Raw genomic sequence first — 113,388 nt, 5'->3', positions numbered from 1 at the left:
ATCTTCGTCGTTAAAGCTCCACAGGTCTTCGATGCTGCCCCCGCCGCGCACCAGCAGCAGCGTGTCAACTTCGGCACGCTCGTTGGCCAGGCGGACCTGGGCGGCGAGCCTGCCGGCCGCGTCCGCCCCCTGAACCGGGGCCGGATAGATGATGACGGGCACCTGGGGCGCACGCCGGGCCAGCGCCGACAACACATCGCGCAGCGCCGCGGCGTGCAGCGAGGTAATCACCCCGATAGCGCGCGGCAGCCGGACGGGCTCGCGCTTGCGGGCAGGATCGAACAGGCCTTCAGAGGCCAATTGCTCTTTCAGCCGCAGAAATGCTTCATATAGATTGCCCAGCCCGGCGCGCCGCATGGCGTCGGCCTGCAACTGGTAGTCGCCCCGGGGCTCGTACAGCGACACCCTGGCCCGAATTTCGACCTGGTCGCCAGCGCGCGGCACGAAACCCACTGCACTGGCGCGGCTTCGGAACATGACTGCCCGCACCGAGGCCCGGCTGTCCTTGAGCGTGAAGTACCAATGCCCGGATGCCGCCTGCGTGAAGTTGGAAATCTCTCCGCGCACCCATAACGCCGGGATGCTGCGCTCCAACAACTGCCCCACTGCTTGGTTTAGCTGGGCAACTGTCAGGATATCCCGCGTGAATGCGTTGTTTGTGACTGCAAATTCAATTGTCATGGGGCTTTCCGATGCGTACCTGTCCACAGGGCATACGTAGCGGGCCGCAATGATACCGCGTTCACAGATTTTTGCAGCGGCGGCCCTGACAGCCAATAAATTCCGCACAAGGTACTGATTTTTATAGGATTTTTATAAAAACTCAGTTGCGCTCAATTGAAGCAAACAAGCGCCAGCCCCGTGCCCACAAGCGTTTCGGCAGAGTTTTACACAGAATTATCCACAACTTCTGTGGATAATTCCGGCGCTTGTCCGCCTTGCCACAAGCCCGCCGCGCCGTTACAGTTTCGTCTTGATCAGACGTCTGCACGCGCCGTCCTGCGCGCCCGGATTCCCCCAGGAGTTGAACGCTTTGCTATCCATTCTGCGCGAGGCCGGCTGGCCTATCTGGCCCCTGCTGGCCACCTCCGTGCTGGGTCTGGCGCTGATCTTCGAGCGCTTCCTGTCGCTGCGCCGCAGCCTGATCCTGCCGCGTGGCCTGAATGAACAGGTCGCCGACATGCTGCGCAATCATCAGGACACCCCGGAATCCATCAACCGGCTGGAACGCAATTCCCCGCTGGGCCGCGTGCTGGCTGAGGTGATGCGTCACCGTCATCTGCCCCGCGAAGAACTGCGCAACGTGGTCGAAGACACGGGCCGCGCCGTTGCGCACGACCTTAGCCGCTACATCCCCGCCATCGGCACAATTGCCGTGGTGGCGCCGCTGATGGGCCTGTTCGGCACCGTCGTCGGCATGATCGAAATCTTTGGCTCTTACACCCCTGGCGGCGGCGACCCGGCGCAATTGGCCCGCGGGATCTCGATGGCGCTGTACAACACCGGCTTTGGCATCCTGATCGCCATTCCCGCCATGATCGCGCACCGTTACCTGCGCAGCCGCGTCGACGGTTATCTAAGCGCCATGGAGCAATCCGCGTCGCGCCTGGTGCGCGCCGTGTCGTCGCATTCTGCGGCCCGCGAGGGGCGTTCATGAATTTCCGCGGCTCACGGGGTGATCGCGACGAGCTGGACATCAACCTGATTCCGCTCATCGACGTTTTGCTGGTCATCCTGATCTTCCTGGCGGCCACCACGTCGTTCGCACGCTTCACGCAGCTGAAAGTGACGCTGCCGCAAGCCTCGTCCGAGCAAGACACCCCGCCCGCATTGGAAGTGGCCGTCAGCCAGGATGGGCGGTATGCGTTGAACGGCACGCTCATCGACGTGTCCACGCCGCCCGAAATCGCCGACGCGCTGCGTCAGGCCGCCGCCGGCAAGCCCGATGCGCTGGTGGTCATCAATGCCGACGCCCAAGCCACCCATCAATCCGTGATCAACATCATGGAAGCCGCCCGCCTGGCGGGCATCGGCCGCGTCAACTTCGCCGCCCAGACCACCCGGTGAGCAATCCGCGTTCGTCCCCTTCGCTGCTGGCCCGCCAGTGGCAGCATGGCGGCTGGCTGTCGACCTTGCTGCTGCCGCTGTCCGCCTTGACCGCGTGGGCAGTGGCGCGCAAGCGCGCCGCTTATCTCAGCGGCGCCAAACCCAGCTACCGCGCCCCCGTGCCGGTGGTGGTGGTGGGCAACGTCTACGTCGGCGGCACGGGCAAGACGCCCATGGTCATCGCCACCGTTGAAGGCCTGCGCGCACGTGGCTATACGCCGGGCGTCGTCAGCCGGGGGTACGGCGTAAAGATCGGCCCCGACGCGCGCGTGGGGGCCGGCGCGCTGGAAGCGGCCCGTTTTGGTGATGAACCCGCATTGATCGCCCGCGCCTCGGGCGCCCCCATTTCCGTACACCCCAAGCGCGCACTGGCGGCGCAGGCCTTGTTGAAGGCCCACCCCGAGGTCGATGTCATCGTCTCTGACGACGGCCTGCAACATCTGGCGCTGGCCCGGGACATTGAAATCGTGGTGCAGGACGCGCGCGGCGTGGGCAACGGGCGTTTGTTGCCCGCCGGCCCCTTGCGCGAACCCGCCAGCCGTTTGCAGGATGTGGATGTGGTGGTGACGAACATTGGCACGGCGGACGGCCGGCCGGCCAACACCGGCAATGGCCGGCCCCGCCAGGTGCGAATGTGGCTGGAACCGGGCGATACGCGTCAGATCGAAACGGGCGCCACGCGCCCCTTGTCTGCTTATGCCGGGCAGCCCCGCATCGCGGCGGCCGCCGGCATTGGCAACCCGGAACGCTTCTTCACGACGCTGCGTGCAGCAGGCATCACGTTGGACACGACCCTGTCCCTGCCCGACCACCACGCTTACGCCGAGTCCCCCTTCGGTACGCTGGCAGCCGACACCATCCTGGTCACGTCGAAGGACGCCATCAAGTGCGCCGCCTTGCACGACGCGCGTTTGTGGGAAGTGCCGGTCGCGGCCGCGTTTTCAGACCCGGGTTTGTTTGATTGGCTGGCGCAGGCTATGCGCCAGCCCGCCCGCGTCCAGCGTTAAAAGAACGCGGATTTCGCGGCGCTGCGGCGTTGTGCGTATTCCAGCAGGGCTGTCTCGCGCATGGACGCGGCGCGCTTGCGCATCACGGCTAACGGCGCATGCACCAGCACCAGCAATGCGGCAAGCAGCAGCCACGCCATGCGTGCGGCAGACGGCCACGGGTTGTCCAGGCTGCGCGTGGCGTCGATGGTGATTTCTGACGCGCCGGACGCGTCGCTGCCCACGTGCACAACCAGGCCGTTAACCGAGAACGGCATGGCGCCTTCCGGCGAAAACATGCGCTTTTGCTGTTCCCACGCAGCCAGCGGGTCGTTCATGCCGCTGTGCTTGAGATCGGGCAACGCAGCATGCGGGCCAGGCAACACTTGCAGCACCACCCCGCCCCGTTGCGATGCCATCGCCAGTCCGGACGCCCGGTCCAACGCTGCCCTGACTGCGGGTTCCGCACTGGCTCGCGCGCGGCTCTGCACCGCCTTGATCGAAGGGGACAGCATCACGCCTTCGTCGTTACGGCCCTTGGCGGTGAACGTGCCCGCTTCCGCAAGCTTCAGCAGTTCCAGCCAGGATTCCGGCTCTTCCCTGGCCAGCATGATGTTTTCCACAAATTCATGCTTCAGCGCGTCGCACGCGGAGATCGCGTCGCCCGATGCCGATTCACACGCCGCCTCGATGCCCTGCACCGTCTTGGTCAACCCGATCACGTTCGCCGCCGTGACCGATCGCGCGCTGTAGAGCGCCATCGGGTCATTGCGTGATTGCCCCAGCGCCTGGCTGCGGATCAACATATCCATCATCGGGTTGGGCTTGGTTTTCAGGAACGCACCGGTGTACAGCCGCAGCAGTGGCTCGTCGACGGCCAGCGGGGCGAGTGTGGGCGGGCTGCCCTCCCAGCGCAGTTGGCTGCAATCGAACGCCACCCGGTTCACGGCTTCGTCAGACTGCAATTCGCAACGCGCGCTTCCCCGCAGCGACACGACCGTGCCGACCGCCGGCAGATCCTTGGCCAACGCGGCGGCCGAATCAAACTGCTGCGGTTGCGCGCCGCGTACCCAGGCGCTGGTGAGTGCGGCGTCGCCGTTCAAATTGTCTGCAGTCAGCAACAACGCCCCGCCCGCCAACAGGCCCACGAGCGTCAGCGTGGCGTGCCTGCCCCAGAATACGCGCGGAAACAGGCGCTGCTCTTCGTCCAGCGAGTAGTTGCTGTCCATGCGCACGACGGAGTAATCCTGCACCCGCATGTCGACGTCGATGCGGCCGTCGTCGGGCAAAGTCATCGTGCTGCGCCAATGGTCGGGCAGCTTGATGGGCAACTTGTCGCCCAGGAAAAGCTGCGTTGACACGGCCTGCGAGTTTTCAGGGTTGGTCAGCACGATGACATTGAGCTCGCCGCGCGCCCGATTCACTTTCTGCGGCGCATCGGGCTGGCGGCGGCGCCAGGTCAGCCACAGGGCCAGCACCGCCAACGCAGCCGCGGCGCCCGCGAACGCCACGCCGACATCCGCCGCCGTTATCGCCAAGCCGATAAAAGCCAACAGCCACACCATGGCAATCCAGAACGCGATACCCGGCCGTTGGCGCTCGGCGATTTCGGCGGGCGTTTCGTCGCGCTGGTTCAGAATGTCCACGCGCACGGCCTCGGCAAGGTCATGCTCGGAAGCCTTGCCTGCCGGCGTGCCGGTGGGGCGATCTGTGTGCAGCTCGGCCTGCGGCTCAGGCGTGTCCAAAGGCGCCACATCCTGCAACGCCCCGATTTTTCCGCTGGCCCATTGCTGGTCCTGCTTCTGGCGGCGCTGTTCGCGCTCGCGCCCGCCGGCAAGGTCGAACTCGCCGTTCAAGGCGACGACGATGGCGAATTTCTCGGTCATCACGACTTCGGCCACATTGTCTTCGCGCAGGAAGTCGCGGGCGTCATAGGGCAGCACCACGTCCACGCCACCCAGGGTGTCATGCATGGTGGACCCGCCCTGGCCAGTCTCAAGACCGTGCCGCACGAACGCCCCCTTGAGCGGGAAAACGCTGTCATTGACCAGGCTGGCCGTCTTCTTGGGATTCGCGGGCGACACCAGGAACGGCTGCACCATGGCGGCTTCTTGCGCCGACAACGTCCGCAACGCCTGACCTTCATGTTTGAGTTCGCGCAGCGCCCCCTTGTTATCGCTGCGCCGCATCATGTACGTAATCCAGCTGATCAGTGACCACACCAGAATGATCAGCATCAACCCCAGTTTGAGGGTGTTGGAATCCATCTCGCTACTTTCCCTTTGCGTAGAAACGCGGCGGATCATAGCGGGGATGCGTCCCGAATTTTGAAAATGCCGATTCAATTCATGACATTAATTAACCAAACGAGTAAGGACGGCGTTTGCAGACCCGCAAAAATCGGACTTCTCCCAGGACGTGCCGGTCCATCCGCTACCTAAACTGTTTTAGAATCGCGGTCATGGAATCCCGACTTCTCGACATCCTCGTCTGCCCCTTGTGCAAGGGCCGCCTCGAACACGACCGCCAGCAAGCCGAACTGGTTTGCCGCGCCGACCGCCTGGCCTTCCCGCTGCGCGACGGCATCCCCGTCATGCTTGAGTCCGAAGCGCGCGCGCTGGACGACGCCCCCGCTGCCCACTGACACGCCGCTACCGTGAGCTTCATCGCCCTGATCCCGGCGCGTACCGCCTCGACCCGCCTGCCCGACAAACCGCTTGCCGACATCGCCGGCAAGCCGATGGTCGTGCGCACCGCCGAGCGCGCCGCCCTGTCGGAAGCGTCGCAATTGTTCATCGCGACCGACGACGTCCGCGTCCAGGCGGCCGTGCAAGCCCATGGCCTGACCGCCCTGATGACGCGCAGTGACCACCCCACCGGCACCGACCGGCTGGCGGAAGCGGTGGACCAGCTGGGCTTGCCCGATGACGCCATCGTGGTGAACGTGCAGGGCGACGAACCGCTGATCGAACCCGAACTCATCGACGCCGTCGCGGCCAAGCTCCAGGCTTGCCCCGAGGCCGATATCGCCACCTGCGCCTGCCCGCTGGCCGACGCCGAGGCGCTGTTCAACCCGAATGTCGTAAAGCTCGTCTGCGCCACCGACGACCGCGCGCTGTATTTCTCGCGCGCCCCCATCCCCTGGGCCCGCGACGCGCTGGCTTCGGGCGAACGCGTGCTGGCCGACGGCCTGCCCGCCTGGCATCACATCGGGCTGTATGCCTACCGCGTGTCATTCCTGCGCCGCTTCCCGACCCTGCCGCAAGGCGTGCTGGAACGGTTCGAGTCGCTGGAACAACTGCGCGCCATGGAACATGGCCATCAAATCGTCGTACACCGGGCGTCCAGCCCTCCCGCAGCAGGGGTAGATACCCCGGCGGATCTGGAACGCGTCCGGCTGATCTACAGCAAACAGATGTAAGGGTTATTTCGCATGGCGCAGCCCCGCATTGGCTGCTGCGTTGCGGCATAATCCCCCGGATCACAAAAAATAAACCCCATCAGGAGCACTCATGCGTCTTATCTTGCTCGGACCCCCCGGCGCCGGCAAAGGCACCCAGGCCGCGTTTCTCACCCAACACTTCGGCATTCCTCAAATCTCCACCGGCGACATGCTGCGAGCCGCGGTGAAGGCAGGCACGCCGCTGGGTATTGAAGCCAAAAAGGTCATGGATGCCGGCGGTCTGGTTTCCGACGAGATCATCATCGGCCTGGTTCAAGACCGCCTGAAGCAGCCTGACTGCGCCAGCGGCTACCTGTTCGACGGTTTCCCCCGCACCATCCCGCAAGCCAATGCGCTCAAGAGCGCTGGCGTCAAGCTGGACTACGTGGTGGAAATTGAAGTTCCCGAAGAAGACATCATCGAACGCATGAGCGGCCGCCGCGTGCACCAGCCCAGCGGCCGCAGCTACCACGTCCGCTTCAACCCGCCCAAGGTTGAAGGCAAGGACGACGTCACCGGCGAAGACCTGATCCAGCGCGACGATGATCGCGAAGAAACGGTGCGCCATCGCCTGTCCGTGTACCGCGAACAAACCCGTCCGCTGGTCGATTACTACTCGACCTGGGCGCAGCAAAGCGCCGCCGAAGCCCCCAAGTACCGCAAGATTTCGGGCGTGGGCGCTGTCGACGAAATCAAGTCGCGCCTGTTCGAAGCCGTCAAGAGCTGATTGGCGCCTTGATGGCCAAAGGCCTTCGGCGCCGGCTGGACGCATTGCGCTCCGGCACCGGCCCGAAGGCCTTGTCGCATTCGGCGCCTGCCGCGCCGCACAACTTCCCTTGAACTGATCTGGTGGTAGAGACATGGAAATCGCGAACAAGGTATTCATCGTTACGGGCGGCGCGTCCGGCCTGGGTGCAGGCACCGTGCGCATGCTGGTGGAAAATGGCGCCAAGGTCGTCATCGCCGACGTGCAGGACGAGCCCGGCCAGGCCTTGGCCAAGGAACTGGGCCAGCGCTACGTGCATTGCGACGTGACGCAGGAAGCCGACGGCAAGAGCGCCGTTGCCGCTGCCCTGGAACTGGGCTCGCTGTTCGGCCTGGTGAACTGCGCGGGCGTCGCGCCCGCCGCCAAGATCGTGGGCAAGAACGGCGCGCACCCGCTGGACCTGTTCCAGAAGGTCGTGTCGATCAACCTGATCGGCAGCTTCAACATGATGCGTCTGGCCGCTGAAGCCATGAGCGCCAACACGCCCGAGCCCACCGGCGAACGCGGCGTGATGATCAATACGGCATCGGTTGCCGCCTTCGACGGCCAGATCGGCCAGGCGGCTTATGCCGCGTCGAAGGCCGGTGTCGCCGGCATGACCCTGCCGATCGCCCGCGATCTGGCCAAGACGGGCATCCGCTGCATGACCATCGCCCCGGGCATCTTCGGCACGCCGATGATTTTCGGCATGCCGCAGGAAGTGCAGGATTCGCTGGCCGCCAGCATCCCCTTCCCCGCCCGTTTGGGCCGGCCGGAAGACTACGCCAAGCTGGTCTACAGCATCGTCACGAACGATATGCTGAATGGCGAAACGATTCGTCTGGACGGCGCCATCCGCATGCCGCCGAAGTGATGTAGTACAAAGGCAGGCCCACGACGTGGGCCTGCCTTTTTTTGTTTGACCGCCTTTTTCTCGTAGTCCGTCTCGGGCCGGCCCGCACTTTTTACGTAGTCCCATCCATGAGCCTGTTTCGTTCGGCGGCCACTGTCAGCAGCTTCACGTTGCTGTCCCGCATTTCCGGCCTGATCCGCGACATCCTGGTTGCCCGCGCCTTTGGCGCCGGCCCCATCACCGACGCCTTCTGGGTCGCGTTCCGTATCCCCAACTTGCTGCGCCGCCTGTTCGCCGAGGGCGCGTTCGCCCAGGCGTTCGTGCCGATTCTTGGCGCCGCGCGCAACAAGCGGTCGGAAGAAGAAGTCCGCATCTTGCTGGACCGTGTGGCCCTGCTGCTGACGGCCACCCTGATGCTGATCACGCTGATCGGCATCGTCGCCGCACCCTGGGTCGTATCCGCCATGGCCAGCGGCCTGCGCGGGGCGGCCCGCGATACGGAATTCGGGGCCGCCGTCTGGATGACGCGGATGATGTTCCCGTACATCTTCTGCATGTCGCTGATTGCCTTCGCCTCGGGCGTGCTGAACACCTGGCGGCGCTTTGCCGTGCCGGCGTTCACGCCGGTGCTGCTGAACCTGTCGATGATTGCCGCCTGCATCTGGCTGGCCCCGCGCATGGACGTACCCGTCTACGCACTGGCCATCGGCGTCATGATCGGCGGCTTGGCGCAGCTGGCCGTGCAATGGGTGGCGCTGGCCCGCCTGGGGCTGACGCCACGCTTTTCGCTGCGATTTCGCCAAGCCTGGGCCGACCCCACCGTGCAGCGCATCCTCAAGCAGATGGCGCCCGCCACGCTTGGGGTGTCCGTGGCGCAGATTTCGCTGCTGATCAACACCAATATCGCCACCTGGCTCACCCCGGGTAGCGTGACCTGGCTGTCTTTCGCCGACCGGCTGATGGAGTTTCCGACGGCCTTGCTGGGCGTGGCGCTGGGCACCGTGCTGCTGCCCAGCCTGTCGGCGGCCCACGCCCGCGACGACCACGGCGGCTATAGCGCGCTGCTGGACTGGGGCCTGCGTCTGGTGCTGTTGCTGGGCCTGCCCGCCGCAGTGGGCATGGCGCTGCTGTCAGATGGCTTGGTCGCCACGCTGTTCCACTACGGCGCCTTTGCCGCCCAGGATGTGCTGCAAACCCGCCTTGCCGTGATTTCCTATTCCGCAGGGCTGATCGGCCTGTTGGCGGTGAAGATCCTGGCGCCGGGCTTCTACGCCAAGCAAGACATCCGCACGCCCGTGAAAATCGCCATCGGCGTGCTGATTTTGACGCAGGTGATGAACCTGATTCTGGTGCCCTTCATGGCGCACGCCGGCCTGGCCCTGGCCATCGGGCTGGGCGCCTGCCTGAACGCGCTGGCGCTCTTGATTGGCCTGCGCCGCCGTGGCGTGTATCAGCCCGGGCCCGGCTGGACGGTGTTTGCGCTGCGTTTGCTGCCTGCGCTGGCCGCATTGGCCGCCCTGCTTTGGTACGCGGATGGCCGTATCGACTGGCTCGGATTGCAGGCCCATGCAGGCCTGCGCGCGGCCTGGCTAGCAGGCGTATTGGCCGCCAGCGGCGTGGTCTACTTCGGAATGTTGTTACTCTTTGGCTTCCGTCTTAAGGACTTTGGACGACGTCCAAGCCGCTGATTTCCACCCTCAGGGCAACATTTCCCCCAAAAAGCCGGCTACCTGCCGGCTTTTTGCATTAGATTCGTCAAGAATTGACAACCACCCGGTAATCTTTGGTAAAAAACCTTTATTATTTACAAATTGCCATCGAAAGGATTCCTGTCGGCGCCGCCGCCAGGGAGAAGAAGTGAAGTACGCCCAAGGACAACCCATGGCGGACCAGGTGATCAATTGGTTGCTACTGCTGCGCTCAGGTAAAGCGACAGCGCAGGACTACAACGACTTCCTGGCGTGGCGTGCGGCTGACCCCGTTCATGAGAATGCCTGGCAACAACTGACAGGCACCCTCGCAGGGTCGACATTTGGCCGGCTTGGTGACGCATATCCCGCAGCGGGATACACCAGTACTGCCTCGCAAACCGCATCGTCGCTGATCCCGCCGCCCCCGGCCATCGTGCCGCCCCGCCGCCGCTTTCTGACCGGCGCGCTTGCGCTCGCCAGTACCGGCGCCTGCGCCGCCTATGTCGGCAACGCCTTCTACCCGCTGAACAACGTGGCGGCTGATGCCGCCACCGCTACCGGCGAACGCCGCCGCTATATGCTGTCAGACGGCAGCCAGTTGCTGCTGGATGCGCGCAGCCGCGTCAACCTGGATTTCACCCCCGCCTACCGCCAGGTCCGCCTGCTGGATGGCGCGGTGACGGTTTCGGTGGCGCCCGATGCGCGCCGCCCGTTCCTGGTGCAAACCGCTGAAGGCACCGTGCGTGCGCTCGGCACCCGTTATATGGTCCGCCAACAGGCCCAGCGCACGGTTGTCGTGGTGCATGAGCATGAAGTCGAAGTCGAGACCATGGCGGGCGCTCACGGTACCGTGCGCGCGGGCACCGGCGCCCGGTTCGACATTTCCCGCATGGACACCCCGCGCGCGGAACTGATGGCTGAAGCTGCCTGGGAATCGGGCTGGGTGGACGCCCGGGGCCGGCCGCTGGCGGAAGTGATTGCCGCGCTGCGCCCGTATCGCACCGGGACGCTGCGCGTATCGATGGCAGCGGGCGGTTTGCCCGTTTCCGGCCATTTCCCGCTGGACGACACCAACGCCGCGCTCGACACGCTGCAAGACATGATGCCCATCCAAGTACGCCGTTTCACGCCGTGGTTCGTGTCGATCAGCGTCGCGACCTGACAACGCTCAGTCCCGGGCCTGTGTTTCTGCGGCCCGCTTCGTTGTATACTCAGTACCGTGTTTTTATCCAGTAGGCGCCGCGGGTTTTCCTCAAGGCTGTGGTTCTAGGCTTTACAGAGGATCATCCGAAAGGGTTCTCTAGCTAGGACTCTCCAGCCCAGGAACGCTTTCCCCCCTGCGCCCCCCGCCCGGTTGACGGGCGCTCCATCGACAGATCAAACATTAAAAGCTTGCAATCCCATAGGGACTTGCTACAATGTTCGACTTTGCCGAATTCAACTTATATAGCAACATGGCCAATACCGCCCAAGCCCGCAAGCGCGCTCGCCAATCCGTTGAGCGCAACAAGCACAATTCCAGCCTGCGCTCGATGCTGCGCACCGCCATCAAGCGCGTTCGCCAATCCATCGCCGCTGGCGACAAGGCTGCGGCTGGCGACGTGTTCCAGAAGGCCTCGAGCGTGATCGATCGCGTGGCTGACAAGAACATCATCCACAAGAACAAGGCTGCTCGCCACAAGAGCCGCCTGGCTGCCGCTATCAAGGCGCTGGCCTAAGATTCTGCCGCCCCAGCTTTTTTGGGGCGTCATGAATACGGCAAATGAAGAAGGATGCCCTAGGGCATCCTTTTTTGTTGCCTGCTCCAACCTGCTAGGCCCTTCTACGCCCCCAGCCGCGCCTTGATGGCGTCAGCGGCCTCGATCAGCGACGCCATGAACGTATCCACCAGCGGGTTGGCCGGACGGTGTTCCGGGAACACCACGTTGACGCGAAACGGGAACGCGCGCCGCAGCGGCCGGATATGCAAGCCGCGGCCCACGAAATCCAAGGCGGTCAGCGGGTTGACGATGGCAACCCCCAGCCCCTGGCGCACGAACGTACACACGGATACCGCAGTCGGCGTTTCCACGATCGAGCGCCGCAGCACCCCTGCTTCCGCAAAAGCTTCGTCAATCTGAATGCGGTAGGGGTCGCTGGATGACAGGCTGACAAAGGCGTGGCCTTCGAAATCAGCCAGATCGATCTCGGCCTTTTCCAGTAGCGGATGGCCATCGGGCAACACGCACACCTCATCCACCTGCAAAAGCAGCTGCACCCGCGTGCCAGCAGGCGCCGCATCGTGTTCGGTCAGACCCAGGTCATAGCGCTGCGCCGTCAGCCACTCTTCAAGAAACGGCGACTCCTGCGTCTCAACCGACAGGCTCACGCCCGGATGCTGGCCATGAAAGCGCCGGAATGCGTCAGGCAGGATGGAATGCGAAAACGCGGGCAAGGCAATCACCGAGAGCTGCCCGCCACGGAATTCGCGCAGCCGCGCCGCCGCCGACGCCACGCGCTCAAGCCCCGCATAGGACTGGCGGATCTCGTCATACAGCGCCAGCGCCGGCATGGTGGGCCGCAGCCGCCCGTGCACGCGCTCGAACAGCGCAAAGCCGATGCCCTGCTCCATGCGCGCCAGTTCGCGGCTGACGGTGGGCTGCGACGTGCTGAGCAGCTCGGCCGCCCGCGTCACGCTGCCCGCAATCATCACCGCGCGGAACACTTCGATATGCCGATGCGTCAGCATGGACCACCCCATATCAGGAATGAATGGATCTTCAACATATAAGCATTTTACTGGATGCCCTGAAACCGGCATCATGCCGCCTGGTTTCCCTTCCCCTTCAAGGTCCGCACGACATGGCATTCGATCCGCGCCAACTCACCCAACTCGCCACCGAACACGGCACGCCGCTGTGGGTTTATGACGCCGCCGTCATCCGCGAACGCATCGCGCAACTGCGCCGCTTCGACACCATCCGCTTTGCGCAGAAAGCCTGCTCCAACCTGCACATCCTGCGCTTGATGCGCGAGGAAGGCGCCGTGGTGGACGCGGTGTCGCTGGGCGAGATCGAACGCAGCCTGGCGGCCGGCTTCGACCCCAAGGGCGAGCCTGAAGGCATGGTCTTCACGGCCGACCTGATCGACCACGCCACGCTGGCCACCGTGCTCAAGCACGGCATCACGGTCAACGCCGGCTCACTGGACATGCTGGACCGCGTGGGCCAGGCATCGCGCGGCCATCGCGTGTGGCTGCGCATCAACCCCGGCTTTGGCCACGGTCACAGCAACAAGACCAACACTGGCGGCCCGCAAAGCAAGCACGGCATCTGGATCGATGACGTGGCCGAAGCCGTGTCCATCGTGCGCCGCCACGGCCTGAAGCTGGTGGGCGTGCACATGCACATCGGCTCGGGCGTGGACTACGGCCACCTGTCCAGCGTCTGCGACGCCATGGTGGACGTGGTGCGTTCGCTGGATCACGACATCGAAGCCATCTCGGCGGGCGGCGGGCTGTCCATCCCCTATCGCGACGGCGAGCCGCGCATCGACTGCGACCACTACTTTGAACAGTGGGATGCCGCCCGCAAGCGCATCGAACAATTCCTGGGCCACGACATTCGCCTTGAGATCGAACCGGGCCGCTTCCTGGTTGCCGAAGCCGGCGTGCTGGTGTCGGAAGTGCATGCCATCAACCGCCGCCCCGAGCGCGACTTCGCGCTGGTGGACGCGGGCTTCAATGACCTGATGCGCCCCGCCATGTACGGCAGCTTCCACCGCATCTCGGTGCACGCGCCCGACGGCTCCGCGCCGCAAGGCGTGGCCGAAACGCGCATCGCCGTCGCCGGCCCGCTATGCGAATCGGGCGACGTGTTCACGCAAGAAGAAGGCGGCGTCATGTCCGACCAGCTTCTGCCGCAGCCGCGCATTGGCGACTACATGGTCTTTCACAACGCGGGCGCCTACGGTTCGTCGATGTCTTCGAACTACAACAGCCGGCCGCTGGCGCCGGAAGTGTTGCTGAACGAGGGCAGCGCCCGGCTGATCCGCCGCCGCCAGACCATTCGCGATTTGCTGGCGCTGGAAGACTAAGCGGCCGGACGCTGCGATAGCACGAAGCAATAGAACCGGCCCATAGATAACGACGCCGCAGAAAGACGCCGCAAGCCTGAACAACAAAGCCCCGCCGATCAACACACGGCGGGGCTTTTTTATGCGCATCGCTGGGACGTTGATGCGATCAGGTCGGAAACGCGTCGCGCAGCGCGAAGGTGGCTTGTTTGAAGACGCCCAGGTCAGTGCCCACCGCCACGAAGTGCATGCCCATGTCCAGGTAGCGGCGCGCGTCCGCATGCACCGGCGCCAGGATGCCAACCGCCTTGCCTTGCGCCGACACGCGCGCATGCAGATGGCGGATGGCCTCTTGCACTTCGGGGTGGCCCGGATTGCCGATGTGGCCCAAGGCCGCGGCCAAGTCCGACGGCCCGATGAACACGCCATCCACGCCTTCCACCGACGCGATCTCATCCACCGCATCAATGCCCGGGCGGCTTTCAATCTGCAGCAGCACGCAGATGTTGTCGTTGATGGTCTGCAAATAATCCGGCACGGTGCCGTAACGGTTGCTGCGCTGCGCGCCCGCCACGCCGCGTATACCTTGCGGCGGATAGCGCGTGGCAGCCACCGCCAGGCGCGCATCGGCCTCGGATTCAATGAACGGAATCAGCAGGTTATAGAAGCCGATGTCCAAAAGGCGCTTGATCTGCACCGGGTCGTTCCACGACGGCCGGCCCACCGCCGCGCTGGCGCTGCCCTGCAAGGCTTGCAACTGTTGCAGGAACATCGGCACTTCATTGGGGGAATGCTCGCCATCCAGCAGCAACCAGTCGAAGTCCGCCAGCCCGACGAGCTCGGCCGTAATGTGGCTGGACATGCACATCCAGAATCCGATCAGGCGCTCGCGGGCCAGGATGCGTTGCCGGAAGCGATTGGGTAAGGGTGAGTTCATTGCCGCCTTCGTGTTTGCAGAAAAAGGAATACGGGAATACAGGAATCATGCCGGGCCGAAGCCCGGCGGTACAGCGGGCAAGCACTAGGGCATGCCCTTAATCCATGCGGGCGCCGGACGCTTTCGCGGCCTTGCCCCACTTTGTGATTTCGTTATCGACAAACGCCGAGAACGATTTCGGGTCGTCCGCCACCACCACGAAGCCCACGCTTTCAAGCTTCTTGCGGATGTCGGGTGACGCCAGCGCCTTCACCGTGGCCTGATTCAGACGCTGGATGACCGCAGGCGGCGTCTTCGCAGGGGCCGACAATCCAAACCACGATTCCGCCGAGAAGCCGGGGTAGCCGGACTCCGCGACTGTCGGCGTGTCGGGATAGGCCGGGTTGCGCTTGGCGCTTGCCACGGCCAAGGCGCGCAGCTTGCCGGACGTGACCTGCGGCAGCAGCGTATCTTGATTCAGGAACATCACCGACACGCGGCCGCCGATCATGTCGGTAATTGCCGCAGCGCCGCCTTTGTATGGCACATGCACCAGATCAATCTTGGCGTCCTGCTTCAACATCTCCATTGCCAGATGGCCCGACGAGCCGCTGCCCGAACTGGCGAACGTGTACTTGCCCGGGTTCTCGCGCGAGAGCTTGATGAAGTCTTCGATGGTCTTGCCCGGGAACTCCATGTTGGCCACCAGCACGTTGGGGCCGGTTGCCAAGAGCGAGATGTGCGCGAAGTCGCTGTTGCGGTACGGCATGTTCTGGTAGACCGCGTAGCTGATGGCGTTAGACCCGACGCCAGACAGCAGCAAGGTGTAGCCGTCGGGTTCCGCCTTGGCCACCACGTCCGAGCCGATGTTGCCGTTTGCCCCGCCCTTGTTCTCGACGATGACGCTCTGGCCCAGCTCTTTGGACAATTCGGCGGCCAGCAAGCGGCCCACGGAATCCGTGCTGCCGCCCGCGGGGAACGGCACGATCAGCTTCACGGGTTTGGCGGGCCATGTGGCCGCTTGCGCGCGGGCGGCGTTCGGCGCCATCGCCAGCACGCCGATCGTCGTGGCGGCCAGCGCGGCGGTCAGGATGGCAAGGCGTCTGCGCGCCAAAGGTTTGTGTTGTTGCATGGTTGTCTCCTCGTGGTTTTTCTAAGTATGGCGCCCGGTGTCCGGGTCTGCTGTTGTCTTGCAAAAACACGGCTATGCAAAGGCCTGCGCCCGCCTACTTGTCGTCCAGCAGGTAAGGCGTGCCCGCGCGTTCGCAGATGCCGCGCAAACGCTCGGCCAAGGCCGCGGAAATGGGGATGCCCGCGCGCAGCCGGCGCGCACGCTCAGCCGCTTCGGGTTCGCCCGCCACCAGCACGGGTTCGTCGGGATTCGCGGGCGGGGTGTCGTGCATGGAATCGATCAAGTCATCCATGTCGGACTCAAACGACCCGGCTGCACGGAACGCATCGGGATTCAAGGCCAGGAAGAAATGCCCGACGTCATCGGGTTCACCCGGCTGACGCGTGGGCGCGCGGCGTGCGGCGAACGCGCTGCCGCTTAACGTGCCGCCTAGAATCTGCGCCATCATCGCCAGGCCGTAGCCTTTGTGGCTGCTCATTGCGGGCGTGCCGCCCAACGGCGTCAAGCCGCCTTCGGGCCGTTTGAAGATGAACTGCATGGCGGCGTCGGCGTCGGTGACGGCCCCGCCCTGCCCGTCCACCGCCCAGCCCGGGGGCAGCGGCTTACCCAGAAAGTCGTAGACCTTGACCTTGTTGGCGGCGACGGTGGTGGTTGCCATGTCCAGCACAAAGGGTTCGTTGTGAGCCGCGGGCGCGCCGAAGGCGATGGGGTTAGTGCCCAGCATGGGCATGGCGCCGCGCGTGGGCACCATGATGACGCCGTTGGCGCTGCTGGTGACCAGCCCGACCACGCCGCGCTCAACCGCGATGCGTGCGTACACGCCGGCGGCGCCGAAGTGATGCGAGTTGCAGACCGACACCGCCCCCACCCCGTGTTCCAGGGCCTTGTCCACGGCCAAGTGCATGGCTTGCGCAGCCACCGGATAACCCAGCCCGCCCATGCCGTCGATCAACGCACTGGCGCCGCTGTCGCGCACGATCTTCGCGCGCGCATCCAGCCGCAGCGACCCCGCGCGCCATTTTTCTTCGTACGAAGGCAGCATCGAAATGCCGTGCGAATCGATGCCCAGCAAATCCGTTTGCGCCATCAGACCCGCCGTGGTGTGCGCCAGATCTTCATCCATGCCCCACGCTTGCAGCACCTGCAAAATCTGCTCGCGAACCTGCTCCACCTGCACGTCCGTTCCTGTTGCTACGTTGCCTTGCACTGAGTCGTCTCCGTTCGTTATGGGTAGTGCGATGCCGGGCGCGGCGGCGGGAAGGGGTTGCGCGCGCCTAGTCCCGTTCGCGGTCCACCAGCCGATGGCGCGCCTGCCCCAGATGAAATTGCATGGCCACGCGGGCGCGCTCGCTGTCCTGTTCGCGGATGGCGTCCAGGATGGTGGCGTGTTCATCCACGACGCGCTGGGCGCGTTGGCGCGAGCCGGTGCGCGTCAGGCTCAACGTCAGCCGCATGAAACCGTTGATGGATTCGTGGATGCTTTCCAGCACCCCCAGATAGAAGTCGTTGCCGCTGGCCTCTGCGATGCTGGCATGAAAAGCCAGGTCCGCTTCGGGCGACACCTGGCCGTGCGTCAGGCTGTCGGCAAAAGCCGCATGCGCATCGGCGATCTTCTTCAGTTGTTCGTCCGTGCGGCGCAACGCCGCCAGACGCGCGGCGTCGCCCTCCAACGCCACGCGAACCTCTTGCGCGCGCAGATACGCGCTGACGTTTTGCACATCGTTGAAGGTTTTCAGACGCGGCGCGGGCTGATGGCTGACAAACGTGCCCAAGCCTTGATGCGCGGTGATCAAGCCATCTGCACGCAAACGCAGCAATGCTTCGCGCACGACCGGACGCGACACGCCGAAGCGTTCCGATATTTCGTTTTCGGATGGCAGCTTGTCGCCCACGTTCAGGCCGCCCGAGACGATCTGTTCAAAGATCTGTCCGTAGACCTGATCCGCCAGCCGCACCCGATGCCCGCGTTCAAGCGGTTGGGAAGCTGACGCGTCGGACTCGACGGGCGTCTGCGGCTCGGACGAAGAAGATGCTTTGGATCGGGCCACGAAACCTCCTGAATGCTTAGGGCCTGCTCGCCTTGACGCGAACAGCGCTCATCGTACCGCCAACAGGCGATGCAATGAGCGGCATGCAGCGAACCCGTTCACGCTCAGGCCGCCACGGCTTCCTTGTCCCACGCCGCCAACGCACGCGCGACCGGCGCCACGCGTTCTCGTTCAGCCGCCGAGATGCCCGTCAACAACGGCAGCATCGGGCCCATGTCCGCCACGCCCGACAGCGTGACGGCGTCATGCAGCACGCGGATGGGGCTGATGCCATCGCGGCAATCTTCCAGGCCCAGATAGTGTTCGCGCACGGCTTCGGCTTCGTCGTAACGGCCTTCGCCAAGCAGGTGCAGCAGGCGCATCGAACCGCGTGGCGCAACGCACACGGAGCCCGACGTGAAGCTTTTCAAACCGAAGTCGCGGTAGTGGACGATGGCCGGACGCTCGCCGATGCCACTGACGATCCAGCGCGAATCCACGGATTCCAGCAACGACGACAAGTACGCATCTTTTGCCGGGTTGTCGCGCACCACGGCGTACTTGAACGCGGCGATGCGGCCTTCTTCGATCAGGCGCGCGGCGGTTTCCGGCGCCAGGTAGTCGGCTGACTTGATGTAGACCACGGCCGGCTTGCCCAACGCATCGGTGAAGCGGCGCACGCCTTCGGCGAGACCGTCATCGGTGTACGGGAACGCCATCGGCAGCAGCATGGCGGTGGGAAACGCGCGCGACCGCAGGATGGCGGCCTGGTCCATCATCTTGCCGTAGTCGGGGCCAACCGACGGCAGTATCCACGTGTCCGATCCCGCCAGGCCTGCCAGCATGTCCACGATGCGCGCGTATTCGCTCACGCCCACGTTGTAGAAATTGGCGTTGCCGCCGTACATCACGTTGCGCACGCCGCCGGCCTCCAGATGCCCCAGCAGCGCCTTGTTGGCGGCTTCGTTCAAGGACAGATCGTCGTGGCGGGCAAGCGGCGGCACGGCGATGACCGAACGTTGCAGGTCCTGGGCGGTGACCGGGGTAGTTTTCATGAACGGGGCTCCTGGCGGTTGCACTTGTCAGATGAGTGATGGGAAAAAAGTATACTTGGTTGACAAGCAAATTCTCAATACCTATATTTGTTTGACAAGAGGAAAGGCATCAACAATGCGGGGCGCGATTAGCGCCCCGCTGCAACACGCCTCGGGCGATGCCAGGGGCGCGCAACATCCCCACAAACGATGCGCGGCCACGCGCACACCGAGGAGACAACCCATCATGCAAGCCCCCATCGTGCGATGCCGGCTGATCACTGCCGTCTGTTTGATGGCGACGGCGCTGCTGCTGCCCGCAGCCCAAGCCCACGCCGACTATCCCGAACGCGACGTCAAGATCATCGTGCCCTTCCCCGCGGGCGGCACCGCAGACATCGCCGCGCGCGTCGTGGCGGCTGAGCTGGGCAAGAGCTGGATCAAGCCGGTGGTGGTGGACAACAAGGCTGGCGCGGGCGGCAACGTCGGCACGGCCGAGGCGGCGCGCGCCACCGCTGACGGCTACACGCTGCTGATGGGCACCGTCAGCACGCATGCCATCAACCAATCGGTCTACAGCAAGCTGCCTTACGACCCGGTCAAGGACTTCGTGCCGGTCACGCTCGTCATTCCCGTGCCGAACATTCTGGAACTGAACCCCAAGTTCGCCGACAAGCACGGCATCCGCACCGTGGCCGATCTGATCAAGTATCTGAAGGCCAACCCGGGCAGCGTCAACATGGCGTCCACCGGCAACGGCACGTCCACGCACCTGTCGGGCGAACTGTTCCAGAGCATGACGGGCACGCGCATGACGCATGTGCCGTACAAGGGCAGCAGCCCCGCGCTGACCGATGTGATGGGCGGGTCCGCCGACCTGATCTTCGACAACCTGCCCTCGTCCATGGGCTACATCAAGGGCGGCAAGCTGCGGCCGCTGGCGGTTACCACCGCCGCGCGCTCGCCCGCGCTGCCCGATGTGCCGACGATGGCCGAAGCGGGCGTGAAGGGGTATGAGGCATCCAGCTGGTTCGGTTTGCTGGCGCCTGCCGGCACGCCGCCCGCCATTGTTGAAAAAATTCAGCGCGATGTGGCGGCCGCCTTGCAACAGGAACCCGTGCGCGCGCAGTTGCAGGCGCAAGGCGCCACGCCATCCGGCAATACGCCCACGCAGTTCAAGCAATTCATGGCGCAGGAAACCGTCAAGTGGGCGGAAGTGGTGAAGACCTCCGGCGCAAAAGTCGACTGACCCCACGCGAATCACGCTCCACATTCAGACTCAGATTCAGGTCCACATTCAGCCCCCCGATTCAGGCCCGGCCGCAACGCGTGAGCGCCGGGTTTTTCATCACCACGCGAACCAGGAGACACCATGAATAAACTGATCTGCGCCGCCGCCGCGGCGAGCGCCGTTCTACTTGGCGGGCCGGCTGCACAAGCGGCCGGCTACCCCGACAAGCCCGTCACGATGATCGTGCCGTTCGTGCCCGGCGGCTCGTCCGACATCACGGCGCGTTCGGTCACGCCCGCGCTGTCGAAGATCCTGGGCCAGACCTTCGTGGTTGAAAACAAGCCGGGCGCCAACAGCGCCATTGGCGCGCAGGCGCTGGCTCGCAGCACGCCTGACGGCTACACGATGATGGTCGGGTCGATTGGCACCTTCGCCATCAACGAAGCGCTGTACAAGAACCTGTCTTACAACCCCAGCAAGGATTTTGCGTATCTGACGCAAGCGGTGCGCAACCCGAACGTGCTGGTCGCCGCCCCCACCTTCCCTGCCGCCACCGTGGCCGAGCTGGTTGCGTACGCGAAGAAGAATCCGGGCAGCGTGTCGTACGCGTCGTCTGGTACGGGTTCGTCCGACCACCTGTCCGCCGTGCTGTTTCGCCAGCGCACGGACAGCACGGGTGTCGACGTGCCCTACAAGGGCGGCGGCGCGGCCATTGCCGACCTGATCGGCGGGCAGGTCAACGTGTCGTTCCAAAACCTGGGTGCGGTACAGAACCACATCAAGGCCGGCAAGCTGAAAGCGTTGGCCATTACGGGCGATGCGCGCGCACCGGATCTGCCCGACGTGCCGACCCTGGAGGAAGCGGGCATCAAGGACATGGTGGTGTATTCGTGGCAAGGCTTCGCCGTGCCCAAGGGCACGCCGCCGGCCGTCGTGGAGCAATTGTCCAAGGCGTTGCAAACCGCGCTGCGCGACCCGAAGACCGAGCAAACGCTGCAAGGTTTGGGCTTTGAAGTGGTGGCCAACACGCCGCAGCAGTTCACGCAATTCCAGCAAGGCGAGGTCAAGCGCTGGAAGGACGTCATTCAGAAAGCCAACATCCAGCTGGAATGAGCCGTGGCTAAAGCCGCGGCATAAGCTCATGGGGATGCCTGCGGGCATCCCCGGTGCCTGATCCCAGGCCGAATCAAGTAGCATGACCGTTTTCGCCACCCACCCGTACGACAACATGACCACCAAGCAACGCATCATCCAGGTCGGCTCGCTGGCCGGCTCCCCCACCGCCAACAAGAGCCTGGCAGACCGCTATGACGTCGTGGAACTGTGGAAGTTTCCCGATCGCAAGGCGGCGCTGGCCGAACACGGCAAGGGCATCACCGCGGTTGTCACGTCGGCCAACTTCGGCGCCGACGCGGAACTCATCAACGCCCTGCCCGACCTCAAAGCCATTTGCAGCTGGGGCGTGGGCTACGAAACCATCGACGTGGAAGCCGCCAAGAAACGGGGCGTACAGGTCAGCAACACGCCTGACGTGCTGACGGATTGCGTGGCGGACCTGGCCTGGGGCCTGCTGATTGCCGGCGCCCGCCGCATGGGCCAGGGCGAACGCTTTGTGCGCGCTGACCAATGGGGCCAGGTGCATGGCAGCATCCCGCTGGGCCAGCGCGTCAGCGGCAAGAAACTGGGCATTGTGGGCCTGGGCCGCATCGGTGAAGCCATTGCCAAGCGTGGCACGGGTTTCGACATGGACGTGCGTTATCACAACCGCAGAAAGCGCGACGACATCGCGTACGGCTACGAAGCGTCGCTGGTGGATCTGGCCAAGTGGGCCGACTTCCTGGTGGTCGCCACTGTGGGCGGCCCGAGCACGCGCCATCTGGTGAATCAGCCCGTGCTGGAAGCGTTGGGCCCAACCGGCATCATCGTCAACATCGCGCGCGGCCCGGTCATTGATGAAGCGGCGCTGGTGGCGGCGCTGGAATCCGGCAAGCTCGGTTGCGCAGCGCTGGACGTGTTCGAACACGAACCCAAAGTGCCCGACGCGCTGAAGAAAAGCGACAACGCTGTCGTGCTGCCGCACATCGGCAGCGCCACGCTGGAAACGCGCCTGGGCATGGAAAACCTGATGCTGGATAACTTGCAGGCCCACTTCGATACGGGCCGTGTGATTACGCCGGTCGAATAAAAAACACCTGCTGCAAAAACGAAAAAGCCTCTCGGTGCCCATACCGAGAGGCTTTCGACTTTCCGGCCCCGCGGGATCGGCAGTCTTCCTGCAAAGGAACTACTTAAGGCTTTTCAGCCGCTTGCTACTTGGCCGGCGTCGTGGCGCCGGAATGGTCCATCTTTGATGCAGTGCCTGATTTCGCGGCCGCCGGTTTGGCGGACGTTTTGTCAGACTTGTGATGCTTGTGCTGCGCGTGGGTCTTGGTATCACCCGCCTTGGTCGTGGCATCGGCGCCGGCCGCGAACGCAGAAGGCGCAGCAGCAAGACCGAGGCACAAGGCCGAGGTGGATAAGAACGCAGCGATACGGGAGTGAGTCGTCATTTCATGAACTCCTGAATGTGCAAGGCTAAAAGCCTATCCGACACGGGGCGGCAACATCGCCGCTTACCCCGTACTCCGTTTGAAGAGCCGGCACGCGGAAGGTTCAACGCGGAACCACAAACTTTCGGACGCTAACGTTTGCTAATACAGGGGGTGTTAATACAGCGCCGCGCTCAGCTTTCAAACGCCAGCAACGCCACGGTGGCAAACAGCATCAGCGCGAAGCTGGCTCTCAGCTTGCGTTCAGGCAGCTTGTACGCCAAGCGCACGCCAACCGGCACGAACAGCAAGCTGCCAATCGCCATGGGCAGGCCCACCATCCAGTTCGCCTGACCCGCCCATCCGTAGGTGATGAGCGCAATCGTGGAACCCGGAATCACCATGCTCAACGCGAGCGCCTGCGCCGTGGTCTGCGGCAGCCGGAAGACGGACGTGATGATGGGCACCGCCAGCACTGCGCCGCCCACCCCGAAGAAGCCGCCCAAGGTGCCGCACAACATGCCCAAGACGCTCGCACGACGGGGCGTGAAAGCAGGCGCTGCACGCGTTGGCTTTTGCGTTTGCGTTGCCGCTTTCTCTTTGTGTTTCTGCTTGCCGGCGGCAACGCGGCCCGCGCGCCACGTCTGCCACACATAGAACAAGGCGATGAAGAACAGGAACACGGCGAAGCTTCGGCGCAAGACACTGGAGTCGATACCCAGCGCCAAACGCGCGCCCACCCAGGTGAACAGCACGGCGCCCGCCGCACCTGCGGCGGCCACGCGCTTGTCGATGCGGGTCTGCTGGTTGTACTTGCGCACCGCCATCGTGATGGCGGGCAACACCATGATCAGCGCGGTGCCTTGCGCCAGTTGTTGCGACATGCCCATCAACAGCACCAGCGCGGGAATGGCGATAAGACCGCCCCCGATGCCCAGCACGCCGCCCATGAAACCAATCAGGCCACCCGCGGCCAGGCACGCGGCGATCACTAACAGACTCACAACATGCTCCCGATCAGCGCAGCTTGTCCAGCGCGGCGTCCAGGCGGTCCACCGCCCAGATCTCCAGACCCTCGATAGGCTGGCGCGGCGCGTTGGCCTTGGGGATGAGCGCAATCGAAAAGCCCAGCTTGGCGGCTTCGCGCAAACGTTCCTGGCCACGCGGCGCGGGCCGGATCTCGCCTGCCAGCCCCACTTCACCGAATGCAATCAGGCCACGCGGCAAGGGCTTGTCGCGCAACGACGACATGATGGCCAGCAGCACCGGCAAGTCGGCCGCGGGCTCCGTGATGCGCACGCCGCCCACGGCGTTGACGAACACGTCCTGGTCGAACGTGGTGACGCCCGCGTGCCGGTGCAGCACGGCCAGCAGCATCGCCAGCCGGTTGCCTTCCAGCCCAACCGTCAGCCGGCGCGGGTTGGGCGCGTGCGAGCTATCGACCAATGCCTGGATTTCAACCAGCAGCGGGCGCGTGCCTTCCTGTGTGGCCATCACGCAGGAACCGGCCACCTGCTGTTCGTGTTGCGACAAGAACAGCGCGGACGGGTTGGCCACGCCACGCAGACCGCGGTCGGTCATGGCGAAGACGCCGAGTTCATTCACTGCACCAAAACGGTTCTTGAAGGCGCGCACCAGGCGGAACGACGAATGCGTATCGCCTTCGAAATACAGCACCGTGTCCACGATGTGTTCGAGCACGCGCGGACCCGCCAGCGCGCCGTCTTTGGTGACGTGGCCGATCATGACGATGGCGATGCCCGTCTGCTTGGCCAGCCGCGTCAACTGCGCGGCGCACTCGCGCACCTGCGACACGGAGCCCGGCGCGGCGCTGAGTTCACCGCTGTACAGGGTTTGAATGGAATCGATAACGGCAACGGTCGGCTTCTGCTCGGACACGGCAGCCTGAATGGCTTCCAGCCGGATCTCGGCCAGCAGATTGACGTTGCCGGTCTGCAAGTCAAGGCGGCGGGCGCGCAAGGCGACCTGCTCGGCGGACTCTTCGCCCGTCACGTACAGCACGGGCGTGGTCTCGGACAGCGAAGCCAGCGCTTGCAGCAGCAGCGTGGATTTGCCGATGCCGGGGTCACCCCCAATCAGCACCACGGCGCCGGCCACCAGACCGCCGCCCAGCACGCGGTCAAATTCGTCCAGGCCGGTAGGCTGGCGCGGCGTTTCGCGGGCTTCGATTTCGGACAGGCTGCGCACCGGGCTGGCCGAGGCCAGCGGGGCATAGCGGTGGGCGGACGCGGCGGGCGACGACGACTCCACCGTTTCTTCCAGCGTGTTCCAGGCGTTGCAATGCGGGCATTTGCCCTGCCACTTCGGGGTCGTGCCGCCACAGTCGGCGCACACATATACGGTTCGGGATTTGGCCATGCGCGAAAGTGTACTGGCAACCCTCGCGTCCCGGGGCGCAGAACCGGGACCAAAATGCGCATTGAACGGCCACATTGACGTGCTGCGGGGCACGAGTCTGTCATTCTGCTTTCAGTATTAGGGACGGGCCAAAGTTACATCATGCAAATAGAAGAAATTCCCTGCCGGAATCCCGCAAATCGCGCATAATCGACGGATGCAGCGCGGCCTGCTTCTCACAAGCCGCATAAACCGGAACAAGACCCCAGCCCCGACGAGATCGCCGGACCACCGGCGCGGCGCCCAGCAAAGGTCAAACGCGAATACGTCCTCCCACCGGGCGTATGCGCGAGGAGTACGCGCATGAGCATTACCTATCGCCCCCCTTTCGATGAAGACGATGAACGGGATCTGCGCGCCCTGTACCGTAAGCCCAGACCCGGGAGCAGTCCCGAACTTGACGCCGCGGTGCGCCGAGCCTGGCACCCTGGCCACAGCTGGCACCCCGGCTGGGCTGCAGCGGCATGCGCCGCGATGGTGGCGGGCCTGTTCGCCTGGACGGACATGCGCGAAAGCGCCGACGCCCCCGAGCTGAACGCGCAGCTTGTCGCCCCGCATGAAGTTGGCACCAGCGCCGAACGTTCGCCGCCCCCCGTCGCCCTGACCGATGCGCTGGCCGGAAAATCCGCGGCGCCCGCCGTCACCCAGCGCGTTTCTGTTTCCGCATCGGCGTCGGAGTCAACGGCCGAGCCCATCCAGAGCCAGGCGGCTCAAGTGGCTCCGGCCCCGGAAGCCGCTGCCGCCGGTACGGCACAGCCCGCCGAGGCGACGGCCACCGACGTCGTCGCGTTCAGCGAAGAAGATATCGAGGCTCGCGTGGCTCACATCCGGTCGCTGATGCAGAACGACCAGCAGGACGACGCCGTGCAAGCGCTGCGCGAATTGCAGCAAGGCGCGCCCGACCTGACCTTGCCTGACGACCTTCAGGAACTGGCCCAGCAAAACCCGGCCTGAGCTCACAGCCCGAACTCACGGCCTGACCTTCCGTCCTGACCTTACGTCCTTGATCCGGCCCCCGGCCCCGCCCATTACGGCGGCGCCGGGGGCCGTGTTGCATCCCCGCCGCAAGCCGTTCAGGATCAAGAAACAGTGATCAGAAAACGGGTGGCTTCTTGCTAACATAGCCGCCATGAGTCCGAGCTTCCACCACCGCAATCTTCCCCACCTGCTGCTCTACGCACGCGAAACCCTGATGGCGCATTTCCGACCCGTATTGCACGCGGCCGGCGTCACCGAACAACAATGGCGGGTGTTGCGCACCTTGAGCGAAGTCGGCTCGATGGAACCGAACCAGATCGCGCGCAGCTGTCAGATCCTTAGCCCCAGCCTGACCCGCATGCTGGCCGGCATGGAAGAACAAGGCCTGATCAAGCGTGTGCGCTCGAGCGCCGACCAGCGCCGCCAGGAAATCTCGCTGACCCCCAAGAGCAACAAGCTGATCGACCGGATGCGTCCGCACGTGGATGCGAAGTACCAAGAGATCGAAGCCAAGATCGGCAAGGAATTGCTTGACCGCCTGTACCGCGACGTCGACACCATGGTCGACCTGATCAAGCAGAATACGCCGGCATCGCGCGATGCCGACGAAGGCTGAAACTCAGTCGGGCACCGGGAAGATCGCGTTGATCTGCCCCGTGCCGGAGCTGGTGAAGTAATCGGTGACGATCTCCACCGGCTTGTCGTAAGCGTCCCACCCCAGCAAGCCCAGCAGCATCGCCGTGTCGTGCATGCCGCCCTCGCCCACGCACAGCTCGGCGTACTCCGGCAGCATGGCGCAGAACGTCTTCCAATCCCCCTGGCGCCACAGATCGACCACCCGCAGATCCACCTGACGATGGAACTCGCGGCTGATCTGGTGCATGGCGGCTTCTGGGCTGTTGTTGTCGTTGAACCGATGTGACAACGAACCGCTGGCCAGCACGGCGACGCGGTTATCGCTGGCTTCGATCGCCTGACGCAAGGCGGCGCCGAAGCGCCGGCTTTCATCCAGACCATGCCAGGCGCACCATGCCGCCACCGACACCACATTGAAACGGCCGTCGCCGTTCATGTAGCGCATGGGAACCAGCGTGCCGTATTCCAGTTCCAGGCTGTCGATCTCGTGCGTGCGCGTGCCCACGCCCGCCGCGTTGGCGCATTCGGCGATGCGGCGGCCCAGTTCAGGGTTGCCGCCGTAGACGTAGTCCATGTCCTTGATGAAGTGCGGCAGTTCGTTGCTGGTGTAGCGGCCCGCAAAGCGCGCATTGGCGTTCACGTGATAGCCCGCGTTCACCAGCCAGTGCACGTCCAGCACCACAATCGTATCCACATCCATATCGCGGCAACGCTGGCCAATTTCGCGGTGGCCCTGGATGGCGGCCTCGCGGCAGCCGTGGTGCTTGCCGGGAAGTTCCGACAGATACATCGACGGCACGTGCGTCACTTTCGCTGCCAGCGCAAGCTTGCCCATGATGGTTGTCTCCTTGGTGCAGGGGCTCAAACGCCCCATTTCGGTATGTGGTGGCTGCCCATCGACACGCAGACGTTTTTGATTTCGGCGAAGACCTCGTAGCTGTATTCGCCGCCTTCGCGCCCCGTGCCGGATTCCTTGGTGCCGCCAAACGGCTGGCGCAGGTCGCGCACGTTCTGGCTATTGATGAACACCATGCCGGCCTCGATGCCGCGCGCCAGGCGGTGGGCGCGGCCGATGTCGCTTGTCCAGATGTAGGACGCCAGGCCGTATTTGACATCATTGGCCAGCGCCAAGCCTTCGGCCTCGTCCTTGAACGGGATCAGGCAGGCAACGGGGCCGAAGATTTCTTCCTGCGCGCAACGCATGCGGTTGTCGACGTCGGCCAGCACGGTCGGGCGCACGAAGTTGCCGCCCGATAAATGCGCCGGCAGCCCGGCCGGCTTGCCTGCGCCACCGGCCAAGATGCGCGCGCCCTCTTGCTCGGCCAGCTGGATGTAGCCCGTTACCTTTTCCCAATGCTGGCGCGTGATCATCGCGCCCACATGCGTGGCGTCATTCATCGGGTCACCCACCGCCAGCCGTTCGGCGCGCGCGGCGAATTTGCGCACGAAGTCGGCGTAGATGGTTTCTTGCACGAAGATGCGCGAGCCCGCCGTGCAGCGTTCACCATTCAACGAAAAGATGGTGAACAACGCGGCGTCCAGCGCGCGCTCGACATCGGCATCATCAAAGATCAGCACGGGCGACTTGCCGCCCAGTTCCATCGAGAACTTCTTGATGCCGCCGGCGCTGGCCATGATTTTTTTACCGGTGACGGTGCCTCCGGTAAACGAGATGGCGCGCACGCCGGGGTGGCGCACCAACGCGTCGCCCGCCGTTGCGCCCATGCCCTGCACCACGTTCAGCACGCCGGCGGGGATGCCGGCTTCTAGGGCCAGGCGGCCCAGCTGATCTGCTGTCAGTGGCGAGAGTTCAGACATCTTCAGCACTGCCGTGTTGCCCAGCGCAAGGCACGGCGCGGTTTTCCACGTGGCCGTCATGAAAGGCACGTTCCACGGCGACACCAGCGCGCACACGCCCACCGGCTGGTACAGCGTGTAGTTCAGCATCTGGTCATCGACGGGATAGGTATGCCCGTTCATGCGCGTGCAGACCTCGGCGAAGAAATTGAAATTCTCGGAGGCGCGCGGAATCAGCTGCTTGCGGGTTTGCGAGATCGGCAGGCCGGTGTCCTGCGTTTCAAGTTCGGCCAGCATGGGCACGTTCTGGTCGATCAGTTCGCCCAGGCGGCGCATCAGCCGGGCGCGTTCCTTGGCGGGCGTGTTGGCCCATTTTGGAAAGGCGGCCGCCGCGGCGGACACGGCGGCGTCAATTTCGGCCTGGCCGCCCGACGCCACTTCGTCGATGGCGTCGCCCGTGGCCGGGTTGTAGGTAATGAAGCGGTCTTGGCTGTCGACCTGCTCCCCATTGATCCAGTGCTTGATGCTCATCGCGGCTCCTCGTCCCGTGCTCGGCGGTGATGGCCGCCACTTTTTAATTAACACGTTAACATTATGCCGGCGAAAGGCAGGCTGTCAACGTCTGAAAACCACTAGCGGAGGGCAAGCGGGGTTGCTCGCATTTGGCGTTGCGGCACGGTTGCTCCTCGGTTGCCGCCCCCGTTGCAGCCCCGTTGCAGCCCCCGTTGCAGCCCCCGTTGCAGCCCCCGTTGCAGCCCCGTTGCAGCCCCGTTGCAGCCCCGTTGCCGCTCACACCGGATTTCATTATGATAATTAACATGCTAACAATATTGTGCGGGAGACCCCATGCCCCATATCTGGATTGAGTACTCGGGCAATCTGGCCCTGGATACCGGTGCGCTGATGCGCACCGTACAGGCTGCCGCCGTGGGTGACGGCAGCCTGTTTCCGTTGGCCGGCGCCCGCACCCGCGCCTTGCGGGTGAATGATTGCCTGATCGTCGATGGCCACCCAGACAATGCGTTCGTCCATGTGGTGCTGCGCATCGGACATGGCCGCAACGACGCCCAGAAGGCCGCGCTGGGTGAACGCGTTTTCCAGGCGCTGACCACGGTGCTGGCGCCGCAGATGGCCGCGCGCCCCTTGGGGATTTCGATGCAGATCGAAGAGGCAGACCCCGTGCTGAACTACAAGCTGAACAACTACCGCGACTATCTGGCGGCCAGAGCCGCCCAGACAAGTGCCGCGCTCGCCGCGCCGCCGCGCAGCGTGGTGGGTGCGGCGCTGAACACGCGGCAAGTGTTGGCCGCTTTGGGCAGCGCCGTGGACGCCCCGCCCTACAAGGCCGCGCCCAAGGCGCCCGTGCTCTACATCAAACCCGCAAACACCTATGCGCAAGACGGCGACGTCATCACGCTGCCGGCGGACATCACTGAAGTGCAAGTGGGCGCCACCTTGGGCGTGGTATTCGCACGCCGCGCAACACGGGTGAGCGAGTCGGAAGCGCTGGACGTGGTGGCGGGGTATCGCGTAGTGGCCGATTTGTCTGTGCCGCACGCGAGCTACTTCCGCCCCGCCCTCAAACAGCAATGCCGCGACGGCTTCTGCCCTATCGGCCGTGATTTGGCGCCCGCCTCTGCCATTGCCAACCCCGACGCGCTCGACATCGAGGTGTGGGTGGATGGCGTGGTCGCGCAGCGCGCCAGCACCGCCGACCTGGTCCGCCCCGTTGCCCGCCTGATCGCCGACGTGACGCAGTTCATGAGCTTTGAGGCGGGCGACATGCTGCTGGTTGGCACGCCGCACGACGCGCCGCGCCTGCGCGCCGGACAGCGCTACGACATCCGCATCGCGCAGGTTGGCACGTTGGGCAACTCGTTGGCCGCCGCCACGGTTTAAGGACGAATCCATGAAACACGCACGCATCGCCTATGAAGGCGCTATCCACGCCGCCACCGAAGCGCAGCCCGGCCACGTCCGCCTGGCCGACGGCCGCGTCCTGGCCGAAGACGCCGTGACGTGGCTGCCGCCCATCGAACCGCGCACGACGTTCACGCTGGCCATCAACTACGCGGACCACGCCCGCGAACTGGCCTTCAAGGCGCCCGACGAACCCTTGGGCTTTCTGAAGGCGGCCAACACCTTCGTCGGGCACCGCGCGCAAACGCTGCGCCCGGCCGACGTCGCCTTCATGCACTATGAATGCGAGCTGGCTGTCGTGATCGGCAAAACGGCGCGAGGCGTCTCGCGCGAGCAAGCCTACGACTACGTGGCGGGCTACACGGTGGCCAACGATTACGCGCTGCGCGACTACCTGGAAAACTGGTATCGCCCCAACCTGCGCGTGAAAAGCCGCGACACCTGCACGCCACTGGGCCCTTGGCTGGTCGACCGCGACGACGTGCCAGACCCCATGAACCTGAATCTGCGCACCACCGTCAACGGCGTCGAAACCCAACGCGGCAATACGCGCGACATGGTGTTCGACGTACCCGCCCTGATCGAATACTTCAGCAGCTTCATGACGCTTTCCGCGGGCGACCTGATCCTGACCGGCACGCCCGACGGCATCGTCAATGTGGCGCCGGGTGACGAAGTTGTCACTGAAATCGAAGGCATCGGCCGGCTGGTCAACACGCTTGTTCCCTACCCCTCGTGAGCCCTCTACAGGACACCCCATGCTAGACACCCAAACGGTGCGCAACCTTGCCGCGCGCCTGCACGACGCCGAACGCAGCCGGCAGCAGATCGGCCAGATTTCACTGGAACACCCGGACATCACCATCGCCGACGCGTACGCCATTCAGCGCGCGTGGATGGACATCAAGCTGGCGGAAGGCCGCGAGAAGCGCGGGCACAAGATCGGGCTGACGTCGCGCGCCATGCAGCAGGCATCGCAAATCAACGAACCCGATTTCGGCATGCTGCTGGACGATATGTTCTTTGCCGATGGCAGCGACATTCCCGCAAGCCGGTTCATCTTGCCGCGCCTGGAAGTCGAGCTGGCGTTTGTGCTGGGCAAGCGGCTGCAAGGCCCGAACGTGACGTTGTTCCAGGTGTATGACGCGGTGGATTACGTGATCCCGGCGCTTGAGATCATCGACGCGCGCTCACACGGCATCGACCCCGCCACGCAGCGCCCGCGCAAGGTGTTCGACACCATCGCCGACAACGCCGCGAACGCGGGCGTGGTGATGGGCGGTCGGCCCGTGAAGATCGGCGAGCTGGACTTGCGTTGGGTGGGCGCCATCTTGTCGCGCAACGCCGTCATCGAGGAAACCGGCGTGGCCGCGGGCGTCTTGAATCACCCGGCCAATGGCGTAGTATGGCTGGCTAACAAGCTGGCCGCCCACGACGTGGCGCTGGAAGCCGGGGAGATCATTTTGTCGGGTTCGTTCACGCGCCCGATCGCAGCCCGGCCCGGCGACACCTTCAATGTCGACTACGGCGTGCTGGGTTCCGTCAACTGTCATTTCATCTAACACGGCATGCCGTCCATGGACATCCTGACCAACACCTTCAAGCAAGCCTTGCGCGACCGCCAACCCCAGATCGGCCTGTGGGCCGGGCTGGCCAGCGCCTACACCTCCGAGATCGTCGCCGGCGCCGGCTTTGACTGGCTGCTGATTGACGGCGAACACGCTCCCAACACCTTGCAGACGACGCTGTCGCAACTGCAATCGGTGGCCGCTTACCCCGTAGCCGCCGTCGTGCGCCCCGCCTGGAACGACCCGGTACAGATCAAGCAGATTCTGGACACCGGCGCGCAGACCTTGCTGGTGCCGATGATTCAGTCCGCCGACGAAGCGCGCGCGGCGGTGGCCGCCGTGCGCTATCCGCCCGCTGGCATTCGTGGCGTGGGCAGCGCGCTGGCGCGTTCATCGCGTTGGAACCGCATCCCGAATTACCTGGAGCGCGCGAACGACCAGATGTGCGTGCTGGTGCAAATCGAAACGCCGGCCGGCCTCGCCGCGCTGGATGAGATCCTGGCCGTGGAAGGGGTGGACGGCGCCTTCATCGGCCCGGCCGACCTGTCGGCGGGCATGGGCTACCTGGGGCAGCCTGACCACCCCGAGGTCTTGAAGACCATCGACGACGCCATCACCCGCATCGTGCGCTCGGGCAAGGCCGCGGGCATCCTGCACGGCGGCGTGGCGCAAGCCAAGCACTATCTGGAATTGGGCGCCACCTTTGTGGCCGTGGGCGTGGACGCCATTCTGCTGGCGCGCGCCGCCGAAAACCTGGCGGCGCAATTCAAGGATGTGAAGCCGGTGGCAGCGGGCAAGGGTCCGTACTGACCGCGGTATTCACGAATAAAAAAAAGCGCACCCTGTGGTGCGCTTTTCTCTTGGGCCGACGGAACGCAATCAGGAACGACCGCCCAGGCTGCCCCCGCCATCCACGCCCAGCACCTGGCCGGTAATGAAGCCCGCGTCATCGGACAGCAGGAAGGCGATGGCGGCGGCCACTTCGGCCGGCGTGCCCAGGCGCTTCATGGGCACGGAAGCCAGCGCGCGCTTTTCGCCTTCGCTGCCAGCCGGGCGCGTGGCGCGGAACATTTCGGTTTCGATCGGGCCGGGAGCCACCGCATTGGCGGTGACGCCATACTCGGCCAGCTCCAGCGCCCAGGTGCGGGTGCAACCGACCAGCGCGTTCTTGGCGGCGGAATACGCGGTGCGATCCAGGCCGCCATAAATGGCGCGGCTGACGACGTTGACGATGCGGCCGGCGCGGCGCACTTTCATGGATTCAATGAAGGCCTGCGTGACTTGCACCGCCACGCGCACGTTCAAGTCCAGCACGTTGTACAGCGTGGCCAGATCAATTTCACCCAGCGGTTGCGGCGACGCGATGCCGACGTTGTTGACGACGGCGTCGACGGGGAATTTCTCGCGGATTTCGCGCAGCACTTCTTCGGTGCGGCCAGCGTCGGCCAGGTCACAGGCGTACAGATAACCGGGGAAATCGACATCCGTCGTGTTGCGCGCGATGCCCACCACATGACAACCCATGTCGGACAGCCGCTGCGTCAGCGCCCAGCCTATGCCCTTGGTGGCACCCGTAATGAGCACGCATTTGTCCTTCATGGATCGAAACCTCGTAGTCTGTTTGCTTGGTCAAAAACGGGCGCTTGGGCGCCCGGTGTTCCCAGTAGACACCATCCTGAGATGGCTGTCTTGTAAATTGCGTAGCAAATCTTGCCCGGCGGACACCCTGCCGCCCGGGACGGCAGGCGGCGAAATCAGCGCGTTCAGGCGTCGCGGGTGACGGGTACGCGGGGCGCCAGTGCGCACAGCAGCTCGTAGCCGATGGTGCCGGCGGCCATGGCCACTTCGTCCACCGACGGGCCGTCTTCGCCGAACAGCACGACGGGCGCGCCGACGCCCGCGGCGGGAATCGGGTCCAGGTCAACGATCAGCATGTCCATGGATACGCGGCCCAAGAGCTGGGTGCGGATGCCGGCCACGACAACCGGCGTGCCGGTGGTGGCGTGCCGCGGGTAGCCGTCGGCGTAGCCGCAGGCGACGATGCCCACGCGCATGGGGCGTTCGGCGCGGAAGATGGCGCCGTAGCCCACCGAATCGCCCGCCTTCAGCTCTTGCACCGCGATGATCTCGGAGCTGAGCGTCATGGCCGGCTTCAGGCCGAACGACGTGGCTTCAGCATCCGCGAACGGCGACGCGCCGTACAGGCAGATGCCCGGGCGCACCCAATGGGTTTGCGCCGGAGTGCTGACCGCGATGTCGGCAAAGCGCAAGGTGGCGGCCGAGTTGCAGACGCTGATTGCGCCCGGCATCTTATGCGTCACCGAATTAAACACGGCCAGTTGCTCGGTCACGCCCTGGGGGCCGTCCGCGCAGGCAAAGTGCGTCATCTTGCCCACCGAACCCAGCGTGCCCTGCTGTTGCAGCAGCATTGCGCGTTCATGGGCGGCGGGATAGGCGGCGGGGCTGAAGCCCAGGCGGTTCATGCCGCTGTTCAGCTTCAGCATGACGTCCACGCGGCGGGTGAAACGCGCGCGCGCCAGCATGTCCAGCTGTTCGCGGTTGTGTACGGTGGTGCTGAGATGGTAGCGGTCGACCAGATCCAGGTCGGACGGCTTGAAGAACCCTTCCAGCAGCAGAATGGGGCCGCCCCAACCGGCTTCGCGGCAGCGCACGGCTTCGTCCAGATCCAGCATCGCCAGGCCTTGCGCCTTGGAGAACCCCGTGACCGCTTGCTCAATGCCGTGTCCATACGCGTTGGCCTTGATGACCGCCCAGATGGAGGGCGGCAGGCCGGACGCGGCGGCGGCGGTTTGTTCAAGATGGTGGCGCACGGTGGCAAGATTGTGCGCAAGCGCGGAGACGGAAACAGTGGCTGATATGGGGCGCGGCATGGTGTGAGATCCTGTGGCGCTTAAGTCTAACTGATCGACGCCCTCGCCGGGACGCCCTGACGGGGATAGCGCCCCGCCCAAAAAAGCGACTACTCTAAAATGCGTCGAACACGGTCCACCGGACCCGATCTGCACTGCTATCCATGTCCATCGATCACTACGAAAACTTTCCCGTCGCCTCGCTGCTGCTGCCGCGCAGGCTTCGCGGCGCCGTGACCGATATCTACCGGTTCGCCCGCTCGGCGGACGATATCGCCGACGAAGGCAGCGCATCTGACGCCGAACGCCTGGCGCAGCTGGCCGCCTACCGCACCGAGCTGCACCGCATTGGCGCGGAGCCCGGCACGGTGCCCCCGCCCGGCCTGCCGCCGTTGTCGGACGTCTTCACGCCGCTGGCCAAGACCATCGCCCAGCACCAGTTGCCCATCACGCCGTTCTACGACCTGTTGTCCGCCTTTGAGCAGGACATCACCGTCAAACGCTACGAAGACTACGCGTCGCTTGCCGACTATTGCACGCGCTCGGCCAACCCGGTCGGCCGCCTGATGCTGCATCTGTTCAATGCCACCAGCCCGCAGGACATCGCCGAAAGCGACGCCATCTGCACGGGGCTGCAACAGGTGAACTTCTGGCAGGACGTGCGGGTGGACTGGCACAAGCATCGCGTCTACCTGCCGCAGGAAGACCTGCGCCGCCACGGCGTCACCGATGACGACCTGGCCGCCTGCCGCCTGACGCCCGCGTGGCGCGAGTTGATGGCCTTCCAGGTCGAACGCACGCGAGCGCTGCTACACTTCGGCGCTCCGCTGGCGCGCCGCCTGCCGGGCCGCATCGGCCTGGAGCTGCGCCTGGTGGTGCAAGGCGGGCTGCGCGTGCTGGAGCGTATCGAGGCAAGCAGCTACGATGTATTCATGAATCGCCCCGAATTGGGCGCCAAAGACTGGGCCATCATGCTGTGGCGCTCTATCAAGTAACAGGCCCTGCCTATCTATGACCCCTGACGAATACTGCCAGGAAAAGGCCGCGAAAAGCGGTTCCAGCTTCTACTACTCATTCCTGTTCCTGCCCCCCGAACGCCGCCGCGCGATCACGGCGCTGTACGCCTACTGCCGCGAAGTGGACGACGTGGTGGACGAATGCACCGACCCGTCGCTGGCGCGCATCAAGCTGGCGTGGTGGCGCACGCAGGTCGACCAGATGTTCGACGGCAAGCCCGATCACCCCGTGACGCGCGCGTTGCAGCCGCATCTGGAAAGCTGTTCGATCACCCGCGAGCGCCTGCTGGCTGTGGTTGATGGCATGGAAATGGATCTGGACCAGACCCGCTATCTGGACTGGCCTGGCCTGCGCAAATACTGCTGGCACGCCGCTGGCGTGGTGGGCGAGCTCTCGGCCGGCGTGTTCGGCTACAGCGATCCCAAGACGCTGGTCTACGCCGAAAAGCTGGGCTTGGCGTTCCAGATGACCAACATCATCCGTGACGTTGGCGACGATGCGCGCCGCGGCCGCATCTACATTCCGGTGAACGACATGCAGCAGTTCGAGGTCAAGGCCTCGGACATTCTGAACGGCGAATACTCGGACCGTTTCAGCGCGCTGATGAAGTTCCAGGCCGACCGCGCCCGTGAGCTGTACCGCGAGGCCATGAGCAATCTGCCCGAAGTTGACCGCCGGTCGCAACGCCCTGGGCTGATGATGGCCGCGATCTATTACGCGCTGCTTGACGAGATCGAGCGCGACAACTGGCAGGTGCTGCATCAGCGCATCTCGCTCACGCCGCTGCGCAAACTGTGGCTGGCCTGGAAAACCTGGGTGGGCGGCGGACGCGGACTGGTCCGCCGGTTGGCGCGGTGAAGGCGGCGGTAATCGGCGCGGGCTGGGCTGGCTTGGCGGCCAGCGTGGCCCTGCGTGAAGCCGGCGCCAAAGTCACCGTATTCGAAGCCGGCCACACGCCTGGCGGCCGCGCCCGCCGCGTCTTCCACGAAGCCTTTGAAGCCCCGCTGGACAACGGCCAGCATCTGTTGTCGGGCGCCTATCGGCAAACGCTGGCGCTGATGCGCCGCGTGGGCCGCAACCCCGACGCGCTGCTGATGCGCCGCCCGTTGCGGCTGGCCAGCCTGGACGGCCGCTTCCATCTGTCTGCCCCCCGCCTGCCCGCCCCGCTGCACATGGCGATTGCCATCCTGCGCGCGCGCGGCTTGTCGTGGTCCGACCGCTTTGCCTCGCTGCGGCTGATGCGCGGCTTGAAAGCCATGTCGTGGTCGCCGCCGCGCGACTGGACCGTGCTGCAATTGCTGCACTATCACGCGCAATCCGACGTGCTGATCCGGCAAATCTGGGAACCGCTGTGCCTGGCCGCGCTGAACACGCCCACGGCCACAGCCAGCGCCACGTTGTTTGCCCGCGTGCTGCGCGACAGCCTGGCCGGCGTGCGTGAAGACAGCGACCTGCTGCTGCCCTGCACCGACCTGTCCGCGCTGTGGCCCGACGCCGCCGCGCGCCAGGTCACGATGCGCTACGGCAGCACCGTGCGCCAGTTGCATCCGTCGGATGACGGCATCGTCGTCAACCAGGAACGCTTTGACGCCGCCGTGCTGGCCGTGCCGCCCACCTACGCCGCGCGCCTGCTGGACGCCCCCTTGCGCGAGGCCGGCGCGACCGGCTTGCTAGAAGCCCTGAAAGCGTTCGACTACCTGCCCATCGCCACCCTGAACCTGCGGCTGGCCGAACCGTGGCGGCTGCCCGAACCCATGATGATGCTGCGTGAAGAAGCCGCCCGCGGCCACGTCGGCCAATGGCTATTCGACCGCGCGCAATTGGCGGGTGACGCCAATTCGGGCGAACTGGCGGTGGTGGCCAGCGCCGCCACCAGCATCGCCGAACGCAATCGCCAGCAGGTGATCGAAGCGCTGATCGACCAGGTGGCGGAACAGGCAGCGCGCCATCCCGCGCGCCTGCCGGCCATGCCTGAGGTATCGGCAGCGGAATTGCTGATTGAAAAACGCGCCACCTTCGCCGCGGTGCCGGGCCTGACCCGTCCACTGAACACCACGCCGTGGCCGACGTTGGCCCTGGCCGGCGACTGGACCGACACCGGCTACCCCGGCGTGTTGGAAGGCGCGGTGCGCAGCGGCCTGCAAGCCGCCCGCGTGCTGAACCCACACGCCAGCTGAACGTATCGCTACCTGGACCCGTGCGGCGGACGCCCGTCCGCCGCCGGCTCAGCGCAGCAAGTGCGCGGTAGCCAGACCCGCCGCCGTCAGCGCCAACGACCCGATCAGGCTCAACCCCGCATAGCTCAGCGCGGTGCCATACGCGCCGCGTTCCAGCATGGCGACCGTTTCGGCCGAGAAGGTTGAGAACGTGGTCAAACCGCCCATGAACCCGGTGATGACGCCCAGCCGCACCCATGCGGGCCATTCCGGATGCCCGGCCACCAGCGCCAGCACCAGCCCCACCAGATACCCGCCCGCCAGATTGACCGCGAACGTGCCCCAAGGCCACGACTCCACGTTCAACCACAGGCTGACCAGCCAGCGCGCCCACGCGCCCAAGACGGCGCCCAGGCCCACGGCCAGAAAATTCAGGGGAATCAGGGTTTGGTAGACGGACATGGGCGTGTGGATATACCAGGGACTCGGCAAGAACGATGCAGGAACGACGCAGAAACTACGCCGGACCCAAGCAAAAAATAAGTGGCCTATCTTATCGCCGGGCGGCGTCTTACACCTGACGGCGTGCTTAGAAATGGATTGAAATCTTCTTCTTCGCTTTGCCGGCGCGTTAATGCGGTCTTTTATAAGAGTAATTCTCATTAAATGTTAGAATCCGCCGCTTCAAACCGAATCCCGCATGGACAGTCAACCTACTCCCCGGCGTCGCGCCTACTGGCTCAAAACGCTGCATCAATGGCACTGGATCAGCTCGGCCCTGTGCCTGCTGGGAATGCTGTTGTTCGCCATCACCGGCCTCACGCTGAACAACGCGTCGCACATTGAATCGAAGGCGGTGGTCGCCACCCGCCAGGCGCAGTTGCCCGAGCCCGTGTTGAAGCAGTTGACCGCCCCCGCCGGGCAAAAAAAGGCGCCGCTGCCCGCCCCCGTTGCCCAATGGCTGGACGACACGCTGGATGCCGCCACCGCCAACAAAACCGCTGAATGGTCCGCCGACGAGGTGTATTTGTCGTTGCCGCGCGCCGGTGGCGACGCCTGGCTGTCCATCGACCGGGCCAGTGGCGAAGTCGAATACGAACGCACCGACCGCGGTTGGGTGTCGTACCTGAATGATCTGCACAAGGGCCGCAACACCGGCCTGGCGTGGAGCTGGTTCCTTGATATTTTCGCCGTCGCCTGTCTGGTCTTTTCGCTGACCGGACTGGTGCTGCTCAAGATGCACGCCGGTAACCGCAGCGCGACCTGGCCCATGGTGGGGCTGGGCGTCGTGATCCCCGTGGTTCTGGCCCTGCTCTTCATCCACTGATTCCATCGATCCGCCCCTGGAGAATTCCATGCGCAAACTGTTGTTGTCGGCCGTATTGGCCGGCGCCATCGCCCGAACGGCCAACGCGGCCGACATCAGCGTATCCATCGAGGTGCCGCGCCTGGACGTGGCCGAGTACCACCGCCCGTATGTGGCGATCTGGATCGAGAACCCCGACCAAAGCGTCGCCACCGATCTGGCCGTTTGGTACGACGTGGCCAAGAAGAACAACGAAGGCACCGAATGGCTGAAAGACATGCGCCAATGGTGGCGCCGCAGCGGCCGCAACCAGCAGTTTCCGGTGGACGGCGTCAGCGGCGCGACCAAGCCCGTGGGCAAGCATGCCCTGAGCTTTGATGCGGCGTCCAAGCCCTTGGCCGCGCTCAAGCCCGGCCAGTACGCCGTGGTGGTTGAAGCCGCCCGCGAAGTCGGCGGCCGCGAGCTGCTGCGCATCCCCTTCCAGTGGCCGCCGCAAAAGGCCGAGCAACTGACGGTGCGCGGCGAACACGAATTGGGCGCGATCGCGCTCGACCTCAAACCCTGATGCCCCCCTACACGCCTTCAAGGAGCGCAACCATGAAATCCGCCGCCAAACTGGCCGCCGCCCTGGCGCTGTGCCTGCCCTTCGCCGCCCACGCGCATGACGTGTGGATGGTGCCGTCGTCCACCGTGCTGTCGGGCACCGACAGCTGGATCACCGTCGATGCCGCTGTTGGCAACGACAAGTTCTACTTCAACCACGCGCCGCTGCGCCTGGACGGCTTGGCCGTCGTCGCGCCCGATGGCAGCGCCGCCGAAGCCGAAAACCTGAACCGCGGCAAGCTGCGCAGCACGTTTGATTTGCAGTTAAAGCAAAGCGGCACCTACCGCGTGGCGGTCGTCAACGACGGCGTGTTCGCACGCTGGAAAGAAGACGGCAAGAACAAGCGCTACTTCGGCAAGGTGGAAGGCATGGCGCAAGCCGTGCCGGCCAACGCGCAAGAGCTGGAAGTGTCGCAAAGCCTGGGCCGCGTCGAAACGTTCGTGACGGCGGGCAAGCCCACGCCCGTCAAGCCGGTGGGCCGTGGCCTGGAGCTTGCGCCGGTCACGCATCCCAACGACCTGTTCACGGGCGAAGAAGCCACGTTCCAGATGTTGATTGACGGCAAGCCCGCCGCTGAACTGGAAGTGAACGTCGTGCCGGGCGGCAGCCGCTATCGCGACAAGGTCGGCGAAATCAAGCTGAAGACCGACAAGGACGGCAAGTTCGCAGTGAAGTGGGCGCAGCCGGGCCTGTACTGGATTGAAGCCGGTCTGGAAGACGCGAAGGTCACCGTGCCGCAAGCGAAGAAGCGCCGCCTGTCGTACGCCGGCACCGTCGAAGTGCTGCAACCCTAAGCGGACACGCGTGTCCACGCCCCCTTCCTACGCGCCACGCGGCGCGGCGGGTCCCGTCGTCCGCGTGGCTTACGGCGCCATGCCCGCGCCGCTGCCCGAGCTTGCCGCGCTGGCGGGCGCGACCATGGGCACGACTTGGTCCGCGCGCATGGAGTTGCCCGCCGGCTGCGGCAGCGACGCCGCGCGGCGCGCCATCCAGGCCGCGCTGGACGAGGTGGTGGCGCAGATGAGCACGTGGGAAGCGGACTCGGACATCACGCGTTTCAATCAAGCAGCGCCCGGCTGGCAGGCCTTGCCCGACGGCTTCTTCCATGTGCTGCGCCACGCGCTGGCGCTGGCGGAAGACAGCGGCGGCGCTTACGACCCCACCGTGGGGCCGCTTGTGAACGCCTGGGGCTTTGGTCCGCACCAACGCGCATTCGAACCGCCCTCTTCTGCTGCGATCGACGCCGCCCGCACCCGTTGCGGCTGGCAGCGCGTGACGCTGGACGCCGCCGCTCAAGCCGCGTGGCAACCGGGCGGCGCGTATATCGACCTGTCTTCCATCGCCAAGGGCTACGGCGTGGACCGCGCCGCGATGGCGCTGGATGCGTTGGGTATCTCGCAATACCTGGTGGAAGTGGGCGGCGAACTGCGTGCGCGCGGCCTGCGGCCCGATGGGCAGCCCTGGCGCGTGGCGATAGAAGTGCCCGACGCCAGCGATGACCACGCGCTGGCCTTGCCGCTGGAAAACCGCAGCATCGCCACATCGGGCGACTACCGCCGCCACACGGGCAGCGGCGACGCGCGCTACGCCCACACCATTGATCCGCGCACCGGCCAGCCCGTGCGCAACAACGTCGCGTCCGTCTCCGTGCTGCACCCGGTGTGCATGCAGGCCGACGCCTTGGCCACGGTGCTGACAGTGCTGGGCGAAACGGACGGCCTGGCCTACGCCCGCCGTCACGATCTGGCCGCGTTGTTCATCCTGCGCGATGCAGATGCCGACGCTTACCGCGTCATCGCCACCCCGGCCTTTCAGGCGCTGGCGCTGCCCCGCTGAACTTATGAGCCTGACCCGATTGATTGCAGCGGCGTGCGTGGTGGGCGTGTGGTTGCTGCTCTGCCTGTGGGCGTGGCGGCGCGCCCGTCAGCACGACGCCCAACAGGCGCAGGCGCTAGCCGCCTTGAATGCCCCGGCACCCGACGACACCATGCTTGTCGCTTACGCCACGCAAACGGGCTATGCCGAATCGCTCGCCGCGCAGACCGCAGAGTCGCTGCGCGCAGGCGGATTAAGCGTGCGCGTGGCGGCCCTGGACCAATTGGATGTGGCGCGGCTGTCTGGCTACCGGCGCATGCTGTTCGTGGCCAGCACGTACGGCGAAGGCGACCCGCCCGATGCCGCCGCTGCGTTCGCGGGCCAGATGCAGCCCCGAGCTTCTTCCCCGCCTGCAGCCGCAGTCACAGCCGCAGCGAGGAATGCAACCACTACAGCAACCACTGCCGCAGCCACTGCCGCAACCACCGCGACAGACGCAACCGCCCCCGCCCTCTCAGGCGCACAATACGCCGTGCTGGCATTGGGCGACAGCGAATACGCGCAGTTCTGCGGCTTCGGCCATCGGCTCAACGACTGGCTGCATGAGCAAGGCGCCACCCCCTTGTTCGACTTGGTCGAAGTGGACAATGGCGACCCTGCCGCGCTGCGCCACTGGCAGCATCACCTGGGCTTGCTGGCCGGCCGCAGCGACCTGCCCGACTGGCAAGCGCCCGTCTATGAAACCTGGCGGCTCACCGGGCGCAAGCTGCTGAACCCGGACAGCCAAGGCGGCCCGTGCTATCTGCTGACGTTGACGCCGCCCGCCGGGCAAACGCCGCACTGGCTCGCGGGCGATATCGCTGAAATCGGCCCCCGGCAGGAACGTGGTGGCGCGCTGCTGGCGCACCGCGAATACTCCATTGCGTCGGTGCCTGAAGATGGCTCGATTCAACTGCTGGTGCGCCAGATGCGCAGCGCCGATGGCGGGCTGGGCGTAGGCAGCGGCTGGCTGACTCACATTGCGCGAGTGGGCGACGAGATCGACCTGCGCGTGCGCACCAACCGTAATTTCCATGCGCCGATTGATGACCGGCCGTTGATTCTGATCGGCAACGGCACAGGGCTGGCGGGCCTGCGCGCGCTGATCAAGGCGCGGCGCGCGCGGGGCCATCACCGCAACTGGCTGGTGTTTGGCGAACGCAACGCGGCGCACGACGCGTTCTGCGGAGACGAGATCACGGCCTGGCGTATCGACGGTACGCTGGCGCGCGTGGACACCGTCTATTCCCGTGACCAGCCCCAGCGCCGCTACGTGCAGCACCTGCTGCGCGAGCAAGCCGGCACGCTGCGGGACTGGGTAGAAGACGGCGCCGCCATCTATGTGTGCGGCAGCCTGCAAGGCATGGCGGGCGGCGTGGACGCCGCGCTGCAAGACATCCTGGGCGACGACCGCCTGCAAGCCTTGCAGCACGACGGCCGGTACCGGCGCGACGTGTACTAGCAACGCCGTCTGAAGCTGGCAGCACCGGCGCGGCGTGTACTAGCAACGCCGTCTGAAGCCGCCAGTACCGACGCGGCGTGTACTAGCAAATGCCGTCTGAAGCCGTCAGTACCGACGCGGGGTTTACAGCCGTTTCGTCCGGCGCGGATGCCGCCCCCGCTTCCTTATTGCAGCTTGATCTGCGCGCGGTCGATCACCGTCTTCCAGCGGTCGCGTTCCGTGCGGATCTGATCGCCAAATTCCGTCGGCGTATTGCCCAGCGGAAACGCGCCCGTCTCTTCCATCTTGGCCGCCGTGGCCGGGTCGCGCACGGCTTGCGCGAATGCCTTCGCCAGCTTGTCGCGCACGTCGTCCGGCATGCCGGCCGGGCCGACGACGCCGTACCAAGCGGTGACGTCGTAATCTTTGTAGCCCTGCTCCGCAAACGTCGGCACGTCCGGCAGGCGCGGGTTGCGCTCGGTGCCGGTGATGGCCAAGGCGCGCAGATGCTGGCTCTTCAGGTACGGCAACGACGACGGGAAGTTGTCGAAGATCACCGGCACCACGCCGCCCACCGTATCGGTCAGCGCGGGCGCCGAGCCCCGGTACGAAATGCTGTTCATCTTGCCGCCGATGAGTTGCAGAAACCAGATCATGCCCAGATCGTTCACGCCGCCTGCGCCCGCGTTGGCGTAGCCGTCCTTGTTGGGATTGGCGCGCACATGCGTGACGAAGTCGGCCAGCGTCTGCGCGGGGTATTTCGGATTCACGCTCAGGATGTTGGGGCTGGTGACCAGGTTGCTGATCGGGGTGAAGTCCTTGACCGGGTCATACGCCAGGTTGGGAAACAGGTGCGGCGCGGTGCCGTGCGTGCTGACCGTGGCCAGGCCCACGGTGTAGCCGTCAGGCTTGGCGCGCGCGGTGGCGGCCATGCCGATGGTGCCAGACGCGCCGGTGCGGTTCTCCACCACGATCTGCTGGCCCAGGATCTCGCCCGCCTTCGCCGCCGCCAAACGGCCGACGATATCAGTGGGGCCGCCCGCCGGGAACGGCACGATCAGCGTGATGGGGTGGTCGGGAAAAGCGGCGTGGGCGGCGGGCAGCACGGCCGCGAGCAACACAGCGGCACAGGTTTTGCGCATCATGATGGGGTTGTCTCCTACGGGATAGGGGGGGTTGTTATTGGGGTTGTTATTGGGTTGTTATTGATTGTTTATTGGCGTGATGACGGTGCGCACGTTGGCGCGCGATCACCCTGCCGCGGCCTCGCGCCGCAAAATCTTGCCCGGCCGCGCCATGCCTTCCACGGCGGGAAACACCGGCTGCCCATTCACCAGCACGTGTTCAACGCCCACCGAGGGCAGCGTGGGCGATTCCCACGTGGCGCAATCCAGCACGGTGTCCGCGTCGAACACCACCACGTCCGCCCACGCGCCCGGGGTCAGTTGGCCGCGGCCCGCCAGCCCGAACACACGCGCGGGCAAGGCCGTCATCTTGGCGACGGCGGCTTCAAGCGTCAGCAGTTCGGCCTCGCGCACGTAGCGGCCCAGCACGCGCGTGAAGCTGCCCCACAAACGGGGATGCGGATGCGCGTCGTTGGGCAGGCCGTCTGAACCCACCATGCAGCAGTCATGCTGGAAGATGCGCTGAACTTCGGCGTCGTCCATCGCAAAGTAGATGGCGCCCGCGGGGCAAAGCCGTTCTGCCGCTTCCTGTTTGCCGCACCCCCAGCGCGCCGCGATGTCGGCAAGCGATTCCCCGCTGCATTCGGGATGCGGCACCGACCACGTAATGCGGATGTCATCAATGCTGTCGGCGCGTTCCGGGATCAGGATGGTGGAGCTGCCCGGGTACGGGTAGATGTCCAGCGCCACGTCCACGCCTTCGGCGCGCGCGCGGTCGATGTTGGCCAGCGTGGCGCAGCTCTTGCCCCAGTTGCGCGGCATCATGCATTTGTGGTGCGACAGCACGGTCGCGCAGCCGGTGTTGCGGCCTACGGACAGCACTTCGTCTACCGCCGCTTCGACGTCATCGCCCTCGTTGCGGATGTGGCTCGTGTGCAGCGCGCCTTCTGCGGCGGCCACGCGTGCCAAGCCGTCCAGTTCCGCTTGCTCGGCCGCACCACCAGGCTGATACGCGAGACCCGTGCTGAAGCCCACCGCGCCTGCCGCCAACGCATCGGCCAGCATGCGCTCCATGGCGCGTTGCTCGTCAGGCGTGGGTGCGGCCGCCGGGTCGCGCATGGCGGCCAGACGCAGATTGGCGTGGCCGACCAGCGCCGCAACGTTGATCATCGGTTGCTGCGTGCGCAGCGTGTCGAAATAGGCGTGCATGTCGGCGAACAAGGGCGTCTCGCCCAGCAGCGCAAGCGCCGCTGCGGTGTTGCCGGGCAAGGGCGCGGGCGCGCCGCTGACGCCACAGTTGCCCACCACCACCGACGTAATCCCCTGGCTGGTCTTCCATTCCAGACCGGGTTTTTCCACGAACATCAGGTCATCGTGGCCATGCGAATCAATGAAGCCCGGCGCCACGATCTTGCCGCGCGCGTCCAGCCGGCGCGTGGCGGCGGCATGGGACAAGTCACCGATGGCCGCAATGCGCTCGCCCGCTACCGCCACATCGGCGCGCTGGCGTGCTCCGCCCAAGCCGTCAATAACCCAGCCGCCTTCAATGATCAGATCGAATTTTTCCTGTTGCATGATCGCCCTGCCTGGATGAAGCCCCTAGTATCGTCGGCGTGATCAATCTGGAAAAATTGTTTTTATTGATCCATCTATCGTGGTTTGAAATGAATCGTCTGCCCAAGCACGTCACCCTGAAGCACTTGACTGCGTTTGTCGCGGTGGCCCAGGAATCCAGTTTCACGCATGCGGCCAAGCGCCTGTTCCAAACGCAGTCGTCGGTGACGAGCCTGGTGCGCCAACTGGAAGACGCGCTCGCCACCCAGCTCTTTGCGCGCACCAGCCGGCGCGTGTTGCTGACGGCGGCGGGCGAAGAATTTTTGCCCCGCGTGATGCGGTTGCTGGCGGATTTTGATGGCGTGATCGAAGACGTGGTGCGCTTTGGGGCGTTGGAGCGCGGGCGCGTGGGCCTGGCGGCGGCGCCATCGGCCATTACGGAAATCATCGCTCCGGCGGCGGCGGCGTTTGCGGCGCAGTACCCGGCCGTGCGCCTGTACTTAAGCGACGACAACTCCGGCCGCATCCAGCGCAAAGTGGCCGCGCGCGAGGTGGACTTCGGGCTGACCAGCCGCTGGGCCGACGCCCCCGGCCTGCGCTTTGATCCCTTGCTGGAAGACCGCTTCGGTGTGCTGTACCGCGCCGATGACGCGAGCCTGCGCCCGGGCCGCGACGGCACCATGCGCTGGTCGGATCTGGCGCAACGCAAGCTGGTGGGCGTGGTGGACGAAACCGGCATCATGGCGCTGCTGCGCGCCCGCGCCGACTTGCCGATCGAGGCTGGCGCACCCTTCTACGAAGCGTCCAGCACAACGTCGCAAGCGGCGCTGGTGAAGGCGGGCCTGGGCGTGGCGCTACTGCCCGCGCTGGCCGCGGAACGCGTACTGGAACCCGGCCTGGCGTACGCCTTGCTGGCGCGGCCCACCGTCGTGCGCACGGTGTGCATCATCCGGCACAAGGAATATCCGCTAAGCCCCGCCGCGCAAGCGCTGATCCGCGCCATTCATGACTATCTGCGGGGCGCCGTGCTGCCCGCCGGCTGCAAGCGCGTGCCGGCGAACAGAAAAACGTTGGCGGTGTAGCTGCGAACAGAAAGACGTTAGCGGCGTAGCGGCGAACAGAAAGACGTTGGCGGCATAGCGGCGAACAGGAAGGCTCGGGCAGCGTAGCGGCGATCGCCAGGCGGAACGGGCCGCAGCTCAATTCGCGATCAACCCTGCACTGACCCAGCGCGCACCTTCTCATCCAGCGCCGCCAGCCCCGCCGCGAAAACGCCCTGGCCCACGGCCTTGGCCACGTCGGCCAGCTCGGCGCCTTCCACGCGGAAGTCCGCCCACCATTCCACCAGCGTATGGCCGCTTTCGGTGACGGGGCGCAGCGACACGCCGGCGATGTAGTCGCGCATCGGCAAGCTGGTCTCGATGATGGAATAGCGCAGCGCCGTGCCGGGGTCGTCCAGCATCAGCAACTGCTCGCGCACAAAGCCCGAGGGCTTGAGCGCCAGATATCGCACACTGCCCACCGCGTCGTGGCGGCCGTCGGCTTCCAGCCGGCTTTGCGCGATGCCCGGATGCCACCCGGCCAGGCCGTTGAAGTCACGGAACAAGGGCCAAACCTTGTCCAGCGGCGCGTGGATGATGGCACTGACGTGTACGGTGTGCGGCATGGGAACGCCTCTTAGAAGGTCAGGTTTTTGAACTCGCGCGTGGCAGCGGTCAGCGCTTGTTCGGTGGGCAGGCGCTCCATGGAGCTGGCGCCATAGAAACCGTGGCAATGCTTGCAGGCGCGCAGCACGTGCGCGGCGTCGTCAGGCGTGGCGATGGGGCCGCCATGGCACAGCACGATGATGTCCGGGCGCACGGCCAGCGCGGCTTCGGCGATGCGGTCGATGGCGGCGACGCAGCCGTCCAGCGTCTGCGACGTTTCGGCGCCGATGGAACCGCCGGTGGTCAGGCCCATGTGCGCGACGATGATGTCGGCGCCCGCTTTCGCCATGGCCACCGCATCGTCCTCGTTGAACACGTAGGGCGTGGTCAGCATGCCCTTCTTGTGCGCCAGACGGATCATGTCGACTTCCAGCGCATAGCCCATGCCGGTCTCTTCCAGATTGGCGCGGAAGGTGCCGTCAATCAAGCCAACGGTGGGAAAGTTCTGCACGCCGGAAAACCCCTGGCGCTTCAGGTCGTCCAGGAACACATCGAAATCGCAGAACGGGTCGGTGCCGTTCACGCCGGCCAGCACCGGCGTCTGCTTCACCACCGGCAGCACTTCGCGGCCCATGTCGACCACGATCTCGTTGGCGTTGCCGTAGGCCAGCAAGCCGGCCAGCGAGCCCCGGCCGGCCATGCGGTAGCGGCCCGAGTTATAGATCACGATCAGGTCGATGCCGCCCGCTTCTTCGCACTTGGCTGACAGCCCCGTGCCTGCGCCGCCGCCCACGATGGGCGTGCGCGCGCGCACCATGGCGCGAAACTTGTCCAGCAGCTCGTTACGGTCAAAACGCGGCATGACGGCAATCCTTAGTGTGTAGCAATGTCAAGAAAGTGATCGACCGCCGTCTTGGCGAACAGCGGGTCGTTGATGTGGCACGGCACGCGCACCAGGCGGCGGTTGGGCGTCTGCACCAGATGCGCTTCCAGCGCGGCGAACAAGGCGGCATCGGCCTCGGGGTTCCAGAACGCCTGGCCCGGCGCGTCCAGCGCCGAAACGCCCCCTTCGGGAACCAAAAAGCGCACCGGCCCGTTGCATTGATTCAGCTTCGCGGCGATCCATTCGCCCTGCCGCGTGTTTTCCTCGACCGTGGTGCGCATCAGCGTCACCTGCGGATTGTGCGGATAAAACTGGCGGCCTTGATAGCGTTCGGGAATGGTCTCCATGCCGCCAAAATTCACCATGTCCAGCGCGCCGCAAGATCCAACATAAGGCGCGCCCGTGCGCGCCACCGCGCCGAAGCGGTCTTCGGTGCAGGCCAAGACGCCGCCGAACAGGAAGTCGCACACTTCCGTTGTGGTCAGGTCCAGCACGCCGCCCAGCAGATGGCTGTCCAGCAGCTTTTCCATCGACTGCCCGCCCGTGCCCGTGGCGTGAAACACCAGGCAGTCGTAGCGCGTTTCCAGCAAAGGCGTTACCTGCTGCACGCAGGCGGTCGTCACACCGAACATGGTGATGCCAACGGCAGGCCGGCTGTCGTCTTCGGCCGCAATGCTATCCGCCATCCGGAACGCGCCTGCGACGGCGCCTGCGGCATTGGCCAGCACGCGGCGTGAAATGCGGTTAAGACCGGCCACGTCGGTCACGGAATACATCATGGCGATATCAGAGGGCCCGACATACGGCGCGACATTGCCCGAGGCCATCGTCGACACCATCAGTTTGGGCGTGCCGATGGGCATGGCTCGCATCGCGGGGGTGATCAGCGCGGTGCCGCCCGAGCCGCCCAGGCCCAGCATGGCGCCAATGCCGTCATGGCCGGCCGCATAGCGTTCAAAGGCCAGCGCCATGGCGGCGATTGCGGTGCCACGGTCGCCGGTGAAGACGGCGTCAACGCCATCGGGATGGCTGCGCGCCACCTCTTGCGCCTGCACCTGCGCCGCGCTGGCGGCGCCCGAGGTGGACACGTCTACCGACACCACATCCAGCCCGTCGCGCTTGAGCAGATTCACGACGTACTCGGCTTCGTGGCCCTTGGTGTCGTAGGTGGCGGCAACAAAGACCCGCCGATTCGAATGCGTCATGGCTCCTCCGCGGGCGGCTACACTCGGTGCGCGCCTCGATATGTGAGGCCGCTAGGCCTGTAGAATCAAGAAATGAGACGAAAGAATCATACTGAGACACCTGTCTCACGTCAAACCTTAGCCCCTGCCAAACCCGCCGCCGGATCGGGCGCGGCTGCCCGCCTGATCGCACCCGCCAGCCGGCAGGCCGCGGCCAGCGGCGAACCGCCGCACGGGCCACGCGCCCGCATGCGCAAGACGCTGCTGGACGCCGCGCAGCAGTTGATGGCTCAAGGCATTACGCCATCAGTCGCGGAACTGGCCGAACACGCCCAGGTATCGCGCGCCACCGCGTACCGCTACTTTCCCAGCCAAAGCGCGCTGATCGCCGCCGTGGTGGACGAGAGCCTGGGCCCCATCCTGGCGTGGGACTCCACCGCGCCGGATGCCGCGACGCGGGTCGATGAGCTGCTGCGCTTTGCTTACCCCCGGCTGGCATCGCACGAAGCGCCGCTGCGCGCCGCCATCATGGTGTCTTTGCAGCAGCACGCCGAAGCCTCTGCGGGCAAGTCCACCGCCGAACCGCGATTGGTGCGCGGCCACCGTGTCGACATCCTGAAGCGCGCCATCGCGCCGTTGGCGGCAGAGCTGTCGGCGGCCGAGCAGGCGCGCGTGGCGCAAGCGTTGTCGCTGGTGTACGGCACGGAGGTGTTTCTGGTGTTGAAGGACATCTGGAATCTGGACCTGCCCGCGGTGACGGACGTGGTGCGCTGGACGGCCAACGCCATCATCAACCAGGCGCTGGCAGACGCGAACGCAGCGAAGCCGTAGCCGCGCAATCCCCCGTACTGCCCGTACCCGGCCGCGGCCCTCGCCCTCGCGCCTCGCCCTCGCGCCTCGCCCTCGCGCCTCGCCCTCGCGCCTCGCCCTCGCCCTGGCGCCTCGCGCCTCACGCCTCACGCGCGGCTGTCATGGCCGCGTCACCCGCCGCCTGCATAGTTCCGCGTTTTGCGGCCATGCCTTTCGCATGCCGCCAAACGTTGGAGTGTGTCCATGCAGTTCGAAGTATCCCGCTTGCGGCGGGCCATCATGCCCTTGTCGCTGGCTTGCGTCACCCTGTTGAGCGCGTGCGGCGGCAGTGATGACGATGACGAAACCGTGACAGCGCCTACCCCGCCGGCCGTCACCGAACCCGCGCCGCCCGTTGAGCCGAAGCCGCCGGTTGAAACCGGCGCCTGGAGCGCGGGCGACCTGCATGTGCACACGTATCAATCGGACGACGCGCAAGTCAGCCTGGAAAGCGCGCTGGACCAGGCCTTTGACCGCTACAAGCTGGACTGGGCCGCCATTTCGAACCACTTGCGCCTGTCTGGCCGTGACCATACCGGCACCGCGCTGGCAGGCGGCTCCATTCCGTTTTCCAGCGGCATGGCGCAGTACGAAGTGCCTTTCATCAAAAGCGCGCAGGCCGCAGGCCGCTATGTCGGCAAGATCATCTTTTCGTCGTTCGAATGGGACATGCCCACGCATGACCACGTGAACATCGGCATTGGCACAAACGACCCGATGTCGGCCAAGTCGCTGCAAGCGGTGGCCGAATTCGAATACCTGTTCACCAACCGCGACCCCGTGCTGTTCGACCCGCTGCTGGTGTCGCGCTTGTCGGGCGAAACCCGCGCGTTCACCACGCATGCCGATTCGCTGGCCGCGCTGAAGTGGCTGCGCGACAAGCACCCCGACAGCTACATGCTGCTGAATCACCCGTCGCGCTATGCCGGCAAGTACACGGTCGCGCAACTGCGCGAGATGAACGACCTGGCGCCGTCCGTCTTCTTCGCCATTGAAGGCATGGTGGGCAACCAGATGGAGCCGGACCGCGGCGGCTACGCCACGGCCTACACCAACGCCTTCCTGCCCAACCGCACGTATGGCGGCGTGGACTATCTGGTCGCGCACTTGGGCGGCACGTGGGACGCGCTGTTGGGCGAAGGCCGGCGCATTTGGACGGTGGCTGATTCCGACTTCCACTTCCGCACCGCATCGGGCCTGTACAGCTCTGGCTACGCGCCCGGCGAATACGCCAAGACGCACGTCTGGAAAGACGGCAACGACATGGCGGCCGTGGTCGCGGGCTTGAAGAGCGGCCGCGTGTTCGGTGTGTTCGGCGACTTGATCGACGCGCTGGACTTCCAGGCCAAGGGCGCGGCGGGCGCTGTGCACATGGGCGGCGAACTGCAAGCCGCCAAGGGCGAGAAAGTGGAAGTCACCATCCGCTTTCGCAGCCCCGACAGCAACCACTACGAATACCCGATCGAAAGCGGCAACCCGACCTACGTGAAACCCACCGTCAACCACGTGGACCTGATTGTGGGCGACGTGGGCACGCGCGCCGCCGCCGGCACCGCGGGTTACGACGCCGACACCAACCCCACGACCCGCGTGCTGGCTCGCTTCACGCGCGCCGACTGGACGGTGGACGCCGAAGGCTACAACGTCATCAAGACGACGGTGACGGCGGACAAGAGCCAGTACCTGCGCTTGCGCGGCACGAACCTGGGCGTGGACGTGGCGGGCGAAACGGCAGCGGGCGAACCGTTGCCCGACGCCAAGGTGGACCTGGCAGATAACGCCGCCCGCTTCAACGCCATCAACGCGCGCAACTACAACGACCTGTGGTTCTACTCGAACCCGGTGTTCGTGACGGTCGCGCAGTAACGCTGGTGGAAGCAGACTGGATGTGAATCCCGTCGCAGGCAAAAAAAAGCCCAGCGCACACATTGCGCTGGGCTTTTTCGTTTGCAGCACTTACTGCAAGGTGCGGGTGAAGATGAATTCCCCGTCTTGCCAATCGACCGGCACCACATCGCGCGGCCCGAACTTGCCTTCCAGGATCAGGCGCGCCACCGGGTTCTCGATCTGTTGCTGGATCGCGCGCTTCAAGGGGCGCGCGCCAAACACCGGATCGAAACCGGAGCGGGCCAGTTCCGCCAAGGCGGCCTCGGTCACTTCCAGGCGCATCTCCTGCTTTTCCAACCGCGCGCCAAGGCGGCGCAACTGGATGCGGGCGATGGACTCGATGTGCTGCGCTTCCAGTCCGTGGAACACGACCACTTCGTCGATACGGTTCAGGAATTCGGGCCGCAGCGTCTGCTTCAACTCGCCCCACACCACTTCCTTCACCACGTCATACGGTTGGCCGGCCAGGCTCTGGATGTGATGCGAACCCAGGTTCGACGTCATCACGATCACCGTGTTGCGGAAGTCCACCGTGCGGCCCTGGCCATCGGTCAGACGGCCGTCGTCCAGCACTTGCAGCAGCACGTTGAACACGTCCGGATGGGCCTTTTCGACCTCGTCCAGCAGCACCACGCTATACGGCTTGCGGCGCACGGCTTCGGTCAGGTAGCCGCCCTCTTCGTAGCCCACGTATCCCGGCGGCGCGCCAATCAGCCGCGCCACCGAGTGCTTCTCCATGAACTCGCTCATGTCGATGCGGATCAGGTGCTCTTCGGAGTCGAACATGAACTCGGCCAGCGCCCGCGTAAGTTCGGTCTTGCCCACGCCGGTGGGGCCCAGGAACAGGAACGAACCGTAAGGCCGCGCCGGGTCGGCAAGACCCGCACGCGAACGCCGGATGGCGTCGGACACCAGCCGCACGGCCTCGTCCTGGCCCACCACGCGCTTGTGCAGGAACTCTTCCATGTGCAGCAGTTTTTCGCGTTCGCCCTGCATCATCTTCGACACGGGAATGCCGGTGGCGCGCGACACGACTTCGGCAATTTCTTCGGCGCCGACTTTGGTGCGCAGCAGACGCGGACGGCTTTCGTCGCCCTCGGCGTTTTCAGCGGCCTGCGCAGCGCCCACTTCGGCGGCCTTCAGGCGCGATTCCAAGTCCGGCAGCTTGCCGTATTGCAGTTCAGCCAGCTTGTCGAATTGACCCTTGCGCTGCAACTCCGCCATTTCGGCGCGCACGCTGTCGATCTCTTCCTTGATGGCCTGCGTGCCTTGCACGGCGGCCTTTTCGGCCTTCCAGATTTCTTCGAAGTCGTTGTATTCGCGTTGCAGCTTTTCCAGTTCGTCTTCAATGACGCCCAGGCGGCGCTTGGACGCGTCGTCGGTTTCCTTCTTGACGGCTTCGCGCTCGATCTTCAACTGGATGATGCGACGGTCAAGCTTGTCCATCACCTCGGGCTTGGAATCGATTTCCATGCGGATGCGCGCACCGGCTTCGTCGATCAGGTCGATGGCCTTATCGGGCAGGAAGCGGTCGGTGATGTAGCGGTGCGAGAGCTCGGCCGCGGCCACGATTGCCGGGTCGGTGATTTCAACCCCGTGGTGGATTTCATAGCGTTCCTGCAAACCGCGCAGGATCGCGATGGTGGATTCCACATCGGGTTCGTCGACCAGCACCTTCTGGAAGCGCCGCTCCAGCGCCGCATCCTTTTCGATGTACTTGCGGTATTCATCCAGCGTGGTGGCGCCAATGCAATGCAGCTCGCCGCGCGCCAGCGCCGGCTTGAGCATGTTGCCGGCGTCCATCGCGCCTTCGGCCTTGCCCGCGCCCACCATGGTGTGCAGCTCGTCGATGAAGACGATGTTGCTGCCGTCGTCCTGGCCCAGCTCTTTCAGCACGGCCTTCAGGCGCTCTTCGAATTCACCGCGGAACTTGGCGCCGGCCAACAGCGCAGCCAGGTCCAGCGACAGCACGCGCTTGCCGCGCAGGCTCTCGGGCACTTCGTCGTTGACGATGCGCTGCGCCAGGCCTTCGACGATGGCGGTCTTGCCCACGCCGGGTTCACCGATCAGGACCGGGTTGTTCTTCGTGCGGCGTTGCAGGATCTGGATGGTGCGGCGAATTTCGTCGTCGCGGCCGATCACCGGGTCGAGCTTGCCTTGGCGGGCGCGCTCGGTCAGGTCCATCGTGTACTTGGACAGGGCTTCGCGGTTGGATTCGCCTTCGGCGCCCGAGACGTTTTCGCCGCCGCGCACGGCGTCGATCGCGGACTCCAGGGCCTTCTTTTGCAGGCCGGCATCACGCAGGATGCGGCCGGCTTCGCCCTTGTCGTCGGCCAGCGCCAGCAGGAACAATTCGCTGGCGATATAGGTGTCGCCCCGGCGCGCGGCTTCCTTGTCGGTGCGCGTGAGCACCGCGTTCAGGTCACGGCCGACCTGGACGTTGTCGTCGCCTTGCACCTGGGGCAGCGACTTCAAGGCGCTTTCCAAGGCGGGTTGCAGGCGGTTCACCGCCACACCGGCGCGCGCCAGCAGGCTGCTTGCTCCGCTGTCCGCATCGGACAACAGCGCCGACAGCACGTGTACGGGCTCGATGTAGGGGTGGTCGTTGCGGGCGGCCAGACTTTGGGCGTCGGCCAGGGCTTGCTGGAACTTGGTAGTCAGTTTGTCGAATCGCATAATGGTCGTTTGGCTTGTTGGGGAGCCTGACCGATACGTGCCGGCTGGCTCGATATCCTGAATATGCGGTCGGATGAGAGAATTTCAACACCTGCCGCACACGGGTTTGCTTCGACATGCATTCAGACGTGCATTCAGACGCAGATCCAGACATCCATCCGGACATGGATCAATAAACCGACCTATGAGCATATACGTTTTTGTCTACGGCACCCTACGCGCCGGCGAAATCAATGACCTGGCCAAAGCCGCCGCCCAGCGCGGGCTGCCCGCCGCCGAATGGGTCGGCGCGGCCTCCGTGCCGGGCGTGCTGGTCGACTTCGGCGACTGGCCCGGGCTGATCCCGGTGGCCAATGGGCGGCGGGTGCGCGGCGACGTCTACCGGGTCGATCCCGGCCTGATCGCCTTGATGGACGAGATCGAAGAATATGTGCCCGGCCAGCCCTGCTGTTTTGTGCGCCGCGACGTCACCGCGCGCCTGGATACGCCCGCCGACGGCGTCCATGACATCGCCTGCCAGTACTACCCGATCGACCCGGCGCTGCGGGCCGCAGCCATCGATATCGCGGGCGACGACTGGATCGCGCACCGCCGCAGCCGAACCGGTGGAGACGCCCCGTAAGACGGGCGTAGTAACAACCGACTACAATGGAATTTGTCTTCACGCTTTTACACCCGTCCCTGCCCTTTGCGGCGCGACGGGCACTCTAGAGGTCATCGTATGCAAAAACGGGTTCCCGTTGCCCCTGATGCCGCCCACTGTTCCACCTGCATGTTGGGCCACGTGTGTGTTCCCGTGGGCATGGCTGCCGCCGAAGTGGAAAAGCTGGACGAGCTGGTGAAAGAGCGTGTGCGCCTGGAAAAGGGCAAAACGCTGTATTCGCTGGATCAACCGCTGGACGCCGTTTATGGCGTGCGTTTCGGCAGCATCAAGACTCAGCTCGAAGACGCCACCGGCCAGATTCAAATCACCGGTTTTCACCTGCCCGGCGAAATCGTCGGCATGGACGGCATGCTGGACAGCAAGCACGTGTCCGCCGCCGTGGCGCTGGAAGACTCCGAAGTCTGCGTCATCCGCTTGACCGAAGTTGATCGCGTCGCGACGCACCTGCCGTCGCTGCAACAGCAATTCCGCCGTCTGATGAGCCGCGAAATCACGCGTTCGCATCAGATGCTGGCGTCGCTGGGCTCGATGCGCTCTGAACAGCGCCTGGCCGCTTTCCTCTTGAACCTGTCGCAACGTTATGCCTCGCTGGGCTACTCGTCGACCGAGTTCGTGCTGCGCATGAGCCGCGAAGAAATCGGCAACTTCCTGGGCCTGACCTTGGAAACCGTCAGCCGATTGTTCTCGCGTTTCGCACGTGAGGGCCTGATCAAGATCAACCAGCGCGAAGTCCGCATCCTGGACCTGCCCGCGCTCAAGCAGCTGCTGGGTCACGAGGGCTGCTGATTACCCGCCGCGCCATGCGCCGCGCACCTGCCTCTTCCGTCTCCCACCGCTCCCACGCTACACACGCCGCAGCGCGCCGAGCGTCCGGGCGCCGGCTGGGTGCGGCGCTGGCCTTGATTGCCGTGCTCGCCCCTTGGGCCGCGCATGCGCAGACGCCGCTGCCTGACCCCTACGATTACGACGAGGCCGTGCCCGCGCCCAAGCGCGCCGCGCCCTTGCGCTGGCAAACCGTAGAGCTGGGCAAACCCGGCCACAAGTACAAAATTCCGGTCTACGCCAATCGCAATCTGACGAAAGACGACCTGCGCGACATCAAGCAGGTCATCGTCATCATCCACGGCGTCAAACGCGATGCCGACCGCTATTACGAAACCGCCGCCGAGCTGCTGACGCACAACCCCGACCGGGCGCGCGACACGCTGATTCTGGCGCCGCGCTTCTCCGGCTCCATTGATTCAGGGTTTGGCGGCATGGCCGCGTGGCGCAAGTCCAGCTGGGAAGACGGCGATGAAAGCGTGCAGGCCAGCGGCCGGCCCGCGCCCGTCTCGTCGTTCCAGGTGCTGGACGACCTGCTGCGCAGCCTGAACGACCGCAAGCGCCTGCCCACGCTGGCCAGCATCGTGCTGGCCGGGCACTCGGCCGGCGGCCAATTGGTGCAGCGCTACGCCGTGCTGAACAACGTCGACGGCCCGCTGCGGCGCGATGGCCTGGCCCTGCGCTACGTCATCGCCAACCCCTCGTCCTACCTGTACCTGACCAACGAACGGCCGCGCGCCGATGGCAAGGGCTACGCGCCCTACGAACGCGGTATCTGCCCCACCTACAACCAGTACAAATACGGCACGGACAAGCTGCCCGCGTATGTGTCGGCGTATGTGTCGGGGTCTGCGTCTCCCAATGCGCGCGACACCGACGACACCCGGCTCTTTGTCCGGTACGCCGCGCGCGACGTCATCTATCTGCTGGGCGGCGCCGACAACAACCCCGAACACCGGCTGCTGGACAAGACCTGCGGCGCCGAAGCGCAAGGCGCCACGCGGCTGGCTCGCGGCACGGGCTACCTGCAATACGAATACGTGCTGGCCGCCCGTGGCCCCAAGCCCGTCACGCTGCATCGCAGCAGCTTCGAAGTGGGCGGCGTGGGGCACGACAACGCGCGCATGTTCGGCTCGGTCTGCGGCGCACAAGCGCTGTTGGGCAGCGGCGCGCAAACAGGCGACCGCGCCGCCGCGTGCGACATCATCAAGCCGCGCGGCCGCTAAGCCTGACATTTTCCTGAATAACAACTATTTACCGGTGCTGCATTTCGCGCCGGGCAGGCGCAAGCTACGTCAACGAGTTCCTCCCGAGAGCCGCTATGACGCAAACGTATCTCGACATGCCCGACGCAAAGCGCCGCATCAAGGCCATCTTCGTCGGCTCCATGGGCAACCTGGTTGAGTGGTACGACTTCTACGCCTACACCGCCTTCGCCCTGTACTTCGCCCCCGCCTTTTTCCCGTCGCACGATCCCGTCGTCCAGCAACTGAATGCCGCCACGCTGTTTGCGGCCGGCTTCATCGTGCGTCCGCTGGGCGGGTGGCTGTTCGGCCATATTGCCGACCGGCACGGGCGCCGAATATCGCTGATGGTGTCGGTGGTGATGATGTGCGTGGGCTCGCTGATCATCGCCGTCACGCCCACCTACGCCAGCATCGGTTTCGCCGCGCCCGCGCTGCTGGCGCTGGCCCGCGTGATCGAAGGCTTGAGCCTGGGCGGCGAGTACGGCGCCAGCGCCACCTACCTGACCGAGATCGCCGACCCCGAGCATCGCGGCTTTTATTCCAGCTTTCAGTACGTGACGCTGATCGGCGGACAGCTCTGCGCGATCCTGGTACTGCTGCTCTTGCAGAACGTGTTCCTGACCCACGAACAACTGGTCGAATGGGGCTGGCGCATTCCCTTCGTGATCGGCGCCATGCTGGCGATTGTGACCGCGCTGATGCGGCGCGACATGCCCGAGACCGACTCGTACAAGGAAGCCCAGAAGACCAAGCCTAAAACGAGTTCGCTGCGCGGCCTGATGAAGTATCCGCGTGAAGTGGCCATCGTCGTCGGGCTGACCGCGGGCGGCACCGCGGCCTTCTACACGTTCACGACGTACATGCAGACCTTCGTGCGCCAGACGTCGGGCTTTTCCGACATCACCACCACCTACATCATCGCGGCCTCGCTCATCTTCGCGCTGATTCTGCAACCGCTGTATGGCGCGCTGTCGGACAAGGTCGGCCGCAAGCCGCTCCTGATCTTCTTCGGCGTGGCGGGCGCGCTGCTGACCGTGCCCATCCTGATGACCTTGTCGCATACGCGTTCGCCGTTCATCGCCTTCCTGCTGATCTGCGGCGCGTGGGTGTTCACGGCGGGCTACACGTCCATCAACGCGGTGGTGAAGGCCGAACTGTTCCCCACGAACATCCGCGCAACAGGCGTGGCCGTGCCTTACGCCGTGACCGTGTCCATCTTCGGCGGCACGGCCCCGGCCATCGCGCTGTTCTTCAAGCAGCAAGGGCATGAAGAATGGTTCTACTACTACCTGGCCGGCGTGATCTTTGTGTCTCTGCTGGTCTACACAACAATGCGCGACACCAAACATCAGTCGGCCATGCACCGGCACGACTGAGCCCTTCGGGAAATTCCCAATGCTGCCGGCTTGACGCCGGCAGTTTTTCGGATCAATACTTAACCTTATGGTTAACTTAAACGACGACACGCTGGACAGCATCTTTTCCGCCCTGGCCGACGCCACCCGGCGGCGGGTACTGGCCGATCTGGAACAAGGCACGGCATCGGTCAGCGACCTGGCCCGGCCTCACGCCATGTCCCTGCCCGCCTTCCTGAAGCACTTGCGGGTGCTGGAAGACGCCGGGCTGATTTCCCGCGCCAAGGACGGCCGGGTCGTCAGTTGCACGCTGTCGCCCGAACCCATGCAGGCCGCATCCACCTGGCTGGCGCGCTACGAGAAGTTCTGGAATGGCCAACTGGATTCACTGGCCCGATACCTGTATCACGACGAGGAGATCCATCCATGGCCACCCAACGCCCCGAAGACATCCCCAGCCACCCCCCCAGCCCCAACGGCACCTCTGGCAACGCCCCCCTTGAGCTCCGGCTCACCCGCCGCTTCACCGCGTCCGCCGAACGCGTCTGGCGCGCCTGGACGGACCCGCAAGCGCTGATGCGCTGGTTCGGCCCCGCCGGCACCCAGCGCGTGCTGCTGGCGGAAACCGATGTGCGGGTGGGCGGCGCCTACCAGGTGGGCTTTGTCACCGACGACGGCCAGGCCCATTACGCCAGCGGCGTGTACCGCGAAGTCGAGCCCCAGCGCCGCTTGGTGTTCACCTGGGCCTGGCGCGACACCCCCGACGAAGCCTCGTTGATCACCCTTGAATTGACCCCTGCGCAGGGCGGCACCAACCTCGCCTTCCTGCAAACCCCGTTTGTCGATCAAGCCACCCGTGACGGCCATGAAACCGGCTGGGCGGGCGCCATGGACCGGCTGGCGGACCATCTGGCAAGCGCAGTCTGACTTCACTTAAGCGCAGTCTGACTGCACTTTCTACGCACCGCTTGCCGCTTACCGTTCACGGGCCGCATTGGCCCGATCCAAGAAGGAGCCGCACCATGCAGACCCAACACGCCGTCGTATCCCGCCCCCAATGGGAGGCCGCCCGCGAGACCCTGCTCAGCCGTGAGAAAGCGCTGACCCGCAGCCAGGACGCGCTGGCCCGTGAACGCCTTGACCTGCCTTGGGTTCTGGTGAACAAGGCGTATCAATTTCAAAACGCGCACGGGCCGCTCGGCCTGGCCGACCTGTTTGGCGGCAACAGCCAACTGATCATCTACCACTTCATGTATGGCCCGGACTGGGAAGAAGGCTGCGTGGGCTGCTCGTTTCTGGCCGACCACCTGGACAGCGCCATCACGCATCTGCGCCCTCACGATGTGTCCGTCGTAGCCGTATCGCGCGCGCCAGTCGCCAAGCTGGACGCCTTCAAGCGGCGCATGGGCTGGCGGTTTGACTGGCTGTCTTCCGAGGGCTGCGACTTCAATTTCGACATGCACGCGTCGGTGCCGCTTGCCGACGGCAGTGTCGAAGAACGCTCAGGCGCCAGCGCGTTTTTCCGTGACCCCGATGGCGAAATCTTCCACACCTATTCCGCCTTCGAGCGCGGCGTGGAACGGCTGGTTGGCGCGTACAACTATCTGGACTTCGCGCCGCTGGGACGCAACGAAAACGGCCCGCACTTCAACCTGGGCGACTGGGTGCGCCACCATGACCGGTACGACGACGCCAAGCCCGCCTCCTGCCACGCCTGCGCATAGCCCGGCGCGCGCGATGACGGCGCTGTGGCTGGCCTGTCTGGCGGCCATGGCGCTAGGCCTGTGGCTTGACACCCGCCAGACGCCCGCGGCGCTGCTCGCCAGTGAGTGCGGCGCGCCCGGAAGCCTGTGGGACATGGCATGGCGGCACGCCACCCTCATGCCCGCCAGCAGCGCGGCGATGGTGCTGGCCGCGCTGGCGCCCTGGCCGCGCCGGCATGCGCCAGCAGCTGGCCGGCGGTTGCTCTGCGCTGTGTTCATGGCGATTGGGATGGTGCTGGGCGCCCGCCTGGGTGCCATGGCGGCGCTTGCTTGGACCGCGCCGCCCTTCGCGGGCATGGTGATAGGCATGGCGGCCGGCATGGCGGCGGGCCTGTTACCGGCGGGGCTAGGCATTTGGAGGGGAGCCGGCCGGTTGCCGTAGGAGCGCTAGATAGCGCCGTGGCGCTGGATGCCGGCATGGCAAAAGATTGCTGCTTGGCGACAGATCGCCGCTTGATACGGGATGCGTGCTTGATGCGGAAAGCCTCCTTGGTGCTGGATGCCTGCTTGGCGCTGGAAGCCCGCTTGGCGCGGGATGCCGTCTTAGCGCCGAGCGCCCGTCAGCGGCCGATCAGCCGGCGTCACCGCCGGTTCGATCGGCGCGGCCAGCGGCGCCTGGATCTCAAGCGCCGAGACCGCACGCGCCACGCAGGGCAAGATCCAGCCCTCTTCTTTTTCGTCGCGCGACAGGCCTGGCCATTCGATCAGATAGTCCACAGCCCCTTCCAGCAGCAAACACATGCAGGCCCGGCAGGTGCCGTTGCGGCATGAGCTCGGCAGCTTCACGCCCGCCGCTTGCGCGGCCATCAGCAAGGAAGTGTCTTCACCCGCGTCAAAGCGCAGGCCGGCGGGCTGGACCAGGACGGGAAAAGCGGCCATGGCGCAATCAGATAAGCGGAACGTGGACGCGGACGGCCGTCAGCCCGCGTTGTCCTGCCAGTCCAGCTTCCAGGCGCCCGACAGCACGTTCTGCATCCACAGCACGCACGTCAAGGTCTTGGCGTCGGTGACCTCGCCCTTGCTGCAAGCCGCCAGCAATTCGGCAGGGTCGGCGCTGATCACATCCAGGAATTCGTCCTGGTCCAGCTGGCGCGGCCCCGCGCGCAAGCCGCGGGCGAAGAAGATATGGATGATTTCTGTCGAGTAGGCGATAGCCAGGTGCAATGCCCCAGCATGCGCCCATTGATCAGCCGTATAGCCGGTTTCCTCAAGCAGTTCGCGCTTGCCGCACACCAGCGGGTCTTCGCCCGGGTCGAGCTTGCCAGCCGGAAATTCCGTCATGACGCGCCCGATGGGGTAGCGGAACTGGCGCTCCAGCAACACCCGGCCATCGTCCAGCAAGGGAATCACCACGACCGCGCCGGGATGCACGACGTACTCGCGCGTAGCCGTGTTGCCATTGGGCAGGCTGACCGTGTCGCGGCGGATCTTCAGGAAACTGCCCTCGTAGGGGGCTTCGCTGGTGACCAGCGTTTCAACAAGATGGGGTTCGGATGGGCGGGTCATGAGGGCGTGTCGGATTCGTAAACAACGCGCGGCGCAGCGCGGCGGGCACCAAGCCAAGGAGCTTACCATCTGCCTGGCGGGGTAACTGCTGCCGCATGCTGCTTGCTCCGTCACCCGCCACCCACCGCCCTCGGCGTTGGGCCGATCAGTCGAACTTGCGGCGGGCGTCCAGCGCCAGACCGGCGCCGATGCTGCCAAACAGGTCCCCTTCCACGCTGCGCGCGCCCGGCACCAGTGCCGACACCGTTTCGCGCAGGCGCGGCACGCGGCTGGAGCCGCCGGTGAAGAACACCGTGTCCACGTCGGCCGTGGCCACGCCCGCATCGCGCAGCAGCGCGCCCACGGTGGTTTCGACCTTTTCGATCAGCCGGCCCACGCAAGCGTCAAACGACGGACGCGTCACGTCCACGCCCAACTCCGGCGCGATGCGCGACAAATCAATGCGTGCCAACGGCGTTTCCGACAGCGCGATCTTGGCCTCTTCCACCTGCACCGCCACCCAGTGGCCGGCGCGCTGCTTGACCAGATTCAACAGCAGATCGATCTTCTCGCGGTCGCCGGCTTCAGCCCGGATGTACGCAAAATGCTCTGCGGCCTTACGCGTGTAAGCCTGGTTGATCGTGTGCCAGCAAGCCAGGTTGCCGTACTGCGTGGACGGCACATCCTTGCCGCTGCGCAGTTGGCTGCCCAGACCCAGCAAGGGCATGACGTGCGCCAGGCTAAGTTGCTTGTCGAAGTCCACCCCGCCGATGTGGACACCGCCATAGGCCAGGATGTCTTCACGGCGATCCGCCTTGCCGGCGCGGTCCGGTCCCAGACGAATCAAAGAAAAGTCCGACGTACCGCCACCGATGTCGATGACCAGTACAAGCTCTTCACGGTCAATCTGCGACTCGTAATCAAATGCGGCGGCCAGCGGCTCGAACTGGAATTCAATATCGGTGAAGCCGACGCTACGCGCAATTTCGCCCAGCGTGTCTTGCGCGGTCTGGTCGGCGGCGGTGTTGTCATCCACAAAGAACACCGGCCGGCCCAGCACGGCCCGCGTGAAATCCCGGCCAGCGGCGGTTTCGGCGCGCCGCTTCAATTCGGCGATAAAGCGCGTCAACAGCACACGAAACGGAATCGAACGCCCTTGCACTTCCGTGGACCCATCGATCAGCGAACTGCCCAACAGGCTTTTCATTGACCGCATCAAGCGCCCGTCGTAGCCCGCCAGATAGTCGGAAATGGCGGCGCGGCCATAGCTGACCTCGGCGTCTTCGTCATGGAAAAAAATGGCCGACGGCAAGGTGGTCTTGCCGTCTTCCAGGGCGAGGAGCGCGCGCTGGTCGGGGCGGCTCCAGCCTACGGTGGAGTTGGAGGTGCCGAAGTCGACGCCGCATGCGGAGGAAATCATGGAGAATTCTGGGGCTGAAAGCAAAACGGCGGACAAGTGTACTCGCTTCGAGGGGGCAAGGCTGTCATGACCCGTCCCCCACCCTGCCAATTGTTCAATTCTTCAAAATTCCGTCCAACGCGTGCAGGACGACATCCGTCGTGCTTCCCAGATTCAGCGCAAAGGCGGCGTACACCCCCGAGAGCACGACCAGCGCGCTGGCCCATGGCGTCCACCACGGCCATTGGCGCCCCACCCGATAGCGGCGCGATGCGATGTTGGCGTCGGCGTCGGTCAGCGACTCTGGCGTTTCTCCGCGCAGCTCGCGCAAGATGCGGTGAAGCTTGACGAGGATGGTCTGCAACGCATCGTTCTGGTTGTGCTGCAACCCGTACTTGCCCTTGAACCCCAGGCACAGGCACAGGTATTTGAATTCCAGGACGTCGCGGTATCGGGCGGGGTCCATCATCATGCGCGACAGCACCGTGAAGAACTTCTCGCCTCCCCAGGTCTCGCTATGGTTGACGCTCAGCAACGAGCGCTCGGCCCAGATCGAGTTGGACCCCCATGCGGTTCCCATCACGGCTTCATCGATGAACGTACACAGCGCATATCGATACGCCAATTGCGTCGCGCTGTCATAGCCGTGCTGGCGGATTTCTTCGTCCAGCGCGGATATCTGGTCCCGCACCGTGGAATACAGCTTGCCGATGGATTCGTAGTTGGTCATCTTGCGTACGCGGATCACCATGCCGAAGAGTGGCAAAGCTGCATCCACCAACGGGTTGTAGCCATGGCCCCGAAGCTGGAACGCCAGGTCTTCGTCCGTATCCAGGTTTTGAATGGTGTTGAAGCCGATCTGTTCTTTGTCGTGGACGGCTGCCGTTACGCTCGTGCGCAGGAATTCGGCTTCGCCGCGCTCGGCGGTAGAGGTCGTGTTCATGTCATTGGCTCCTGATGGCCCACAGCTGCAGCTCCAGCTCGGGGTAGTCGCCGGCAATATGCAGGCCGAAGCCCGCCGTATCCCGAAGCATCTGCCACGAAGGATGGCTGCGGTCGAACTGGAAATAGGTAAAGCCGGCATGGAACGGCAGGTGGCGCGGCGCGACCGGCAGCGGCTGCAGCGGGATGCCGGGCAGTTGCAGGCTGACGAGCTCGCCCAGCTTTTCCATCGAGGCCACCTTGGCCTGCTGCATGAACTGCTGACGCAACCGGTCAAGCGGCATGCGGGCGCGCACGGCCAGAACGAAATCCGCCTCTGCGTACAGGCTGCGGTCGTGCACCGCCGCGGTCAATACGCCGTACTGCTGGCGTTCGATCGGCAGCGACACGGCGCGCGGCTGCAACACGGTGCTGAGCGTGCGCCGCAAGGTGTCCTCAAGCATGCGGAACGATTGGCGGGGATCGTCGTGCCGGTAGGCCGGATATTCTTGCGGCAGCCGCCCTTCGTCGGTGAATGTGACGAGTTCGCCGCAGGCCTGGCTAAACGCGATGTAGAGCTGCTCGGGGTGCAGATGGCGCAGGCGCGACAAGTGCAGAAACCACGGATGCAGCCGGTTCAACGCCAGCAGCAGATTGAAGTCCGTTACGTCCGCCACGCCGGCCTGCCCGGGCGAGCCAATGCGTTCGGCGATGTTCTTCGCGCGTTCCCGCATCAGGCCGGCGATTTCCCCCAAGTAGCGTTTTAGCGGCGGGATCGCATTGATGGACATGCCCGTGGGGTAGAACGCGTCGTCCAGCAGCAGGCTGCCGTCAGGGCGCCGGTCCAGCAGCCGGCACAACGCCACGCCGGTAAATGCGCTGCGGTCTTCACGCTCGAGCGTCAGCTGCAAGTTCGGGGCGGCCAGATCCATCGACACGTAATCGCCTTCGTGGCTATGCGTGTCGCGCACCTCTTCGCTACGCGTCACGTAGCGCGCATTGGCGTAGGTGTCTGGCCATTGCACTTCCAGAACACCGTCCGAGCGCAGCGGCAAGGTCAGGTAGACGGTCTGGTTGACGGATGAGGTATCGGTCACCGCCAGTGGTGTCGGCGGCGGCTGATCGTTCGGGATGTCGAACACCGTGCCATCAGGCATGACGCCGCGCGCGCGCACGATGGCGATCTTGCCAAAGCTCAGGTATTCCTGGTTCAGCTCCAGCTCGCTCAAGCCATAGAGATGCTCACTGACGCCCGCAATGCGTTGGTTGGCATGGTGTTCAAGCGCGCGGGTCTGCTGCTGGAAGTGCTGGGGCTTGACGAACAGCCCTTCACTCCAGATAACGGGATTGCGGGAGGTCATGGTTGGGATCTCGGTTGCGGCGGACGGTAGCTTTCATCGGTGATGGCCACGCGGTTGCCATGCAGCGTCATCAGCAGGGCGTAGCGCCGGCCCGTGGGCTCCAGCCGGAATGCGTGCTTCCAGACCGCACCATTCGGATCATGGAAGTCGGCGATGATCGCCACATAGCGGGTGGCGGGTTCGATCCGGGCGAAGTCAATGAACTTGAACTGGCCGGGTTGCAGCACGTAATCGTCTTCAACCACATAGGTGCTGCCCAGCGCCTTCTTCAAATCCTTGGCCAGCTGGTCCGGGTCGGCGTTCAGCAGCAGGGAATCGTCTTTCAGTTGAAGCACCTTGAACGCAATCGGGGTGGGCGCGCCGCGCGGCGCGGGCGTGGGTTCCATGGTTGGGAGGCTGTGCGCGCGGCTGTACTGCCCCAAGCCCAGCCCGGCGGCCTCGCCGGACTCGCCGGCCCCGCTGAACTCGTTGGACGCGCTGGACATGCCGAATCCGCCCTGCCCGCCAAGACTTTCCGACCCGCCCATGCCTTTCGGTCCTGGCGCGGCCAATCCGCCCAGCGGCAGCGGCACCCCCGAGAACCCCTGTTCGATTACCTGCTTGCCTGCACCAAACTGCCGGCCCGGCACGAAGTGCTCTGACACGCCTATCGCCAGCAACAGGTCCAGCTTCGCCACGGCATCCGCCGCACCAGGTTCTGCGGCGGCTTCACCCGGCATGCGCTGGATCGTCGATGGGCCCGTGTCCACCCGCCGCAACGGATGCAACGAAGGCCGGCCCTCTTCCAGTTCGTCCAGCAATCCGCGCAGATGCTCGATCAGCTCTTCGCGATTCCCGCTATTGAGCTTGACCTCGTAAGGCCCCGCTTCCCGGTTCGACAGCGCAGCTGCGGATTCGGGTTCTTCATCGGGCATGCTTGCCGGGTTGGGATTGACGTCTGCCGCCGCGTACAGGCTGAGTCCGATGAGCGACAGCTGTTCGTCGGGTGGCCCGATCTGGATGGACGGGTCCATCAGCACCATCCCTGTCTTCGTCACCACATCGGCAACCGTGCCACACGCCGCCAGCAGCGTTGTCGCCAGCAAGGCAGGAACCATCCGCTTCATTCGGCCTCCACCCGCAAAGCGCGGTCGTAGGCTTGTTCAAACACTTCCCAGAACAGCTTCTCGAACCCTCGTTGACGTGCTGACGCCAACTCGTCGTAGTAGTGCGTATACATGCCCCATGCCCAATCGTCGGCGGCCGGCGCATCTTGATCAGGGCGGTAGCGGCGAAAGCGCTGCATCAGCACCGACGGCGCAAAGGCGCGTAACAACGCTTGCAGACCTGCTTCGATCGCCTGTGTGACCGCGTCGTGATGCGTGCGCAACTGCGCCAGGCTTTCGTCGACCGCGTCTTTGGGAGACAGGTGCACCACACTGCGATTGGCGGCGAACATTGCCCGCACGGTGTCGGCGTAGCTTTGGCCCAGGCGCAGCGGGTTGTCTTCAATGGGCTGCAAGCTGCGTCCCAGCAATTTGCGCGGCGCAGCCGAACCCGCCTGGTCCGCATACAACCCGGCGATGCCCTTGATGGCCGCATTCAGCGCCTGGCCGGCTTCCAACAGCAGCGCCTGCCCCGCTTGCGGGTCAAGCGGCCCCAACGGAACGTCCAGGCCTTGCATCAATGCATCCACAGCGTCGGTGGGGTCTCCCGCCATGGCCTGCCGGTTGCGCAATCGATAGGGGGCCCCAGTGCGGGTTCCGCTGTGGGTTCCGCTGTGGACATCGGGTCGGTCATGTGACTTCGGCATACGGGAATCTCCAGGAAATGGCAGGGGCGTTCCGGTCACGGCTTCAAACCGGGTCGAGGCAAGATCAGCCTGGGTCGGGGCCAAGGCGGCGCCGCGGCGCACATCCCAAGGGTCCATCACGACAGGCGGGAGTTCGCTTGTGCGCTCGGCCGCGTCCAAGGCACGCAAGGGGTCGGTGTCCGCGCGAGCGTCGTGCGGCGCGCTCAGGGCCTGGTAGGTGGCATCCAGGGGGGCCGACACGTGCTCGGTTTCAAAGACATAGGCGCCAGTCGGCAAGCCGTCATGGCCGTCCGCCGCGTTGCTTAACAATTCGCCAACCCCGTATTGCGCCAGATGCCGCCCCGGCTCCAGCAGCTCTTGATGGGGATCGTGCAAATGCACGGCGACACGGTAAGGGCCGATGTGCAAGACGTCGCCATCCCGCAACTTCGCCATCACCAGGGCGCCCAGTGGCTCGTTGGCATCGTTGACGCGCGTTTTCCCGCTGCGGTCAACGATGCAGAACGCGGCGTCTTCATAGCGGATTTCGCAGTGGATGCGCTCGATGCGGCCCGCCTGGTCGGTCAGCGCCCAATCGGCGCCCTCGCCGCCGATGGTTCCGCCCGCGGCGTCAAAGCCGTGCCGGGGCGTGCTGCCATGTTGCAGGTGTTCGGGGTTGGCGACCACAAGCGCCAGCCGGCTCGGAAGCGATTCGGGTTTCATAGACGGGCCTTTATGCGAACGATGAACGGCCGGCGCGCCGCCGTGTGCTGGACGAAGCTTGTCCAGCCCAGATGCGCGCCGGTGTCGCGCCCCAGATTGAACGGCGGCACCTGGTCATGCCGTAACCCCAGTTCAAGGTCATAGGCCGCGGGGTCGCGCAGCAGAAAATCGATCAGCTTGCGCAAGCGTTCGAAGTTCTCGCCGCTAGGCAGGAACTCCCGGAAACGCGATTGATCCAGGTTGGAAATAACAATCGAAAACTTGCTGTAGCGGGTGCGGACGCGGCTGCCGATGACAAAGCTGTCGCCCAGGACACCATTGCGCCGCCCCAGCCCCAAGCGCTGCGGCTCGGCCACATGCATGTAGCGCAGCTCGAACTCGCGCACTTGCACCTGCTTCAAGTCGAAGCAATGCGACACGATGCCCGCCACCACCTGCGGTGAACGGCTGCGGCTGGCGATCACGCCCGCGTAGCTCAGCAGGCGGCTCCAGGGAATCGGCGTCACGCCGCGCAGCTCAACGTCACCCAAGCCCACCATGGCGAACACATAACGCGAGAAGCGATCGTGCGCCTCGCGGCGAAAGCGCACGTAGTAGCGGTATTTGCGCCAGGCTTGATGCAGCAGCGTCAGCAGGCGATGGTTGAAGAAATCCAGGAACGCGGGGCGAATGCCGACGCCTTGGCCGTATTCGTATGCCAGCCGGTCCAGGTAGTAGCCCGGCAGGGGCGAGTCCGGGCCATGCATGCCGAAGAACGTGGCCTGCACGTGATAGTGGCTGCGGGCGCCTTCAGGCATGCGTTCGGCCAACGCCACATCCGACGCCGGAAACCCCAGCCCCGCATAGCTGCTCAGGCGGACACGCTGACGCTCGGGCTCGTGGGTATCCCGGGATTCCAGGTCATCTTCGTGCAGGCCGTGCAGTTGCTCAAGCAACCTGAAGAAGTCATAGTTCTTCGCACTGGCCAGCAGAAGGTCCGCTAGATCAGCGGTTGTTTTCCGGTCTGCAATGGCCATTCGTAGTGCTCGTTATTGCCGGTGTTGGTGGCTTCCAGCAGGTGAAAGGAATTGATGCTTGCGTACAGCGCAAAGAAATGGCTTAGCACCGTGCCGAACAGGTAGAGGTCTCCTTCACACAGGAACGCGGCAGGGTCGAGCTTCAAACGCGTTTTCAGCCCGCGTATGGGCAGGCCCTTCATCAAGAGATCGGCCGGCTGCGTCACGGCATCGCCGATGCCGTCCAGGCGCTTGCTGCCGGCGCGCGCGTGCTGAATGTCATGCAGCGCCGCAAAGTCGTAGGCGCGCAGCACGGCCTTCAAGGGTTCGGTCGACAGCAACGACAGGTAGTTCAGCGACAGATTCGAGATCAGCGTCCACTGCAGCGCGCCGTCCAGCACGGGCCGGTAAGGCGGGGTGGGCCGGGTGATGTTGGTGTAGGTGGCGAAGGTGGGCGTCGTCTGGGTCTGCACACAGATGTCGCCCACGCCGAGCGCCAGCGGCAAATCGCGGTTGGTGCAGGTCAGCGCCAACGACACGGTTTCATCCTCGTCGATGTAATCGGTTTCGTCGCCCCGGATGAAGGCAATCCGGTGCACAACGCCTTCTTCGCTCATCGCGTTCTCGATCCGGCTGCGGTAGTACAGCGCGCTGCGTCCCTGCGCATGTTCGATTTCGTGTTGCAGGGATTCAAAGGGATGAAACGTGCGCAGAAAGCGCCCGCGCTGTCCGTCCGCCACCCGCTGCCAGCCGGTGACATCGTCAATACTGAAGATCTCGTAGGCGCCGGGGTCTTGCCCGCCCGGCATCAGCCGCTGATCTACCGCCCGTCCGTTCAAGTTGATGGGTTCGGCGTCTTGCTCGAACAGGTTGACGGCGGGCGCGCAATACAAGGACAAGTCGTTTGGGCGCAGCCGGATGTCAACCGGCATGGGCCGGTTGAAATGGAATTCGAAGCGCACGCGCTGCGTGGTGCCTTCGGGCCATAGCGCGCGCAGGCCAGCCAAGCTGAAAAACAGAAACCGCCTCGGGAAGATGAAATATTCCTGAAGAATCCGATAGCCATCGAACACGTTCTTGGGATATGGCAACAAGGACTCTTCGGGCGAGAACCCGGGAAACGTCACCTGCCTGGCGGACAGCGTTCGCGTTTGGCCGCCGATCTCCAGTCGGATTTCGCCCAGATAGCGAGACAGCCACAGGTACATCGTCAACGCGGTGGTGTCGTCGCCGCTCAGGTGGAAATCAAGCTTGTCGCAGTCAAACGTATCGATGGCGTTGCCAGCGATGGGTTCAAGATCCACGCGCAGGATGGATTTCTCGCGCGTGTGGGCATCGCTGACGTCAACGATATGCAGCGGATAAATCACCACATCCGTGCTGATCCGGAACTGGCACCGCGTGCCGTCCACGGGGCGCGACAACACGCGCGTGCCCTTCGGGATGACTTGACGCGTTGTGATGGCGCGTTCCACCGGGTCGAACCGCATGATCGTCGCGCTGGGCAAGGGCCGTAAGTAGTTGGGCCACAGCAGCTGCAATAACGAATGGGTGAGTTCGGGCAGGTCGTCTTCGATCTTCAAGCGCAGCTTGGCCGTCAGAAACGCAAACCCTTCCAGCAGCCGCTCGACATCCGGGTCGGCAGCCTCGTCCCCCAGGAATTGCGACAGCTGCGGGTTGTCGCGCGCGAACTCGCGTCCGAGCCTGCGCAGATAGTCGATCTCCTCGCGGAATTTTCCTCGCAACGGCATGTTTTCCTGCCTCCGTGGCCCACAGGGATCAAACGATCCGCGTATAGCCGTCCTGATGGTGAATCACCAGATCGATCTCCACCTGCTCTTCCTTATTGAAGATAGGCACCAGACAATCCAGCCTGAAGTTCAGGCTGAGCGGCTGGGCAGGATCGGGCCGCGATCGCACGCTCATCACCTTGACGCGGGGTTCGTAAGCCGCGACCGAGGCCCGGATGTCCTGGCTGACCTGCAACAGCAAGTCGGCGCTGCCCATCGACGCGTCGTTGAAGTCCTGCAAGCCCAGCCCGGGGCTGCTCATTGAGCAGCCCCGGCGGCTGTTGAGGATGCGTTCCAGATGCCGCTTGATGGCAAGGACGCGCTCGGCGGCCAGCTCTTGCCGGGAGCGGCTGCGCCGAGGCAAGGCGTCGGGCACCAGCCGTTCGAACAAACTGCCCTGTCCCCGCGACCTCGGCATGCGGAGCGCCTCCTTATTCCTTGTCCAAACGGCCGACCAGCGACAGTTCGAAGTTGGCGCCCATGTACTTGAAGTGCGGACGCACGGCGAGCGACACCTGATACCAGCCGGGGTTACCGCTGACGTCTTGCACCTGCACCTGCGCGGCGCGCAACGGGCGGCGGCTGCGCACATCCGCCGACGGGCTTTCCTGATCCGCGATGTACTGCTTGAGCCACGTGTTCAATTCGCGTTCGAGATCCTGGCGTTCCTTCCAGCTGCCGATCTGCTCGCGCTGCAGCACCTTGATGTAGTGCGCCAGACGGTTGACGATGAACATGTAGGGCAATTGCGTACCCAGCTTGAAGTTCGTCTGTGCGGCCTGACCTTCGGGCGTCTTCTGGAACAGCTTCGGCTTTTGCACCGAGTTCGCCGAGAAGAACGCAGCGTTGTCGCTGTCTTTGCGCATGGTCAGCGCAATGAAACCTTCTTCGGCCAGCTCGAATTCCTTGCGGTCGGACACCAGCACTTCGGTGGGGATCTTCGCTTGCAGCTGACCCAGCGACTCGTACAGGTGGACCGGCAGATCGTCCACCGCGCCGCCGGACAGCGGGCCGATGATGTTGGGGCACCAGCGGTACTTGGCGAAGCTGTCGGTGATGCGGCTGGCAAGCAGGTACGACGTATTGCCCCACAGGTAGTTGTCGTGCTGACCGTCGATGGTTTCGCGGTATACGAAACTGCTGGTGGGGTTTTCCAGTGGATCGTAGGGCTGGCGCAGCAGGAAACGCGGCATCGTCAGGCCCAGATAGCGCGCGTCTTCGGACTCGCGCAAGCCGCGCCATTTCGTGAAGCGCGGGCCTTCGAAGATGTCGCGCACTTCCTTCAGGTTGGGCAGTTCTTGAAAGCCGTCGATGTTCAGGAACTCGGCGCCCGCCGCGCCCAGGAACGGCGCATGCGCCATGGCGCCCACAGACGCCACATAGCTCAGCAGTTTGATGTCGGGCGACGACGGGCCGAACGTGTAGTTGCTGACGATGCTGGCCACCGGCTCGCCGCCGAATTGGCCATAGCCCGCGGTGTAAACGTGCTTGTACAGACCGCTGCGCGTGATGTCGCCCGCGCTTTCGAAGTCTTCCAGCATCTCTTCCTTCGTGACGTGAAGGATTTCGATCTTGATGTTCTCGCGGAAGTCGGTGCGGTCTACCAGCAGCTTCAGCCCGCGCCATGCGGACTCCAGCGCTTGCAGCGGCGGCTGGTGCAAGATGGCGTCCATCTGCAAGCCAAGCTTGCGGTCGATCTGCGCGATCATCTGGTCCACCAGCTGCTTGTTGACGGGCTGCTCGCGTTCCTGTGTTTTCAGTATTTCTGAAATGAACGCCGCGACGCCGCGTTCGGCAACGGCATAACCTTCGTGGCTGGGTTCGATGCGGGTTTGGGCCATGATCTGGTCCAACAGGCCGATCGACGGGTTGTCTTCTGACTTGGCGGCAGCTTGAGCCTTCATGCTCGTATCCTTTTTTTTCGGGTTGGCGTTGCAGCGAAACGGCAGGCTCAGGCGGCCGGCTTTTCCAGGACCAGATTCAGTTCCTTGGCCAGCGCGGTGCGCGCCTTGTCGTCGGCAAGCAAGGTCTGAAGCTGCTTGCGAAACGCCGGCACGTTGCCCAGGGGGCCTTTCAGCGCGACAAGCGCTTCACGCAATTCCAGCAGCTTGTTCAATTCCGGCACCTGCCGTGCAATGGCATCCGGCGAAAAATCACGCATGCGTTTGAAGTCCAGCGACACATTCAAGGTGTCGTCTTCCTGGCCTGCTTCACCCAGCCGAGACGGCACTTGCATCGTCAAGGCGATGCCGGCTTCCGCGATGACATCGTCGAAGTTGTCTTTGTCGATGCGCACCACCGGCCGCTCCTCCAGCGCCGTCTCTTCGCCGTGCCCCTTGAAGTCGCCCGTGATGAGCAATTTCAGGGGAAGCTCGATCTCAGCCTGCTGGTCGCCCGTGGCGGGCACGTACTTGATGTTGATCCGTTCCGGCGGGGCGACGGACACCGATTTCTTCGCCATGACAAGCTCCTTTGGAGAGTTTGGGAAGCCGTTTTTGGCGGCCTCGAACCAGTGGGCTGATGCTAAGAGGGCTGAAGGATGAGTCGCAATAGGACGACTACTAAATGTGCTTGAGCACGTGCGCCAAGTGAGACATCTTTGACACGGTGAGCGCGTTCCGGGCGCGGTTTCATAGTCCTCCTATGGAATTAATTTGAGTGGCGTGGTCTCGTTGTGGATTCCTCGAACGCGTGTGACGCCATGATCAGAATTGACCTCTCCGCCCTGATCGAACGCTTGAATCCGATCAGCCGCCAGGCCCTGGAAGAAGCCGCCAGTCTGTGCATCAGCCAGCATTGCGCCGAGATCACCGTGGCGCACGTGCTGTTCAAGCTGGTCGACCAGCCCTTGTCGGATATGCGCATGCTGATCAAGCACGCCGAACTCGACCCGGATTCGGTCCGCCAGGCGCTGGCTAACGCCAGCCCTTATCGCAGTGAAACGCCGGGCCAATACCCCACGTTCTCGCCGCTGCTGATCGAGTGGCTACAGGAAGCGTGGCTGCTGGCGTCGCTGGAGCTCGGCCATACACAGTTGCGCGGGGGCAGCCTGACGCTGGCCGCGCTGCTGAATCCGGGGCGCTATCTTCCCCTTTCCGCCATCACGCTGTTCGAACACATCAACCGCGAGGCCTTGCGCAAAGAATTCAGCAGCGTGTTTCAACACTCCTGCGAATCACCGGCCGGTGAACCCGCAGGAGGCAATGCCGACGCGATTCACGCATCATCGGTGTCGTCCGACAGCGCGCTGGCGAAGTATGGGCACGACTTCACCGCACAGGCGCGTGCCGGCAAGATTGATCCCGTGCTGTGCCGCGATGCCGAGATCGACCAGATGATCGACATCCTGTCACGCCGCCGCAAAAACAACCCCATCGTGGTGGGCGACGCGGGCGTCGGCAAGAGCGCCGTGGTCGAGGGCCTGGCGTTGCGCATCGTGCAAGAACGTGTGCCGGCGCCCTTGCGTCATGTGTCGCTATGGGGGCTGGACCTGGGCGCGTTGCAGGCGGGCGCGTCGGTCAAGGGCGAATTTGAAAAGCGCCTGAAGGCCGTGCTTGACGAGGTCAAGGCATCGGCCCAGCGCATCATCCTGTTCATCGACGAGGCGCATACGCTGATTGGCGCGGGCAATGCCGCCGGCGGCAGCGACGCCGCCAACTTGCTCAAACCCGCGCTTGCGCGCGGCGAATTGCGCACCATCGCGGCCACGACCTGGACCGAATACAAAAAGTACTTCGAGAAAGACCCGGCCCTGACGCGACGATTCCAGCTGGTGAAGCTGGACGAGCCCAGCCAGGAACAGGCGGTTCACATCTTGCGTGGCTTGCGCCGCATTTACGAACAGGCGCATCGTGTCTACATCGGCGACGACGCCTTGCAGGCGGCCGTGACGTTGTCAGCACGCTACCTGTCGGGCCGGCAATTACCAGACAAGGCCATTGATGTGCTGGACACCGCCAGCGCCCGCGTGGCGACGGCGTTGGCAGAGCCTCCGCGCCGGCTCACGGCGATGGAACATGAACAATTGCAAATCGCAGCCGAGCTCCAGCAGTTGCATCGCGATGCTCGCGCCGGCCGCGACGCCGCGCCGCGCCGTCTGGCCGAACTCGAGGCCGATGCCGCCGCGGTTGCCGGCCGCATCACACAGCTGCAACAGGCGTGGGAACAGCAGAAGGCGCTGGTCGATGACATCTTGCGCTTGCGCGGCGCGCTAGATGACGATGACCCAGATTCTCCGGGCCACCCTGCCTCCGACGAATTGCGCCAACAGGTGGCGGCGCTGACCGCGCTCCAACGCGATGGCGCGTTGTTGCATGCCGATGTCGGCCACACGCAGATCGCCCAGGTCATTTCCGACTGGACCGGCATTCCCGCCACCACGCTCAATCGTGGCCAGATAGAACGCCTGGCCCGGTTGCCTGCCGTACTAGGTGAACGTATCAAGGGCCAGGACGGCGCCATTGATCGCTTGCACAAGCATCTGCTGACGGCCATGGCCGACTTGCGCCGCCCCGGCACGCCCCTGGGCGCGTTCCTGCTCGTCGGGCCCAGCGGCGTTGGCAAGACCGAAACCGCGTTGGCGGTGGCCGACGAACTATTTGGCGGCAGGCAGTTCCTGACCACGATCAACATGTCCGAATTCCAGGAGCGGCATACGGTGTCGCGCCTGCTGGGTGCGCCGCCCGGCTATGTCGGATACGGCGAAGGCGGCGTGCTGACGGAGGCAATCCGGCGGCAGCCTTATTCGGTGGTGTTGCTGGACGAAGTCGAGAAGGCCCACCCGGAAGTCATGAGCCTGTTCTACCAGGCCTTCGACAAGGGCGAACTGGCTGACGGCGAAGGGCGCCAGATTGATTGCAAGAACGTCCTGTTCTTCTTGACTTCCAACCTCGGATTCGACCAACAAGACGGCGATCTGGCCGATTTGTCCGAAGACGCGCTGCGCATCCGGCTGGCCGCATTCTTCAAACCGGCGCTGCTTGCGCGCATGCAGGTAGTGCCATACCGGTATCTGGACGAAAGTGTGCTGGACCAGATCATCCAGAGCCGGCTGGAACGTTTGCGCGTCCAATTCGCGACGCGCTACAACGCCACGCTGCACCTCAGCGCCAGCGCGCGCGATGAACTGCGTGGCCGCTGCGCGCGCCACGAGAACGGCGCGCGTCTGCTGGACGCCACCATCGATGGCGAACTCTTGCCGCCCCTTTCGCTGGCGGTGCTGCAACAGTTGGCCGCCGGGCTCGCCTTTGGCAGCGCCCGGCTGGAATGGTCGCAAGGCGGCTTCGCCGCCACGCTGGATTAAAGGTCCGCGATGGATGCGCAAAGCGTGGCGGACATCGCCCGGGACATGGCCATGGCTTCACGCGTGGACGCGCTGTCACGCGTGTTCCTCGACGCGTGCCTGAACGTGCCGGGCATGGCCGGCGCATGCCTGTACGCCCGAGACGCCACAGGAGACCGGCTGTTTCCGCTTGTGCAGGCGGGGTCGGCGGCCAATCCCCTTCCCGACATCAGCATGGACGCGCTTGACGACCCCCTCGTCTACACCATGACCAGTGCAAAGTCTTGTCTGATCGATCAGATGTCCGGGCTGGTCGATGTGGGCACGGGGTATGAACGGCTGCGCGATGAACTGGGTGCGCAATTCGGGTTGCTGGCGATTCCGCTGCGCGACGAGCGCCGCCAGCCCTTGACCGTACTGGCGCTGGCCGGGCCGCCCGCGGTGCTGTTGGCGTGGCGCGATGATTCCCTCTGGCGCGCGCTGCTTGCGGCCCACGAATCCCTTTACGCGCGTCTGCATCGGCAGGCCAACGTGGCCGATGATGCGCGCTACCAACGCAGCCAGCACGCAGAGCCGGCCGTCGAACAAAGCCGGATGCGCGCTGCGCGCCTGCTGGCGGCCGAGTTCATCGGCGTCAGCCCCGCGGCCCGGCGTATGCGCGAAGACATGCTGCGCTTTGCGGATTCCGCGCTGGCCGTCCTGCTGACCGGCGAAACCGGCACGGGCAAAGACCATGCCGCGTGGCTGATTCATCAAGCCTCGCCGCGCCGAGGCAAGTTCGTGCCCGTCAATTGCGCCGCCATCCCAAAGGAGCTGATTGAAGCGGAGCTGTTCGGCAATGTGCGCGGCGCCTTTACGGGCGCCTTGCAGGCCAGGTCCGGGCTGGTTGCCGAAGCCGATGGCGGCACGCTGTTCCTGGACGAAATCGGCGACATGCCCTTGGCGCTGCAAGGCACCCTGCTGCGTCTGTTGAACGAAAAGAAGTATCGGCCATTGGGCGCCACGCGTGAACTGAGTTCCGACTTCCGCCTGATCTGCGCGACCCATCAGCCGCTGCCCCAACGGGTGCGCGATGGGCATTTCCGCGAAGACCTGTATTTCCGCATCCGGCAACTGACGCTGGCGTTGCCCGCGCTGCGCGACCGCCCCGAGGACATTCCCGCGCTGGCCTTTCATACAGTGTTGCAGCACAACCGTGAACGCCAGTCGCGCGTTGCGGGCATCACGCCAGACGCGCTGGCGATGTTGGCGGCGCAGCCCTTGCCCGGCAACGTGCGCCAGTTGCGCAGCGTGGTGCTGGTGGCGGCAGAACGCACGCCCCCCGGGCAACGCATCAGTGCCGGCATGCTGGACTTGTCGCAACCGGACCTGGACGCCCCGCCGCTTGCCGACCCGGGCAGCGCGATGCTGCAAGGGCTGCTGCATACCGACAACCTGCCCCAGGCGCTGGACACGTTCCAAAGCCTGGTGATCAAAGCCCGGCTGCGCCAAGTCAATGGGTCTCGCAGCCGCGCCGCGCAGAGCCTGGGTATCCCCAAACGCACGCTGGCACGCCGCTGCCAGGCCTGGAATCTGGACCGGGAGGACCACCCCTTATGAAGCGTTTCACCCTTCTGCCCCTGTTGTTGCTGGCGCCGTTGGCCAGCCACGCGGTGTCCGTGTCCGGCCCCGACGCCGCCGCCTGCACGCAGATCATCTCGGCCATTGAACGGCTGGCCTGCTTTGACGCGCTGGCGGGCACGCCACCCCGCCCGGTTGAGCGCCCCGCGCGCACCGTGTCAATCGACCCCGCGCCGATGGGTCCGGCGAGCCTGCTGCCAGATGAGCCGGCGCCCGCCCTCGACATCGCACCGCCCGTCGCCGCCGAGCAGCCGCCGCCCTTTTTGCCGGCGCCCACCCTGGCGTCCGATCTTGTCCGCATGAACGAAGCCGCCCGGCAAGCCGGCGACACCGCCTTTCTGCTGTCTCACACGCAAGACGAGCACGCGGGACAACACCGGGTGATGATCTCCGCGCCCGCGCAAGCCGCCGGCCCACCCACGTATCTGGCGATCAGTTGCCTGTCCAACATCTCGCGCCTGCAACTGGTGGCCGAGCAGCCGTTCGAACGCAATCAAATCAGCATCCGTCTTCACATCGATGAACGCCCGCTGTCCGCCGCCCGGCGATGGCGCGTACTGGATGAAGGCAACGTCGTGGATGCGGGCCGGGGCCTGGTGGCCATTGAACAGTTGCGCCCCTTCGTGGCGGGCGCGCAGTTGCGGGTGGAAAGCGACTACGCCCCGCTGAATGGCCTGACGTTCAACGCCACCGGCTTGCAGGCCCTGCTGTCCCGCCAGCGCGAGGCATGTCACTGGTGACGGACTACGCCCCTCTTGCACTCGACGCGTTGCTGGCCCCGTTGGACGCGCGCCATCCGGCGGGCCACTTTGATCCCGAAGACGAAACTTTTCAGGCGATCGACCACGAAATGATCAAGCTGGGCGGCTTGCAGGAAGAGCGGCTGGACTGGCTGTACGTGGATGAAGCGTCGCGCCAATACCTGAGCACGCAATGCAAGCACTTCCGCATCGCTGGCCATTTGATATCCGCGCGCCTGAAGGCCCCCTCCTGGCCACGCTGGGCCGAGGCCGCGGATGTATTGGCGGGCATGGTCGAACACTATTGGGAGACCGGGCACCCCAAGCCCGGCCCCACCGGCTATCTGGGCAAGCGCCGGCTGGTGGCCGTGCAGGCGGAGCGTCTGCGCAGCGCGTTGGACGCCTTGTCCGCCACCGGTTTCAGCAAGGCGGATCACACCCGGGCGCAACAAGCGCTTGACCGCCTGCAAGCCTGCGCCGTTGCCGCCCAACTGGATCAAGCGCAACTGACCGGGCTCGAGGCGCACTTCTCGCGCCGCGTCGAACAAACCCGGTTTCCGGAAAGCCCCGCGCCCGCCCGAAGTGCTGGCCAACAAGGCGGGCAGGCCATCACCGAAGCGTTCTTCAACACGGACAACACCCGCTTGAAGCCGGGTGACGAACGCGAGAACCGGCGGTCGCTGCTGGGGGTGGCCGACTTCGTCAACCAGCAGGATGCGTACGACCCCACCGGCTACCAGCTGCGCCGCTTCGCGCTTTGGGCGCATCTGCATGCCGCACCGCCCACGCGCCATGGCATGCGCACGGAACTCATGGCGGTGCCGGCCGACATCGCGGACGGCTACAGCGAGGCGTTGGCGGGCAATGCCGTCAACCCCGCGTTGTTGCAGCGCGTAGAGAAAAGCGTCGTCGCCTCGCCCTATTGGATACGCGGCAGCTTTCTGGCGGCAGGTATGGCCGCGCGGCTGGAAATGAAAGACGTGGCAACGGCGATCCGTCTGGCCACGGAACGCTTCGTACGCCGCATTCCGTCGCTGGTCGATCTGAGCTTCAACGACGGCCGCCCCTTTGTGGACAGCGAGACGCTGGCGTGGCTGAGCGGTGCGGACGCCGAAGGCGCGGCAAGCGGCCCCTTGCAGGAATTCGGTGCGTTGCGCGAAGAGCTTGTCGCGCAGTTGGACACCGAAGGCGTGGAAACCGTGCTGCGCCGCTTGCAAGACATGCAGGGCCATTCGGAATCGCCGCGCCAGCGCTCGTATGCGGCCGTCATCGCGGCCGACCTGCTGGCCGCGCGCGGCCTGTCGTGGCTGGCAGACACCCTATATACGAACGTCGGCATCACGCTGCACACGCTGCCCGCCCACGAATGGGAGCCTGAGTTGTCCGAACAGTTGAACAAATACCTGCCCGCGCGTCCGCCCGCCGAGGCGGACCGCAAGAGCTAAGGAAGGAGTCTCCCGATGAAGAATGTGTGGTCTTACCTCAAGCGCTACGGTCTGCCGGTAGCGAGCCATTTCAAGAGCGCGATGCCCGTGCTGGCCGCATTGGCGATCACTTTCGTGCTGATCGGCATCTGGTGGCTGGGTCCGCACTGGACGTGGCGCAATCACCAGCCCTTGGCGGATCTGTCCATGCGCGTCCTGTGCACGCTCGTCGTTCTGATGCTGCCGGTGCTGGCCTGGGTCTGGACGCTTCGCCGCCGCAACCGCCGCCTGGAAGCCGAACGCGGCGCGGCCGAGCAGCGCGAAGAAGATCCGGTGCTGCGCTTTGTGCAGGCGCAGGACCGCGCGCTGGACCAAAGCCTGCATGTGTTGCGCAGCAACTTGAAGGGGCGCAACGCGTTGTACCAACTGCCGTGGTACTTGGTGCTGGGCCAGGAAAATACCGGTAAGACGAGCTTCATCAACCGCTCCAGCCAAAGCTTCTCGCTCAGCAACGAGGTCAAGGCTGGCGCCAGGCGCGCGTTTACCGACCCGGACCTGGCGTACGACATCGACTGGTGGATGGGCGACGAGGCCGTGCTGATCGACCCGCCGGGCGAACTGATCAGCCAGATCGAAGCCGCGTCTGCACCGGAGCCCCTGGCCCAAACCGCAGCCGGGCCTGACCCCGGCCCAAGCTCGGCGGCCACGCCCGATCCGGTCCGCAGCTCGCCGCCAGACTCCACCGCTGACGCCGCTCCCGCCCGTGCCACCTCGCGGGTGGCGCTGCCTATCGGCGCGCACGCGCGCCTGTGGGTTGGGCTGGTCGATTGGCTGAGCCGCAACCGCAGCCGCCGCCCGCTCAATGGCGTGGTGTTGATGGTGGATCTGGTGACGCTGCTGAACCAGAAAGCCAGCGACCGCAAGGCGTTGGCGATTCTGCTGCGCACACGCTTGTCCGAACTGAGCCGCCATTTGGGGACGCGCCCGCCGCTGTACGTGGTGCTGAGCAAATTCGATCTGCTCAATGGCTTCGAGCCCTTCTTCGCGCGGCTGCCGCGCAACGTGCGCGAAGACATTTTCGGCTTTACCTTCACGCTGGATTCCGTCCATGACTACGATGCCTGGCTTGATGAGCTGGCCGGACGCTATGACGGCTTCATCCAGCATCTGAACGAACAGATCTTCGACGCCATGGCCGAGGCAGCCAACATGGAAGCCCGCGAAGCGCTGTTCTCGCTGGTCCGGCAGCTCGCGGGCATGCGGCCGGTGCTGCTGGGCTTCCTGGAAGACGTGCTGGGCAGCGATCGCTACATCACGCCCGCCTTGCCGCGTGGCGTGTATTTTTCGTCGGTGTATCAGCAAGGCCTGTTGTGCGACGCGTTCATCAGCGCGGCGGCGGCGTCCTACAGCCTGACGCCCCCCGCCACCAACGTGAAGCCCAGCGGCCGCTCGGCGGTGTACTTCGCGCAGCAAGTGTTCCAGCGCATCATCTACCCCGAGGCCGGCTTGGCCGGCGACAACCTGAAGGTGATGGCCGACAAGCGCCGCACGCTGATGGTTGGCTTTGGCGTCGCGGCCTTGGGCAGCCTGCTGCTGGCGGGCGGCTGGTATCACTACCACGGCGTCAACCGGCAAATGGCGATGTCGGTGCTGGACAAGAGCCGCGAATTCAGCACGCACAAAATCGACGGCAGCAGCGACCCGACGGGACGCAATCTGCTCGAGCCGCTGGATCAGATCCGCAGCGCGGTCGCCGTGGTGGGAGACTACCGTCAGGCGTGGCCGCTGGTATCCGAGCTGGGTTTGTACCAAGGCCGCAAGATCGGCCCCAAGGTTGACGAGGCCTATCTGCAGCTGCTGTCCAAGCGCTTTCTGCCCGAGCTGGCCAGCGGTGTCATGAACGCCATCAACAGTGCGCCCTCGGGCAGCAATCAGCAGTTGGCGGCGCTGCGCGTCTACCGCATGATCGAAGATCGCCACAACCGCCGTTCACCCATCGTGGAAGACTGGATGACGCAGCAGTGGCAAGCCGCGTTCCCCGGCGAAGGCGCGGTGCAAAACGGCTTGCGCCGCCATCTGGACTACGCCTTGACATACGCGGATGCGGTCTTGCCGCAGCATCGCGCACGGGTCGAGGAAGTGCAGCAGCGCCTGCGTCAAATCCCGATGCCGCAGCGCGTCTACATGACGATGCGCGAACAGGCGGGAAAAATTCTGCACACGCCGCTGGACTTGCGCAATGAAGTGGGCCCCGCCTTCGACATCGTGTACAAGGCGGCCGCGCCCCAGGACGCCCAAACCGATCCCGCCACACGCATAGACCCGCTGCTGACGGCCACGGGCTATCACAGCTACTTCGCGGCGCACGGCAAAGACTTCACCGACCTGGCCCTGATCGACCGCTGGACGCTGGGCGAACGCCAGCGCATTGATTATTCGGAAGCCGACAAACAGGTGTTGGCCGAACGCGTGCGCGCGCTTTACAGCAGCGATTACATCAACACATGGCAGCGCAGCTTGAACCATCTGGAAGTGGTGGACTTTGACGATCTGGGCCAGGCGGTGGATGTGCTGGGCAGCGTGACGAGCCCCGCGGCGCCCTTGCGCCGGCTGGTGGAAACCGTGCGCGACAACACCGTGCTGAATCCGCCACTGCCTGCTGTCGCCACCGCAGGCGATACCGCCGACAAGAGCCCGGGCGTGGCGGCGGGTGCTGCGGCGTCGATGTCAGCATCTGCGTCCGCATCCGCGACCGCGTCAGCAGGCGCCAATGTGCCGCAGGTGGCGGCTATCGCGCGCCCCTTTGCGCCGCTATCCGAACTATTGGTGGCCAAAGGCGACAAGCCTTCCTACCTGGACGAGAGCATGGCCGCCGTGGCGCGCGTGCACGAAACCATGAAGCGTGTGCACGACAGCCCCGAACCGGGCAAGGCGGCGCTGGCAGTGGTGCTGGACCGCTTCGCGCTGAAGGGCGCCGACCCCATCGCCAACCTGCAACGCGTGGCGGCGGGGCTTCCCGAGCCCCTGAACCGGCAGGTCAAGAAACTGGCCGACGAGTCGTCGCAGGTGCTGTTGATCGAAGCCTTGAAGGAGCTGGAGCGGCGCTGGGAAACCGACGTGTACCGCTACTACCACGAGCGCCTGGCCAGCCGCTATCCGTTCAACCCGGGCAGCCGCGTTGATGCGTCATTGGAAGATTTCACTGCGCTGTTCGGACCGCAGGGCCGGCTGACGCAGTTCAAGGAGCAATATCTGAAGCTGTTCTTTGACGAGAACCTTGAGGCGCTGTATTCGGAACGGCGCGGTGGCTACCTGGTGCGTATGGATGTGCTGACGCAGCTGGAAGCCGCCGACCGTATCCGCGACGCCTTCTTCAACAGCCGCGGCGCGCTGGGTGTGCAGTTCAGCATCACGCCGCTGGGGCTGACCGCCAGCCGGCGCAGCAGCGTGCTAAGCGTCGAAGGCCAACTGATCGCCTATAGCCACGGCGCAAGCAACAGCGTCGGCCTGATCTGGCCCAACAACTTGGGCGATTCCACCGAAAGCCGCATCACGCTGGTTGGCGCGACGGGAACCAGCAGCGGTCTGGCGTACCGGGGGTCGTGGTCGATGTTCCGCCTGTTGAGTCAGGCGCGGCTGGAAAGCGCGACGGCCAACAGCGTTGATTTGAGTTTCTCGGCCAATGACGGCGCCATGCGCTACCGGATCACCGCTGAAAAATCCAACAACCCGTTCACGCAGGCGAGCTTCGACGGCTTCGCGCTGCCGCGCACGTTGCTGGCCGAGGCTTCCGTGGCCACGCCGGCCGCGCCGCCCGTGCCGGCCGTGCCAAAGATCACGCCGCGCGGCACCCAAAAGCCGGCGCCCGTCACCGGCACCAACGCGGGCACGCGCGCGGCGCCGCCCAAGGGGCCGATGAAGTCTCCCCCCAAGGCCGATGCGGGGCAGGCCGAAAGAGAAATCAAAATGGCGGCGCGGTAATCGCAATCAAACCGCGGGCGATGGCTCGCCACGCCGCGGGATTTCTGCTGTCGCACCGCCGGATATCCCAGGTGGCGCTGCTGGTTATCGCCGGCGGCGCGACGGTTATTGCTGGCGGCGCTGCTACGGTTATTGCTAGCGGCGCTGCTACGGTTATTGCTAGCGGCGCGGCTACCGTTATTGCTAGCAGCGCTGCTACGGTTATTGCTGGCGGCGCTGCTACCGTTAATGCTAGCGGCGCTGCTACTGTTGTTGCTGGCGGCGCTGTTCCAGTTCTTTCAGGCATTGCGCCACGCCCGCCTGCATCTGCGCGTTCGACACCGCTGCGCGGTCTGACACCTCGCGGCAGCGCACATACTGCGCCTGGCTCTCCGCCGAGTCCCGGATCACCGCGGGCGGGGCCTGTTCAGGCGTGACGGTCATGCGCAAGGTCGACGGCGGCGATTGGCTGCCATCCTTGGACGGCATACTGGGAAACTGCATTTCCTGCGCCCCCGGGGCGGCCGGGGCGTACTGGGCCTGCGCGGCGCCAGCGGCGCACAACGCGGCAAACAGGAAGGCAGTGATGTGGCGTTTCTTCATGGCAACCTCTCTTCAATGAACAAGCGCGCGGAGACGGAGATGCAAGGGTCCGCCCTGGCGCGCCGGCCTATCGTAGCGCCGGGCACTGGCCAAAATGCGGCGGCGCCCCCTAGAGTTGTTTCCCTACGTTTCGGAGCAGCATGGGCCGGCCACGCATTGCCGGCGATGCATTGCCCGCCACGTATTGCCCGCCCCGTATTGCCAGCCACATGCTGCCGGCCACATACTGCCGGCCCCGTGTTGCCAGCCACGTATTGCCGGCGATACCCAAGCCGTCCTACCCGCGCGGCGAAGCGGGCCGGGATTTTCGCAACGGCGCCAGCAGCGACGACAAGCCGTTGTGGTCCAGCTCATGCATCAAGGCCAGCAAGCGGCCCAGTTCTCCGGGCGGAAACCCCTTGCGCGCGAACCAGGCCAGATACGGGCCGGGCAGGTCGGCGATCAGGCGCCCCTTGTACTTGCCAAAAGGCATGTCGCGGGTCACCAGCAAATTCAACAGTTCAGGGTCCATAGGGTCGGGGCATTCCGAAAGGCCGGGTGACGATGTTGCGGCGTTCGCCTTTTGCTTTCGTCATGATGGCTCGCGGGCAAGCGCCAGTCTGGCAGAAAAGACGCCAAGCGTAGCGCAATTCCGCTTTACATCCCGTTTCAGCATCGCCCCGTTGCTGTCCGTATCGTGAACGCGTCTACCCACAGGAGCTCGCCATGATGAAAACCACCCTGACCTGCACCCTGAGTCTTGCCTTGCTTGCCGGCTGCGCCCCGCCAAAAAGTCCGAATGCCCGCGATACGCCGGTGGACAATCACACGGCGCGCAACGCGCTGGACTGGCCGGGCAGCTATGACGGCACGCTGCCTTGCGCGGACTGCCCGGGCATCAAGACCCGGTTGACCTTGTTCAAGGATGACCGCTACGAACGCCAGACCCAATATCTGGACCGCGAGCCGCAGCCGGAAATCGTGACCGGCACGTTCAGCTGGGAGTCGGATGGCAGCACGATCCGCCTGGACGCCGCGGGCGACAGCCAGCGCTACTTCGTGGGTGAGAACCAGGTCACGATGTTGTATCGCGATGGCACCCGGCCCACTGGCCCGCTCGCCCCGCACTACGTGCTGCGCCGCGCGCAATAGCAACGCGGCCATCGCGCAACGCCCACGCTTCCGGCTATTCTTCTGCAATCGCCCGCGCCCTGGCGTGCGGCCCACCCCCAAGGAAGCCATGAAGACCGACCACGAGCTGCTCTCCGCCTTCGCCCCCACCGGCGCGCTGCGCGCGTCCATCAACCTGGGCAACCCCATCCTGGCTAACACCGACCCTGCCACTGGCAAGCCCTGCGGCGTGTCGGTGGACCTGGCTACGGAGCTTGCGCGGCGCCTGGACGTGACATTGGAACTCGTGGTGTTCAAGTCCGCGGGCGAATCCGTCAACGCGGTGGCCGCCGAACAGGCGGACGTGGGCTTCTTCGCCATCGACCCGTTGCGCGGCGAGCAGATCGCCTTCACCGCGCCCTATGTGGTGATCGAAGGCGCGTATCTGGTGCGTCAAGGTTCGCCGATCACCGCCATGGATCAGGTCGACACCCAGGGCCAGCGCGTCGTGGTCGGCAAAGGCAGCGCCTATGACCTTTACCTGACGCGCGAACTCAAGCATGCCGAGATCTTCCGCGCCCCGACCTCGCCCGCTGTCGTAGACACGTTCATGCAGGAAAACATGGAAGTGGCCGCCGGCGTGAAGCAGCAGCTGGAAGCCGACGCGCAGCGCCTGGGCGGCCTGCGTTTGCTGGACGGCCATTTCATGCTGATCCGCCAGGCCATGGGTGTGCCCAAGAGCCGTGGCGACAAGGCCAGCGCGTATCTGGCCGCGTATGTGGAAGCCATGAAGAAATCAGGCTTCGTGGCGGACGCGCTGGCGCGCCACAAGATCCAGGGCGCGGCGGTGGCGCCGCTGGAAAGTGCGGCATCGGCCTGAACGCTCCAAGAATCAGCCGAAGCACAAACTTGCGCCGCTGGTAAGCGCGGCGTCGGCCTGAACGCTCCAACAGTCAGCCGAAGCACAAAGACGCCCCGCAGGCCGCCGCGCGCGAGTCCATCACCAGAACGAAAAACGGCGCGCCCGGCAACAAGCCGGTACGCGCCGCTGCGGGCTGGCCAGCGATTGCCTGGCCGCAAGGCTAGTGGCTGATCATCCAGGGCCTGGCGCCCGCGAATGACTTTGCGCCGTCGGCGGTGGTGCGCGTCTTGCCGGATGCGCGTCCGCCCGAACAACATCCGCAATTCATGCCGTGGCCGGCGCGCGAGCTGCGTGGCTCGTTCGCGCTGCGCTCGTTGACGGCGCGCGCCCTGTTCACGGCGGACGACAGCGCCGAGATGGCAGGCGCCCCGCCGATGATGCGGCCAGACATTTCCCCGCATTGCGGGCAGGCGGCCGGGTCGCGCCATTGCGCCAGCGGACGCAACGCGGCAAATTCGCCGCAGCCGCCGCAAGCGTAGTCGTACATGGGCATCGTGAGTCTCCTAGCGGTCGCGCGACAGCGGCATGTCCACCCCGCCCTTGATGTGCTTGATGGGCCCCGACGCCGAGGGCTGGATATCGAAGTCGAAGATTTCAGTGGGCAGCCAGAGCGTGGCGCACGAGTTCGGAATATCGACCACCCCGCTGATATGCCCCTGCACCGGCGCGCACCCCAGCAGCGAATACGCCTGCGCACCCGAATAGCCGAACTTCTTCAGGTATTCGATGGCGTTCAGGCAGGCTTGCCGGTAGGCCACGTTCACGTCCAGGTAGTGCTGCTTGCCCTCTTCGTCCACCGAAATGCCTTCGAAGATCAGGTAATCCTTATAGGCGGGCGTGATCGGGCTGGGCTTGAAGATGGGGTTTTTGATGGCGTACTTTTCCATGCCGCCCTTGATGAGCGACACGCGCATGTGCACCCACCCCGCCATTTCGATGGCGCCGCAAAAAGTGATCTCGCCATCGCCTTGCGAGAAGTGCAGGTCGCCCACCGACAGGCCGCCGCCCTTGACGTACACCGGAAAGAACACGCGGGCGCCGCGCGACAAGTCTTTGATGTCGCAGTTGCCGCCGTGTTCGCGCGGCGGCACCGTGCGTGCGCCTTCACCCGCCGCCTTGTCACGCTCGGCGCCTTGCAGCGCCCCCATGTGCGCCGTCTTGGGCGCAGGCGGATTCGCCAGCGGCGGAACACGATTAGGGTTGGTGTCGATCAGCGCCTGTTCGCGCCGGTTCCAGGTGTCCAGCAACTTCTTGTCGGGCAGGCAGCCAATCAGGCCGGGATGAATCAGGCCCGCGAAGTTCACACCGGGAATGTGACGCGAAGACGTGAACATGCCGTGGAAATCCCAGATGGACTTCTGCGCATGCGGAAAATGTTCAGTAAGGAAGCCGCCGCCATTGTTGCGGCTGAAAAAGCCGTTGAAGCCCCACAGGCTGTCGGGCTTGGCGCCGATATCCAACAGGTCTACCACCAGCAAGTCACCGGGCTCAGCGCCTTCGACGCCGACGGGGCCAGACAAAAAGTGCACGGTCGATAAATCCACGTCGCGCACGTCGTCGGCGCTGTCGTCATTCTTGATTGCGCCGCCGGTCCAGTCATAGGTTTCCAGCACGAAATCGTCGCCCGGCTTCACCCAGACGGCCATGGGGATGTCGGGATGCCAACGGTTGTGGATCTTCGGGTTCTCGTAAGGGGATTGTTCCAGATCGACTTCGATGAGCGTGTTCGCCATTCTCTTTCATCTCCAACGTAACGTGTTGATAAAACAGAACTTCAGCCGGATGCGCGTCCAATCCCTTGCGAGTTGGATCTCTGGGTTGGATCTCTGGGTTGGATCTCTTAGTGGGCTCCCTTGGCGGGATCTCTTCGTGGGATCTCTCGGTCAACCGATATGAATCATTGACCTGTCAGCGATGGTAGACGCGTTGCCGCGTTTTGCCATACTGGTTTTCCATGCAGTGTCAGCCGCGCGGCGCAACATGACGCGACGCCATTTCGCAGCAGTTATGATGCAGAGCATTCTTACCGCGACACCAAGGTTTTACGCATGGCAGCAACGCCCCGCCGGCCCCTGGCCGGCCTTCTGATCATCGCCGCCCTCGCCGCGTTTTCCGCAGCGCCCACGCACGCCGCCGACGACTGCGCCGCCCGCATTGATGACGGCCTGGCCAGCATCAAGCGTGCGCAAGACGTGCAGCGCACGCGCGAAGCCGCCAACGATTTGCAACTGAACCGCGAACTCTGCCAAGGCCGGCTGGACTTGCTGGACGCCCGCTTCGCGCTTAGCGATGACTTCGAAGCGTGCCGCCGCAAGGGCGTGACGTTTTCAGATCGCGTTGTGCGCAGGCTGACCCAGGCGTCAGACGAACTTACCGATCTGAAAGCCGCCTGGATACGCACGTGCGGCAAGCAAATGCAGGACTGATCCGACTCAGGCCGCGACTTCCAGGCGGGCGCTCAGCGGCTTGAAGATGGCGCGGCTGGGGTCGAATCCATAAAGGCTTTCGAATTCCGTCGCATCCGAGGCCAGCGCCAGCACCGACTCCAGAATGAATGCCGCTTTGGCGTCCGACAGCAGCACGCTGAAATTCAAGCGGACAAAGCCGGGCTTTTCGATTTCGCGGCCATCCAGAATGGCCTGACGCATCTGCTGCGACTGCTCAGCGTCAATGTCCAACAGACGATGCACGTACGGCCCCGCGCACGCGCAGCCGCCACGAGCCTGAATGCCGAAACGGTCGCTCAGCATGCGCGTCACCAGCTGCTGATGTACATAGCCGCCCTTGCCGTTGCGCACGCGGAACGAGAAGATCGGCAGGCGAGCGGCGGTCAAGGACCCCAGCAATTCCAGGTGTTCGTTGTCTTTCCAGGCGGCAAGCGCCTGCTGCACGAAGTGCGCGTTGCGCTGCTGCATGACGTCCGCGCCCAGCGCGTGCTTCACCAGCAACACCAGCGCCGCGCGGATATCGCCCACCACATTCGGCGTGCCCGCCTCTTCGCGGGATTCCAGGCTGCCGCTGTAATCGTGGCCAGTGGGTGACACGAACTTCACGGTGCCGCCGCCCGGCCAGGTGGGCGTTGCCGTCACCACGGCATCGCGCCGCACGATCAGCACGCCAGACGCGCCGGGGCCGCCGATGAACTTGTGCGGCGAGAACACGATGGCGTCGATCTGCGCATCGCTGGCGGGCGACATGCGGATGGGCAGGTAGGGCGCGCCGCCCGCGTAGTCCCACAGCATCTTCGCGCCCGATTGCTTCACCATCCGCGTGATGGCGGGCACGTCGGCGACGATGCCCGTCACGTTGGAAGCGGCCGACAGCGCGCAAACAACCAGCGTGTCGTCCGAGACGGCCAACGCCGTGGCCAGTTCGGCCAGGTCCGGCCCGCCTTCGGGGCTTTCCGCCAATTCGATGATCTCGGCGCCGCATTCGCGCCAGGGCAGGATATTGGAGTGGTGTTCGTACGGGCCGATGATGACGCGGACCTTTCTGCCCGCCCGCACTGCGGCGTCTACGCCAAACAGATGCACCAGGCGGTTGATGCCGGCCGTGGCGCCCGAGCCCGCGAAAATCACCGCGTGTTCTTCACTGGCGCCGCAGCATTGGGCAACGGCCGAGCGCGCCTCGCGGCGCAAGCGCGTGATGAAGCCGCCGCAATAGGAAGCTTCGGTGTGCGAGTTCGCGTAGTACGGCAGCACATGTTCCAGCACAAAGCGCTCAACCTGCATCAGCGCGCGGCCTGACGCCACATAGTCGGCGTAGACCAGCGGCTTGGCGCCAAAGGGGCCGTCCATCATCGCGTCCTTGCCGATCAGGCCATCGGCCAGGGCGGCGGCGATATCGCCGATGTTGAGGCTGTCTTGAAACTGCTGCAACGGCCCGGTCAATACGGGAGCCGTTGCGTGGTGCGTAGTCATGAGATGGGGTATCCGGAGCGGTGCGCGGTGAAGGTTCGCGATGTCAGGCGCGGGGGAACGCGCAATGTGCGATGTGATGCGAAATATCATACGATGGATGCCAAGTTGAAACATCACCATTTTTTTGCTTAAAATCGGCCAAAACAGATCATATGAACGACAAACTTGAAAAAATAGACAAGCTTGATCTAAGCATCATTAGTTGCCTGCAAAAAGACGGCGCGCTGTCGCAACGCGAGCTGGCGGATCGGGTGGGCTTGTCGCAGAACGCCTGCTGGCGCCGGCTTCAGCGTTTGAACGCGGTCGGCATCATTCGTGGCACGCGCGCCGAGGTCAGTCTGGTGGCGCTGGGCCTGGACTTGACGGTGTTCGTGATGATCCGAACCAGCCACCACGCCAAGGCCTGGGCCGACGGGTTCCGCCAGCACGTTGAACGCCTGCCTGAAGTGACGGAGTTCTATCGCATCGGCGGCGACTGGGATTACCTGATCAAGGTCGTCTGCCGGGGCATGGCGGGCTATGACCGCTTCTATCAAAGGCTGATTACGGATTTTGAGTTGTCGACCGTGACCGGGTTCTTTAGCATGGAGGCCATTATTGAAAACCGGCCGCCGGATCTTCGGATGCTGGAAGACTGAACGAGCCGGTAGCTGGGGAACTTTCCCGGGCAGGCGGGTTCGAACTGCCCACGCGTTCAAACTGCGCAAGCGTGAGACTGCCCACCTTTACGAGTGCCCACACTCACGACTGCCCACACTCACGACCGCCCCCCTAACGACCGCCCACACTAACGACTGCCCTCCTGGAGACCCCCCCGGCCATGATTCTTTAAGCCCTCCCCCCTGTCGCCCTTTGCCGCATTGCGCGCAAAGCGTCTTGCCGACCCGGAGAGCTATCCATGGCCCAGTCTTCTTACGCACCCACCCCGCCGAACGCGGCGCATTCCACGCCGTCTTCCGCACGTTCCACGCCGTCTTCCGCGCCTTCCTTCATCAGCTTGCGGCACGTCAGCTTCGCGCTGCCCGATGGCCGCGTCTTGCTGGATGACGTCAGCCATGACTTCGCGCCCACGCGGCATGGCTTGATCGGCCACAACGGCGCGGGCAAGTCCGTGCTGTTACGCGTGCTGCAAGGGGGCTTGCCCGCGCAATCGGGCAGCGTCGTGCGCCACGGGCAAATCGCCTATCTTCCCCAAATTCAAATGCCGGCCCCAGACGCCACGATGGCCGACGTAGCGGGCATCGGCACGATTCTGCGTGCGCTGTCGCGCATTGAAGCCGGCAGCACCCACAGCGCGGATTTCGATCTGGCCGAAGGCCATTGGCTGATCCGCCAAGACTGGGCGCGGATGCTGACCGACGCGGGTCTGCCCGGCTGGGCGCCGGAACACCCTGCCCACGCAGCCAGCGGCGGCGAGCTGACCCGGGTGGCGCTGGCGGGCGCACTCTTGCAACACGCGGACGGGCTGCTGTTGGACGAACCCACCAATCATCTGGACGCCCGCGCGCGCGATTGGCTGATGGAGAAAATCCACGCATGGCGCGGCGGCTTGATCGTCGTCAGCCATGACCGCCGCCTGCTGGACGCCATGTCCGCCATTGTCGAACTGGACCGCGGCGCGCTGTCCGGGCATGCCGGTAACTACCGTGTCTGGCGTGTGCAGCGCGACATGCAGCAGTCTGCCGCCGAGGCCGCGCTGGCGCATGCCCGCAACGAACGCGCGGCGGGGCGGCGCGCACTACGGGCCCAGCACGACGCGCAACAGCAGCGCAGCGCCCGCAATGCGCGAAACGCCCGCGATACCAATCAGGCGGCCATCCTGCTTGGCATGAAGAAAGCCAGCGCCGAAGGCCATGCGGGCCGTGACCGGCTGCGGCGCCAGGAAACCGCCGCCGCGCTGGACGACGCAGTCACGCAAGCCGCCAAGCGCGTCGCCGCCACCCCGGGCGTTGCGCTGGCGCTGCCCGACACGGCCGTGCCTCGCGGACGGCGGGTCTTGCACCTGGAAGACGCCACGCCGCCCTATCCGCTGCACGCGCAGCCCTTGACGCTAAGCCTGAGCGGCCCGTTCCGGCTCGCCATCTTTGGTCCGAACGGCTGCGGCAAGAGCACGCTGCTGTCGATGCTGGCGGGGGACCTGAAACCCCTGCGCGGCACGTGCGACGTGCGCGTGTCGACCGCCCTGCTGGACCAGCGAGCCTCCGGCTTGCCCGCCACACAGTCGTTATTGCAAACGCTGAACGTATTGCATGCGCCGCTGCCAGAAGGCGAACTGCGCAGCCGGCTGGCCTTGCTGGGGCTGGGCCCGGCGCTCGTTGATGCGCCTGCCGCCACGCTAAGCGGTGGCGAACGCATCAAGGCCGCCTTGGCCTGCGCGCTATGGAGACAACACCCCGCCCAGTTGCTGCTGCTGGACGAACCCACGAACCATTTGGACCTGGCCGCCACGCAGGCCTTGGAGGAAGCGCTGGCGGAATATCCCGGCGCGCTGATCGTGGTGTCGCATGACACTCAGTTCCTGGCGGCGCTGGCGCCCACGCACCAATTGCGATGGGAGCAGGACGGCAAATGGACGCTGTTCGAAGACGATCCTATATTTCCTGGGGTTATCCCGAATGCCGCCATACCAACAAATCGTCAATAATTCGCCAACATTTTGTCATCGATCCGTCCCTGGTCCGTCTTGCCCATGTCTGTTTCCCTTCGGGACGCCATAGTTTCCTCAGCCCATCTGGCCACCTCCGCCCCGCAGTTGTCCGAGGTGGAGTTCGGCTTGATCATCGCGTCCCACGCCTTCAATCGCTGGATGGTGCGTTGCATGGCGTGCGCCGGTTTGCCCGATCTGACCTCGCTGGACATCCTGGTGCTGAACCACGTGTTCCATCGCGGGCGCGGCAAGAAGCTGGCCGACATCTGCTTCACGCTGAATGTTGAAGACACCCACCTGGTGAACTATTCGCTGAAGAAACTGGAGCGGCTGGGCGTGGTGCAAAGCGCCAAGACGGGCAAGGAAGTCATCTACACCACCACCGATGCCGGCGCCGCCGCCATTCAGCGTTACGCCGAAGTGCGCGAGCAATGCCTCGTCAAATCGTTCATCGACTCGCCCGCGGCGGACGACGCCAGCCACCAGTTGGCCAACACCCTGCGCGCGCTCTCGGGCCTGTACGACCAGGCAGCCCGCGCCGCCACCTCGCTGTGAGAATCCACGTTGTCTAGCACCACCCCCGCCTCCTCCGCCCCGCTGCTGTCCGTGCGCGGCGTCTCGGTTGATTTCAATACCGACAACGGTGTGTTCCGCGCCGTCGACAACCTGGATTTCGATGTCCGGCCGGGCAAAACGCTGGCCATCGTCGGCGAGTCCGGTTCGGGCAAATCCGTGACGTCCATGGCGATCATGCGGCTGACGGATTACTCCAGCGGCCGCATCTCCACGGGCCAGATCCTGTTTCGCGGCGACGACGGCCGTGAAACCGATCTGACCAAAGCCAGCGACGAGCAGATGCGCGCCATCCGCGGCAACGACATCGCGATGATCTTCCAGGAGCCGATGACGTCGCTGAACCCGGTGTTCACGATCGGTGACCAGATCATCGAAGCCATCATGCTGCACCAGCAGCTGTCGCGTTCCGCCGCGCGCGAATCGGCGCGCAAGCTGCTCGACAAGGTGCGCCTGCCCGACGCCGAACAACTGCTGGACCGCTACCCGCACCAACTGTCCGGCGGCATGCGCCAGCGCGTGATGATTGCGATGGCGCTGTCGTGCCAGCCGCGCCTGCTGATTGCCGACGAACCCACCACCGCGCTGGACGTCACCATCCAGGCGCAGATTCTGAACACCATCCGCGAATTGCAGCGCGACCTGGGCACCGCCGTCATCTTCATCACGCACGACATGGGCGTGGTGGCCGAGATGGCCGACGATGTGGTCGTGATGCTGCGCGGCAAGAAGGTCGAGCAAGGCACCGTTGATGAGATCTTCAACGCGCCCAAGCATCCGTACACGCGCGCGCTGCTGGCCGCCGTGCCGCGTCTGGGCAGCCTGACCGGCCGCGACCTGCCGCTGCGCACGCCGCAAACCGTGCTGGACGGCGACACGCTGCGCGAAGTGGGCGAAACCCGCGAGCAAGACACCGCGCGCTACGACGAACCGGTGCTGCGCGTAGACAAGCTGACCACCCGCTTTGACGTGGGCCACAACCTGTTTGGCCGCGTCACGCACCGCGTGCACGCCGTGGAAGAAGTCAGCTTTGACGTCTACCCCGGCGAAACGCTGGCGCTGGTGGGCGAATCGGGCAGCGGCAAGTCCACCATCGGCAAGACCTTGCAGCAGCTCGTCGCGCCGACCTCAGGCGCCGTGCGCTACAACGGCCAGGATATTTTCTCGATGGACGCCGCAGGCCGCCAGCGCCTGCGCCAGGAAATCCAGTACATCTTCCAGGACCCGTACGCGTCGCTCGACCCGCGCAAGACGGTGGCCTTCAGCATTGCCGAACCCATCCGCACGCACGGGCTGTTAAGTGGCGAAGACGCCATCGCCCGCCGCGTGGGCGAACTGCTGGAGCAAGTGGGCTTGAAGCCCGAGCACGCCAAGCGTTACCCGCATGAATTCTCGGGTGGCCAACGCCAGCGCGTGTGCATCGCGCGCGCGCTTGCCAGCAACCCCAAGCTGATCATTGCCGACGAATCCGTGTCGGCGCTGGACGTGTCCATTCAGGCGCAAATTCTGAACCTGCTGATGGATCTGCAAAAAGACCGCGGCCTGTCGTACCTGTTCATCACGCACGACATGGCGGTGGTGGAGAAAGTCAGCCATCGCGTGGCGGTGCTGTACCTGGGCCAGATCGTGGAGCTGGGCACGCGCCGGCAGATCTTCGAATCGCCGCAGCATGCCTATACCCGCAAGCTGCTGGCCGCCGTGCCGGTGGCCGAACCCGGCCGCCATATTGATACGTCGCTGATCGAAGGCGAAATCCCCAGCCCGGTGCGCCGCGTGGGCGACGAGCCGGCCATCATTCCCTTGATCGAATTCGCGCCCGGCCATCAAGTGGCCCGCGCGGCTTGAAGACAACCCTCTTTTCCTCGGTGTGATCCGAGTTCCCGTCCCTGGAGCGAACATGCAATTCCTACGCACCACCTTCACCGCCACCGCCCTGACCCTGGCGCTGGGCGGCGCGCTGCCCGCCGTCTTCTCGACCGCGCATGCCGCTGGCACGCTCAGCGTGGCCATCAACCAGGACCCGGGCAGCTGGGACCCCATCGACACCTTCGTGACTTTCTGGGGTTCCGTGGGCGGCAACCTGTATGACGGCCTGACGATGCGCGGCGCCGACCTGAAGCTGCAACCGGGCCTGGCCACCAGCTGGGAATACCTGGACGAGAACAAGCGCCTGCGCTTCAAGCTGCGCGAAGGCGTCAAGTTCCACAATGGCGAACCCTTCAACGCGGAAGCGGTGAAGTTCACGTTCGAACGCCTGCTGGGCGCCGAAGGCGCCAAGGGCCCGCAAAAGTCCAACTACGACTCCATCGGCGAGATCAAGGTCGTGGACGAATACACCGTGGACTTCATCCTGAAGCAGCCCGACCCGGTTCTGTTGACCAAGCTGGCCGGCTACGGCGCCATGATCGTGCCGCCGAAGTACATCAAGGAAAAGGGCGAAGACTTCTTCAACACGAACCCGGTCGGCACCGGCCCGTTCAAGTTTGAAAGCTACCAGCCCAAGGTCAACGTAACGCTGGCCCGCAACGACGAGTACTGGGGCGGCAAGCCCAAGCTGGACAAGGTGGTCTACCGCTTCATCAGCGAACCCGGCACGCAAGTCGCCGAGCTGCAAGCCGGCCGCATCGACGTGGCCACGCTGATCCCGCTGGGCCTGATCGACACCGTGAAGAAGTCCGGCAACGCCGACGTCATCTCGACCGGCGGCCCCGTCGCTTTCGCGCTGCGCTACAAGACCACGGGCGGCATCACGCAGAACCGTGACGTGCGCCGCGCACTGATCATGGCCGTTGACCGCGAAGCCATCGTCAAGCAGCTGCTGCTGGGCCAGGCCAAAGTCATCGCCAGCTTCCAGGGCCCGCAATCGTTCGGCTACAACCCCGAGCAAAAGCCCCTGCCCTTCAACCCCGCCGAAGCCAAGAAGCTGCTGGCCTCGGCCGGCGTGAAGCCGGGCGCCACCGTGCAGATCGACGTGCGCGGCAGCGATTCCAACTTCCGTGAAGTCGCCCAAGCCGTGTCGGGCTACCTGCAAGCCGTGGGCGTGCGCGCCACCATCAAGCCGTATGAAACCGGCGTGCTGCTGAACGACATCATCCCGGGTGGCAAGACGGGCGAGATGTGGCAGAACCAATGGGGCGGCTGGACGTATGACTACGACAACACCGCGTACCTGATGTATCACACGGGCCAGAAGTGGAACCCGTATGACAACGACGCCAAGCTCAACGGCATGCTGGAAGCGCAACGCACCGTCTATGACGTGAAGAAGCGCGAAGCCATGCTGCAGGAAATCGCCGCGTACGTCGCCGACCAGGCGCTGGAACTGCCGCTGTACAGCCTGAACACGATCGTGGGCGTGAACAAGCGCGTGAAGAATCTGGAAGTTCCGGGCGACATCCGCTTCCGTTTCCTTGAAACCAGCGTGGAGTAAATCCCCCCGAAGCGCTACCGCGCTTCCCCCTCAAGGGGGCATGCCTGCGGACCGGCAAAGCCGGCTCCGCGGCATCCCGCTAGCGGGGCACTTGCAGCATTAACATTACTGATCCGCCCGGGTGCAAACCGGGGCGGCGCCTCATGACCGGATTTCTCATTAAACGCGTGTTGCAGGCCGTCTTCGTGATTGTCGCCGTGACACTGCTTGTCTCTTATGCCGTACGCCTGACCGGCGACCCCGCGCTGATGCTCAGCCAGGGTTCGGGCAGCGTCACCGAACAAGACCTGGCCAACATCCGCCAGGCGCTGGGCCTGAACCGCCCGTTCCACGAGCAATACCTGTCGTACATGCAGGGCCTGTTGCACGGCGATTTCGGCCGCAGCTTCATGGGCGGCACGTCTGTCGCCAAGCTGATCGGCGACGCCCTGCCCGCCACGCTGATGCTGGCCTTCACGTCGCTGATCGTGTCCATCCTGATCTCGCTGCCGCTGGGCATCCAGGCGGCCATCAAGCGCGGCAAGTCCACCGACCAGGCCATCCGCATCCTGTCGCTGGTGGGGCTGTCGTTCCCCAACTTCTGGCTGGCGCTGATGCTGGTGCTGCTGTTGTCGATCACGTTCCCGCTGCTGCCGCCTTCAGGCTGGAGCGGCCCGGCCAGCCTGGTGCTGCCGTCCCTGACGATGGCCATCATTCTTAGCGCCACCAACATCCGTCTGGTGCGCACGACCATGCTGGAAACGCTGTCGGCGCAATACATCATGGTGGCGCGCAGCAAGGGTCTGAAGGAACGCGTGGTGCTGTACAAGCATGCGCTGCGCAATTGCGCGATTCCGCTCATCACGTATCTGGGCCTGCAATTTGGCGGCCTGATCGGCGGCATCGTCGTGATTGAAATGGTCTTCAACTGGCCCGGCCTGGGCACGCTGGCGTTTGACGCCATTTCCGGCCGCGACTACCCGGTTCTGCAAGGCACGGTCACCGTGCTGGCAACCGTCATCGTCCTGGTCAACCTGATCGTCGACATCGCCTACGGCATCGTCGACCCCCGTATCCGCACGCGGTAAGCCTTATGCAGACAACCACTCCTACCGCCGCCGCCCCCAAGCCCGTCAAGCCGCGCAGCCGCTACCGTTCACTGGAATTCGTGCTGGGCGCGGTGCTGACCGGCATCATGATCCTGCTCGTGCTGACCTCGGGGTGGATTTTCCCCGATGGCGGCGAATCCATGGACCTGGCGGCCCGCCTGATGGCGCCGTTTACGTCGTCCGCCCATCCCTTTGGCACCGACCCGCTGGGCCGCGACGTGCTGGCCCGCGTGATCGTGGGCGGCAAGATCTCGCTGATGGTGGGCTTTGCGTCCGTGATTGGCGGCGCGCTGCTGGGCATCGTCATGGGCCTTATTGCCGGCTACTACCGCGGCTTCTGGGACATGATCGTCATGCGCTTTGCCGACGTGCAACTGGCGCTGCCGTTCATCCTGGTGGCCATCACGTTCATCGCCATCCTGGGCGGCGGACTGTTCAACGTGATCTTCTTCATGATCGTGTCGCAGTGGGTGCAGTATGCGCGTCTGGTCCGCGCCCAAGTGCTGGCGCTGCGTGAACGCGAGTTCGTGCTGGCTGCCCGCGCCTTTGGCGTGCGCGATCTCGCCATGATCCGCCACCACATCGTGCCCAACCTGCTGGGCCCGCTGGTGATTCTGATGACGCTGAACGTGGCCAACAACATCCTGCTGGAAAGCAGCCTGACATTCCTGGGCCTGGGCGTGGACCCGATGATTCCCAGCTGGGGCGGCATGCTGGCCGATGGCCGCACGTATATGCAGACGGCATGGTGGGTCAGCGTCTTCCCGGGTCTGGCGATCATGCTGACCGTGCTGGGCCTGAATCTGCTGGGTGACTGGTTGCGAGACCGTCTGGACCCGACCGGAAAGGTGTAAAAGATCAGATGCCCCGCAAGGGGCATTTGTCTGTGCATCGGATACATCGGATACGCAAGAACTCGAAGGAACATGAAGCATGTCTTTGCTTGAAAAAACATTCGACCGCACGCTGGACGCCTGGACGCACGCCTACATGGCGCCGGCGTGGCGCGGCGCGGTGGTGGAAGGCTGGCTGTTTGAAGGGGTGGAAGCCCGCCGCGCGGCAGAAGCCCGGCTGGCTCAGGCGGGTGTCACCGCGCGTTTTCGCAGCGCGTACAAACCGCTGGTGCACTTCTTTCTGGAAGAAGCCGACCGCGACGGGCTCGTGTCCGCCCTGGTGCGCTACCCGCTGCACGAACACGCGCAGGCCAAGCGCTTCACGCTGGAAGCCTACCCGCTGGTGGCGCTGATGGAAGGCGTGCGCGTCACGATGCAAGCCGGCGCGTCCGACCTGCACTACGACGTCACGCTGACCTACGCCGACGGCCGCCGCGTCGACACGCGCGTCTTCGCCCCCAACGCCGTGGGCCACGCGCAGGACGGCAAGCCCGAACTGTCGCCCACCGGCTGGCTGCGGGTGCGCGACGCCGACGGCGCCATCCAGACCGACGCCGCCCAGACCACTGAGTACCAGCAGGTATTCCGCAGCATCGTCGACACGGTGCGCAACCACCCCTGGGGCGCGCACGAGCCCTATTTCGACCGCCTGGAAATTCGCGTCGACCTGCCCGGCATGGACTTCGCCTTGCCGGTGGACGAAGAAATCGTCAGCACGTTTGAAGCGCTGCACGAAGATATCTATTTTTCGTTGCTGGAACACTTCCAGCAGCATTCCGGCCGCCCGTCCGGTGACCGTGGCTTGCAGCCCGGCCAGATCATTCCCGACATCCGCCGCCACGATGGTGCGGCACGCGTGCAGATGTCGCTGGAGCCGTTCGATGCCGTTGCGTCCGTGACGCCGGTGCTGCCGGATGCGCCGCTCTCGGCGCGCCGCGAACCCCTGTCGGCCGCGCAGATCGCCGGCTGTATGGCGGCGTTTGGCGGAGACGACTTCCAGGCCGTGTCGCGCCAGGGCCGCCCCGTGCTGGGCACCTATGTGCGCGGCCCGGGCCCGGCCGTCTTCATTTCGGGTGCGCAACACGCCAACGAGACGTCCGGTGTGGTCGGCGCGTTGCGCGCGGCGCAAGCGCTGGCGGCAAGCGGCAATGCGCACTTCGCGCTGATCGCCGCCGAAAACCCCGACGGCTACGCGCTGTTCAACCGGCTGCGCGAACACCATCCGCGCCACATGCTGCACGCCTCGCGCTACAGCGCGCTGGGCGACGATATCGCATACCGCGAACACGCCCCGTACTTTGAACGCGATGGCCGCCATCAGGCGCAGGCGATCAGCGGCGCGCAGTTGCACATCAACCTGCACGGCTACCCCGCGCATGAATGGACGCGTCCGCTGTCGGGCTACCTGCCCCGCAATTTCGAACTGTGGACGGTGCCGAAGGGCTTCTTCCTGGTGCTGCGCCATCACCCGGGCTGGGGCGAACGCGCGCGCCGCCTGATCGAAGGCGTCACCGCGCGGCTGGCCCGTAACGTGCCGGGGCTGGTGGAGTTCAACGCACGCCAGCTGGAACTGTTTCATGCGCACGCGCTGGAAAGCGGTTTCGACGTGATGAACGGCATCCCGGTGCAGATCACGGAGAGCGATCGCGAAGAGCTGCCGCTGGCGCTGATTTCGGAATTTCCAGATGAAACGGTCTACGGCGACCGCTTCGTTTTCGCGCATACTGTGCAAATGGAAACCGTCCTGGCGGCTACCGAGCTGTACCGTTCAGGGCTGTAAGCATCAACAAGAAAATGAATATCCGAGAACGCAATCACGGCGACGATCTGGCCCTGGCGGACATCTGGCTCCGCTCGGTGCGCGCCACGCATTCTTTCCTGACGGAAAAAGAAATCCAGGCCATGTACCCGCAGGTGCTCAACACTTACCTGCCGTCAGTGCGCGTGTGGGTCTGTGAGGACGATACCGGCGAAGTCGCCGGCTTCATGGGCCTGACGGGCAACAAGGTCGAAATGCTGTTCGTGGACGCAAACAAGCGCGGCAAAGGCGCAGGCCGCCGACTGCTGAACTTCGCGCGTTCGCTGCACGGCACCTTACAGGTGGACGTGAATGAACAAAACCCGCAGGCGCATGGGTTTTACAAGCACTACGGGTTCGTGGACGTGGGCCGGTCCGCCCACGACGACGCGGGGCGGCCGTTCCCGATCATTCATATGACGCTGGCGGGGTAGTCGCTGCGTTTGGCGATTAAGCGGTTTGGCGGTTAGGCGACTAAGCGACTAAGCGATTAAGCGGTTTGGCGATTAAGCAGTTTGGCGGTCTGGCGGTTATGCGCTTACCCGCCTGACGAGCCGGTCACTTCGTGCCGGCTCCGCCAGGCTTTCAGCGCCTGGCGATAATTTTCCATTGCCTCGTCATACATGTCGTAAACACAAGGAATGCAGCCGCTGTTGCAGCATTCTTCGGGTGCGGGACGTTCAGGGGGAACGGGCTGCGGGTCGTCATCGGGAAGGGTCGTCGTACTCATGCCCGAATGTTAACGCTGCTGCGCAAGCAATTCATCGCCCGCCTGCCCCTGAAGTTGCCGCCATTCGGCGCGGCGGATTTCGTAGCGGACTTTGACGCTGTCCTCGTCGGCCGCACTTCCGCCTGCCGCACTTCCGCCTGCCGCACTTCCCCCAGCCGCGCTTTCACCTACATAGCGCAGCCCGGTCTTCTCCATCACGCGGCGCGAAGCCGTGTTGGACCGAATTGCCACTGCCGACAACACATCCACCGGCAGCAGTTTGAACCCCAGCGCAATCAGCGCCGCCGAGATCTCGCCGGCATAGCCCTGGCCCCAGCAATCAGGCTGAAACGCGTACGCCAGCTCAATTGCCCCCTGCTCGTCGGACACGGTGTACTTCAGGCCAGCACGGCCGGCCATCGCACCCGTGCGCCGGTCGTCCAGCACATACATGCCGTAGCCGTACTCCACCCAATGCGAGACGTTTTGCGCCACATACAGCCGGCTGGCTGCGGCATCACGCGTGCCGCCCATCGTCGCCATCAGGTCGGCGTCGGCGTGCATTTTCGTGATGAAAGGCAGATGCCCCTGCCGCATGCGCTGGGCACGCAACCGGGGTGTCAGGAAAATGTCAGGAAAGACAGCGTGCGGCATGACGAATGAGACATAGAGGGAAACACTCCATCATAGCGGCGCCAGGCCGCGCGCGGCATCCGCCTTTCTGGCAGATACCGCGCGTGTGCTCTTACTTGGACGGACGCGCGCGCAACGCGTCAGGCTTGTCGGCCTTCAGGGCATCCAGGATGCGCTTGCCGACGCGGCCATCTTGCGGCAGGTTGCGGCGTTCCTGTTCGGCGCGCACGGCGTCGCGGGTCTTGGCGCCGGGAATGCCGTCCGCCTCGCCCACGTCGTAGCCACGGCCGTACAGCTCTTCCTGCAACTGCTTGATCTCGGCGCGGGACAGGCCGGGGTCGTCAGTTGGCCACGCCGCGATGATGCCCGGGCGGCCCTGCAAGCGGTTCAGCAGCAGCGACACGGCCAGGCCGTAGCGGCGCGACTGGTTGTAATGCAGGATGGCGTCGAAGTTCACCGTCGCCAGAAACACTGGGCCCTTGGAACCGGTGGGTGCGAACAGATAGGCCTGTTCATCGTTGCCTGACGGCAACTTCAACACCGAACCATCGCCCTGCTTCAGGCCCGCCTGCGCCCATTGCGCGATGGTGCGGCGGTCTTGCGAGCCCACGTATTCCGCGTCGGGTTCGGGCGGAATCGCAGCGGCCAGTTCGGCCGGCACGCGCACTTCCACCACTGCCGGCAAGCCATGCGTCCACTTGGCGCGGCGCTTGCGCAGGTGGTTGGCCGTGGACGCCAGGGCGTCGGGCAAGGAGTTGTAGAGATCGATACGGCCATCGCCATCACCATCGGCGGCCAATTCATAGAAGGACGTCGGGATGAACTGCGTCATTCCGAACGCGCCGCTCCACGAACCCACGAAGCTATCGGCGGGCACGGTGCCGTCGCGCAGCAGGCGGACGGACGCGTAGGCGTTCTTTTCCCACAGCGTCTTGTTCTCGGTGCAGGCGCGCGTCAGCCAGGCGTTCAAGACATCGGTCTTGCCAATCTGCCGGCCGTAGTTGGTTTCGATGCCGAAGATGGCCACGAGCGTGGCGGGGTCGACTTGATACTGCTGACCGATCGCATCCAGCTGCGGCCCCACCTTCTTCATCACCGCGCGGCCATCGTTGACCCGTTCGTCATCGACGGTCTTGGCGATGTAGTCCCACCAGCTTTCGCGCCCTTCGGGCTGACCCTTGGCGGACGCGACTGTCGTAGGCAGCAGCTTGGCGCGGGCGGTGTACTTGTCCCAATCCGCCACGGTCAACCCGTTGGCGGTCGCGCCCTTGCGCAGCTTGTCGATGCAAGCCTTGGTATCGAGCTCGGTCGGGATGATGACGGTAGGCGCGGCGGGCGAAGCAGTGGCGGCGGGGGCTGCGGGTGCTGCGGCAGCCGGTGCTGCGGCAGCCGGCGTCGCCGTTGCGGCGGGAGCCTCAGCCGGAGCGCTTGCGGGGGCCGACGCCGGCGTGGCTGCCGATTCTTGCGCTTTGACGACATCGTCGAAGCTGCGCTTGGGCGTCAATGCGGGCTGCGCCGGTGCGGGTGTCTGCACCCGCGAACCCGTCGCGGACGACGGCGATTGCGCGTGTGCGGCGCTGGCACCTGCCGCCATCAGGGCGGCGGCCAACAGCACGCGGGACAGGGGTTCGATTCGAAAGCCTGAAGAACGCTGACGCATGGTATTCCTGAAAAATCGAAGTCAGCCCGGATCGTACCGCGACCAGCCGCCGAAATCGAACCGTGGGGCGGCCATCCGTGGGGCGGCCATCCGCGGGCGGCCATCGGCGGGCGGCCATCCGTGGCGGAGCCATCCTCGGGGCGGCCATCTGAGAGGCCGTCCACCATGAAACCGTCCAACGCTGAATAGCCCGCTGTGGGATTGCCCGCCACGGGACCACCGCGCCGCCCTATCAGACGGTTTGCCGCCCGCCCAGCACAACCGGCGGCGCGCGCAGCACGCGCAGGCAGTAGACCATCGCGATCACGCTGAACAGCGCGAAGCCGAGTGTCTGGCCCAGCATCACGCCTTCGGGGCCGCCGTAATGCGCGCCCAGCCAGACAAACGGCAAGGTTCCCACCGTGGAGCGCAGCCAGCCGATCACAGTGGAATACGTGGCGTATCCCAGGTTGTTGAAGACAGCAATCGACACGAAGAACAGGCTATTCACCGCCCACGCAAAACTGCCGTAACGGCAGAAGAAGAGGATCAGGTCGCGCCCCGGCCCGGTGACCTGAAACCAGTCGGGCACCCAAGGCGCCAGCACTGCCAGCACGGCGGCTGCGGCAAAACCGTAGAGCAATGCCCAACGCGTCGTGATGCTGACAGTCTGTTTCACGCGGTCCCATTGGCCCGCACCCAGGTTCTGCCCAAGAATGGGGCCAATCGCGCCGGGCAGCACGAAGAACAACGAATACGCCAGTTGCAGCACGCGGTCGACCACCGTGGCGCCCGCCATCACGCTTGGCCCGAAGCTGGCATAGGTCGACACCGTGAAGATGACCGCCGCCGGTGTCGCCAAGGTGGTCAGCGCAGCAGGCAGTGCAATCTTGCCGATGGCCGCCAAGTCGGCCCGGAGCGCGCGCCGAGCCGGCCAGACCACCAGACGATGCTTGCCAAACACCAGCCAGGCGCCCAGCGCCACGGTTGCCAACCGCCCTACGCCACTGGCCCAGGCGATCCCCACCATGCCGCCATCCAGCACAAAGATGACGATCGGGTCCAGCACCGCCACCGTCGCCGTACCCGCCAGCAGCACCCACATGGATTGACGCCCGCGCCCTGACGCACGCAACAGGTTCGACAGCATCATGCCCACGCCCATCACCATCGCGAATGGCGTGGTGATCAGGACGTAGGACAGCAGGTGTTCGCGCACATCCTGCGCCAGCCCGATGGCGGCGGTGAACGGCCCGATCGCCGCCAGAAAGATCGCCCCGGCCGCGAGCGCCGCCCCCGTCATCAACACCAGCGACGCGCCGGCCAGCGTGCGCGCCCGCGTCAAGTCCCCCGCGCCCAAGGCCCGCGAGACCAGCGCAGCGCCGCCCACCGTCACGCCAATACATATCGACGTAATCGTGAACTGCGTCATCGACCCGAACCCCACCGCGCCCAGCACCGCTTCGTCCTTCAAGGTGCCCAGATACAGCAGCGACAGAAACTCCACCGCAAACACGGCGAGCATGCTGGCCCAGCCGGTCATGATCATTTCAAAGACGTGCGGCCCCAGCGGCCCCGACACAAAGCGCGCGCGCGGGTCGGCGGTGGCGGCCTGGGCGGACGGGGCAGGTAAGGTCAACGCCGTGACCTATCGGGCCGAGGGCTGCGCACGCAGCGCCTGCAAGCGGGCGATCGCGCCTTCGTCGCCCTGCGCGGCAGCGGCCTCATACCAGCGCATCGCTTCCTTGATGTCGACCGGCTCCAGCATCATGCCCTGCATGAACTGCGCGGCCGGGTTGCCTCGCTGTGCGTCGGCCAGCAACGCCCGCTGGGCCAGCGCGTCCTGTCGCGGCGACTCCCCATAGATCTGCATATCGCCTTCGATCTGGTCACCGACCAGGGAACGCAGGGACGGCGGCGTATGCGCAAATTGATCACGCCAGAAGAGTGCGACCAGCACGATGAAAACCAGCAGAGACAACAACGAAAGGATCAGATTTTTACGAGTCATTGAAGCAATGGGGTAATGAGGGAATTACGTAATGGGGCAATCGCGTGATGGGGAAATTGCGTAATGGGGTAATGGCCAAATGGACCAATAGCCCAATATCGTCAGAGCGTGACGCGCCGCAGACGCCGCATAAAAATGCCGGAACCGCCGCGTCAGGGCGCGATCCGTGCAAACCAATACTGGAACACGCTGCCATCGTTGGAATACCAGGGCAGCATACCGATGCTGTCGGATTCCCGCTGCACGGTCACCAGCAGGCCGCCTGCGTCCGGACGGAATATTGCCACGTGCCGCATCACGCCCATGGACTCGTACTGGCGCCAGTCGTTGCGCACGCTGACCCACAAGCGGCCTTGCGTGCAACCGGTATGGCGCCGGACGCCGTCGGGCCGATTGGCGTTGGCATCGCCAGACAAGGCGGCGGGGTCCTGCGCGCCGTTCAGCATCGGCAATAGTGCGGTCGAACGCGCGCCCTGCCCGTCCTGCGCCAATACGCGCCATCCGCCATCCACGCCGGACAAGGCCACGGTGGCCTCGGGTGTCGAGCGCCATTCAGGCAGAAGCGTATCGCGCATGCCCGGCAGATCCAGCGTATATAAAAAGAAGTTGCGCAGGTCGTTCAGGGCGGTGGTCTCGCGGTCGCCCGAACGGAATTCGCCTTGCGCCCGGTACGTGCCCGCAAGGTCCGGGCATTGCGCCGGGTCCGACGGCAACACCACCGGTGTTCCGCTCTTGAACGACGGCCATTTGACAGACACCTCGTCCACGCGCGACACGCCGCAAGCACTTAAGGCCGTCACTAACACGCCCGCCCCGGCCAACCGCAGCGCACGCCGCGGCCACTTGCTGGATATCGTTGAATTCATGGCTGACTGTCTCCCTTTCCGGCCCCCGCGTTATCCCTTGGTTCGCATGGCGACACCCACGGTTTGCCCGGCGACGAACTATATCTGAATCCCGCCCCGCCGTTGCCAAGCGTCCGGCGGGAGAGAATAATCGGCACATCCTCACCGATCCGCGCCATGACACCGTTCCGAGGCAAACTCCGCATCCGGCACCTGGAAATCGTGCTGACCGTTTCCGAGCTGGGCAATTTGTCCAAGGCGGCGGCGCAACTGCACAGCACGCAATCAGGGCTGTCGCGCGCCATCGCGGAAATTGAAGAACTGGTCGGCGCGCGCCTGTTCGAACGCACCGCCAAAGGCACCACCTGTACGCCGCTAGGCGAGGCCATGTGCCGGCACGCCCGCCTGCTGCTGACCGACTTCCGCAAGGCCGAGATCGATCTGGCCGCGGTATCGCGCGGCGACGAAGGCAGCCTGACCGTGGGATGCTTTTCGATGTTCGCCGGCTGGCCCGTGGCCGAAGCCGCCCGCGCGTTCCGCCAAGCCTACCCCCGCATCACCCTCACCATCGAGATCGGCACGCACGAAAGGCTCATCGAAGACCTGGACGCGGGCGGCGTGGACGTACTGATCAGCCGGTTCTCATCCACCGTCAACCCGCAGATCTATCGATCAACCACCTTGCTGGAAGATTCGGTGGTGCTGGGCTGCGCCACCCACCATCCGCTGGCGGGCGTGCCCGACACCTCCCTGGCCGACTACATCGCCTACCCCTGGATCACCGCACTGCCGGGAAGCCGCATCCGCGGCGAGCTGGAAATGTCACTGCGCCAGGCCGGCCTGCGAATTCCGGATATGATCGGCGCCCTGTCTCTGGAATTTGGCCGCGAAATGCTGCTGGACGGGCAAACCTTGTGGATGCTGCCGGGCAGCGTCGCCGCCGTTCTGCAAGCGCGCGGAGAACTGTTCATGCTGCCGGCCCGCCCCGCCCTCCGGAAATCGCCGCTAGCCGCCATTTGGCGCCGCGACCGTCCCAGCACCCGCCAAGCACGCGCCTTTGCGGCGCAAATGCAGCTTGCCATCCAGGCAGATCACATCGCCCTGGCCGCCTGAGCGGCCAAAGCACTTGCTTTACCTCTTTTGATCGGAGCACCCATGTACGACTGGCTCAACGCACTGCCCAAGGCGGAACTGCACCTGCACCTGGAAGGCTCGCTGGAACCCGAGCTCTTGTTCCAGCTGGCGCAACGTAACGGCGTGGCGCTGCCGTGGCCAGACATCGACGCCCTGCGCGGCGCGTACAACTACGGCAACCTTCAGGAATTCCTGGACCTCTATTACCGGGGTGCGGACGTGCTGCGCACCGAACAGGATTTCTACGACCTGACCTGGGCATATCTGCTGAAGTGCCACGAGCAGAACGTCGTGCACACCGAACCCTTCTTCGATCCCCAGACGCACACCGACCGCGGCGTACCCTTCGCCGTGGTGTTGAACGGCATCAGCCAGGCGCTGAAAGACGGCCGCGAGAAACTCGGCGTGACAAGCGGCCTGATCCTGAGCTTCCTGCGCCACCTGCCAGAAGAACAGGCCATGCGCACGCTGGAAGAAGCCCTGCCCTTTCGCGACGCCTTCATCGCCGTCGGCCTGGACAGCAGCGAAAAAGGCTTCCCCCCGCGCCTGTTCCAACGCGTGTTCGACCGCGCCCGCGCCGAAGGTCTTCCCGCCGTGGCCCACGCGGGCGAGGAAGGCCCGCCCGAATACATCTGGGAAGCACTGGACTTGCTGAAGGTGCTGCGCATCGACCACGGCGTACGCGCCGCCGAAGACCCGAACCTGATCGCGCGCCTGATCGACGAACAAATCCCCCTGACCGTCTGCCCGCTATCCAACACCCGTTTGCGCGTGTTCGAACACATGCGCGACCACAACATTCTGTCGTTGCTGGACGCCGGCGTGAAAGTCACCGTCAACTCCGACGACCCCGCGTACTTCGGCGGCTACGTCAACGAGAACTTCCACGCGCTGTATGAACACCTGGGCATGTCGAAAGCACAGGCGCAGGCGTTGGCGGACAACAGCCTGAATGCGCGGATTGTGAAGTAAGGGGCGGGGCGACAGGCGGATGGCGAAGGGCGCGGGGCCAGCGGCGCGCGGCTAACGGCACACGACGCACCGCACATCGCACATCGCACATGGCACATGGCACGTGGCACGTGGCACATGGCACGTCCACGCAGCTTGCCGCGTCCCTGGACGATGCAGGAATTCACGGCGCGCTGCGCGATTCCTTATCCATCGCTTCTGGCCACTCCACCCGAGGCGCCCAGCGCAACGCCAGGTTGTACGCCGGCACATCGTTCGCATCGCGCGATTCGATGTCGCAAGGCGACAAAGCTTGCGGGCCTTGTTGCATGTAGGTGCAGACGTAGGCCCAGAGGTTGTCAAGATCGTGGTTGTAGGTGCTGAGGTGGAAGCGTTCGATGACGTCATTGGTGTTGGGTTTGACGATGGCGATCGAGACGCCCCACTTGATCATCAAACCGCCGCCAGAGGTAGCGCCCCATTGCTCCCAGACTTCGGCGCGCACGTCGTCCCAGGGGTAGCTGGCGGTGGTGACATACCAGCGGGTGAAGGGATTCCACCAGACCATGTGGAAGCCGTAGATGCGGCGACGGGCGCGGTTGAAGCGGATGGGGAGGTCGCGGGGCTGGGTGACTTCAATTCGATAGAGAAGCACACTCAGCCACGCGAAAAGCGCCGTCGTGAACAGGGCCATGAACACCAGACAAAGGGCAGTAGAGGTGAACCCTTCGTCGCCTCCTGCCAGCAGCCCGAAGACGATCTCGGGTGCTCCGAAAATTGCCGTGTAAGCCGTATACGGAATAGCAAAAATAAGAAGACCACGTATGCTCGAAGATCGTCGAGACAACTCCATGTATATGTCATCGACATGATTGGCCGCATCCTCGCGCAGGCTCGGCATGACCTCTGGTGGGTCATCAGGCCCCGACAAATCGCGTCGCCACCCCGCACAGGGCGGATTGAGTTTTGATCTGGTCATTGCGATTCTTTCGTCATGTCGATGCGGGCGCAGCTGTTAACGCCGTCATCGGCAGGCGCAATAGTGGCTGCTCTCATCACCATCCTTGCCCCCCGCCCTCCAACGCTCGTGAATCTCCGCTAGATCGCGACTCCAAATCCATCGCTTCAGGCCACTCCACCCGAGGCGCCCAGCGCAACGCCAGGTTGTACGCCGGCACGTCATTCGCGTCCCGCGGTTCGATTTCGCAAGGCGGCAAGGCTTGCGGGCCTTGCTGCATATAGGTGCAGACGTAAGCCCAGAGGTTGTCCAGATCGTGGTTGTAGGTGCTGAGGTGGAAGCGTTCGATGACGTCATTGGTGTTGGGTTTGACGATGGCGATGGATACGCCCCACTTGATCATCAAGCCGCCGCCAGAGGTAGCGCCCCATTGTTCCCAGACTTCTGCGCGCACGTCGTCCCAGGGGTAGCTGGCGGTGGTGACGTACCAGCGGGTGAAGGGGTTCCACCAGACCATGTGGAAGCCGTAGACGTAGATGCGGCGGCGGCCGCGGTTGAAGCGGATGGGGAGGTCGCGGGGTGGGGAGACGTCTGTACGGTATAGAAATGCGGCCAGGTATAAATAACCGGCACCACAAAATGCAAGGACCACCACCTCCTCAAGAACGCCCATAGCGCCGCCGTAGAAATACCAGTCAAATTGAAGAAAGATAACTATCTGCCAGACCAAAAAAAAGACGCTCAGCGGCACAAATAGAATCAAAATTCCGCGAGTTGTAGACGAACGGCGGGATAGTTCCATGTATATGTCATCGACATGATTGGGCGCGTCCTCCCGCAGCGTTGCTGCAGTGTCCGGTGGTTCATTCGGCCCTGGCAAATCGCGTTGCCAGCCAGCGCAGCGCGGATTGAGCTTCGACCGAACCATTACGCTTCCTTCGTCATGCTGATGCGAGCGTAGCCACTAAGGCCATCCCTGTCAGGCAGAATAGAGATTGTTCTCATCACCATCCTTAGCCCCTGCCCTCCAACACTCCCGAATCTCCGCTAGATCGCGACTCCAAATCCATCTCTTCCGGCCACTCCACCCGAGGCGCCCACCGCAACGCCAGGTTGTACGCCGGCACATCGTTCGCATCGCGCGGTTCGATGTCGCACGGCGGCAAGGCTTGCGGGCCTTGCTGCATGTAGGTGCAGACGTAGGCCCAGAGGTTGTCCAGGTCGTGGTTGTAGGTGCTGAGGTGAAATCGTTCGATGACGTCGTTGGTGTGGGGTTTGACGATGGCAATCGATACGCCCCACTTGATCATCAAACCGCCGCCAGAGGTGGCGCCCCATTGTTCCCAGACTTCTGCGCGGACATCGTCCCAGGGGTAGCTGGCGGTGGTGACGTACCAGCGAGTGAAGGGGTTCCACCAGACCATGTGGAAGCCGTAGACGTAGATGCGGCGGCGGGCGCGGTTGAAGCGGATGGGGAGGTCGCGTGGGGGGGAGACGTCCAGACGGTACATATGAAAAGAAAACCAAGTCAGAAATACTGCCGAAATGAAAACCGTGCCTACGGAAGAAGTCGAGTCTGCGCCTAGGTAATCTCCCGACACTTCGGCCTTCACCTCTATGAACACCATCCCCAATAGATAAAAAACAGCAAATGGGATAAAGAAAATAATGAGTCCGCGAATACTCGACGAACGCCTTGATAGTTCCAAGTAATACTCATCGACATAGTTAGGAGCGTCAACCCGCAAAGAGGGCGTGGATTCAATGGTGCAGTTAGGACCCGGCAGATCCCGTTTCCATCCCGCGCAAGGCGGCTTAAGTTTTGCCTCTCGCATTACGCATCCTCAGAAATGCATAGACGTGCGTAACCCGCCGCATCGTCTCTGTCTGGCCAGTAGGAAATTTCCAGCGTGGCGACCTTGATGGCGTGCATGGGTTCAAGCCAATACCTGCGACTGAGAACAGGGCTTTCATTGCTGGGCAGAATCATGCTTTGTGGATCCGTGCTTTGAGCCTCACCCAACCTCAGTGCCGCGCGCGCGCTGTTGTGATGCACAGAGTCCAGCACGGAAGAAGTGATGACTGGCGTACGCCGCCCCCCTTTTGCTACCCCAAAGCGCTCAACGGAAAGCGATAACTCAAAGCAAGATCGAACTGAATCAAAACCAGGTAGGAAAATTCGATAGCCAAGCTCGTTCCCTGATTCGAACCCCCCCGTCTCTTTAATCACATGGATGTCCGTCGTCATTAGCGCATCGACATCCATAGGCCGCTTCGCACTGTGGAATCCTAGCGAGGCATCCATACCCAGCACAGCCGCATTCAGGGCAGATATAGCAGAGTCCATTTGCTCGGGAGCGGCCCAACGCCTATCCAATATGTTGATTCCAAAGTAGCAACGCCTAGCCCAATTTTCCATCGCATCTGACTCATGGCGTTTCGCTAGCGATGTCGTGAAGAACGCAGCCAACGCCAAAACTATCCCTATTCCTAAAGGCCCGAAAAGTGCACCTGAAGTGGCGGCTCCGTATGCTCCGAAGCCTGCGCCTCCAATAGCAAGCGCTCCGCCAAAAATGTATGCATTTTTGGCCTTCGCATCGCCTGCCTCTTTCGCTCTGATCACCGCCGCAAAACTCCCCACCCCATCCGCCACCCCTCCCAACGCCGCTATCACTCCCCCCGCCTTGATCAGCGTCTTCCCCATCCCAATCGCCCTGGCCACGGCCCCACCTTCTACCGCCGCCACCCGTCGCATGAACGGCTGTACGCTCTCCGCGCCAATTCTTAACGTCAACCCACCCGCCTCCACACCCGCACCCAGCAACCCCACCCCCGCCCCATACAACGCGGCCATCGCTTCAGGGTGCCTTGCCCCAACCGTCTCCCGCGCTGCCTCCAGGCTGGTTCGCACGCTGTCATGCAGGAAATACAAGCTGACCAGCGATAGCGCGCCATAACCCGATCCGACCGACAATCGCTTCAGACTCGTCAGCCCATTCTTGGCGAACTCCTGCGCGTGCGCCGCGCTTAGTTCCAGGCCTTTCAGCAATTGCGCAGCCGGGGCTTCCAGGTTCTTCATACCGGCCGAGATCTTTCGCATTGCGCCGTTTGA

At 64.6% G+C, this 113,388-nt stretch carries 105 protein-coding genes and 2 pseudogenes (1 of these 107 only partly in view); 58 read left to right on the top strand and 49 right to left on the bottom strand.

Annotation, left to right across the window (positions count from 1 at the left end):
- Window positions 1–681, bottom strand: partial view of an exodeoxyribonuclease VII large subunit gene (gene xseA / locus AC1DSJ_RS00535; RefSeq protein ID WP_054424970.1) — the beginning only. It extends 687 nt beyond the left edge of the window; only the first 681 of its 1,368 coding nucleotides appear in the window; the start codon lies at window positions 679–681; the stop codon falls past the left edge of the window.
- A 352-nt stretch (window positions 682–1,033) separates the two neighbouring features.
- On the opposite strand from xseA, the gene AC1DSJ_RS00530 reads away from it, so the two are divergent.
- From AC1DSJ_RS00530 to lpxK, 3 genes are read left to right on the top strand one after another with little or no spacing between them, the layout of a single operon-like run.
- Window positions 1,034–1,657 carry a MotA/TolQ/ExbB proton channel family protein gene (locus AC1DSJ_RS00530; protein ID WP_054424968.1) on the top strand — a complete coding sequence of 208 codons (624 nt, stop codon included), beginning with the start codon at window positions 1,034–1,036 and terminating at the stop codon, window positions 1,655–1,657.
- Window positions 1,654–2,067, top strand: coding sequence for an ExbD/TolR family protein (locus tag AC1DSJ_RS00525; RefSeq protein ID WP_054424966.1), 414 nt, complete (start codon window positions 1,654–1,656; stop codon window positions 2,065–2,067). The genes AC1DSJ_RS00530 and AC1DSJ_RS00525 overlap by 4 nt, the downstream gene beginning before the upstream one ends.
- The gene (gene lpxK / locus AC1DSJ_RS00520; RefSeq protein ID WP_441370772.1) at window positions 2,064–3,113 is read left to right on the top strand and encodes a tetraacyldisaccharide 4'-kinase; all 1,050 of its coding nucleotides are present in this window, start codon (window positions 2,064–2,066) and stop codon (window positions 3,111–3,113) included. The genes AC1DSJ_RS00525 and lpxK overlap by 4 nt, the downstream gene beginning before the upstream one ends.
- Here lpxK and AC1DSJ_RS00515 read toward each other — a convergent pair.
- Window positions 3,110–5,359 (bottom strand): IgaA/UmoB family intracellular growth attenuator, encoded by a 2,250-nt coding sequence (locus AC1DSJ_RS00515; protein WP_441370771.1) that lies wholly within the window; start codon window positions 5,357–5,359, stop codon window positions 3,110–3,112. The genes lpxK and AC1DSJ_RS00515 overlap by 4 nt on opposite strands.
- Before the next feature lie 194 nt (window positions 5,360–5,553).
- Between AC1DSJ_RS00515 and AC1DSJ_RS00510 the strand changes: the two genes are divergently transcribed.
- From AC1DSJ_RS00510 to rpsT, 7 genes are all read left to right on the top strand, one after another.
- The gene (locus AC1DSJ_RS00510) at window positions 5,554–5,736 is read left to right on the top strand and encodes a Trm112 family protein (RefSeq protein ID WP_054424959.1); all 183 of its coding nucleotides are present in this window, start codon (window positions 5,554–5,556) and stop codon (window positions 5,734–5,736) included.
- A gap of 12 nt (window positions 5,737–5,748) precedes the next feature.
- Window positions 5,749–6,513 (top strand): 3-deoxy-manno-octulosonate cytidylyltransferase, encoded by a 765-nt coding sequence (gene kdsB / locus AC1DSJ_RS00505; RefSeq protein ID WP_441370770.1) that lies wholly within the window; start codon window positions 5,749–5,751, stop codon window positions 6,511–6,513.
- A 91-nt stretch (window positions 6,514–6,604) separates the two neighbouring features.
- Window positions 6,605–7,261, top strand: coding sequence for an adenylate kinase (gene adk / locus AC1DSJ_RS00500; RefSeq protein WP_441370769.1), 657 nt, complete (start codon window positions 6,605–6,607; stop codon window positions 7,259–7,261).
- 133 nt (window positions 7,262–7,394) lie between these two features.
- Window positions 7,395–8,153, top strand: coding sequence for a 3-hydroxyacyl-CoA dehydrogenase (locus AC1DSJ_RS00495; protein WP_054424954.1), 759 nt, complete (start codon window positions 7,395–7,397; stop codon window positions 8,151–8,153).
- A 107-nt stretch (window positions 8,154–8,260) separates the two neighbouring features.
- Window positions 8,261–9,820, top strand: a complete 1,560-nt coding sequence (gene murJ, locus AC1DSJ_RS00490) for a murein biosynthesis integral membrane protein MurJ (protein ID WP_441370768.1) — start codon at window positions 8,261–8,263, stop codon at window positions 9,818–9,820.
- A gap of 193 nt (window positions 9,821–10,013) precedes the next feature.
- Window positions 10,014–10,985 (top strand): FecR domain-containing protein, encoded by a 972-nt coding sequence (locus AC1DSJ_RS00485; RefSeq protein WP_054424951.1) that lies wholly within the window; start codon window positions 10,014–10,016, stop codon window positions 10,983–10,985.
- A 292-nt stretch (window positions 10,986–11,277) separates the two neighbouring features.
- Window positions 11,278–11,541, top strand: a complete 264-nt coding sequence (rpsT, locus tag AC1DSJ_RS00480) for a 30S ribosomal protein S20 (protein WP_025135824.1) — start codon at window positions 11,278–11,280, stop codon at window positions 11,539–11,541.
- A 104-nt stretch (window positions 11,542–11,645) separates the two neighbouring features.
- Here the strand turns inward: rpsT and AC1DSJ_RS00475 are convergent, their stop codons facing one another.
- Window positions 11,646–12,551, bottom strand: coding sequence for a LysR family transcriptional regulator (locus AC1DSJ_RS00475; RefSeq protein WP_054424949.1), 906 nt, complete (start codon window positions 12,549–12,551; stop codon window positions 11,646–11,648).
- 113 nt (window positions 12,552–12,664) lie between these two features.
- Here AC1DSJ_RS00475 and lysA point away from each other — a divergent pair, with 113 nt between their 5' ends.
- Window positions 12,665–13,897, top strand: coding sequence for a diaminopimelate decarboxylase (gene lysA / locus AC1DSJ_RS00470; protein ID WP_441370767.1), 1,233 nt, complete (start codon window positions 12,665–12,667; stop codon window positions 13,895–13,897).
- Window positions 13,898–14,045: 148 nt separating this feature from the next.
- On the opposite strand, the gene garL is transcribed toward lysA, so the two are convergent.
- The 5 genes from garL to AC1DSJ_RS00445 form a co-directional block, all read right to left on the bottom strand.
- The gene (garL, locus tag AC1DSJ_RS00465) at window positions 14,046–14,813 is read right to left on the bottom strand and encodes a 2-dehydro-3-deoxyglucarate aldolase (protein WP_054424946.1); all 768 of its coding nucleotides are present in this window, start codon (window positions 14,811–14,813) and stop codon (window positions 14,046–14,048) included.
- Between the two features lie 97 nt (window positions 14,814–14,910).
- Window positions 14,911–15,924, bottom strand: a complete 1,014-nt coding sequence (locus AC1DSJ_RS00460; protein ID WP_342065927.1) for a Bug family tripartite tricarboxylate transporter substrate binding protein — start codon at window positions 15,922–15,924, stop codon at window positions 14,911–14,913.
- Window positions 15,925–16,018: 94 nt separating this feature from the next.
- Entirely contained in the window at window positions 16,019–17,131 is a 1,113-nt protein-coding gene (locus AC1DSJ_RS00455) for an Ldh family oxidoreductase (protein WP_175169380.1), read from the bottom strand.
- Between the two features lie 67 nt (window positions 17,132–17,198).
- Window positions 17,199–17,972 carry a FadR/GntR family transcriptional regulator gene (locus tag AC1DSJ_RS00450; RefSeq protein ID WP_175169381.1) on the bottom strand — a complete coding sequence of 258 codons (774 nt, stop codon included), beginning with the start codon at window positions 17,970–17,972 and terminating at the stop codon, window positions 17,199–17,201.
- Window positions 17,973–18,076: 104 nt separating this feature from the next.
- Window positions 18,077–19,006: a dihydrodipicolinate synthase family protein gene (locus AC1DSJ_RS00445; protein WP_175169382.1), complete on the bottom strand. Its 930-nt coding sequence runs from the start codon at window positions 19,004–19,006 to the stop codon at window positions 18,077–18,079.
- A gap of 226 nt (window positions 19,007–19,232) precedes the next feature.
- On the opposite strand from AC1DSJ_RS00445, the gene AC1DSJ_RS00440 reads away from it, so the two are divergent.
- The 3 genes from AC1DSJ_RS00440 to AC1DSJ_RS00430 all read left to right on the top strand — a co-directional run bounded on the left by AC1DSJ_RS00440 (window position 19,233) and on the right by AC1DSJ_RS00430 (window position 22,401).
- Window positions 19,233–20,234, top strand: a complete 1,002-nt coding sequence (locus tag AC1DSJ_RS00440) for a Bug family tripartite tricarboxylate transporter substrate binding protein (protein WP_441370766.1) — start codon at window positions 19,233–19,235, stop codon at window positions 20,232–20,234.
- Window positions 20,235–20,357: 123 nt separating this feature from the next.
- Window positions 20,358–21,329, top strand: a complete 972-nt coding sequence (locus AC1DSJ_RS00435) for a Bug family tripartite tricarboxylate transporter substrate binding protein (RefSeq protein ID WP_441370765.1) — start codon at window positions 20,358–20,360, stop codon at window positions 21,327–21,329.
- A gap of 115 nt (window positions 21,330–21,444) precedes the next feature.
- Complete coding sequence (locus AC1DSJ_RS00430) at window positions 21,445–22,401, top strand: 2-hydroxyacid dehydrogenase (protein ID WP_441371066.1); 957 nt, start codon at window positions 21,445–21,447, stop codon at window positions 22,399–22,401.
- A 124-nt stretch (window positions 22,402–22,525) separates the two neighbouring features.
- On the opposite strand, the gene AC1DSJ_RS00425 is transcribed toward AC1DSJ_RS00430, so the two are convergent.
- The 3 genes from AC1DSJ_RS00425 to radA form a co-directional block, all read right to left on the bottom strand.
- Window positions 22,526–22,765 carry a hypothetical protein gene (locus AC1DSJ_RS00425; protein ID WP_050730069.1) on the bottom strand — a complete coding sequence of 80 codons (240 nt, stop codon included), beginning with the start codon at window positions 22,763–22,765 and terminating at the stop codon, window positions 22,526–22,528.
- A gap of 173 nt (window positions 22,766–22,938) precedes the next feature.
- Entirely contained in the window at window positions 22,939–23,748 is an 810-nt protein-coding gene (locus AC1DSJ_RS00420) for a sulfite exporter TauE/SafE family protein (RefSeq protein WP_427945855.1), read from the bottom strand.
- Between the two features lie 13 nt (window positions 23,749–23,761).
- Entirely contained in the window at window positions 23,762–25,123 is a 1,362-nt protein-coding gene (gene radA, locus AC1DSJ_RS00415) for a DNA repair protein RadA (RefSeq protein WP_054424929.1), read from the bottom strand.
- A 342-nt stretch (window positions 25,124–25,465) separates the two neighbouring features.
- On the opposite strand from radA, the gene AC1DSJ_RS00410 reads away from it, so the two are divergent.
- Together AC1DSJ_RS00410 and hpaR are read left to right on the top strand one after the other, a co-directional pair.
- Window positions 25,466–26,116, top strand: coding sequence for a hypothetical protein (locus AC1DSJ_RS00410; RefSeq protein WP_342065931.1), 651 nt, complete (start codon window positions 25,466–25,468; stop codon window positions 26,114–26,116).
- Window positions 26,117–26,291: 175 nt separating this feature from the next.
- Window positions 26,292–26,756: a homoprotocatechuate degradation operon regulator HpaR gene (gene hpaR / locus AC1DSJ_RS00405; RefSeq protein ID WP_175169386.1), complete on the top strand. Its 465-nt coding sequence runs from the start codon at window positions 26,292–26,294 to the stop codon at window positions 26,754–26,756.
- Between the two features lie 3 nt (window positions 26,757–26,759).
- On the opposite strand, the gene hpaD is transcribed toward hpaR, so the two are convergent.
- The gene (gene hpaD / locus AC1DSJ_RS00400; protein ID WP_441370764.1) at window positions 26,760–27,611 is read right to left on the bottom strand and encodes a 3,4-dihydroxyphenylacetate 2,3-dioxygenase; all 852 of its coding nucleotides are present in this window, start codon (window positions 27,609–27,611) and stop codon (window positions 26,760–26,762) included.
- A gap of 26 nt (window positions 27,612–27,637) precedes the next feature.
- The gene (gene hpaE, locus AC1DSJ_RS00395) at window positions 27,638–29,104 is read right to left on the bottom strand and encodes a 5-carboxymethyl-2-hydroxymuconate semialdehyde dehydrogenase (RefSeq protein ID WP_346550477.1); all 1,467 of its coding nucleotides are present in this window, start codon (window positions 29,102–29,104) and stop codon (window positions 27,638–27,640) included.
- A gap of 315 nt (window positions 29,105–29,419) precedes the next feature.
- Between hpaE and AC1DSJ_RS00390 the strand changes: the two genes are divergently transcribed.
- The 4 genes from AC1DSJ_RS00390 to hpaI are packed head-to-tail and all read left to right on the top strand — an operon-like array spanning window position 29,420 to window position 32,871.
- The gene (locus AC1DSJ_RS00390; RefSeq protein ID WP_441370763.1) at window positions 29,420–30,472 is read left to right on the top strand and encodes a fumarylacetoacetate hydrolase family protein; all 1,053 of its coding nucleotides are present in this window, start codon (window positions 29,420–29,422) and stop codon (window positions 30,470–30,472) included.
- A 10-nt stretch (window positions 30,473–30,482) separates the two neighbouring features.
- Complete coding sequence (locus AC1DSJ_RS00385; protein ID WP_054424919.1) at window positions 30,483–31,232, top strand: fumarylacetoacetate hydrolase family protein; 750 nt, start codon at window positions 30,483–30,485, stop codon at window positions 31,230–31,232.
- A 19-nt stretch (window positions 31,233–31,251) separates the two neighbouring features.
- The gene (gene hpaH / locus AC1DSJ_RS00380) at window positions 31,252–32,055 is read left to right on the top strand and encodes a 2-oxo-hept-4-ene-1,7-dioate hydratase (protein WP_054424917.1); all 804 of its coding nucleotides are present in this window, start codon (window positions 31,252–31,254) and stop codon (window positions 32,053–32,055) included.
- Window positions 32,056–32,070: 15 nt separating this feature from the next.
- The gene (hpaI, locus tag AC1DSJ_RS00375; RefSeq protein WP_175169391.1) at window positions 32,071–32,871 is read left to right on the top strand and encodes a 4-hydroxy-2-oxoheptanedioate aldolase; all 801 of its coding nucleotides are present in this window, start codon (window positions 32,071–32,073) and stop codon (window positions 32,869–32,871) included.
- 69 nt (window positions 32,872–32,940) lie between these two features.
- On the opposite strand, the gene AC1DSJ_RS00370 is transcribed toward hpaI, so the two are convergent.
- Window positions 32,941–33,660: an SDR family oxidoreductase gene (locus AC1DSJ_RS00370; RefSeq protein ID WP_054424913.1), complete on the bottom strand. Its 720-nt coding sequence runs from the start codon at window positions 33,658–33,660 to the stop codon at window positions 32,941–32,943.
- A gap of 164 nt (window positions 33,661–33,824) precedes the next feature.
- Window positions 33,825–34,952, bottom strand: coding sequence for an alanine racemase (alr, locus tag AC1DSJ_RS00365; RefSeq protein ID WP_054424911.1), 1,128 nt, complete (start codon window positions 34,950–34,952; stop codon window positions 33,825–33,827).
- A 143-nt stretch (window positions 34,953–35,095) separates the two neighbouring features.
- Between alr and hpnC the strand changes: the two genes are divergently transcribed.
- From hpnC to hpnE, 3 genes are read left to right on the top strand one after another with little or no spacing between them, the layout of a single operon-like run.
- Complete coding sequence (gene hpnC, locus AC1DSJ_RS00360) at window positions 35,096–35,926, top strand: squalene synthase HpnC (RefSeq protein ID WP_054424909.1); 831 nt, start codon at window positions 35,096–35,098, stop codon at window positions 35,924–35,926.
- 16 nt (window positions 35,927–35,942) lie between these two features.
- Entirely contained in the window at window positions 35,943–36,806 is an 864-nt protein-coding gene (gene hpnD / locus AC1DSJ_RS00355; protein ID WP_054424908.1) for a presqualene diphosphate synthase HpnD, read from the top strand.
- Window positions 36,803–38,125 (top strand): hydroxysqualene dehydroxylase HpnE, encoded by a 1,323-nt coding sequence (hpnE, locus tag AC1DSJ_RS00350; RefSeq protein ID WP_054424906.1) that lies wholly within the window; start codon window positions 36,803–36,805, stop codon window positions 38,123–38,125. Before hpnD ends, hpnE begins: the two co-directional genes overlap by 4 nt.
- 48 nt (window positions 38,126–38,173) lie before the next feature.
- Here hpnE and crcB read toward each other — a convergent pair whose 3' ends face one another.
- On the bottom strand, window positions 38,174–38,566 hold the full coding sequence (gene crcB, locus AC1DSJ_RS00345; protein WP_054424905.1) for a fluoride efflux transporter CrcB: 393 nt from the start codon (window positions 38,564–38,566) through the stop codon (window positions 38,174–38,176).
- A gap of 238 nt (window positions 38,567–38,804) precedes the next feature.
- On the opposite strand from crcB, the gene AC1DSJ_RS00340 reads away from it, so the two are divergent.
- The 5 genes from AC1DSJ_RS00340 to AC1DSJ_RS00320 all read left to right on the top strand — a co-directional run bounded on the left by AC1DSJ_RS00340 (window position 38,805) and on the right by AC1DSJ_RS00320 (window position 43,330).
- Complete coding sequence (locus AC1DSJ_RS00340; RefSeq protein ID WP_441370762.1) at window positions 38,805–39,431, top strand: PepSY-associated TM helix domain-containing protein; 627 nt, start codon at window positions 38,805–38,807, stop codon at window positions 39,429–39,431.
- A 28-nt stretch (window positions 39,432–39,459) separates the two neighbouring features.
- Window positions 39,460–39,975, top strand: coding sequence for a DUF2271 domain-containing protein (locus AC1DSJ_RS00335; protein WP_054424901.1), 516 nt, complete (start codon window positions 39,460–39,462; stop codon window positions 39,973–39,975).
- Between the two features lie 32 nt (window positions 39,976–40,007).
- Entirely contained in the window at window positions 40,008–40,808 is an 801-nt protein-coding gene (locus AC1DSJ_RS00330) for a DUF4198 domain-containing protein (protein WP_054424900.1), read from the top strand.
- Window positions 40,809–40,887: 79 nt separating this feature from the next.
- On the top strand, window positions 40,888–41,850 hold the full coding sequence (locus tag AC1DSJ_RS00325) for an FAD:protein FMN transferase (RefSeq protein ID WP_441371065.1): 963 nt from the start codon (window positions 40,888–40,890) through the stop codon (window positions 41,848–41,850).
- A 4-nt stretch (window positions 41,851–41,854) separates the two neighbouring features.
- Window positions 41,855–43,330, top strand: a complete 1,476-nt coding sequence (locus AC1DSJ_RS00320) for a sulfite reductase subunit alpha (protein WP_441370761.1) — start codon at window positions 41,855–41,857, stop codon at window positions 43,328–43,330.
- A 164-nt stretch (window positions 43,331–43,494) separates the two neighbouring features.
- Here AC1DSJ_RS00320 and AC1DSJ_RS00315 read toward each other — a convergent pair whose 3' ends face one another.
- Entirely contained in the window at window positions 43,495–44,454 is a 960-nt protein-coding gene (locus AC1DSJ_RS00315; RefSeq protein WP_441370760.1) for a tripartite tricarboxylate transporter substrate binding protein BugE, read from the bottom strand.
- A 105-nt stretch (window positions 44,455–44,559) separates the two neighbouring features.
- Window positions 44,560–46,008: an N-acyl-D-amino-acid deacylase family protein gene (locus AC1DSJ_RS00310; RefSeq protein ID WP_441370759.1), complete on the bottom strand. Its 1,449-nt coding sequence runs from the start codon at window positions 46,006–46,008 to the stop codon at window positions 44,560–44,562.
- 89 nt (window positions 46,009–46,097) lie between these two features.
- Here AC1DSJ_RS00310 and AC1DSJ_RS00305 point away from each other — a divergent pair, with 89 nt between their 5' ends.
- Window positions 46,098–47,069: a LysR family transcriptional regulator gene (locus AC1DSJ_RS00305; RefSeq protein ID WP_441370758.1), complete on the top strand. Its 972-nt coding sequence runs from the start codon at window positions 46,098–46,100 to the stop codon at window positions 47,067–47,069.
- A 128-nt stretch (window positions 47,070–47,197) separates the two neighbouring features.
- Here AC1DSJ_RS00305 and AC1DSJ_RS00300 read toward each other — a convergent pair whose 3' ends face one another.
- The 3 genes from AC1DSJ_RS00300 to AC1DSJ_RS00290 are packed head-to-tail and all read right to left on the bottom strand — an operon-like array spanning window position 47,198 to window position 49,721.
- Window positions 47,198–47,653: an SRPBCC family protein gene (locus AC1DSJ_RS00300; protein ID WP_441370757.1), complete on the bottom strand. Its 456-nt coding sequence runs from the start codon at window positions 47,651–47,653 to the stop codon at window positions 47,198–47,200.
- A gap of 11 nt (window positions 47,654–47,664) precedes the next feature.
- Window positions 47,665–48,495 carry a phosphoenolpyruvate hydrolase family protein gene (locus AC1DSJ_RS00295; protein WP_175169397.1) on the bottom strand — a complete coding sequence of 277 codons (831 nt, stop codon included), beginning with the start codon at window positions 48,493–48,495 and terminating at the stop codon, window positions 47,665–47,667.
- Window positions 48,496–48,506: 11 nt separating this feature from the next.
- Window positions 48,507–49,721, bottom strand: a complete 1,215-nt coding sequence (locus tag AC1DSJ_RS00290; RefSeq protein ID WP_441370756.1) for a Tm-1-like ATP-binding domain-containing protein — start codon at window positions 49,719–49,721, stop codon at window positions 48,507–48,509.
- A gap of 162 nt (window positions 49,722–49,883) precedes the next feature.
- Here AC1DSJ_RS00290 and AC1DSJ_RS00285 point away from each other — a divergent pair, with 162 nt between their 5' ends.
- Together AC1DSJ_RS00285 and AC1DSJ_RS00280 are read left to right on the top strand one after the other, a co-directional pair.
- Complete coding sequence (locus tag AC1DSJ_RS00285; RefSeq protein ID WP_441371064.1) at window positions 49,884–50,531, top strand: TetR/AcrR family transcriptional regulator; 648 nt, start codon at window positions 49,884–49,886, stop codon at window positions 50,529–50,531.
- Between the two features lie 222 nt (window positions 50,532–50,753).
- On the top strand, window positions 50,754–52,415 hold the full coding sequence (locus AC1DSJ_RS00280) for a CehA/McbA family metallohydrolase domain-containing protein (RefSeq protein WP_441370755.1): 1,662 nt from the start codon (window positions 50,754–50,756) through the stop codon (window positions 52,413–52,415).
- 90 nt (window positions 52,416–52,505) lie between these two features.
- On the opposite strand, the gene clpB is transcribed toward AC1DSJ_RS00280, so the two are convergent.
- Window positions 52,506–55,112 (bottom strand): ATP-dependent chaperone ClpB, encoded by a 2,607-nt coding sequence (clpB, locus tag AC1DSJ_RS00275; RefSeq protein WP_054424881.1) that lies wholly within the window; start codon window positions 55,110–55,112, stop codon window positions 52,506–52,508.
- 184 nt (window positions 55,113–55,296) lie between these two features.
- Between clpB and AC1DSJ_RS00270 the strand changes: the two genes are divergently transcribed.
- The 8 genes and pseudogenes from AC1DSJ_RS00270 to AC1DSJ_RS00235 all read left to right on the top strand — a co-directional run bounded on the left by AC1DSJ_RS00270 (window position 55,297) and on the right by AC1DSJ_RS00235 (window position 61,345).
- Window positions 55,297–55,734 carry a gamma-glutamylcyclotransferase family protein gene (locus AC1DSJ_RS00270; RefSeq protein ID WP_441370754.1) on the top strand — a complete coding sequence of 146 codons (438 nt, stop codon included), beginning with the start codon at window positions 55,297–55,299 and terminating at the stop codon, window positions 55,732–55,734.
- Window positions 55,735–55,833: 99 nt separating this feature from the next.
- A complete protein-coding gene (locus tag AC1DSJ_RS00265) occupies window positions 55,834–56,562 on the top strand; it encodes a helix-turn-helix domain-containing protein (protein ID WP_054424877.1) in 729 nt (242 codons plus the stop codon).
- Window positions 56,563–56,576: 14 nt separating this feature from the next.
- Window positions 56,577–57,824, top strand: coding sequence for an alpha/beta fold hydrolase (locus AC1DSJ_RS00260; RefSeq protein WP_441370753.1), 1,248 nt, complete (start codon window positions 56,577–56,579; stop codon window positions 57,822–57,824).
- Window positions 57,825–57,919: 95 nt separating this feature from the next.
- The gene (locus AC1DSJ_RS00255) at window positions 57,920–59,221 is read left to right on the top strand and encodes an MFS transporter (RefSeq protein WP_441370752.1); all 1,302 of its coding nucleotides are present in this window, start codon (window positions 57,920–57,922) and stop codon (window positions 59,219–59,221) included.
- A 67-nt stretch (window positions 59,222–59,288) separates the two neighbouring features.
- The gene (locus AC1DSJ_RS00250; protein ID WP_441370751.1) at window positions 59,289–59,777 is read left to right on the top strand and encodes an ArsR/SmtB family transcription factor; all 489 of its coding nucleotides are present in this window, start codon (window positions 59,289–59,291) and stop codon (window positions 59,775–59,777) included.
- Window positions 59,765–60,127, top strand: a pseudogene (locus tag AC1DSJ_RS00245) (SRPBCC family protein); the annotation flags it as partial. The gene AC1DSJ_RS00250 and the pseudogene AC1DSJ_RS00245, both read left to right, overlap by 13 nt.
- A 95-nt stretch (window positions 60,128–60,222) precedes the next feature.
- The gene (locus AC1DSJ_RS00240; RefSeq protein WP_441370750.1) at window positions 60,223–60,924 is read left to right on the top strand and encodes a DUF899 domain-containing protein; all 702 of its coding nucleotides are present in this window, start codon (window positions 60,223–60,225) and stop codon (window positions 60,922–60,924) included.
- Window positions 60,875–61,345 carry a hypothetical protein gene (locus tag AC1DSJ_RS00235; RefSeq protein WP_441370749.1) on the top strand — a complete coding sequence of 157 codons (471 nt, stop codon included), beginning with the start codon at window positions 60,875–60,877 and terminating at the stop codon, window positions 61,343–61,345. Before AC1DSJ_RS00240 ends, AC1DSJ_RS00235 begins: the two co-directional genes overlap by 50 nt.
- Window positions 61,346–61,506: 161 nt before the next feature.
- On the opposite strand, the gene AC1DSJ_RS00230 is transcribed toward AC1DSJ_RS00235, so the two are convergent.
- From AC1DSJ_RS00230 to tssB, 12 genes are all read right to left on the bottom strand, one after another.
- A complete protein-coding gene (locus AC1DSJ_RS00230; protein WP_054424869.1) occupies window positions 61,507–61,842 on the bottom strand; it encodes a 2Fe-2S iron-sulfur cluster-binding protein in 336 nt (111 codons plus the stop codon).
- A 39-nt stretch (window positions 61,843–61,881) separates the two neighbouring features.
- Window positions 61,882–62,469 carry an NUDIX domain-containing protein gene (locus tag AC1DSJ_RS00225; RefSeq protein WP_175169406.1) on the bottom strand — a complete coding sequence of 196 codons (588 nt, stop codon included), beginning with the start codon at window positions 62,467–62,469 and terminating at the stop codon, window positions 61,882–61,884.
- Window positions 62,470–62,614: 145 nt separating this feature from the next.
- Window positions 62,615–63,868, bottom strand: coding sequence for an Hsp70 family protein (locus AC1DSJ_RS00220; RefSeq protein ID WP_054424864.1), 1,254 nt, complete (start codon window positions 63,866–63,868; stop codon window positions 62,615–62,617).
- A gap of 94 nt (window positions 63,869–63,962) precedes the next feature.
- Window positions 63,963–64,790: a type IVB secretion system protein IcmH/DotU gene (gene icmH / locus AC1DSJ_RS00215; protein WP_342067964.1), complete on the bottom strand. Its 828-nt coding sequence runs from the start codon at window positions 64,788–64,790 to the stop codon at window positions 63,963–63,965.
- A 1-nt stretch (window position 64,791) separates the two neighbouring features.
- A complete protein-coding gene (tssK, locus tag AC1DSJ_RS00210; RefSeq protein ID WP_441370748.1) occupies window positions 64,792–66,129 on the bottom strand; it encodes a type VI secretion system baseplate subunit TssK in 1,338 nt (445 codons plus the stop codon).
- Window positions 66,126–67,235 carry a type VI secretion system lipoprotein TssJ gene (gene tssJ / locus AC1DSJ_RS00205; RefSeq protein WP_441370747.1) on the bottom strand — a complete coding sequence of 370 codons (1,110 nt, stop codon included), beginning with the start codon at window positions 67,233–67,235 and terminating at the stop codon, window positions 66,126–66,128. The genes tssK and tssJ overlap by 4 nt, the downstream gene beginning before the upstream one ends.
- The gene (gene tagH, locus AC1DSJ_RS00200; RefSeq protein ID WP_441370746.1) at window positions 67,232–68,623 is read right to left on the bottom strand and encodes a type VI secretion system-associated FHA domain protein TagH; all 1,392 of its coding nucleotides are present in this window, start codon (window positions 68,621–68,623) and stop codon (window positions 67,232–67,234) included. Before tagH ends, tssJ begins: the two co-directional genes overlap by 4 nt.
- Entirely contained in the window at window positions 68,620–69,639 is a 1,020-nt protein-coding gene (tssG, locus tag AC1DSJ_RS00195; RefSeq protein WP_346550495.1) for a type VI secretion system baseplate subunit TssG, read from the bottom strand. Before tssG ends, tagH begins: the two co-directional genes overlap by 4 nt.
- Window positions 69,603–71,369, bottom strand: a complete 1,767-nt coding sequence (tssF, locus tag AC1DSJ_RS00190; RefSeq protein WP_054424856.1) for a type VI secretion system baseplate subunit TssF — start codon at window positions 71,367–71,369, stop codon at window positions 69,603–69,605. The genes tssG and tssF overlap by 37 nt, the downstream gene beginning before the upstream one ends.
- Before the next feature lie 28 nt (window positions 71,370–71,397).
- A complete protein-coding gene (gene tssE / locus AC1DSJ_RS00185) occupies window positions 71,398–71,826 on the bottom strand; it encodes a type VI secretion system baseplate subunit TssE (RefSeq protein ID WP_054424854.1) in 429 nt (142 codons plus the stop codon).
- A 13-nt stretch (window positions 71,827–71,839) separates the two neighbouring features.
- Complete coding sequence (gene tssC, locus AC1DSJ_RS00180; protein ID WP_054424852.1) at window positions 71,840–73,312, bottom strand: type VI secretion system contractile sheath large subunit; 1,473 nt, start codon at window positions 73,310–73,312, stop codon at window positions 71,840–71,842.
- Window positions 73,313–73,359: 47 nt separating this feature from the next.
- Window positions 73,360–73,869 (bottom strand): type VI secretion system contractile sheath small subunit, encoded by a 510-nt coding sequence (gene tssB, locus AC1DSJ_RS00175; protein ID WP_054424850.1) that lies wholly within the window; start codon window positions 73,867–73,869, stop codon window positions 73,360–73,362.
- Window positions 73,870–74,109: 240 nt separating this feature from the next.
- Between tssB and tssH the strand changes: the two genes are divergently transcribed.
- The 5 genes from tssH to tssM are packed head-to-tail and all read left to right on the top strand — an operon-like array spanning window position 74,110 to window position 84,454.
- Window positions 74,110–76,710 (top strand): type VI secretion system ATPase TssH, encoded by a 2,601-nt coding sequence (gene tssH / locus AC1DSJ_RS00170; protein WP_441370745.1) that lies wholly within the window; start codon window positions 74,110–74,112, stop codon window positions 76,708–76,710.
- Between the two features lie 9 nt (window positions 76,711–76,719).
- Window positions 76,720–78,288: a sigma 54-interacting transcriptional regulator gene (locus AC1DSJ_RS00165; RefSeq protein WP_441370744.1), complete on the top strand. Its 1,569-nt coding sequence runs from the start codon at window positions 76,720–76,722 to the stop codon at window positions 78,286–78,288.
- On the top strand, window positions 78,285–79,049 hold the full coding sequence (locus tag AC1DSJ_RS00160) for a type VI secretion system-associated protein TagO (protein WP_342067798.1): 765 nt from the start codon (window positions 78,285–78,287) through the stop codon (window positions 79,047–79,049). Before AC1DSJ_RS00165 ends, AC1DSJ_RS00160 begins: the two co-directional genes overlap by 4 nt.
- Window positions 79,037–80,494 carry a type VI secretion system protein TssA gene (gene tssA, locus AC1DSJ_RS00155; RefSeq protein ID WP_441370743.1) on the top strand — a complete coding sequence of 486 codons (1,458 nt, stop codon included), beginning with the start codon at window positions 79,037–79,039 and terminating at the stop codon, window positions 80,492–80,494. The genes AC1DSJ_RS00160 and tssA overlap by 13 nt, the downstream gene beginning before the upstream one ends.
- A 15-nt stretch (window positions 80,495–80,509) precedes the next feature.
- Complete coding sequence (gene tssM / locus AC1DSJ_RS00150) at window positions 80,510–84,454, top strand: type VI secretion system membrane subunit TssM (protein ID WP_441370742.1); 3,945 nt, start codon at window positions 80,510–80,512, stop codon at window positions 84,452–84,454.
- A gap of 243 nt (window positions 84,455–84,697) precedes the next feature.
- Here tssM and AC1DSJ_RS00145 read toward each other — a convergent pair whose 3' ends face one another.
- Together AC1DSJ_RS00145 and AC1DSJ_RS00140 are read right to left on the bottom strand one after the other, a co-directional pair.
- Window positions 84,698–85,036: a hypothetical protein gene (locus AC1DSJ_RS00145; protein WP_346550502.1), complete on the bottom strand. Its 339-nt coding sequence runs from the start codon at window positions 85,034–85,036 to the stop codon at window positions 84,698–84,700.
- Window positions 85,037–85,313: 277 nt separating this feature from the next.
- Window positions 85,314–85,547, bottom strand: coding sequence for a DUF3820 family protein (locus AC1DSJ_RS00140; protein ID WP_054424837.1), 234 nt, complete (start codon window positions 85,545–85,547; stop codon window positions 85,314–85,316).
- A 194-nt stretch (window positions 85,548–85,741) separates the two neighbouring features.
- Between AC1DSJ_RS00140 and AC1DSJ_RS00135 the strand changes: the two genes are divergently transcribed.
- Together AC1DSJ_RS00135 and AC1DSJ_RS00130 are read left to right on the top strand one after the other, a co-directional pair.
- Window positions 85,742–86,167: a copper resistance protein NlpE gene (locus AC1DSJ_RS00135; protein WP_054424833.1), complete on the top strand. Its 426-nt coding sequence runs from the start codon at window positions 85,742–85,744 to the stop codon at window positions 86,165–86,167.
- Window positions 86,168–86,255: 88 nt separating this feature from the next.
- Window positions 86,256–87,005, top strand: coding sequence for an ABC transporter substrate-binding protein (locus AC1DSJ_RS00130; protein WP_441370741.1), 750 nt, complete (start codon window positions 86,256–86,258; stop codon window positions 87,003–87,005).
- Window positions 87,006–87,207: 202 nt separating this feature from the next.
- On the opposite strand, the gene AC1DSJ_RS00125 is transcribed toward AC1DSJ_RS00130, so the two are convergent.
- Together AC1DSJ_RS00125 and fmdA are read right to left on the bottom strand one after the other, a co-directional pair.
- Window positions 87,208–87,540 (bottom strand): FmdB family zinc ribbon protein, encoded by a 333-nt coding sequence (locus AC1DSJ_RS00125; protein ID WP_054424827.1) that lies wholly within the window; start codon window positions 87,538–87,540, stop codon window positions 87,208–87,210.
- Between the two features lie 10 nt (window positions 87,541–87,550).
- Window positions 87,551–88,780: a formamidase gene (fmdA, locus tag AC1DSJ_RS00120; RefSeq protein WP_175169420.1), complete on the bottom strand. Its 1,230-nt coding sequence runs from the start codon at window positions 88,778–88,780 to the stop codon at window positions 87,551–87,553.
- Window positions 88,781–89,095: 315 nt separating this feature from the next.
- Between fmdA and AC1DSJ_RS00115 the strand changes: the two genes are divergently transcribed.
- Window positions 89,096–89,473: a hypothetical protein gene (locus AC1DSJ_RS00115; RefSeq protein WP_441370740.1), complete on the top strand. Its 378-nt coding sequence runs from the start codon at window positions 89,096–89,098 to the stop codon at window positions 89,471–89,473.
- Window positions 89,474–89,479: 6 nt separating this feature from the next.
- Here AC1DSJ_RS00115 and AC1DSJ_RS00110 read toward each other — a convergent pair whose 3' ends face one another.
- On the bottom strand, window positions 89,480–90,967 hold the full coding sequence (locus AC1DSJ_RS00110; RefSeq protein WP_342067794.1) for an aminotransferase class V-fold PLP-dependent enzyme: 1,488 nt from the start codon (window positions 90,965–90,967) through the stop codon (window positions 89,480–89,482).
- Window positions 90,968–91,119: 152 nt separating this feature from the next.
- On the opposite strand from AC1DSJ_RS00110, the gene AC1DSJ_RS00105 reads away from it, so the two are divergent.
- The 9 genes from AC1DSJ_RS00105 to AC1DSJ_RS00065 all read left to right on the top strand — a co-directional run bounded on the left by AC1DSJ_RS00105 (window position 91,120) and on the right by AC1DSJ_RS00065 (window position 101,830).
- Window positions 91,120–91,605, top strand: coding sequence for an Lrp/AsnC family transcriptional regulator (locus AC1DSJ_RS00105; RefSeq protein ID WP_054424814.1), 486 nt, complete (start codon window positions 91,120–91,122; stop codon window positions 91,603–91,605).
- Between the two features lie 260 nt (window positions 91,606–91,865).
- On the top strand, window positions 91,866–93,611 hold the full coding sequence (locus tag AC1DSJ_RS00100; protein WP_441370739.1) for an ABC-F family ATP-binding cassette domain-containing protein: 1,746 nt from the start codon (window positions 91,866–91,868) through the stop codon (window positions 93,609–93,611).
- A 45-nt stretch (window positions 93,612–93,656) separates the two neighbouring features.
- Window positions 93,657–94,169, top strand: coding sequence for a winged helix DNA-binding protein (locus AC1DSJ_RS00095; RefSeq protein WP_054424809.1), 513 nt, complete (start codon window positions 93,657–93,659; stop codon window positions 94,167–94,169).
- Window positions 94,170–94,178: 9 nt separating this feature from the next.
- A complete protein-coding gene (locus tag AC1DSJ_RS00090) occupies window positions 94,179–96,032 on the top strand; it encodes an ABC transporter ATP-binding protein (RefSeq protein WP_441370738.1) in 1,854 nt (617 codons plus the stop codon).
- A gap of 52 nt (window positions 96,033–96,084) precedes the next feature.
- The gene (locus AC1DSJ_RS00085) at window positions 96,085–97,617 is read left to right on the top strand and encodes an ABC transporter substrate-binding protein (protein ID WP_054424803.1); all 1,533 of its coding nucleotides are present in this window, start codon (window positions 96,085–96,087) and stop codon (window positions 97,615–97,617) included.
- A gap of 143 nt (window positions 97,618–97,760) precedes the next feature.
- The gene (locus tag AC1DSJ_RS00080; protein WP_054424801.1) at window positions 97,761–98,684 is read left to right on the top strand and encodes an ABC transporter permease; all 924 of its coding nucleotides are present in this window, start codon (window positions 97,761–97,763) and stop codon (window positions 98,682–98,684) included.
- Window positions 98,685–98,689: 5 nt separating this feature from the next.
- Window positions 98,690–99,559, top strand: a complete 870-nt coding sequence (locus AC1DSJ_RS00075) for an ABC transporter permease (protein ID WP_342067792.1) — start codon at window positions 98,690–98,692, stop codon at window positions 99,557–99,559.
- A 79-nt stretch (window positions 99,560–99,638) separates the two neighbouring features.
- Entirely contained in the window at window positions 99,639–101,378 is a 1,740-nt protein-coding gene (locus AC1DSJ_RS00070) for a M14 family metallopeptidase (protein WP_054424796.1), read from the top strand.
- Between the two features lie 14 nt (window positions 101,379–101,392).
- On the top strand, window positions 101,393–101,830 hold the full coding sequence (locus tag AC1DSJ_RS00065; RefSeq protein WP_054424794.1) for an acetyltransferase: 438 nt from the start codon (window positions 101,393–101,395) through the stop codon (window positions 101,828–101,830).
- Between the two features lie 104 nt (window positions 101,831–101,934).
- Here the strand turns inward: AC1DSJ_RS00065 and AC1DSJ_RS00060 are convergent, their stop codons facing one another.
- The 6 genes from AC1DSJ_RS00060 to AC1DSJ_RS00035 form a co-directional block, all read right to left on the bottom strand.
- Window positions 101,935–102,126, bottom strand: coding sequence for an oxidoreductase-like domain-containing protein (locus AC1DSJ_RS00060; RefSeq protein ID WP_082387136.1), 192 nt, complete (start codon window positions 102,124–102,126; stop codon window positions 101,935–101,937).
- A gap of 9 nt (window positions 102,127–102,135) precedes the next feature.
- Window positions 102,136–102,759, bottom strand: a complete 624-nt coding sequence (locus tag AC1DSJ_RS00055) for a GNAT family N-acetyltransferase (protein ID WP_441370737.1) — start codon at window positions 102,757–102,759, stop codon at window positions 102,136–102,138.
- A 91-nt stretch (window positions 102,760–102,850) separates the two neighbouring features.
- On the bottom strand, window positions 102,851–104,398 hold the full coding sequence (locus AC1DSJ_RS00050; protein WP_441370736.1) for a lytic murein transglycosylase: 1,548 nt from the start codon (window positions 104,396–104,398) through the stop codon (window positions 102,851–102,853).
- A gap of 232 nt (window positions 104,399–104,630) precedes the next feature.
- Window positions 104,631–106,016, bottom strand: coding sequence for an MATE family efflux transporter (locus tag AC1DSJ_RS00045; RefSeq protein WP_441370735.1), 1,386 nt, complete (start codon window positions 106,014–106,016; stop codon window positions 104,631–104,633).
- A 9-nt stretch (window positions 106,017–106,025) separates the two neighbouring features.
- The gene (locus AC1DSJ_RS00040; RefSeq protein ID WP_441370734.1) at window positions 106,026–106,388 is read right to left on the bottom strand and encodes an SEL1-like repeat protein; all 363 of its coding nucleotides are present in this window, start codon (window positions 106,386–106,388) and stop codon (window positions 106,026–106,028) included.
- A gap of 152 nt (window positions 106,389–106,540) precedes the next feature.
- Window positions 106,541–107,254 carry a hypothetical protein gene (locus AC1DSJ_RS00035; protein ID WP_441370733.1) on the bottom strand — a complete coding sequence of 238 codons (714 nt, stop codon included), beginning with the start codon at window positions 107,252–107,254 and terminating at the stop codon, window positions 106,541–106,543.
- Window positions 107,255–107,410: 156 nt separating this feature from the next.
- On the opposite strand from AC1DSJ_RS00035, the gene AC1DSJ_RS00030 reads away from it, so the two are divergent.
- Complete coding sequence (locus AC1DSJ_RS00030; RefSeq protein ID WP_441370732.1) at window positions 107,411–108,346, top strand: LysR family transcriptional regulator; 936 nt, start codon at window positions 107,411–107,413, stop codon at window positions 108,344–108,346.
- Window positions 108,347–108,388: 42 nt separating this feature from the next.
- On the top strand, window positions 108,389–109,339 hold the full coding sequence (locus tag AC1DSJ_RS00025; RefSeq protein ID WP_054424776.1) for an adenosine deaminase: 951 nt from the start codon (window positions 108,389–108,391) through the stop codon (window positions 109,337–109,339).
- Between the two features lie 163 nt (window positions 109,340–109,502).
- Here the strand turns inward: AC1DSJ_RS00025 and AC1DSJ_RS00020 are convergent, their stop codons facing one another.
- From AC1DSJ_RS00020 to AC1DSJ_RS00005, 4 genes and pseudogenes are all read right to left on the bottom strand, one after another.
- On the bottom strand, window positions 109,503–110,219 hold the full coding sequence (locus AC1DSJ_RS00020; RefSeq protein WP_441370731.1) for a DUF6708 domain-containing protein: 717 nt from the start codon (window positions 110,217–110,219) through the stop codon (window positions 109,503–109,505).
- A gap of 154 nt (window positions 110,220–110,373) precedes the next feature.
- Entirely contained in the window at window positions 110,374–110,949 is a 576-nt protein-coding gene (locus tag AC1DSJ_RS00015; RefSeq protein WP_441370730.1) for a DUF6708 domain-containing protein, read from the bottom strand.
- Between the two features lie 340 nt (window positions 110,950–111,289).
- Complete coding sequence (locus AC1DSJ_RS00010; RefSeq protein ID WP_441370729.1) at window positions 111,290–111,877, bottom strand: DUF6708 domain-containing protein; 588 nt, start codon at window positions 111,875–111,877, stop codon at window positions 111,290–111,292.
- 233 nt (window positions 111,878–112,110) lie between these two features.
- A pseudogene (locus AC1DSJ_RS00005) lies at window positions 112,111–113,388 on the bottom strand (hypothetical protein); the annotation flags it as partial.

The sequence above is a fragment of the Achromobacter sp. 01N37 genome (assembly GCF_056399725.1).
The sequence above is the reverse complement of the archived record's forward strand: the minus strand, read 5'-3'. Positions and strand labels throughout refer to the sequence as shown.

Coding starts and splice junctions, on each gene's coding strand:
- AC1DSJ_RS00220 (WP_054424864.1), bottom strand. CDS start 63,868: ATGATTTCCTCCGCATGCGGCGTCGACTTCGGCACCTCCAACTCCACC.
- tssE (WP_054424854.1), bottom strand. CDS start 71,826: ATGCCGAGGTCGCGGGGACAGGGCAGTTTGTTCGAACGGCTGGTGCCC.
- AC1DSJ_RS00110 (WP_342067794.1), bottom strand. CDS start 90,967: ATGACTACGCACCACGCAACGGCTCCCGTATTGACCGGGCCGTTGCAG.
- AC1DSJ_RS00525 (WP_054424966.1), top strand. CDS start 1,654: ATGAATTTCCGCGGCTCACGGGGTGATCGCGACGAGCTGGACATCAAC.
- AC1DSJ_RS00475 (WP_054424949.1), bottom strand. CDS start 12,551: ATGCTGACGCATCGGCATATCGAAGTGTTCCGCGCGGTGATGATTGCG.
- AC1DSJ_RS00050 (WP_441370736.1), bottom strand. CDS start 104,398: ATGCGTCAGCGTTCTTCAGGCTTTCGAATCGAACCCCTGTCCCGCGTG.
- AC1DSJ_RS00040 (WP_441370734.1), bottom strand. CDS start 106,388: ATGACTCGTAAAAATCTGATCCTTTCGTTGTTGTCTCTGCTGGTTTTC.
- AC1DSJ_RS00435 (WP_441370765.1), top strand. CDS start 20,358: ATGAATAAACTGATCTGCGCCGCCGCCGCGGCGAGCGCCGTTCTACTT.
- tssA (WP_441370743.1), top strand. CDS start 79,037: ATGTCACTGGTGACGGACTACGCCCCTCTTGCACTCGACGCGTTGCTG.
- alr (WP_054424911.1), bottom strand. CDS start 34,952: ATGCCGCGCCCCATATCAGCCACTGTTTCCGTCTCCGCGCTTGCGCAC.
- AC1DSJ_RS00225 (WP_175169406.1), bottom strand. CDS start 62,469: ATGACCCGCCCATCCGAACCCCATCTTGTTGAAACGCTGGTCACCAGC.
- tssB (WP_054424850.1), bottom strand. CDS start 73,869: ATGGCGAAGAAATCGGTGTCCGTCGCCCCGCCGGAACGGATCAACATC.
- AC1DSJ_RS00165 (WP_441370744.1), top strand. CDS start 76,720: ATGGATGCGCAAAGCGTGGCGGACATCGCCCGGGACATGGCCATGGCT.
- AC1DSJ_RS00270 (WP_441370754.1), top strand. CDS start 55,297: ATGAGCATATACGTTTTTGTCTACGGCACCCTACGCGCCGGCGAAATC.
- AC1DSJ_RS00035 (WP_441370733.1), bottom strand. CDS start 107,254: ATGAATTCAACGATATCCAGCAAGTGGCCGCGGCGTGCGCTGCGGTTG.
- tssK (WP_441370748.1), bottom strand. CDS start 66,129: ATGACCTCCCGCAATCCCGTTATCTGGAGTGAAGGGCTGTTCGTCAAG.
- AC1DSJ_RS00260 (WP_441370753.1), top strand. CDS start 56,577: ATGCGCCGCGCACCTGCCTCTTCCGTCTCCCACCGCTCCCACGCTACA.
- AC1DSJ_RS00125 (WP_054424827.1), bottom strand. CDS start 87,540: ATGCCCATGTACGACTACGCTTGCGGCGGCTGCGGCGAATTTGCCGCG.
- hpaE (WP_346550477.1), bottom strand. CDS start 29,104: ATGAGCATCAAGCACTGGATCAATGGGGAGCAGGTCGACAGCCAAGAC.
- tssF (WP_054424856.1), bottom strand. CDS start 71,369: ATGCCGTTGCGAGGAAAATTCCGCGAGGAGATCGACTATCTGCGCAGG.
- AC1DSJ_RS00370 (WP_054424913.1), bottom strand. CDS start 33,660: ATGAAGGACAAATGCGTGCTCATTACGGGTGCCACCAAGGGCATAGGC.
- AC1DSJ_RS00240 (WP_441370750.1), top strand. CDS start 60,223: ATGCAGACCCAACACGCCGTCGTATCCCGCCCCCAATGGGAGGCCGCC.
- icmH (WP_342067964.1), bottom strand. CDS start 64,790: ATGAACACGACCTCTACCGCCGAGCGCGGCGAAGCCGAATTCCTGCGC.
- AC1DSJ_RS00070 (WP_054424796.1), top strand. CDS start 99,639: ATGTCTTTGCTTGAAAAAACATTCGACCGCACGCTGGACGCCTGGACG.
- AC1DSJ_RS00065 (WP_054424794.1), top strand. CDS start 101,393: ATGAATATCCGAGAACGCAATCACGGCGACGATCTGGCCCTGGCGGAC.
- tssJ (WP_441370747.1), bottom strand. CDS start 67,235: ATGAAGCGGATGGTTCCTGCCTTGCTGGCGACAACGCTGCTGGCGGCG.
- AC1DSJ_RS00085 (WP_054424803.1), top strand. CDS start 96,085: ATGCAATTCCTACGCACCACCTTCACCGCCACCGCCCTGACCCTGGCG.
- AC1DSJ_RS00385 (WP_054424919.1), top strand. CDS start 30,483: ATGAAACACGCACGCATCGCCTATGAAGGCGCTATCCACGCCGCCACC.
- AC1DSJ_RS00100 (WP_441370739.1), top strand. CDS start 91,866: ATGGCCCAGTCTTCTTACGCACCCACCCCGCCGAACGCGGCGCATTCC.
- AC1DSJ_RS00510 (WP_054424959.1), top strand. CDS start 5,554: ATGGAATCCCGACTTCTCGACATCCTCGTCTGCCCCTTGTGCAAGGGC.
- hpaR (WP_175169386.1), top strand. CDS start 26,292: ATGAGTCCGAGCTTCCACCACCGCAATCTTCCCCACCTGCTGCTCTAC.
- AC1DSJ_RS00445 (WP_175169382.1), bottom strand. CDS start 19,006: ATGAAAACTACCCCGGTCACCGCCCAGGACCTGCAACGTTCGGTCATC.
- AC1DSJ_RS00295 (WP_175169397.1), bottom strand. CDS start 48,495: ATGCCGCGTTTTGACCGTAACGAGCTGCTGGACAAGTTTCGCGCCATG.
- hpnD (WP_054424908.1), top strand. CDS start 35,943: ATGACCCCTGACGAATACTGCCAGGAAAAGGCCGCGAAAAGCGGTTCC.
- AC1DSJ_RS00140 (WP_054424837.1), bottom strand. CDS start 85,547: ATGGACCCTGAACTGTTGAATTTGCTGGTGACCCGCGACATGCCTTTT.
- AC1DSJ_RS00305 (WP_441370758.1), top strand. CDS start 46,098: ATGAATCGTCTGCCCAAGCACGTCACCCTGAAGCACTTGACTGCGTTT.
- AC1DSJ_RS00020 (WP_441370731.1), bottom strand. CDS start 110,219: ATGCCGAGCCTGCGCGAGGATGCGGCCAATCATGTCGATGACATATAC.
- crcB (WP_054424905.1), bottom strand. CDS start 38,566: ATGTCCGTCTACCAAACCCTGATTCCCCTGAATTTTCTGGCCGTGGGC.
- garL (WP_054424946.1), bottom strand. CDS start 14,813: ATGAACTCACCCTTACCCAATCGCTTCCGGCAACGCATCCTGGCCCGC.
- AC1DSJ_RS00410 (WP_342065931.1), top strand. CDS start 25,466: ATGAGCATTACCTATCGCCCCCCTTTCGATGAAGACGATGAACGGGAT.
- AC1DSJ_RS00440 (WP_441370766.1), top strand. CDS start 19,233: ATGCAAGCCCCCATCGTGCGATGCCGGCTGATCACTGCCGTCTGTTTG.
- AC1DSJ_RS00280 (WP_441370755.1), top strand. CDS start 50,754: ATGCAGTTCGAAGTATCCCGCTTGCGGCGGGCCATCATGCCCTTGTCG.
- AC1DSJ_RS00320 (WP_441370761.1), top strand. CDS start 41,855: ATGAGCCTGACCCGATTGATTGCAGCGGCGTGCGTGGTGGGCGTGTGG.
- AC1DSJ_RS00235 (WP_441370749.1), top strand. CDS start 60,875: ATGACCGGTACGACGACGCCAAGCCCGCCTCCTGCCACGCCTGCGCAT.
- AC1DSJ_RS00340 (WP_441370762.1), top strand. CDS start 38,805: ATGGACAGTCAACCTACTCCCCGGCGTCGCGCCTACTGGCTCAAAACG.
- AC1DSJ_RS00080 (WP_054424801.1), top strand. CDS start 97,761: ATGACCGGATTTCTCATTAAACGCGTGTTGCAGGCCGTCTTCGTGATT.
- hpaH (WP_054424917.1), top strand. CDS start 31,252: ATGCTAGACACCCAAACGGTGCGCAACCTTGCCGCGCGCCTGCACGAC.
- AC1DSJ_RS00250 (WP_441370751.1), top strand. CDS start 59,289: ATGGTTAACTTAAACGACGACACGCTGGACAGCATCTTTTCCGCCCTG.
- AC1DSJ_RS00290 (WP_441370756.1), bottom strand. CDS start 49,721: ATGACGCATTCGAATCGGCGGGTCTTTGTTGCCGCCACCTACGACACC.
- AC1DSJ_RS00515 (WP_441370771.1), bottom strand. CDS start 5,359: ATGGATTCCAACACCCTCAAACTGGGGTTGATGCTGATCATTCTGGTG.
- AC1DSJ_RS00255 (WP_441370752.1), top strand. CDS start 57,920: ATGACGCAAACGTATCTCGACATGCCCGACGCAAAGCGCCGCATCAAG.
- AC1DSJ_RS00265 (WP_054424877.1), top strand. CDS start 55,834: ATGCAAAAACGGGTTCCCGTTGCCCCTGATGCCGCCCACTGTTCCACC.
- AC1DSJ_RS00135 (WP_054424833.1), top strand. CDS start 85,742: ATGATGAAAACCACCCTGACCTGCACCCTGAGTCTTGCCTTGCTTGCC.
- AC1DSJ_RS00115 (WP_441370740.1), top strand. CDS start 89,096: ATGGCAGCAACGCCCCGCCGGCCCCTGGCCGGCCTTCTGATCATCGCC.
- hpnC (WP_054424909.1), top strand. CDS start 35,096: ATGTCCATCGATCACTACGAAAACTTTCCCGTCGCCTCGCTGCTGCTG.
- AC1DSJ_RS00495 (WP_054424954.1), top strand. CDS start 7,395: ATGGAAATCGCGAACAAGGTATTCATCGTTACGGGCGGCGCGTCCGGC.
- AC1DSJ_RS00430 (WP_441371066.1), top strand. CDS start 21,445: ATGACCACCAAGCAACGCATCATCCAGGTCGGCTCGCTGGCCGGCTCC.
- AC1DSJ_RS00160 (WP_342067798.1), top strand. CDS start 78,285: ATGAAGCGTTTCACCCTTCTGCCCCTGTTGTTGCTGGCGCCGTTGGCC.
- AC1DSJ_RS00015 (WP_441370730.1), bottom strand. CDS start 110,949: ATGGGCGTTCTTGAGGAGGTGGTGGTCCTTGCATTTTGTGGTGCCGGT.
- AC1DSJ_RS00485 (WP_054424951.1), top strand. CDS start 10,014: ATGGCGGACCAGGTGATCAATTGGTTGCTACTGCTGCGCTCAGGTAAA.
- AC1DSJ_RS00145 (WP_346550502.1), bottom strand. CDS start 85,036: ATGAAGAAACGCCACATCACTGCCTTCCTGTTTGCCGCGTTGTGCGCC.
- AC1DSJ_RS00425 (WP_050730069.1), bottom strand. CDS start 22,765: ATGACGACTCACTCCCGTATCGCTGCGTTCTTATCCACCTCGGCCTTG.
- hpaI (WP_175169391.1), top strand. CDS start 32,071: ATGGACATCCTGACCAACACCTTCAAGCAAGCCTTGCGCGACCGCCAA.
- AC1DSJ_RS00230 (WP_054424869.1), bottom strand. CDS start 61,842: ATGGCCGCTTTTCCCGTCCTGGTCCAGCCCGCCGGCCTGCGCTTTGAC.
- AC1DSJ_RS00095 (WP_054424809.1), top strand. CDS start 93,657: ATGTCTGTTTCCCTTCGGGACGCCATAGTTTCCTCAGCCCATCTGGCC.
- AC1DSJ_RS00460 (WP_342065927.1), bottom strand. CDS start 15,924: ATGCAACAACACAAACCTTTGGCGCGCAGACGCCTTGCCATCCTGACC.
- AC1DSJ_RS00300 (WP_441370757.1), bottom strand. CDS start 47,653: ATGCCGCACACCGTACACGTCAGTGCCATCATCCACGCGCCGCTGGAC.
- hpaD (WP_441370764.1), bottom strand. CDS start 27,611: ATGGGCAAGCTTGCGCTGGCAGCGAAAGTGACGCACGTGCCGTCGATG.
- clpB (WP_054424881.1), bottom strand. CDS start 55,112: ATGCGATTCGACAAACTGACTACCAAGTTCCAGCAAGCCCTGGCCGAC.
- murJ (WP_441370768.1), top strand. CDS start 8,261: ATGAGCCTGTTTCGTTCGGCGGCCACTGTCAGCAGCTTCACGTTGCTG.
- radA (WP_054424929.1), bottom strand. CDS start 25,123: ATGGCCAAATCCCGAACCGTATATGTGTGCGCCGACTGTGGCGGCACG.
- AC1DSJ_RS00330 (WP_054424900.1), top strand. CDS start 40,008: ATGAAATCCGCCGCCAAACTGGCCGCCGCCCTGGCGCTGTGCCTGCCC.
- AC1DSJ_RS00025 (WP_054424776.1), top strand. CDS start 108,389: ATGTACGACTGGCTCAACGCACTGCCCAAGGCGGAACTGCACCTGCAC.
- AC1DSJ_RS00310 (WP_441370759.1), bottom strand. CDS start 46,008: ATGCAACAGGAAAAATTCGATCTGATCATTGAAGGCGGCTGGGTTATT.
- AC1DSJ_RS00315 (WP_441370760.1), bottom strand. CDS start 44,454: ATGATGCGCAAAACCTGTGCCGCTGTGTTGCTCGCGGCCGTGCTGCCC.
- tssH (WP_441370745.1), top strand. CDS start 74,110: ATGATCAGAATTGACCTCTCCGCCCTGATCGAACGCTTGAATCCGATC.
- adk (WP_441370769.1), top strand. CDS start 6,605: ATGCGTCTTATCTTGCTCGGACCCCCCGGCGCCGGCAAAGGCACCCAG.
- lysA (WP_441370767.1), top strand. CDS start 12,665: ATGGCATTCGATCCGCGCCAACTCACCCAACTCGCCACCGAACACGGC.
- AC1DSJ_RS00060 (WP_082387136.1), bottom strand. CDS start 102,126: ATGAGTACGACGACCCTTCCCGATGACGACCCGCAGCCCGTTCCCCCT.
- tssM (WP_441370742.1), top strand. CDS start 80,510: ATGAAGAATGTGTGGTCTTACCTCAAGCGCTACGGTCTGCCGGTAGCG.
- AC1DSJ_RS00130 (WP_441370741.1), top strand. CDS start 86,256: ATGAAGACCGACCACGAGCTGCTCTCCGCCTTCGCCCCCACCGGCGCG.
- AC1DSJ_RS00390 (WP_441370763.1), top strand. CDS start 29,420: ATGCCCCATATCTGGATTGAGTACTCGGGCAATCTGGCCCTGGATACC.
- AC1DSJ_RS00335 (WP_054424901.1), top strand. CDS start 39,460: ATGCGCAAACTGTTGTTGTCGGCCGTATTGGCCGGCGCCATCGCCCGA.
- AC1DSJ_RS00105 (WP_054424814.1), top strand. CDS start 91,120: ATGAACGACAAACTTGAAAAAATAGACAAGCTTGATCTAAGCATCATT.
- AC1DSJ_RS00055 (WP_441370737.1), bottom strand. CDS start 102,759: ATGCCGCACGCTGTCTTTCCTGACATTTTCCTGACACCCCGGTTGCGT.
- AC1DSJ_RS00030 (WP_441370732.1), top strand. CDS start 107,411: ATGACACCGTTCCGAGGCAAACTCCGCATCCGGCACCTGGAAATCGTG.
- AC1DSJ_RS00325 (WP_441371065.1), top strand. CDS start 40,888: ATGCCCGCGCCGCTGCCCGAGCTTGCCGCGCTGGCGGGCGCGACCATG.
- rpsT (WP_025135824.1), top strand. CDS start 11,278: ATGGCCAATACCGCCCAAGCCCGCAAGCGCGCTCGCCAATCCGTTGAG.
- tssC (WP_054424852.1), bottom strand. CDS start 73,312: ATGAAGGCTCAAGCTGCCGCCAAGTCAGAAGACAACCCGTCGATCGGC.
- fmdA (WP_175169420.1), bottom strand. CDS start 88,780: ATGGCGAACACGCTCATCGAAGTCGATCTGGAACAATCCCCTTACGAG.
- AC1DSJ_RS00075 (WP_342067792.1), top strand. CDS start 98,690: ATGCAGACAACCACTCCTACCGCCGCCGCCCCCAAGCCCGTCAAGCCG.
- tagH (WP_441370746.1), bottom strand. CDS start 68,623: ATGAAACCCGAATCGCTTCCGAGCCGGCTGGCGCTTGTGGTCGCCAAC.
- tssG (WP_346550495.1), bottom strand. CDS start 69,639: ATGGCCATTGCAGACCGGAAAACAACCGCTGATCTAGCGGACCTTCTG.